Annotated in this window: 75 protein-coding genes and 15 pseudogenes (1 of these 90 only partly in view); 42 read left to right on the top strand and 48 right to left on the bottom strand. The window is 58.3% G+C overall.

Going from position 1 to position 99,389, the window contains the following annotated elements:
* Window positions 1-132: pseudogene (locus CK228_RS26055) on the top strand (IS481 family transposase); the annotation flags it as partial.
* Between the two features lie 106 nt (window positions 133-238).
* Here the strand turns inward: CK228_RS26055 and CK228_RS26050 are convergent.
* From CK228_RS26050 to CK228_RS25995, 12 genes and pseudogenes are all read right to left on the bottom strand, one after another.
* Window positions 239-2,110 carry an acyltransferase family protein gene (locus CK228_RS26050; RefSeq protein WP_063169260.1) on the bottom strand — a complete coding sequence of 624 codons (1,872 nt, stop codon included), beginning with the start codon at window positions 2,108-2,110 and terminating at the stop codon, window positions 239-241.
* 83 nt (window positions 2,111-2,193) lie between these two features.
* Entirely contained in the window at window positions 2,194-2,754 is a 561-nt protein-coding gene (locus tag CK228_RS26045) for a CpaD family pilus assembly lipoprotein (protein ID WP_063169261.1), read from the bottom strand.
* A gap of 12 nt (window positions 2,755-2,766) precedes the next feature.
* A complete protein-coding gene (locus CK228_RS26040; protein WP_063170365.1) occupies window positions 2,767-4,188 on the bottom strand; it encodes a type II and III secretion system protein family protein in 1,422 nt (473 codons plus the stop codon).
* A 71-nt stretch (window positions 4,189-4,259) separates the two neighbouring features.
* Window positions 4,260-4,946: a response regulator transcription factor gene (locus CK228_RS26035; RefSeq protein WP_063169262.1), complete on the bottom strand. Its 687-nt coding sequence runs from the start codon at window positions 4,944-4,946 to the stop codon at window positions 4,260-4,262.
* A gap of 805 nt (window positions 4,947-5,751) precedes the next feature.
* A pseudogene (locus CK228_RS36015) lies at window positions 5,752-5,920 on the bottom strand (transposase); the annotation flags it as partial.
* A 714-nt stretch (window positions 5,921-6,634) separates the two neighbouring features.
* The gene (tdh, locus tag CK228_RS26025; RefSeq protein ID WP_063169264.1) at window positions 6,635-7,669 is read right to left on the bottom strand and encodes an L-threonine 3-dehydrogenase; all 1,035 of its coding nucleotides are present in this window, start codon (window positions 7,667-7,669) and stop codon (window positions 6,635-6,637) included.
* A gap of 65 nt (window positions 7,670-7,734) precedes the next feature.
* The gene (locus CK228_RS26020) at window positions 7,735-8,748 is read right to left on the bottom strand and encodes an adenosine kinase (protein WP_063170366.1); all 1,014 of its coding nucleotides are present in this window, start codon (window positions 8,746-8,748) and stop codon (window positions 7,735-7,737) included.
* A 100-nt stretch (window positions 8,749-8,848) separates the two neighbouring features.
* Complete coding sequence (gene metK / locus CK228_RS26015; protein WP_063169265.1) at window positions 8,849-10,024, bottom strand: methionine adenosyltransferase; 1,176 nt, start codon at window positions 10,022-10,024, stop codon at window positions 8,849-8,851.
* A 57-nt stretch (window positions 10,025-10,081) separates the two neighbouring features.
* Entirely contained in the window at window positions 10,082-11,419 is a 1,338-nt protein-coding gene (gene glyA, locus CK228_RS26010; protein ID WP_063169266.1) for a serine hydroxymethyltransferase, read from the bottom strand.
* 37 nt (window positions 11,420-11,456) lie between these two features.
* Entirely contained in the window at window positions 11,457-11,801 is a 345-nt protein-coding gene (locus tag CK228_RS26005; protein ID WP_082826567.1) for a helix-turn-helix domain-containing protein, read from the bottom strand.
* A 1,056-nt stretch (window positions 11,802-12,857) separates the two neighbouring features.
* The gene (locus tag CK228_RS26000; protein ID WP_024505366.1) at window positions 12,858-14,792 is read right to left on the bottom strand and encodes an HrpF/NolX family T3SS translocon protein; all 1,935 of its coding nucleotides are present in this window, start codon (window positions 14,790-14,792) and stop codon (window positions 12,858-12,860) included.
* A 301-nt stretch (window positions 14,793-15,093) separates the two neighbouring features.
* Complete coding sequence (locus CK228_RS25995; RefSeq protein WP_024505367.1) at window positions 15,094-15,792, bottom strand: secretin N-terminal domain-containing protein; 699 nt, start codon at window positions 15,790-15,792, stop codon at window positions 15,094-15,096.
* A 187-nt stretch (window positions 15,793-15,979) separates the two neighbouring features.
* Between CK228_RS25995 and CK228_RS25990 the strand changes: the two genes are divergently transcribed.
* The 12 genes from CK228_RS25990 to CK228_RS25935 all read left to right on the top strand — a co-directional run bounded on the left by CK228_RS25990 (window position 15,980) and on the right by CK228_RS25935 (window position 25,530).
* Window positions 15,980-16,489 (top strand): nodulation protein NolB, encoded by a 510-nt coding sequence (locus CK228_RS25990; RefSeq protein ID WP_024505368.1) that lies wholly within the window; start codon window positions 15,980-15,982, stop codon window positions 16,487-16,489.
* Window positions 16,490-16,498: 9 nt separating this feature from the next.
* On the top strand, window positions 16,499-17,362 hold the full coding sequence (sctJ, locus tag CK228_RS25985) for a type III secretion inner membrane ring lipoprotein SctJ (protein ID WP_024505369.1): 864 nt from the start codon (window positions 16,499-16,501) through the stop codon (window positions 17,360-17,362).
* Window positions 17,307-17,993 (top strand): nodulation protein NolU, encoded by a 687-nt coding sequence (locus CK228_RS25980; RefSeq protein WP_210326671.1) that lies wholly within the window; start codon window positions 17,307-17,309, stop codon window positions 17,991-17,993. Before sctJ ends, CK228_RS25980 begins: the two co-directional genes overlap by 56 nt.
* Window positions 17,990-18,613 carry a type III secretion system stator protein SctL gene (gene sctL / locus CK228_RS25975; protein WP_024505371.1) on the top strand — a complete coding sequence of 208 codons (624 nt, stop codon included), beginning with the start codon at window positions 17,990-17,992 and terminating at the stop codon, window positions 18,611-18,613. The genes CK228_RS25980 and sctL overlap by 4 nt, the downstream gene beginning before the upstream one ends.
* Window positions 18,610-19,968, top strand: a complete 1,359-nt coding sequence (sctN, locus tag CK228_RS25970) for a type III secretion system ATPase SctN (RefSeq protein ID WP_063169268.1) — start codon at window positions 18,610-18,612, stop codon at window positions 19,966-19,968. The genes sctL and sctN overlap by 4 nt, the downstream gene beginning before the upstream one ends.
* The gene (locus CK228_RS25965) at window positions 19,944-20,456 is read left to right on the top strand and encodes a hypothetical protein (protein WP_063169269.1); all 513 of its coding nucleotides are present in this window, start codon (window positions 19,944-19,946) and stop codon (window positions 20,454-20,456) included. Before sctN ends, CK228_RS25965 begins: the two co-directional genes overlap by 25 nt.
* 89 nt (window positions 20,457-20,545) lie before the next feature.
* On the top strand, window positions 20,546-21,574 hold the full coding sequence (gene sctQ / locus CK228_RS25960) for a type III secretion system cytoplasmic ring protein SctQ (protein ID WP_095769044.1): 1,029 nt from the start codon (window positions 20,546-20,548) through the stop codon (window positions 21,572-21,574).
* On the top strand, window positions 21,567-22,232 hold the full coding sequence (gene sctR, locus CK228_RS25955; RefSeq protein ID WP_029354851.1) for a type III secretion system export apparatus subunit SctR: 666 nt from the start codon (window positions 21,567-21,569) through the stop codon (window positions 22,230-22,232). The genes sctQ and sctR overlap by 8 nt, the downstream gene beginning before the upstream one ends.
* Window positions 22,233-22,234: 2 nt before the next feature.
* Window positions 22,235-22,510 carry an EscS/YscS/HrcS family type III secretion system export apparatus protein gene (locus tag CK228_RS25950; RefSeq protein ID WP_024505375.1) on the top strand — a complete coding sequence of 92 codons (276 nt, stop codon included), beginning with the start codon at window positions 22,235-22,237 and terminating at the stop codon, window positions 22,508-22,510.
* 8 nt (window positions 22,511-22,518) lie between these two features.
* Window positions 22,519-23,337, top strand: a complete 819-nt coding sequence (gene sctT, locus CK228_RS25945; protein WP_063169270.1) for a type III secretion system export apparatus subunit SctT — start codon at window positions 22,519-22,521, stop codon at window positions 23,335-23,337.
* Entirely contained in the window at window positions 23,334-24,371 is a 1,038-nt protein-coding gene (locus CK228_RS25940; RefSeq protein ID WP_024505377.1) for an EscU/YscU/HrcU family type III secretion system export apparatus switch protein, read from the top strand. The genes sctT and CK228_RS25940 overlap by 4 nt, the downstream gene beginning before the upstream one ends.
* A gap of 355 nt (window positions 24,372-24,726) precedes the next feature.
* On the top strand, window positions 24,727-25,530 hold the full coding sequence (locus tag CK228_RS25935; protein ID WP_024505378.1) for a hypothetical protein: 804 nt from the start codon (window positions 24,727-24,729) through the stop codon (window positions 25,528-25,530).
* 525 nt (window positions 25,531-26,055) lie between these two features.
* On the opposite strand, the gene CK228_RS25930 is transcribed toward CK228_RS25935, so the two are convergent.
* On the bottom strand, window positions 26,056-28,170 hold the full coding sequence (locus CK228_RS25930) for a hypothetical protein (protein ID WP_224570035.1): 2,115 nt from the start codon (window positions 28,168-28,170) through the stop codon (window positions 26,056-26,058).
* 1,348 nt (window positions 28,171-29,518) lie between these two features.
* Between CK228_RS25930 and CK228_RS25925 the strand changes: the two genes are divergently transcribed.
* The 6 genes from CK228_RS25925 to CK228_RS25900 all read left to right on the top strand — a co-directional run bounded on the left by CK228_RS25925 (window position 29,519) and on the right by CK228_RS25900 (window position 35,427).
* Window positions 29,519-29,848, top strand: a complete 330-nt coding sequence (locus tag CK228_RS25925) for a hypothetical protein (RefSeq protein ID WP_081714433.1) — start codon at window positions 29,519-29,521, stop codon at window positions 29,846-29,848.
* A 71-nt stretch (window positions 29,849-29,919) separates the two neighbouring features.
* Complete coding sequence (locus tag CK228_RS36010; RefSeq protein WP_224570034.1) at window positions 29,920-30,162, top strand: nodulation protein NopA; 243 nt, start codon at window positions 29,920-29,922, stop codon at window positions 30,160-30,162.
* A 117-nt stretch (window positions 30,163-30,279) separates the two neighbouring features.
* Window positions 30,280-31,170, top strand: a complete 891-nt coding sequence (locus tag CK228_RS25915; protein ID WP_024505382.1) for a hypothetical protein — start codon at window positions 30,280-30,282, stop codon at window positions 31,168-31,170.
* Between the two features lie 232 nt (window positions 31,171-31,402).
* Complete coding sequence (gene sctV, locus CK228_RS25910) at window positions 31,403-33,466, top strand: type III secretion system export apparatus subunit SctV (protein WP_063169272.1); 2,064 nt, start codon at window positions 31,403-31,405, stop codon at window positions 33,464-33,466.
* Window positions 33,467-33,519: 53 nt separating this feature from the next.
* Entirely contained in the window at window positions 33,520-34,062 is a 543-nt protein-coding gene (locus CK228_RS25905; RefSeq protein ID WP_082826568.1) for a tetratricopeptide repeat protein, read from the top strand.
* An 894-nt stretch (window positions 34,063-34,956) separates the two neighbouring features.
* Complete coding sequence (locus tag CK228_RS25900; RefSeq protein WP_024505385.1) at window positions 34,957-35,427, top strand: MucR family transcriptional regulator; 471 nt, start codon at window positions 34,957-34,959, stop codon at window positions 35,425-35,427.
* A gap of 228 nt (window positions 35,428-35,655) precedes the next feature.
* Here the strand turns inward: CK228_RS25900 and CK228_RS25895 are convergent, their stop codons facing one another.
* Window positions 35,656-35,868, bottom strand: a complete 213-nt coding sequence (locus tag CK228_RS25895; protein ID WP_008874821.1) for a cold-shock protein — start codon at window positions 35,866-35,868, stop codon at window positions 35,656-35,658.
* A 1,543-nt stretch (window positions 35,869-37,411) separates the two neighbouring features.
* Window positions 37,412-38,533 (bottom strand): DUF418 domain-containing protein, encoded by a 1,122-nt coding sequence (locus tag CK228_RS25885; protein WP_063169274.1) that lies wholly within the window; start codon window positions 38,531-38,533, stop codon window positions 37,412-37,414.
* A gap of 751 nt (window positions 38,534-39,284) precedes the next feature.
* On the opposite strand from CK228_RS25885, the gene CK228_RS25880 reads away from it, so the two are divergent.
* The 7 genes and pseudogenes from CK228_RS25880 to CK228_RS25845 all read left to right on the top strand — a co-directional run bounded on the left by CK228_RS25880 (window position 39,285) and on the right by CK228_RS25845 (window position 49,445).
* The gene (locus CK228_RS25880; RefSeq protein WP_224570033.1) at window positions 39,285-39,743 is read left to right on the top strand and encodes a response regulator transcription factor; all 459 of its coding nucleotides are present in this window, start codon (window positions 39,285-39,287) and stop codon (window positions 39,741-39,743) included.
* Between the two features lie 244 nt (window positions 39,744-39,987).
* Window positions 39,988-40,420 (top strand): annotated as a pseudogene (locus CK228_RS25875) (helix-turn-helix domain-containing protein); the annotation flags it as partial.
* A gap of 619 nt (window positions 40,421-41,039) precedes the next feature.
* Window positions 41,040-41,699 carry a response regulator transcription factor gene (locus tag CK228_RS25870; protein WP_024505389.1) on the top strand — a complete coding sequence of 220 codons (660 nt, stop codon included), beginning with the start codon at window positions 41,040-41,042 and terminating at the stop codon, window positions 41,697-41,699.
* Complete coding sequence (locus CK228_RS25865) at window positions 41,696-43,024, top strand: HAMP domain-containing sensor histidine kinase (RefSeq protein WP_063169275.1); 1,329 nt, start codon at window positions 41,696-41,698, stop codon at window positions 43,022-43,024. The genes CK228_RS25870 and CK228_RS25865 overlap by 4 nt, the downstream gene beginning before the upstream one ends.
* A gap of 1,950 nt (window positions 43,025-44,974) precedes the next feature.
* A pseudogene (locus CK228_RS25855) lies at window positions 44,975-46,279 on the top strand (pitrilysin family protein); the annotation flags it as partial.
* A 9-nt stretch (window positions 46,280-46,288) separates the two neighbouring features.
* Window positions 46,289-47,554: a pitrilysin family protein gene (locus tag CK228_RS25850; protein ID WP_128311092.1), complete on the top strand. Its 1,266-nt coding sequence runs from the start codon at window positions 46,289-46,291 to the stop codon at window positions 47,552-47,554.
* Window positions 47,555-47,969: 415 nt separating this feature from the next.
* Window positions 47,970-49,445 carry an NAD-dependent succinate-semialdehyde dehydrogenase gene (locus tag CK228_RS25845; RefSeq protein WP_095769043.1) on the top strand — a complete coding sequence of 492 codons (1,476 nt, stop codon included), beginning with the start codon at window positions 47,970-47,972 and terminating at the stop codon, window positions 49,443-49,445.
* Between the two features lie 784 nt (window positions 49,446-50,229).
* Here CK228_RS25845 and CK228_RS25840 read toward each other — a convergent pair.
* On the bottom strand, window positions 50,230-50,745 hold the full coding sequence (locus CK228_RS25840) for a DUF2285 domain-containing protein (RefSeq protein WP_224570032.1): 516 nt from the start codon (window positions 50,743-50,745) through the stop codon (window positions 50,230-50,232).
* Window positions 50,746-51,538: 793 nt separating this feature from the next.
* On the opposite strand from CK228_RS25840, the gene CK228_RS25835 reads away from it, so the two are divergent.
* Window positions 51,539-51,994 carry a transposase gene (locus CK228_RS25835; protein WP_256748481.1) on the top strand — a complete coding sequence of 152 codons (456 nt, stop codon included), beginning with the start codon at window positions 51,539-51,541 and terminating at the stop codon, window positions 51,992-51,994.
* A gap of 880 nt (window positions 51,995-52,874) precedes the next feature.
* Window positions 52,875-53,003, top strand: a complete 129-nt coding sequence (locus CK228_RS36395; RefSeq protein ID WP_135907184.1) for a hypothetical protein — start codon at window positions 52,875-52,877, stop codon at window positions 53,001-53,003.
* Here the strand turns inward: CK228_RS36395 and CK228_RS25820 are convergent.
* The 3 genes and pseudogenes from CK228_RS25820 to CK228_RS36005 form a co-directional block, all read right to left on the bottom strand.
* Entirely contained in the window at window positions 52,969-53,598 is a 630-nt protein-coding gene (locus CK228_RS25820; RefSeq protein WP_063169279.1) for a hypothetical protein, read from the bottom strand. The two genes, CK228_RS36395 and CK228_RS25820, sit on opposite strands and share 35 nt — an antisense overlap.
* A 192-nt stretch (window positions 53,599-53,790) precedes the next feature.
* A pseudogene (locus CK228_RS25815) lies at window positions 53,791-54,104 on the bottom strand (ATP-binding protein); the annotation flags it as partial.
* A gap of 10 nt (window positions 54,105-54,114) precedes the next feature.
* Window positions 54,115-54,648, bottom strand: a pseudogene (locus CK228_RS36005) (IS21 family transposase); the annotation flags it as partial.
* Between the two features lie 516 nt (window positions 54,649-55,164).
* On the opposite strand from CK228_RS36005, the gene CK228_RS34975 reads away from it, so the two are divergent.
* Window positions 55,165-55,524, top strand: coding sequence for a hypothetical protein (locus CK228_RS34975; RefSeq protein WP_126066776.1), 360 nt, complete (start codon window positions 55,165-55,167; stop codon window positions 55,522-55,524).
* 569 nt (window positions 55,525-56,093) lie between these two features.
* On the opposite strand, the gene CK228_RS25805 is transcribed toward CK228_RS34975, so the two are convergent.
* Together CK228_RS25805 and CK228_RS25800 are read right to left on the bottom strand one after the other, a co-directional pair.
* Window positions 56,094-57,410: a HipA domain-containing protein gene (locus CK228_RS25805; protein WP_063169281.1), complete on the bottom strand. Its 1,317-nt coding sequence runs from the start codon at window positions 57,408-57,410 to the stop codon at window positions 56,094-56,096.
* On the bottom strand, window positions 57,400-57,738 hold the full coding sequence (locus CK228_RS25800) for a helix-turn-helix transcriptional regulator (RefSeq protein WP_063169282.1): 339 nt from the start codon (window positions 57,736-57,738) through the stop codon (window positions 57,400-57,402). Before CK228_RS25800 ends, CK228_RS25805 begins: the two co-directional genes overlap by 11 nt.
* A 611-nt stretch (window positions 57,739-58,349) precedes the next feature.
* On the opposite strand from CK228_RS25800, the pseudogene CK228_RS35455 reads away from it, so the two are divergent.
* Window positions 58,350-58,846: pseudogene (locus CK228_RS35455) on the top strand (aldehyde dehydrogenase family protein); the annotation flags it as partial.
* A gap of 512 nt (window positions 58,847-59,358) precedes the next feature.
* Here the strand turns inward: CK228_RS35455 and CK228_RS25780 are convergent.
* Together CK228_RS25780 and CK228_RS25775 are read right to left on the bottom strand one after the other, a co-directional pair.
* Window positions 59,359-59,819 (bottom strand): annotated as a pseudogene (locus CK228_RS25780) (OB-fold nucleic acid binding domain-containing protein); the annotation flags it as partial.
* Between the two features lie 307 nt (window positions 59,820-60,126).
* On the bottom strand, window positions 60,127-62,058 hold the full coding sequence (locus CK228_RS25775) for a potassium transporter Kup (RefSeq protein ID WP_063169287.1): 1,932 nt from the start codon (window positions 62,056-62,058) through the stop codon (window positions 60,127-60,129).
* 975 nt (window positions 62,059-63,033) lie between these two features.
* Between CK228_RS25775 and CK228_RS25770 the strand changes: the two genes are divergently transcribed.
* The 5 genes and pseudogenes from CK228_RS25770 to CK228_RS35450 all read left to right on the top strand — a co-directional run bounded on the left by CK228_RS25770 (window position 63,034) and on the right by CK228_RS35450 (window position 69,457).
* Window positions 63,034-63,312 carry an AlpA family phage regulatory protein gene (locus tag CK228_RS25770; protein ID WP_063169289.1) on the top strand — a complete coding sequence of 93 codons (279 nt, stop codon included), beginning with the start codon at window positions 63,034-63,036 and terminating at the stop codon, window positions 63,310-63,312.
* Entirely contained in the window at window positions 63,309-63,941 is a 633-nt protein-coding gene (locus CK228_RS25765; RefSeq protein WP_063169290.1) for a hypothetical protein, read from the top strand. The genes CK228_RS25770 and CK228_RS25765 overlap by 4 nt, the downstream gene beginning before the upstream one ends.
* Before the next feature lie 702 nt (window positions 63,942-64,643).
* Window positions 64,644-68,177, top strand: coding sequence for an autotransporter domain-containing protein (locus CK228_RS25760; RefSeq protein ID WP_082826570.1), 3,534 nt, complete (start codon window positions 64,644-64,646; stop codon window positions 68,175-68,177).
* A 243-nt stretch (window positions 68,178-68,420) separates the two neighbouring features.
* Window positions 68,421-69,104, top strand: a pseudogene (locus tag CK228_RS36000) (integrase); the annotation flags it as partial.
* 116 nt (window positions 69,105-69,220) lie between these two features.
* A complete protein-coding gene (locus tag CK228_RS35450) occupies window positions 69,221-69,457 on the top strand; it encodes a hypothetical protein (protein WP_063169293.1) in 237 nt (78 codons plus the stop codon).
* A 161-nt stretch (window positions 69,458-69,618) separates the two neighbouring features.
* Here the strand turns inward: CK228_RS35450 and CK228_RS25745 are convergent.
* Window positions 69,619-69,819, bottom strand: a pseudogene (locus tag CK228_RS25745) (SMC-Scp complex subunit ScpB); the annotation flags it as partial.
* Window positions 69,820-69,912: 93 nt separating this feature from the next.
* Window positions 69,913-70,173, bottom strand: a complete 261-nt coding sequence (locus CK228_RS34970) for a hypothetical protein (protein ID WP_095769041.1) — start codon at window positions 70,171-70,173, stop codon at window positions 69,913-69,915.
* Between the two features lie 217 nt (window positions 70,174-70,390).
* On the opposite strand from CK228_RS34970, the gene CK228_RS25740 reads away from it, so the two are divergent.
* On the top strand, window positions 70,391-72,553 hold the full coding sequence (locus CK228_RS25740; protein WP_082826571.1) for a prolyl oligopeptidase family serine peptidase: 2,163 nt from the start codon (window positions 70,391-70,393) through the stop codon (window positions 72,551-72,553).
* 38 nt (window positions 72,554-72,591) lie between these two features.
* A complete protein-coding gene (locus CK228_RS25735) occupies window positions 72,592-73,290 on the top strand; it encodes an OmpW family protein (protein WP_063169295.1) in 699 nt (232 codons plus the stop codon).
* Window positions 73,291-73,597: 307 nt separating this feature from the next.
* Here CK228_RS25735 and CK228_RS25730 read toward each other — a convergent pair whose 3' ends face one another.
* The 9 genes and pseudogenes from CK228_RS25730 to CK228_RS25695 form a co-directional block, all read right to left on the bottom strand.
* Window positions 73,598-73,798 carry a hypothetical protein gene (locus tag CK228_RS25730; protein WP_244514237.1) on the bottom strand — a complete coding sequence of 67 codons (201 nt, stop codon included), beginning with the start codon at window positions 73,796-73,798 and terminating at the stop codon, window positions 73,598-73,600.
* A gap of 144 nt (window positions 73,799-73,942) precedes the next feature.
* Window positions 73,943-74,602: a hypothetical protein gene (locus CK228_RS35995; protein ID WP_063169296.1), complete on the bottom strand. Its 660-nt coding sequence runs from the start codon at window positions 74,600-74,602 to the stop codon at window positions 73,943-73,945.
* A gap of 101 nt (window positions 74,603-74,703) precedes the next feature.
* Window positions 74,704-75,359, bottom strand: a pseudogene (locus tag CK228_RS25720) (IS630 family transposase); the annotation flags it as partial.
* Window positions 75,360-75,427: 68 nt separating this feature from the next.
* A pseudogene (locus CK228_RS25715) lies at window positions 75,428-75,662 on the bottom strand (aldehyde dehydrogenase family protein); the annotation flags it as partial.
* 308 nt (window positions 75,663-75,970) lie between these two features.
* The gene (locus CK228_RS36390) at window positions 75,971-76,219 is read right to left on the bottom strand and encodes an aminotransferase class III-fold pyridoxal phosphate-dependent enzyme (protein WP_063169297.1); all 249 of its coding nucleotides are present in this window, start codon (window positions 76,217-76,219) and stop codon (window positions 75,971-75,973) included.
* Window positions 76,180-76,407 (bottom strand): aminotransferase class III-fold pyridoxal phosphate-dependent enzyme, encoded by a 228-nt coding sequence (locus tag CK228_RS36385; protein ID WP_263485461.1) that lies wholly within the window; start codon window positions 76,405-76,407, stop codon window positions 76,180-76,182. Before CK228_RS36385 ends, CK228_RS36390 begins: the two co-directional genes overlap by 40 nt.
* 221 nt (window positions 76,408-76,628) lie before the next feature.
* Window positions 76,629-78,611, bottom strand: coding sequence for an argininosuccinate synthase-related protein (locus tag CK228_RS25705; protein WP_063169298.1), 1,983 nt, complete (start codon window positions 78,609-78,611; stop codon window positions 76,629-76,631).
* Window positions 78,608-79,552 (bottom strand): DMT family transporter, encoded by a 945-nt coding sequence (locus CK228_RS25700; protein ID WP_082826572.1) that lies wholly within the window; start codon window positions 79,550-79,552, stop codon window positions 78,608-78,610. The genes CK228_RS25705 and CK228_RS25700 overlap by 4 nt, the downstream gene beginning before the upstream one ends.
* A gap of 657 nt (window positions 79,553-80,209) precedes the next feature.
* Window positions 80,210-80,428, bottom strand: coding sequence for a helix-turn-helix transcriptional regulator (locus CK228_RS25695; protein WP_029354714.1), 219 nt, complete (start codon window positions 80,426-80,428; stop codon window positions 80,210-80,212).
* Window positions 80,429-80,537: 109 nt separating this feature from the next.
* Between CK228_RS25695 and CK228_RS25690 the strand changes: the two genes are divergently transcribed.
* Window positions 80,538-80,804 (top strand): DUF2285 domain-containing protein, encoded by a 267-nt coding sequence (locus tag CK228_RS25690; RefSeq protein ID WP_063169299.1) that lies wholly within the window; start codon window positions 80,538-80,540, stop codon window positions 80,802-80,804.
* 438 nt (window positions 80,805-81,242) lie between these two features.
* On the opposite strand, the gene CK228_RS25685 is transcribed toward CK228_RS25690, so the two are convergent.
* Window positions 81,243-81,476: a helix-turn-helix transcriptional regulator gene (locus tag CK228_RS25685; RefSeq protein WP_082826573.1), complete on the bottom strand. Its 234-nt coding sequence runs from the start codon at window positions 81,474-81,476 to the stop codon at window positions 81,243-81,245.
* 115 nt (window positions 81,477-81,591) lie between these two features.
* On the opposite strand from CK228_RS25685, the gene CK228_RS25680 reads away from it, so the two are divergent.
* Window positions 81,592-81,873 carry a DUF2285 domain-containing protein gene (locus CK228_RS25680; protein ID WP_063169301.1) on the top strand — a complete coding sequence of 94 codons (282 nt, stop codon included), beginning with the start codon at window positions 81,592-81,594 and terminating at the stop codon, window positions 81,871-81,873.
* 438 nt (window positions 81,874-82,311) lie between these two features.
* On the top strand, window positions 82,312-83,268 hold the full coding sequence (locus tag CK228_RS25675; protein ID WP_063169302.1) for an IS481 family transposase: 957 nt from the start codon (window positions 82,312-82,314) through the stop codon (window positions 83,266-83,268).
* Window positions 83,269-83,443: 175 nt separating this feature from the next.
* On the opposite strand, the gene CK228_RS25670 is transcribed toward CK228_RS25675, so the two are convergent.
* The 10 genes and pseudogenes from CK228_RS25670 to CK228_RS25630 all read right to left on the bottom strand — a co-directional run bounded on the left by CK228_RS25670 (window position 83,444) and on the right by CK228_RS25630 (window position 95,996).
* Window positions 83,444-84,181, bottom strand: a complete 738-nt coding sequence (locus CK228_RS25670) for a LuxR family transcriptional regulator (protein WP_082826574.1) — start codon at window positions 84,179-84,181, stop codon at window positions 83,444-83,446.
* Window positions 84,182-85,051: 870 nt separating this feature from the next.
* On the bottom strand, window positions 85,052-86,458 hold the full coding sequence (locus CK228_RS25665; RefSeq protein ID WP_063169303.1) for an aminotransferase: 1,407 nt from the start codon (window positions 86,456-86,458) through the stop codon (window positions 85,052-85,054).
* A gap of 190 nt (window positions 86,459-86,648) precedes the next feature.
* A pseudogene (locus tag CK228_RS35990) lies at window positions 86,649-87,069 on the bottom strand (transposase); the annotation flags it as partial.
* A 483-nt stretch (window positions 87,070-87,552) separates the two neighbouring features.
* Window positions 87,553-88,059, bottom strand: coding sequence for a TIR domain-containing protein (locus CK228_RS25660; RefSeq protein ID WP_063169304.1), 507 nt, complete (start codon window positions 88,057-88,059; stop codon window positions 87,553-87,555).
* A gap of 9 nt (window positions 88,060-88,068) precedes the next feature.
* Entirely contained in the window at window positions 88,069-88,929 is an 861-nt protein-coding gene (locus tag CK228_RS25655) for a DUF4231 domain-containing protein (protein WP_063169305.1), read from the bottom strand.
* A gap of 1,402 nt (window positions 88,930-90,331) precedes the next feature.
* Window positions 90,332-90,829, bottom strand: coding sequence for an Lrp/AsnC family transcriptional regulator (locus tag CK228_RS25650; protein ID WP_063169306.1), 498 nt, complete (start codon window positions 90,827-90,829; stop codon window positions 90,332-90,334).
* 493 nt (window positions 90,830-91,322) lie between these two features.
* The gene (locus tag CK228_RS25645; RefSeq protein ID WP_063169307.1) at window positions 91,323-92,846 is read right to left on the bottom strand and encodes a fumarate hydratase; all 1,524 of its coding nucleotides are present in this window, start codon (window positions 92,844-92,846) and stop codon (window positions 91,323-91,325) included.
* 27 nt (window positions 92,847-92,873) lie between these two features.
* On the bottom strand, window positions 92,874-94,307 hold the full coding sequence (locus tag CK228_RS25640; RefSeq protein WP_063170369.1) for an NAD-dependent succinate-semialdehyde dehydrogenase: 1,434 nt from the start codon (window positions 94,305-94,307) through the stop codon (window positions 92,874-92,876).
* Between the two features lie 193 nt (window positions 94,308-94,500).
* The gene (locus CK228_RS25635; RefSeq protein ID WP_063169308.1) at window positions 94,501-95,427 is read right to left on the bottom strand and encodes a LysR family transcriptional regulator; all 927 of its coding nucleotides are present in this window, start codon (window positions 95,425-95,427) and stop codon (window positions 94,501-94,503) included.
* 167 nt (window positions 95,428-95,594) lie between these two features.
* The gene (locus CK228_RS25630; RefSeq protein ID WP_063169309.1) at window positions 95,595-95,996 is read right to left on the bottom strand and encodes a hypothetical protein; all 402 of its coding nucleotides are present in this window, start codon (window positions 95,994-95,996) and stop codon (window positions 95,595-95,597) included.
* A 1,485-nt stretch (window positions 95,997-97,481) separates the two neighbouring features.
* Between CK228_RS25630 and CK228_RS25625 the strand changes: the two genes are divergently transcribed.
* Entirely contained in the window at window positions 97,482-97,829 is a 348-nt protein-coding gene (locus tag CK228_RS25625; protein ID WP_063169310.1) for a transposase, read from the top strand.
* Between the two features lie 48 nt (window positions 97,830-97,877).
* Here CK228_RS25625 and CK228_RS35985 read toward each other — a convergent pair.
* Window positions 97,878-98,014 (bottom strand): annotated as a pseudogene (locus tag CK228_RS35985) (IS3 family transposase); the annotation flags it as partial.
* Between the two features lie 528 nt (window positions 98,015-98,542).
* Between CK228_RS35985 and CK228_RS35980 the strand changes: the two are divergent.
* Window positions 98,543-98,917, top strand: a complete 375-nt coding sequence (locus CK228_RS35980; protein ID WP_063169311.1) for a zinc ribbon domain-containing protein — start codon at window positions 98,543-98,545, stop codon at window positions 98,915-98,917.
* Between the two features lie 55 nt (window positions 98,918-98,972).
* Here CK228_RS35980 and CK228_RS25615 read toward each other — a convergent pair.
* Window positions 98,973-99,097 (bottom strand): annotated as a pseudogene (locus CK228_RS25615) (integrase core domain-containing protein); the annotation flags it as partial.
* Window positions 99,098-99,121: 24 nt separating this feature from the next.
* Window positions 99,122-99,389, bottom strand: partial view of a CoA ester lyase gene (locus CK228_RS25610; protein WP_210326668.1) — the 3' end only. 635 nt of this gene lie beyond the right edge of the window; the window shows 268 of its 903 coding nt (coding positions 636-903); the start codon falls outside the window, past its right edge — the gene reads right to left on this strand; it ends in the stop codon at window positions 99,122-99,124.

The raw sequence follows: 99,389 nt of genomic DNA, 5'->3' as shown, positions 1-99,389 counted from the left end.
CATCGTGCCGCCGAACTGCCTGTCTGGCTGCACAGATACAATTGGCATCGTCCACATGGCAGCCTAAAGTCAAAAACGCCTATCAGTCGCCTCGCCCTGATCGAGGACAACCTGTTGAAGCTCCACACCTAGGTCACTATCGGGGGGCCTTAAACCTGAACAGCTCCATCGTCGCGGCTGCTGCGGAAGCAGGAGCTATCACTGGGACCCGTACTGGTGCTTGTCAGCCGCTGAGCCGCTACTTCGTCTTAGGAAGAGCATTGTCCTTGCCAAAAGCCGGCCAGTATTTCGAGATTGCCAGTGTGGCGCCGGCTGAAGAGAAATGACCATAGTCGAAATATAAAAACTCTCCTCTATCGAAATAGGCGCAGCGTCCTGCGCTGCACAGGAATTTCAGCGGATCGATGAATGTGGCGCCTTTGGTAAATGAGCGCACACGTTCGTTGACGTCGGGGTCCATCGCGATCGGCCAGGACGTATCGTCCAGATTTTGGCGCTTGGCGAAGAACGCAATTTTCCGGACGTCAGTTGGGAACTGCGGAGACTGGCCGATGACAAACACGCGCACGCCCAGGGCACGAAGCGTAGCGATTGTTTGCTGAAGACCGTCGAAACCTCTGACCTCATAGTCACTCCATCTACCGCTGAGGATAACCGTCTTGATGTCCGCTTCCAAGATGACGTCCAAGGCCTTGCGATTGAACCGGACACAATCAAGACGATCGTACGGGTAGTAATAGAGTATCGGCGCGCAGCTGGCGTACGTATATTCAACGATGTTCGCCTGCAATCGATTTATGTTAGCACCCAAGCCGGAAACATAGTGCGCGGCGAAGGAGTCGCCCCACAAAAAAACCGTTGTTGGAAAACCGCTGGTGCGCGTGCAATCCTCCATATTCCAGCTTTCGATCCGGCTGGTGCCCTCGTTGAAACAGATGCCATTCCTCCAGTCCCCGACGGAAATGCGCCGCTGGACATAGTCCGGAAACCGTTGCGGAAAGCCGTTGCCGAGCGCCCCCGCCGCTCCGCCGGCACAAAGGACAACGATCGCGAGCGCTGAAAAGGCGAAGATAGGCCCCGGGGAGGTGAAGGCCCTCTTCTGTCGAAACGGCTGCTCTACAAACTTCCAGGAGAATGCAGCCAATGCGAGGCTTGCCACCAACATCGCACCGGTCATCAACGGATCGAGTTTTTGGAACGAAAGATAGTGCGCGAACGCATTGAGAGGCCAGTGAACAAGATACAACGAATACGAGATGAGCCCAATCCAGACCAGCGGCCTGACTTCGAGCATGCGGGTGGCGACCGTCGAGGGGGTATTTTGGCCAACATAGATCAGAAGGGCCGTTCCGATGCATGGATACAAGGCGTTGTAGCCTGGGAACGGATCACTCGCCGAAATCGCGAAGAACCCGATGGCGAGAAGGCCAAATCCGGCCACCCCCACCGACTCCATCAGGAGTCGGTTGCCCAGCGGCGAGGGGCATTTGAGCATGAGCAGGGCGCCCAACATGAGTTCCCAGATTCGGGTCGGCAGCAGATAGAATCCGGCGGTGGGTGCCAGCGATGTCGCCATCACCGCCACTACGAAGCTGCAGAGAATTATCGGAAGAAGTGTCGTCAGCCAGCGCTTCCCGATGTAGCGATAGATTAGGAACATCAGGATTGGTGCGAAGATGTAGTACTGCTCCGCTACGGAAAGCGGCCAAGTGTGCAACAGTGGTAGAAGCGCGGCATCGATAGAGAAGTAACTTGACGTTTTCCAGAAGAAAACGTTCGACCAGAAGGTCGAGGTAGCTATGATGCTAAGACTGAATCCGCGCAGATCCGGTGGCAGAAGAATGAACAATGCCGCAATGCAGGTGAGAAGCATCACAAAGACGAGCGCCGGCAGAATGCGCCGGGCACGGCGCCAGTAGAAGTTGACGATGGAAAATTGGCCGCGTTCAAGGTCATCCAGGAGGCTTCCGCTGGTTAGGTAGCCGGAGATGACGAAGAAGATATCGACCCCGCTAAAGCCACCCGGGATCGCCGAAATTCCGAAATGAAAGAGTACGACCGGAAGTACAGCAACGGCCCTAAGGCCCTCGATATAGCGCCTATATTGCATCCAGCGGTTCCTTTTATTTTAGATCAGGACGCGATTGGAAGCTTTCAATCTCCGGTAGGAGTGCTGCCGAGATAAGGGCGGTATCAGCCACCTTTATCCGTCCCGAATGTTCTGTAAGTTGCAACTGGTACAGAAGCACGATCGCCATCGCCGGCCTTGACGGCCTGATTGTCGAGCAGATCGCGCGGATCGTTGACCATCACGGCCAGGTTATGTCCTGTCGAACAACCAAGCGGCTGTTTGAAGGATTCTTCATTGGGTAAGGCACCATATGAGGGACAGACCGGCGGACGGGCGTGATAGACAATCGCCTCAATTCGCACTGAGCCGGCGTCGTGTTGATCGCGCAATTGAATGTTGTCTTCTTCGATTGCCAACTGCCTGGCCTGATGGGCTACCCCTGCGCTGAGCTGGGGCGAACCGCTGATGAGGAGGTGGATGGCATCGAACCGGCCGCGACTGGCCTTGTCTAGGAAAACACGCAAACGCTGCCGTTCGGAAGCGCGCAGGCTTTGCAACGTCAGGACGGTGGTCTCCTCTCGGACAAGCATTGGTGCCGATGGTTCGACATCAACTGGCGTAGTGCTTGTGCAGCCACTTACGCTTGGTGCCAGAGCGACAAAGAGGATTATAAAACGCAACATCTTTGGATGACACTATTCGATGATGAAGCCGAGACCGCCCTGGGCGCTTGGCGCGCCCGCACGGATAGCAGCGCGGTCTCGCGGGGGACTTGTCACGGAATTCGTCGGAGCGCCCCCTCCGTTCAAAGCCGGTGCCGCCCGCTCGGTCGGTGCGCTCATCTGGTTTGGGTTGGAGCCTGGTCTTACAATGTAAGGCGTAACTAGAATGACCAGTTCTGACTCCTCTTTTTGAAACGAGGTCGAGCGAAAAAGCGGTCCCAGGATCGCCAGTTCTCCGAGCCAGGGAAAGGCCCTGACATCATTGTTGACGTTCCGCCTGATTAGACCGCCGATTGCGAAGCTCTGGCCGCTGGCGAGTTCGACGACCGTATCGGCTCGGCGCGTGGAAACTGCCGGCACGGAAATTCCGTTGATTTGCACGGCACCTTGCGTCGACAGTTCACTGACTTCGGGCGTTACGTGAATGTTGATTTGATTGTTGCTGAGAACTGTCGGCACAAATTCCAGACTGACGCCGAAGTGACGGAATTCAACCGATACCTGCCTGTTTTCCTGCAGGACAGGAATGGGAAATTCGCCGCCCGCGAGAAAGCTGGCCTTTTCACCCGACATAGCGGTGAGGTTCGGCTCAGCCAGGACGGAAGCTATATGCTCCTTGGCGAGCGCGTCGAGAACCGCGCTGACGTTGACGGCACCGTTGTCGAATCCGATTTCTGCTGTACCGCCACCCTGGGTTGAACCAGACCCAGCGCTTGCAGCGCTTCCGCTTAGAACGCCCACTTTGAAATTGCCGATTTGACCGAAGGCGGACAAGTTGACGCCGAGTGACTTCATGGCGCTGCGTGAGACTTCGGCTACGCGCACGCTGAGGTTAACTTGCAGGGATCCAGCGACCTTGATGTTGTTGACGACTTGCGCTCCGTCGCCCAGATATTGCTCAGTGACTCTTTTTGCGGTGTCGGCGACCTCTGCGTCGGGCGCCGTCCCGCTAAGGATTGCGCCGCGCGGCGTATAGTTGACGCGGATGGGATAGTCGCCGACCTGCTCCCGCAACATGGCGCGTAAATCCCCGATCGGTTGCGTGACAACGATACGCAATTCGGCGAGAGGCTCGCCATTGCCATCCAAGGCGAATAGGCTGGTCCGCCCCGATTTCTTGCCAAAGACGAAGATTGTTTTGCTCGATGGCGCCTGAAAATCCGCGATCGTGGGGTCAGCAACAAAGATGGTCGTGGCTGGCCCGGGCAGATGAACGGTCTCCCCGAGCGAAGAGGAAAGGGTCAGCGTGGCGTTGATGCTATTCGAAGCCGCATGCGGCGGGCCTTTGTCCTGCTTGTTTTGCGCCGCGACACCAAGTGGGAAAGTCACAATAAGCGCGCAGAGGAGATGGCCCAGGTAACGGGGCACTGCAGGTCTTGTAACCTTGTTGGCGATCGCCCGCCAATTGAGCGCAGCGCAAGGATGTTGAAGGATCAGCAAAATAGATCTTCTTTCGATTCGACAAACTATGCGGACGAGGCGTCAGTCAATTCTAGGATGTAACCAATGCCTCGGATGGTCTTGATCCGTGGCGTTGCACCTGATCTGGTCAGATGTCCCCGTAAACGATAAATTCCGACTTCAAGCGCGTTGGCAGACACGTCGTCGTTGAATGAATAGAGGTGATCTTCCAATTGCGCACGGGGCACGATGCGGCCTGCCCGGTTAAGCAGGTGCTCTAGAACACAGAGTTCGCGACGTGCGATCATCATTGGGTGCCCATCAACGAAAACCTGGCGGGCGACCGGATCAAAGTCGAGATTGCCAAATACGAGCCTCAGGTCGGTCATCTGTGTCGCCCGGCGCAGAATGGCTCTCATTCTGGCAATAAGCTCATCGGTAGAGATGGGTTTGAGCAGAAAGTCGTCCGCACCACCGTTGAAGATCGCAATTCGCTTATCGAGATCGTTAAGGCTGCTCATAATGACGGCAGGAACTGAATGCCCGTGGGTCCTCAACTGCCTCAGCCAACCCAAGCCATCGCCATCTGGCAGAGCCAATTCCAGCAGGAGAATTTCATAGCTGGCGCAAGAAAATGCACTCGAAGCCAGTTCCAGAGTACCAACGACATCAACGACGAAGCCGCCATCCCCGAGCGCAAGTCGCATGGCGCGCGCAAGATCCGCATGATGATCCACGAGCAGCGTTCGCATTTCATCTCCTCTCGAAGAGGGACGGCCCATCGAACGCGTCACCGGCGGCCATCTGATCGGAGCACACGGCGCGCAACTCGTCGCAGCTCTCGGAACTGGTCCGAGTCGGAGGGACATGCAAGTCGCTCGGTGGCAATAGGCGCGGGTGAGGACCAACTGACGGGCTCAAATACGCCGGTCGGCGAACCCACGAGGCCAGCAACCCGCGTGCGATTTCTCGTTGCATCATCTCTCCTACGTGCAGCCCCTGCGCTCGCAAGGCAGCGTCGCGGCTCAGAGCCCGATTCCCACAGAGGGTAGGGTTAGCTTTCGAGAAACTGATTGAACAAATCGATTATTTGGATCGAATGCATCCACGGTATGGATGCAGCGCACCATCTTCAACGACTGCGGCGTCCTGATGCACTGTTGTGTCTGTCGTGCTCTGCTTTTTTCGCTGTCCTTCAAGGCTGGCGAGCCTGGTGGAACCTGCGCGTCATTGGCTTGGTAGCTTGAATGCTCAACAACGGAGCGCCCTGCGCAAAGCCGCTCTCATTTCCAAAAAGCCTTGCAATCTGGTTGGAGCACTTCGCGCTCGACACCAAAATAGGCGAGGAAAACTGACGTCTGACAGGGATGTACATGCAACAGCCGATTTGCGGCACCAGCAAACGACCGCGTTCAGGCTGAAGATCGACGACCAACGGCTCCTCGATTTCCGCACTTTTACAAGCTCTTCCTGTGCGGGCGGATGCCGGCAAACAGCAGCACAGGGTCAGCGAAACCGGGAGCGGGCCTGCTTGATCGCCATGATCACATTGCCGCTGTCGCGCGTGCGGAGCGGAATGCAATCGGTCCAGCCGGCGGCAATCCGGTCAGCACCATCGTCTGCACGAAGCTCCCTGACGAAGACGTGCCCGAATGCGCTCAACAAAGCCGGGCGGCGGATCTTTCCAATCGCCGAAGGTGCGGGCTGGCACCGAGCGGCGAACTGCGAACTCATTCCTGCCCGGCGGCGCTGGCCGCCGCGAGCGTCGATGCGGACCCAGCCGCTCCGAATCCTCCCACAACACGATGAGCGCGTCGCGGACATCGCTGCCGTAACAGCGGCTGCGGCTCTTGCCCGCAGACGGCCTCTGCTCACGACGGTTCATAAGACGGATCGCGCGCTTGCGAATAATAGCCGGTTACCGCCTCGAACTCATCCAGAATGCGCCGCTTGTCAACGCCGCAATAAAGCTCCACGATCGCCGCTTCACCGTGTCGCCATGCTGAGCCGCGCCATCCTTCCCCCGAACCGGAATGGCACGACCTGTCCATCCCCTTTGGAACAGGACACTATTGGTAACATTTTGCTTGAGGCAATGCGGCTCGTTGCCTTCCTTTTCGCTGACCGGAAGGGTACCGGAAGTCGTCTATCGCATCTTACCCGCTGAAAGCGGCAACACCTCGACCTCAATCGCAGATCATAGGAAATAGACGATCGCGTCGGGGCCTCAGCATCGGTTCACCGGGTTTCCGTCATCGACTGAAGCGAATTGCCCCATCGACCGTCACCGGGTGGGCCGCGATACGTCGCCGTATATGATTAGCGAGCGCACGTAGCGGAGCCATAGCTCTCCACCCAGCCATGTTCCCCTAGTTGGAAAATGTCCGGCGGACCAGAGGTGCTGTCGTCAGCTTTTCCTGAATAGCGGCCAAGGCAATCCCTACCAGTCCATCACCACCTTGCCGGAACTGCCGCTCTTCATCGCATCGAAACCGATCTGAAAATCGTCGATGCCGATGCGGTGGGTGATCAGGCCGGAGACATCCAGCGGACCCTGCACAAGCGCGATCATCTTGTACCAGGTTTCGAACATCTCGCGGCCGTAGATGCCTTTGAGATGCAGCATCTTGAAGATGACCTTGTTCCAGTCGATCTCGAAGCCGGTCGGCGCGATGCCCAGAATGGCGATCTTGCCGCCATTGTTCATGGTGTCGATCATGTCGCGGAAAGCGGGGGCGGCGCCTGACATTTCGAGGCCGACGTCGAACCCCTCGGTCATGCCGAGCACCGGCATGACGTCGCGCAGCTTCTCCTTCGAGGCGTCGACGACATGCTGGACGCCGAGTTTCTTGGCTAGCGCCAGCCGCACCGGGTTGATGTCAGTGATGACCACTTTGCGCGCGCCGACGCATTGGGCGACGAGCGCGCCCATGATGCCGATCGGCCCGGCGCCAGTCACCAGCACGTCCTCGCCGACCAGATCGAAGGACAATGCGGTGTGGACGGCATTGCCCAAGGGATCGAAGATCGCGGCAATCTCATCGGGCACATCGTCGGGGATCGGCACGACATTGTGCTGCGGGATCGCCAGATACTCGCCGAAGGCGCCTGGACGGTTGACGCCGACGCCGAGCGTGTTGCGGCACAGATGCCCTCGCCCGGCGCGACAGTTGCGGCAATGGCCGCAGACGATGTGGCCTTCGCCCGATACACGCTGGCCGACCTTGTATTCGGTGACCGCTGCGCCGAAATCGGCAACGGTGCCGACGAATTCATGGCCCGTCACCATCGGCACCGGCACCGTCTTCTGCGCCCACTGGTCCCAATTGTAGATGTGCACGTCGGTGCCGCAGATCGCCGTCTTCTTGATCTTGATCAGCACGTCGTTGGGGCCGATTTCCGGCACCGGCACCTCTTCCATCCAGATGCCCGGTTCGGCCTTGGCCTTCACAAGCGCCTTCATCATGTTCGACATCAGGATTTCCCTATTCCGTGATTGCGCTTCTGGCGAGATAGCCTGCACAACGGGAAGGTAGGCCACTAACTCGTTTGAACGTCCGGAATGGTCAGCCCCGCCTGCTCAGCCTCGCGGCGCAAATTCTGACGGGGCCTGGGGCCGATCTGCTGGATCACCAATCCGGCTGCCAGTGAGCCAAGGTCGCCGCAAGTCTGCAGGTCGCGGCCTTGCGTGTAGCCATGCAGGAAGCCGGCGGCATAGAGATCGCCGGCGCCCGTCGTGTCGACCAGTTCCTTGATGGCGGTCGCCTTGATCACCACGGTCTCGTCGCCGCGCACGATCACCGAGCCTTTTTCCGAGCGGGTGACGGCGGCGATCCGGCAATCCTTGCGGATCTGGGCCAGCGCCTCGTCGAACGACGATGTCTGGTAGAGCGACTTGATCTCGTGGCTGTTGGCAAAGACGATGTCGACCGTGCCCGAGCGCACCAGGTCGAGGAATTCGTCGCGGTAGCGGTCGACGCAGAACGAATCCGACAGCGTCATCGACACTTCTCGGCCTGCCGCGTGCGCCAGCTTCGCCGTCTGGCGGATTGCCTCCTTGGCGCGCGGCGGGTCCCACAGATAGCCTTCGAAATAGGTGACCTTGGCGCCGGACGCCTTGTCGGCTTCGACATCCTCAGGGCCAAGCTCGACGCAGGCGCCGAGATAGGTGTTCATCGAGCGCTCGCCGTCGGGCGTGACGAAGATCATCGAGCGCGCCGTCGGCGGCTCACCCTTGAGCGGCGTGGTGCCGAAGGCGACGCCCTGCGCATGGATGTCGTGGGCGTAGATTTCGCCCAGCGCATCGTTGGAGACCTTGCCGAAGAAGGCCGCGCGGCCGCCAAAGCTGGCGACGCCGGCCGCCGTGTTGCCGGCGCTGCCGCCGGACGCTTCGATCGCCGGGCCCATGCGGCTGTAGAGCAGTTCGGCGCGTTGTGTGTCGATGAGGTTCATCGCGCCCTTGATGATGCCGTTGGTCTCGAGGAATTCCTCGTCGCACTGGGCGATGATGTCGACAATGGCATTGCCGATGCAAAGCACGTCATAATCCGGCATCAAAATCTCCGCCAAAACCCGAGCCGGCTTCTTGCCACGCCGGCCGGGCGTGGTCTCGCGAGTTGAAATGGGTTGCCGCATGCGCTTGATCCAGCCGCCCTCACGCAGCTGCCGGTCCGGCTTCACGCAGCAAATCGTCAGCTTTGTCCGTCTTCTCCCAAGTGAACTCAGGCTCTTCACGCCCGAAGTGTCCGTATGTCGCCGTCTTGCGGTATATCGGCCGTAAGAGATCAAGCATCTTGATGATGCCTTTCGGTCGGAGATTGAAAACCTCGAGAACAAGGCGCTCGATCCTTTTTTCCTCGATCCTTGCGGTTCCGAAGGTATTGACCATGACAGAAACCGGACTGGCCACGCCGATCGCGTAGGCAAGCTGAACCTCGCAGACCTCCGCAAGGCCGCTGGCAACGATGTTCTTCGCGACATACCGGGCGGCATAGGCCGCCGAGCGGTCAACCTTGGATGGGTCCTTGCCCGAAAAGGCACCGCCGCCGTGACGCCCGGTCCCACCGTAGGAATCGACGATGATCTTCCGTCCTGTGAGGCCGCAGTCGCCGGCAGGCCCACCGACCACGAACCGCCCTGTTGGGTTGACCAGAAATCTGATCCCCGAAGTATCCAGGTGGGCCGGCAGGACCGGTTTTATGATCTCCTCAATGACGCCTTCGCGGACCGTGGCTTGTGAGACCGCTTCGTCATGCTGCGTTGACAGGACTATGGTATCCAGCGCCACCGGGCGGAGCCCTTCGTAGCGTACCGACACTTGAGATTTCACGTCCGGACGCAGCCAGCCAAGCTGTCCCGCTTTCCGGACCTCGGCCTGTCTTTTCGTCAAATGGTGAGCGAGTTGGATCGGCAGGGGCATCAATGTATCCGTCTCGTTGCATGCGAATCCAAACATGATGCCCTGATCCCCTGCCCCTTGCCCGAGATCCTGCCCTCGTCCTTCATCAACGCCCTGGCTTATGTCGGGCGACTGCTCGGTGAGGGCCAGAACGACGGCGCAACGTCGACCATCAAAGCCAATCGCATCATCGTCGTAGCCAATATCGAGTATCGTATCGCGGGCGACTTGGCTGTAATCGATGTGGGCATGGCTGGTGATCTCGCCAGCCACAACGACCATCCCCGTCTTCACCAACACTTCACAGGCGACGCGCGCCTTCGGATCGGTGCGCAGGACCGCATCGAGAATGGCATCGGAGATGTTGTCTGCCATCTTATCGGGGTGTCCCGCGCCGACGGATTCGGAAGAGAACACGAACTGCCTGGTCATAAAAATGCCCTCGCTTCAAGTGCTGGAGTTAGTGAGGAGTTTCTGGATTGGGGTGGCTTATCGGTCGGGGATGCCGGGAACATCGAACGCAGTGCAGAAGTCGGCAACGTCTCTTCGTACGCTCGCATGAACTTCCTGGTCATCGGGCTGGCGGCAGACCGAGTCGATGAAAGCGGCGATCTGCACCATCTCCGTTTCGCGCATGCCCATGGACGTCACCGCTGGTGTCCCTAAGCGGATGCCGCTTGTCAGCGCCGGATGCCGCCGGTCGCCCGGGACCATATTGAAATTCGCAATGATGCCTGCACGCGATAAGCGCTCCGCATAGGCTTTGCCTGACAGCGACCGGTCCCGAAGATCAAGGATCAGCATGTGATTGTCAGTGCCCCCGGTGACGAGTTCATAACCTCGCTCCAGAAGTGCCTGGGCCAGAGCCTTGGCGTTGTGGACGATCTGCTGACCGTAGACACGAAAGGACGAGTTCGCTGCTTCCTGCAAAGCGACGGCAAGCGCGGCGATAGTATTCATATGCGGTCCGCCTTGCAGAAGAGGGAACACGGCGCGGTCTATACGTTTGGCCAGATTGTGTTTGCTCTTCGGATGATGGAGGGGCTGATAACGGTCTTCATTCCTTGATAAAATGAAGCCACCCCGGGGACCGCGGATCGACTTGTGAGAGGTGCTGGTGACCACATCGCAATGGGACACGGGGTTCGGATGCACTCCTGCGACAACCAGGCCGCAGATGTGGGCGATGTCAGCCACCAGATACGAGTTCACCTCCGAAGCAATTTCGGCCATTGCCGCGTAGTCAAAAATACGCGGATAAGCAGTTCCGCCGACCCAAATTAGCTTCGGGCGTTCCCGCTTGGCGGTCTCGCGCAAGTGGTCATAGTCAATTTGCTGTGTCTTTTCGTGCAGCCTGTACGGGACGCGCTGATAATCGCTGCCGGAAAAATTGACGGACCAACCGTGAGTCAGATGGCCGCCTTCGGGTAAAGGCAAGCCCATGACTTTGTCACGGGGGCTCAAAAGCGCGCGATAGACAGCCTGGTTGGCTGGCGAGCCTGAATAAGGCTGGACGTTGGCATGTTCACTGCCAAATAGCGCTTTCAGGCGCTCGATCGCGAGGGTCTCAAGCTCATCGACGATCTCGTTTCCGGCGTAGTAGCGCGCACCGGGGTATCCCTCGGCATACTTGTTGGTGAAAATCGACCCGGTCGCTTCCAACACCGCCGAGGAGGCAAAGTTCTCGGAGGCGATCAGTTTGAGAGTTGTCCGCTCCTGACGCTCCTGTCTTAGAAGCAGTTCGTGAACGCGGGAGTCGACGGCGGCTAAGTGAGGCCGCCCGTAAGTGTCGGGCTGCGCGATGGCGCCGCCGGCGGAGTTATCCATGGTAGTCGCGCTCCATTTGGACTGATCTATTTCACGATCAAGCAGGCGGTCCCTTCAACCGCGCGTCTTGTATTGCTTCCAGGCGTTGTAGGTCTCTTTTATGATGGCCATCATCGTGGGGCAGGAGATCGACCACCAATTGAGCCAGCTCGCCATCCTTGCCTCCTGCTTGCATATGGTACGAAGACTGCGGACGTTGTTCGTTGCAGCAAAGAAAGTTGGCTCTGACCAGCCGCCGAACGTGGCGTCGAACCTGCTCGCGAGGCAGACCGGTAATATCGGCCAGCTCGCCGACGGTTAGATCCGCATGCGCGCAAAGGCCCAGGATTCGAAGGCGATCAAGATGCGCTGCCGTCCTTAGGCGATTTACCAGTGTCAACATTGGTTAGCATCAACCCGGACGGGATGCAGCAAGCCGCTAGCCCTTCTATCCCCATCAATCCGCATGAGACCTCTCTCGTCATTTGCTGTAAATCCGCTGGTATGGATGCTAATGGAAGATAGATCACAGTCCTTTCTACGACTAAGACGCCAGATATTGGGGCTAATGTACCACCTGACAGGAGACTACACTCACGAACATTATGTGAATTTTTTTTAACGTTGCTGAGAATCAAGGGGGAGGTTTGGCGAATGTCTCGCCGTCGACTGTCGAATCCTGCCCGACGGGATTATAGGGTGCGTAGCCTGCTTGTCCTTTCCACATGACCAGCGACGATGGGGCGAAGGCGGCAGACATAGCTCTGGAGCATGCTGCGGTATCTTTGGCCTGAAGCCGAGGAAGGCGGACCGTGGCTTCCGCGCCGCTGCCGGGAGCCCGCGAACAGGCCAAGTGGATCAGCCGGGTGTTGCCGTCATAGAGCGTGAGACCCAAAGCTGGCCAGCCGCGCCCTGAGGCTGACGCACCGCTCAGCGTCCACCTTGCTCTCGAAGCCCATCGGCATAGCGCCGATAACGACTTGACCGCGTGCGTGTCGACGAGCGATCGGTGAGCGCAAGGATCGAGGGTGCAGTGCAGGATAATGCTGTTTTAAATCAGCGCTGTTTTCAGCCGACTGCCTTGAGCGTGGCACGAGGATATAGGCCCAAGGCAGGAGATCATCGTCTGCTGTTCGGGAGGCCGCCCTGGGCGCGCGACAGCCGTTCCTTCGGCTGCGCCGCTCCGCCACCATCCGCGCCGTGCCTTCCGGAGACCATTCCCGCTACCGGCCGGCGCCCGTGAAAACCTCGACCCGGCGCACCGGCTCGAGATGGCTGGGCTCAGCGTAACTCTGAAGTCGTCATATACCGAAGTCTTCACAGACTTCGGACATCCCCCTCACAGTCCGATCCAGATGGCGTCAGGAACACCGCTTGCGTTGATGCGGATGAACCCCTGCTTGTGCCACAATGACCCTTATGTCAGCGCGCGAGCCAAAGCTTCCGCGCAAGGCGACGGCTAGGATAAGGCAATGCCGACGAAGGGCACATTGCTTGCCACACTCTGGAATGATGGCATGCTCGGAAGGCCTAGGCTTTGCTCAGGGCCGCCTGCAAGGCGCGCTTTGAGGTTATTCACATAGCCTTCTGCGTAGTCCTGCGCCGTCGAGACCGAAAGATCAATGCCTGCCGCCAAGGCCTCTTCCATCAGGTGCTTTACGAGCCCATTTCGAATGGCCAGCTTGACCTCGGGGCCTGCGATAAGGCCGATCGCCTGCGCGGCCATATTGAGGCCAGCTTCCTCCAGCGCTCGCTTCATATCGCCTCCGTTAATGGCCGTACGCAGGAGATTGGCTGCTTGCGACTCAGCCTCGAGAACCATCGAGGCAAGATCGGCTACTTGTCCGAGGCCCGGAATGAAGCTGAGCAGTCCCACCGCCGTTGCCGCCAAGTCGAGCACTTTCGTCTCGATTTTGAGCACGGAGTCGACGACGTGCATGACGGCCCCGCCGTTCTTTTTGGCTGACTTAATGTCAGGCTGGTCCATCAGGCCCATCTTCATGTCCGCGACGGCATTCTGCTCTTCTGCGGTTTGGGCGCCGTGGGTGATTGGCTGCTGAACGTTGCGGTTCGCAGACGACATGTTTGTGCAAAAATGGGCAAAGTCTTTTTTGCTGATATTGCCGGAATCAACCGTATGCCCGCCGCCAAAGTCGAAGAATTTATGATGGGTCTTATAGCCCGTGATCGAATTGTTCAGGAGGCCAAACAAAAGAGGATCTGAAAGGAGCTGAGAGGCTGCTTCCCGCACTTTCGGATCAAGGCTCTTGTCGTCTTTCATTTTCGCCAGTTTGTCGCGAGTCAGAACACCGCTTCCAAAGAACGTGTCCTGATGGTCCTTGATCATCTCGACCGTATTCAGCTCAGTTTGCGTGAGGCTCATCGACGATGAGGCGACTTGCAGGAAATCCTCTTTGTGCATCTTCCCTTTCGAGCCACCGCACAACTGGTTCCAAGCATCGGGGTGATCGAGGAAATATTGCGCCGCCGCAATGACCTGGGGCGGAAATTTGCCGTTTTTCGATTCGCCGCCGACCATTTTCTTGAACTCATCCAGACTCAGGTCCTTGGACAGATTTTCGGAGTACCGGTAAAACTCCCGCAAGGCATCGCTCAAGGTCATGACCGAAGGCTGCAAACCTCCGCTGCCGTCGGATGGTATGTAGTTCTGCTCGTAGCTTCGCGCTTGGGCTTCCTGAAATGCAGCAACTTGTGGGTGGTGGTTTGAAAATCCGGCCAAGTCCTTGGCGTTGATCTTGCCTCCACAGCGGCCGTCGCCCTGCGAGCCAATCGCATAAAAAAGTCCCGAATCCTGCTGCAGTCCCTGGATCGCCGCTTTCAGATCCGGTGGCGTAGAGGGATCATTGGCTTTGTCGGTCAACGACTTCCAAGTAAGCGGGCATTGGTCCTTGTGACGGTTGAGTACCGCAACAATCTGCAACTCAGCCGTGGTCAGCGACCCACCGTTCCACGTGATTCCGGGGCTCGGCCTGGGAGCCGGCTCGATCTTCGGAGTGACGCCGAGCAGATGTTGGGCTTCAGTCGCCTTGGAGCGTTGCGATTGGTCCTCCTTGAGAGCCGCCCTCATATTTGGCGGCAGCAGATCCAGTGGGTGTTGCTCCAAGCCATTCAATGTCAAGACATCCGGTGCCAGATGGCCCAAAGGGTCCTGCCGCAATTTATCCATTGTCGAATCAAGATTCGACGCTGGCAGATCCCCTTGCGCGAAAGAGCCGGGCTTGTCTGCCAGCACACAAGTGGACAGCATCGCTTCGAAGCACGATGCACTTTGCTGATGCTGGGTCGCAAAATGGGAAACTTTCAGGCCCGGCCAACCCCTTGCGGACTGTAGCGAATTTGAGCGGTAGAAAGTTGAAAGATTACTGGCCGACATTATGCATCCTCAGACGTGACGTTGAAATCCCCACAAGAGACCCCGACAGAAGATCCCTTGCGTTTCACAAAATTCGACAATTCCAAGCGTCGGCAGGTCACGAATGCGCCTGCCCTGCCTTCAATTGCTGTGTTCCGGGCCGGCTCCAAGGTTCGGTCCAACACAATGGCCGGAGTCACCGCGAGAGCTGCCGGGACTCATCATGAGCGGATTAGCTTTCGAGAAACTGACGAGTTTGCGAAGAGTTCACAAAGGGGTAGCCGCAGTCATGTTCTTCAGAGCTGCGGGAAATCCTCAATGTTCATTTCTTGCCCAGCTCAGGCTTCCCGCCAACGCTATCCTGTTGTGGGATGTCAGAAGAATAAGAAGCATCCGGTCGTCCGTCGCGAACGACCGTAGTGGAGGAGCCGCGAAACAAGATCAGCACTGATTCCTTTGGCGTTGCCGCTATGTGAGTCTGCGCCTGCGCCTGCGCCACCAAGCCGTTAAAGGTCTGCTCCACGAGTGCGACGAAGCGCGGTGGACCGGAAACGAAGACGAGGCCATTGCCTGGCACGGGTTTGACCACATAGCGCTCGTCGGAGATATCAAGCTTGTCGAGAGCCCCCTTGAACGCATCGAAGCGAATCGACGTCATCAAAAGCATTCGAGTTTGCGATTCTTGTGCAGCAGACACATAGAGCACAAGGCCGTCATAGTACCATTGTAGACCGTAAAGGTTCGTCAAGCGGTCGAGGAACGCGCGCGGTGGCAAATCAGGCATACGTCCGCGAATTCGCCCCTTCACCGCAGGACTGATGTTGACCCTGATATTCAGGTTGTTGCCGAATTCCTGCAACGCTGCAGCGAGCTCCTGATCCAGAACCGTGTATCTATAGGGTGTCGCCGGAAGGGACAGCGGGACTGCATGCGCCGGGTGAATCCCGGTGGACAGAAAAAACCCGGCACAAAGAAGTCTCAAAACATGCAGGGTGACGGGTTGGATAAGCGTTCTCGGCATGTCGCACTGATAAACCAAACGCTGAAATCATCACAAGTGACTAAATTGCCGAAGAGATTTTAGATTGTCGAAATGACGCCGCCGTTAGTCAGCTTGTTGTCAGCTTGCCCCCCTAGGAGTGTTGCGCCGACACCGGGTGATGAATGGGCGGGGCTCGCCCGGTCAGAGAGAGCAACCGAGTCCTTACATGATGATGCCTGTCACGTCGATCTCTGCCACTCTAACGGCTGGCCTCCCCAGGGTCGGATCACCGTCGATTGTCGAGCAGGCCCAGTTTGAGCGCGCCTTAGGGCATGCAGCCGACTCGCTGAAAAACGATGCCGCCGCGGGGCCAGCGAGTGCGGCGCCAGTTGCTGCGGCGATGGATGTTCAGCGCGCGGCTGCGCCGACGAGCGGCATGGGCGATCGCGTGTTGCAGACGATTTCCTCCCTATATCCACACAACACTGTTTCCTTCCCCGCGCTCGACCATGACATAGCCCTTTCGAAGGGCGCTCTACCGGGACCGGCGCAGAAGCTTCCCGTTCCAGGTGAGGCGGGAACCGGAATCTCGGGCATTCCCCAACAAGGGCAAGACTTCGAAACGATGATGGCTGGTCTTCGGGATGTTTACAACGGCGTCACCCAGGTGGCGCTTATCTCCAAAGGCGTCAGCGGCGTCACATCATCCGTGAATAAACTTTTGAAGGAAGGCTGAACCGCGCGCATGATTGGCTTGGCCGAGGGCGAAATCATGCGTGGCCTGTCAGGGTGGCGGTCGGTTAGACTTGTCATGCTGCCAGTTCTCGTCGCCCTCACTGCTTGCAAAGCCGACCTCTACACGCAATTGCAAGAGCGTGAGGCAAATGAAATGCTCGCACTTCTTGAAGACAACGGGGTCGCCGCGATCCGGGTGGTCGCCAAGGATGGAACCAGCACGATCCAGGTTGACGAAAAGCTGCTCGCCTTCTCAATCAACCTTCTGAACGCCAAGGGGCTGCCGCGCCAATCCTTCAAGAACCTCGGTGAGATATTCCAAGGATCAGGCCTGATTGCCTCGCCGACCGAAGAGCGTGCCCGTTACGTGTATGCCCTGAGCGAAGAGTTGTCGCGGACGATCAGCGATATCGATGGCGTTTTTTCTGTACGTGTTCACGTCGTGCTGCCGCATAACGACCTTGTGCGAGCCGGTGCCACGCCATCCTCGGCCTCGGTGTTTATCAGGCACGACGCAAAAACAAATGTCGCGGCTCTGCTGCCAAAGATAAAGATGCTTGTAGCCGACAGCATCGAAGGCCTGTCCTACGATAAGGTGGAAGTGGTTTTGGTGCCGGTAGAACGTTCCGCACACGAGCAACGGCCCGATCCGACTGCTGTTTTGCCACAAGCATCACTACCTCTTCCTGCGCCACTTCTGGCGACCGTAACAGGTTTTGCCGCAGCCGTATTCGCCGTGGCCTGTTATCTCTTGATCGGCGTTGTTACGCGTCGGCGCAAGCAATCAACCGGCGTTTCCAAGGTCGAGGGGCGCCGGGATGCTTCTGCTGTCGAGGCCATTCGCAAAAGAATGCCTGCAATTGGACGTGGGTGACATCTCATTGCCAATGCCTATACAGACCGCCCGACCTGATGGTCCGCACTTTCCGGGCGCGAGCGAGCTTGCGGCTTCGGCCCATCCAACCCGTCTTGCGGCGCGTCTTGATCCAGCGTTATCGGCCGAAACGTTAGTGAAGTTGCAGAAGTGTTCCAGACTGCATCCAAGGCTGGCAGAATTGCTGGGCAACGATGACGTGGATCTGAACCACATCGGCTGCAGGCCGGACCTTCTACGCGGGCATGATCCATATCGAGCGACCCTTCTTGCTGGTAGTATCTGGCATGCCCGTTCGCTGGTCGCGTTTGTCTCTCAGCCTGAGCTTGCCATCCTTGTTAAACGCATCGGCGTGGATGCACACGCATTCGGAATCCGACACCTGCTGCATGCTGTTGACAAAAGACTGATCTCGGACCCAGAAAAACTCGCTCAGCAAATCGAATACGATGGACACGCATGTCTTGGAGCTTGGCTCCAGGACAGTTCAGCGACCGAGCGTAACCGCGTGCTTCTTCGATTGCCCGAGGGGACTGCCGCGGAGACTCCAGCACATGAGCATTGGACCGCCGCCGGCCAATTGCTTTCACTTGTAGTAGCTCATTTTGAGACAGAGACCCCGGTGAAATGACAGTCGAACTTTCCGAGGGGCCAATAGCGCCGCAGATGCGTCCAGTCGGACCACTGATACCCGCGAGCGAGCTCGAAACCTGGCACAGCGCCGCGCAAGCCCTTGCCGCGGCAGAACGGCATCGGCAGCGCGTTCGAAACTGGGCACGCGCGGTTTACCAGCGGGCGTGGGCGCGCGGCCACATGGAGGGCTCGAATGCAGGCACCGAGGAGATGGCAGGGTTGATTGCGGAGACAATCTCCGAAATCGCGCGACGAAAGGCGGCTCTGGAGCAGGAATTGCCGCAGCTCGTGATGGAAATATTGAGCGATCTTATCGGCGCTTTCGATCCGGGCGAGCTATTGGTGAGGGCTGTTCGTCACGCCATAGAGTGTCAATACAGCGGCGCCGACGTTTGCCTTCATGTTTCTCCCATGCAAGTCGACATGCTTGCACGAGAGTTTGCTCGATGCGACGGCCAGGATGGTCGACCAAGGGTGCGGATCGAGCCCGACCCGACATTGTCGCCGCAACGCTGCGTGCTGTGGAGCGAGTACGGCAATGTTGACCTTGGACTTGACGCCCAGATGCGCGCGCTGCGCCTTGGTTTCGGGACGCTCTGTGAGAAAGGCGAGCTATGAGAAAGCCCGTCCCAGAACATAACGCTGACGCCCACACTCGAGCTCTCGTTCCAGCAATCTCGTCTTTGAGGGCTGCGGCCAAGCGAATTGACACGCGTGCGGTGCGCGGTCGGATCACGCGGGCTATCGGCACACTGGTTCATGCCGTCTTGCCAGACACTCGTATTGGGGAACTTTGCCTCCTAGAGGACCCGCGAACCGGGCTGTCGCTCGAGGCCGAGGTGATCGGCCTGTCGGGTGATGGTGTATTGCTGACACCGATCGGGGACTTGGTGGGCCTATCCAGCCGCGCAGAGGTCGTGGCCACTGGCCGAATGCGTGAGGTGCCCGTCGGCGGCGATTTGCTCGGTCGCGTGATCGACAGTCGTTGCCGCCCATTGGACGGCAAAGGCGAAATCAAGACCGTCGAAACTCGGCCCCTGCATGGCAGAGCCCCCAATCCGATGACGAGGCGCATGATTGAGCGGCCATTCCCGCTTGGGGTCCGTGTCCTCGATGGTCTGCTGACGTGCGGCGAGGGCCAGCGGATCGGGATTTATGGCGAGCCAGGTGGTGGCAAGTCGACGCTGTTGTCACAGATCGTAAAGGGTGCCGCCGCTGACGTCGTCATAGTGGCGCTCATAGGCGAACGTGGACGGGAAGTTCGTGAATTCATCGAAAGGAATCTTGGTGAAGAGGGCCTTCTCCGTACGGTCGTCGTGGTTGAAACATCCGACCGCTCGGCGGTAGAGCGTGCGCAATGCGCTCCAATGGCGACTGCGCTCGCGGAATATTTCCGCGATCAAGGCCTACGCGTTGCTCTCATGCTGGATTCGCTGACGCGCTTCTGCCGCGCTATGCGCGAAATAGGCCTTGCTGCGGGTGAGCCGCCGACGCGACGGGGCTTTCCTCCTTCCGTTTTTGGCATGCTGCCAGGCCTGCTCGAGCGCGCCGGCATGGGTGAGCGGGGCTCAATCACGGCCTTCTATACGGTGCTTGTAGAGGGTGATGGCACGGGTGATCCAATCGCCGAGGAATCGCGTGGTATTCTCGATGGCCATGTCATCCTCTCACGCGCTATTGCGGCGCGATCGCATTTCCCCGCTATTGATGTGCTGCAGAGTCGCAGCCGCGTCATGGATGCAGTCGTTTCGGGGACACATCGCAAGGCAGCATCCATTTTCCGCGAGCTCCTGTCGCGCTATGCCGAGACCGAGTTCTTGATCAATGTTGGCGAATACAAGCCAGGTGGAGATCCCCTGACTGACCGGGCTGTCGCGTCAATCGACGAACTGAGGGAGTTTCTGCGCCAGAGCGAAGATGACGCGTCAGATTTCGAGGAGACGGTCGCATGGATGTCGCGTCTGACCGCGTAAACTGGATTCAGTCTTCGAGTATACGGCTTCTGAAGGAAATGCAAGAGCGTCGTGCCCTTGGCGAGCTGTCCAAGAAGGAAGCCCAGCGCGATGTGGCCGCCTCAGCCGTACAAAATGCCTCTAGGGAGCTTGCAATGATACAGCAACATTGTTCAAGAAAAGAAGCAGCGCTCTATCAGCATCTGATGTCACTCGACAACTTGTCTAGCGCAGCGCTCGACCGTCACCGCCTTCACACTGAACAACTTGCCGCTGAGATCAATTCCAGACGGCAGATGCTTGATGATACCCAAATCGCTCAAGAGGAGGCTGAGATGGCGGCGTCCAGGACGAGGGAGCTATGGGTCATATGTTCGGCGGCAAGGGACAAATGGCAACAAATCGAGGACGACGTGCGGCGCGCCGTCGAGACTCATTCGGAGGCCGCAGCCGAGATCGAGGCCGACGATGAGATACTGCTGAAATATGCGAGGGGGTCGCTTGCCTAAATGCCGCGCAACCGGATCCGACGGTCGCAAGAGGTCGTCCGAATGACACGACCGTGCAGTCTTTGATAGGCGCTGCGGTCACACCCGCCATGTTCGAACCAGTTCTGAAACTGTCCCACACGGTTGTCTCGTGGCTCAATGATACAGCAGCGCCGCGCACGCCGTTTCAAAGCCGGATCAACGAGGTGCCGCTATCGGTGCGAACGGCAGGGCTTGTCTGGCAGCAGGAACCTGCTGCCATTCCGATGCTTGACTGCGTCTGGAGAGTGGGAGCCGAAACGGTCATCTTGTCACTGTCGCGCCCGCTCGTAGAGGAGTTCATCACGACAGTGCAGAACGGCTTGGCCTTCCCTTCCGAGCCAACTGCTTCGCTAATTCTCGAACTCGCTCTGGAGCCGCTTGTCACTCGACTGGAGGAGACGACGCGTCTGAACGTGCAACTCGTGCGGGTATGCGAAGCCACGATGCTGGCTCCTCATCTTGAACTCGACATCATTTTCGGCGCGGTCAAGGGCAAGGGCCGTCTATTCCTGTTCACGCCACTTGACGGCTTAGTACCGCCTGCGTTTCGCGCGCTAGGCGAACTGCTTGCCCAGTTGCCGCGGCAGCTGGGCGGGCTGCCTCCAGAGCTCCCGCTCATTGTTGCAGGAGAGGTCGGCACGCTTCGCCTTCCTGCGGCGCTTCTTCGAAGCGCATGTGTCGGTGATGCATTGTTGCCCGATATTGCGCCGTTCGGCCGCGGCCAGATCACCCTAGCTGTCGGCCAGTTGTGCGCCGAGGCGGATCTTGACGGCGATGAATTAATCTTGCGGGGGCCTTTCCGCCCGCGACCGTGTCCTTTGGAGAGTGCGCATATGACACAACCCGGATCGCAACTGGAGCTTACTAAGGATCTCGACGATGTCGAGATCGTGCTTGTCTTTGAATGCGGCCGCTGGCCTATTTCTCTTGGGGAATTAAGAAGTGCCGGCGAAGGGCATATTTTTGAACTTGGATGGCCGATCGACGGCCCGGTCGACATAGTGGCCAATGGTCAGCGTATCGGGCGTGGCGACATTGTCCGCATCGGAGAAGAGCTGGGCATCAGGCTCCGTGGCGGGTTTGCATGCAATGAGTGAAGCTCAGCCGACAATCCTGGCGCTTCTTGCGGTTACCGCCGGACTCGGTCTGCTGGTTTTAGCAGTTGCCACGACAACGGCCTTTGTAAAGGTATCAATTGTTCTTTTCCTCGTCCGCAATGCGCTCGGGACCCAGACCATACCACCCAATGTGGTGCTGTACGCCGCGGCGATGATCCTCACTATGTTCGTTAGTGCGCCCGTTGCTGAGCAGACCTATGACCGCATGTCGGATCCCAAGCTCCACTATCAGACATTCGACGACTGGGTAAGCGCCGCTAAAGCCGGAAGTGAGCCCTTGCGCGAGCATCTCAAGAAATTCACAAATGAAGAGCAGCGGCGATTTTTCCTATCTTCGACAGAAAAGGTCTGGCCAGAGGAAATGCACGCTGCAGCCACGCCTGATGACTTTGCAATACTTGTACCATCTTTCTTGCTATCAGAATTGAAGCGCGGATTTGAGATAGGATTTCTACTTTATCTGCCTTTTATTGTTATAGATCTGATAGTGACAACTATCTTGATGGCAATGGGTATGTCGATGGTCTCACCAACTGTTATATCTGTTCCGTTCAAGATCTTCTTGTTTGTTGCCATTGATGGTTGGTCAAAATTGATGCATGGGCTTGTGCTGAGTTATACGTTACCGGGAGGCTGATCATCACTGAATCCAGCATCATTACTCTTATGAGCCAATCACTGGTGGTTTTCATGATCTGGATTCTACCGCCGCTCATTGCATCAGTGGTTGTCGGCCTCGTCATCGGCATCCTCCAGGCGGCGACGCAGATCCAGGATGAAAGCTTGCCGCTCACCGTGAAGCTTCTGGTCGTTGTCGCGGTGATTGGGCTGTTTGCTCCTGTGCTAAGCGCCCCGCTCATAGAGCTAGCCGATCAGATCTTCACCGAGTTTCCCGCAATGACACTTAGCTACTAGTCCGCCCCATGGACGCGCCATCGGCCGATATTCAAATTCTGATCCAGACGGCTTTCGAACTCGTCGTTGCGGCAGGTCTTGGGGCAGCCCGCGCGATGGGCATCATGCTGATCTTTCCCGTATTCACACGCTCGCAGATCAGTGGGCTGATCCGGGGCTGTTTGGCTGTTGGCTTCGCACTACCATGCCTGGCACACGTCAGCGGCGGATTGCCGGCGCTGGATCCTGATACGCGCCTGATCCAGCTAACCCTGCTCGGATTCAAGGAAGTTTTTGTCGGTGTACTCCTTGGCACTTTTCTTGGCATTCCGCTTTGGGGCCTTCAGGCTGCCGGGGAGCTTATCGACAACCAACGCGGCATCAGCAGCCCGACCGCTTCGGCCGATCCCGCGACGAACAGTCAGGCTTCCGCGATGGGCGTTTTTCTGGGGATCACTGCGATTGCCATATTCGTCGGATCAGGAGGCCTGGAAACTTTGATCAGTGTCCTGTACCGCAGCTACTTGATCTGGCCGGTGTATCAGTTTCACCCGACACTGAGCGGGCCAGGAGCAATGGAGTTGTTGGGGCTTCTCGACAGCATAATGCGCACGGCATTATTGGTTTCGGGGCCTGTCGTGTTCTTCCTGATACTGATTGATATATCGATGATGCTGCTGCGTCGCTTTGCCCCGCAATTTAAGGCGAGCCAACTGTCTCCGGCAATCAAGAACATTGTCTTTCCAGTTCTCATGGTCACCTACGCTGCCTATCTGGTGGAGAGCATGAAACTGGAGGTCACACGTGCCAACGGCGTGCTGGAGTGGTTCGACAAATTGCTGCCATGAGCGACACAAGTGAAGAGAAGACACACGCCGCCAGCCCGAAGAAGTTAAGTGAAGCGCGCAAAAAAGGACAGCTGCCACGTAGCTCCGATTTCGTCCGCGCGGTCGGGACTTGCGCTGGGCTCGGCTACCTTTGGCTAAGAGGCAGCGTGATCGAGGACAAATGCCGGGAAGCGCTCCTATTAGCCACCAAGTTGCAGAGCCTACCTTTCGATACCGCGGTGCCGCAGGCATTGGTTGTGCTCGTCCAACTCACAGTCGCGGCTGTTGGCCCGCTGCTTGGAACCCTTGTCGCCGCGGTGATTTTGGCCAGCCTGCTAGCCAATGGTGGATTTGTCTTCTCTCTGGAGCCGATGAAGCTCAGCTTTAAGAAAATTGACCCCTTTGAAGGGCTGAAGCGCTTGGGGTCTGCTCGTTCCATGGTCGAAGTCTGCAAGACCATGTTCAAGGTATTGGTTCTCAGCGCAACCTTTTCCATTGTCCTTCTCGGGATGTGGAAGACAATGGTCCCTCTGCCGATCTGCGGCATGGGCTGTGTTGGCCTCATCTTTATGGAGACAAAATTGCTGATGGGAATTGGCGCCGGCGCACTGCTGGTCGGCGGACTGATCGATCTTCTGCTCCAGCGCGCGTTGTATCTGCGCGAAATGCGCATGACCAATACCGAAGTGACGCGCGAGTCGAAGGATCAGCAAGGAGCGCCAGAGTTGAAAGGTGAACAGCGTCGCATCCGCGAGGAGGCGGCCGACGAGCCTGCGCTTGGCGTGCATCGCGCCACGCTGGTCTTAACAGGAAGGGCGGTCCTGATCGGTCTGCGTTACGTTCGCGGTGAAACCGGGGTGCCGTTCTTAGTTTGCCGTGCCGAAGGTGAGCGCGTTTCACATGTGTTGAGCGAGGCGCGGGCACTACGCCTGACGATCGTCCATGACCATGTCTTAGCGCGTCAGCTGATAGGCACTACAAAACTCGGCCACGCGGTTCCTATGCAATATTTCCAGCCTGTCGCGAAAGCATTCTTTGCCGCAGGCTTGGCCTAGTCATGGAAGTCCACGACTGCCCAGTTCAAAACTGACCTGGCTCCATGCTAGTGGCAAATGTCGGCTGGCCATCCGTGCCCCAGTGTCTCTGTCAGGCCAACCGCGCAACCGCGGGCCTGGGGCAATCACTCCCCTCGGATCTGCCACCCAGCAACTACGGCAAGTCCTCCGGGCATGACCTTGCAGCCTCTGCTGGCCGGTGCGTGGCGCAGTCCGAGGTTTTGAGGCCGGCAGTGCGGATTTGATTGGTGCAGCCGTTGGAATGCCCTCGTCAGCTAGTCGTCAACTAAGCGCCCTATGTTGAACAGCCGTGCTAACTTGAGCTCGGTTGCGAAACATAGGAGTACGAATCGTCATGTATGGTCGAATTGGTGGCTCATCCGATAGTTACCGCGCGCATAATGCCGGCGAGCAATCGGATGCAGGAAGCGAAGGGTTCGCGGACACATTTGCCCGAATGCACTTATCCGGATCGGAAGGTAGCGGCGCCTCATCATCGGCGGCTCCCCAAGCATACTCCCTCAATTCCCGACCTCCTGTGGTGGAGATCAACAGGACTTCCTTCAGGAGACAGGTGAGGCAATTTCATGGTGATGAAATCACGCACATCGCCGACAATCCTCAAGAGTATTCGGAGTTCGTATCGTCACGAGCCAGGCGCACCGCGGACGTTGCTCAGCAATATGGCATCCGTCGAGATACGGAGCACGCGCGATATTTCAGTTACCAATTGGGAGACCGGAGTGCCGGACTGCTGAGAATGGAAGGCGGATTCAGCATGAACGAGTTCGAATCGGAAAGTTGGCGGGAACAATTTCCTGGTCGAACTGAGGTCACTTCCATAGTGGATCTTCAAGTCGCCCATCCGCTCGTCGAAAATGCGGGCGATATTCTGCTGGAGCATCAACTTCGGATAGACGGCGACCGACCGTTGCTGAATTGGCGTGCGGCTAATCCGGAAGCACAAGCGCGCGCGCAGACGATGGGGTTTGTTGAAGTGGATCATGGCGACCTGGTGCTTGACCCTACGCAGCATCCCGACAAATGGACGAAGAACAGTGCCGGTGAGTGGCAGCGTGCAGGCAAACCTCCACTCTATCTCCACAAAACCGAGGATAGCGACAGCAGCGATAGCGGGTCCGACGACGATTTCATGTGATTTGTCGACCCGCCGCCGAGCCTTGCAACTGGTGACGGTTGCAAGGCTGTTGGCAGTGAATGCTAATTGTCCGGCGACAGCCCCGCCTTAGCGCCAGCGCCGCCGAGCAATCCAGCCCATCTCCCAGACAATAAACTGCGGATGCGCATCGTGGGTGCTTGCGAGCGGATTGTATTCGGGCCGGAACTCCGCCTCTTGGAACCGAGCTCTCCCGAATCCAATTTTCTCCACCACACCGTTGGGTCGTTGCGATGCGCCGATCCCGATCGGATCGGCTATGCCTGCTCCGCGCTCGCAGGAAGACCTTCCGCCTCGATCTTGGCGGCGCGATCTCGGCGATAAGTTGGATGGGAGGCAAGATACGCCGCCACGTCAACAGCCGGTAACGCGACATCGCAAATCGGCCCTGACGGTAGCCGATCGACTCCAATCGCCGGACCGCAACTCGCGCAGCGGCATTCGCGGTTTGGCCAGGAGAAATGCTCGCTGACTCACAGCGTGGCCGGCCGCATTCTGAGTGCCCTGTCATGCAGCCTGCGCCGACGGGAGCTCGGCACGCGAATGGCGTGGTTGGCGGCCAAGCCCTGAGGTCAACAAGGACTTACAGAAAGCGGGGGTGAGTTTGCCGCGATGAATTATGACCTTCTCGCGACCGGACCTAGCATCGGCTTCCTCTCGCTCTCGATTGTAGCCGCGCTGTTCGTTGGATTTAACGTGGCAAGCGGTGAATTCGGAATCAGCCAGCCCTTCCAAGTTTCTGGCCATGACGGGGCGACTCGTGTGGATGTGCACCCACATCGGGCTCGGCATCGCACCATTGACCAGCATCTTGGGCTGCAGCTTCATCTCAAACAGCTTTCCTGGCTCGCCACGCAGCGCGACCGGTGCCTCCGGCGGCATCAATTCGTCGGCATTGCACAAATGTTCCAGGTATTTTTGCGCCGGAAATGCGTAGGTCTTCATGCAATCAGTCGTAATGCCGGCTTTTCCTTCATTCAATGCGTTGGCCTGTCCCAGCACCATGTTCAGCAACCCTTTGAGCTGGTCTGTGCGTTCGTGCACTTTGGGTAGCTGGGTGGAGGTGAGTAGCAGGCGTACATTACGCCCCTGCAACCCGGCGAGACAGGTTTGCATCTCAATGGCCTGGGCTCGCAGGTACTGGGCCACATCGTCCACGACCTTACCGGCCTCCTCAGGCTTCATCTGGCGCACTTGGGAGACGACGCTTTGCTGACCGGCCAGATCGAACTGCAAAAGTTCGTCCAATCGTTTGAGCCGCTCCGTCAATACCTCCATTGACAACGCGGCGCCCCCGATTGTCGAGCCTGCCCCCGACGAACTCGCAGCCACCTCTTGCGCTCTCACCTGTGTACTCGCAACTTGATCCGAGCGCGCGAGAACCTTGGCTGCTGGCACTGTGCCGGCGTTCGCAGCGACTGGTGTTGATGGCTGCCCGGCGGCAGAAGTCCCGGCGCGAGCTGCCGACTTATGCTTTGACTTCCCTTTCCTTCGCGCTGTAGTGCCTTCTGACACTGCAGCCGTACCAGCAGTGTCAGCCGGTATCGCAGCGCCTGCCCTGGCCGGCATCGCAGCGCCCGCCTGGGCCTGTGGCGCCATGATGGCTGACGGCGGAGACTGCAGGTTCAACAAGTGCATGGCATCGTGCGCAGTGATCCATGCATCGTCCACGATCCGTTCGAACAGTTTCAATGGGAGGCCGGCATCTGGGTAGGTATGGCTTAGCTTGGTATGCACCTCGTGCAACGCCAATCCAAAATCCGAAAGCCGCTCCATGATTTTTTCTACAACCGCGCAATCATGAGCGTTGAGTGTTTTGCCATCATCCATTATGCCCTTCGCCAAAGAGAGGGCGCGAAGAGCTTCTTGAGCGGCGCTTGCCATCAGCTGCACCACTCCATTTCGACCGACGAGGAGTTCCTTCAAATCTGGCTCGAACCTGCTCGCCCGCAGTTCAATCTTGGCCCGCGCAAGACCGATCCGCTCACGGACCAGCCAGATCCTGACACTCAGTACCGAGCCGGCACGCAGCCGCAGTGCGCACCGCTCGGCTTCCCGCATCACGGGCGTTCCACTGGATAGGCTAGCGGTGGCAGCGCAGGCGGATCGCTGCCGTTCGGAGCGCCATGCCTTTTTTTCCCACCACTTAATTGCCGCCGTATGGTGGTTCTCCACATTTAAAATCAACAGCTCCTGCCGGTCCGCCTGGGAGTAGGAGTAGAGTTTATCGACCATACCTGCCGCTTTCTTGGTCTTTTTGTCCAATTTCGTGATCGTCGACAGGCCAAGTTTGTCTACTTCATTCGCGGCGTCGCACACGATCTGGCAACATCTACGCACCTTGTCGTCTGGCATAATTGTCTGCGCCTCAGCCGCAGGCAGGCTAGCGCGGTACTCCAGAATTGCTGAGGCTGCATCGACGACCCCACTGATCAGCTCCACCGCCTCCTCGGGGACGTCGGTTTTCCTGGCCGCAGCCTCGCAATCAGTCAGTTGTTGAACAAGACTGTTCATTCTGAGCTGTGTCGGACTGATATCTTTATTTGACGATGAGCTGGTGCCTTCCACCTGCGCGGTTGATAGTTGGCTACCGACCGGCGCCATGGCTTCGCCCTCAGACATGGAGGGAGAACCGCGCCGCCTTGCGGCTGCGCCACGTGGCGCTACGGTTCCGCGTGGTGGCGCAGCGGCTCCACGTGGCGGTGTGTTCAGGATTTGATCTTCGCCAATCGAGGCGCCTGGCAGACTTTCGCGGGCATCGCCTGGACCGCGCGCAACTGGAAGGGAGGAGGGCCTCCTATCGGCGTCCCCAGAGCGCATCTGCTCCACAACGGAATCGAATGACTGTCCACCTTCTCCCGCAGCAAGACTTGATTGCGAAAGGGAACTGCTCGCCCGCCCCGCGCGGCTGGCTCCAGTTTCAGCCTGCGATTTCCGTGGTCGGCCAATGCCCTTCATATTGCGTCTCCGTAGTAGGCGAGAATGTGCTGCTATTGTGCTGGCGGCTGACGAGACCAGCGGCATCTTTCGGTTAACGTCACGGTCAGCCAGACCCGCGACGGCGTAATGTTCCCGCCAAAGTGCTTCTCAGTAGCAGGCCAAGATTGGCCCGAGCTCACAGGACTTTCGCAACGTTGCCATCGATGTCCTGAGATTATCAGCGCTTCAGTCCGCCGATTTCCAGGAACAGCGAATGAAATCAGACCAACTCGGCTAGCTCCCCTTCCTAGACACGTGCCTGACGATTTTATTGATGCGTCACTCCTCTCGTTCGCCACCGACAAAGTCACACATTTGCTTCAGAGAAGCGTGTGCGTTGCGTATCACGCGGACCATTTCGATCTATAGTTACAAAAAGTGTCGAGACGGGACCTTTGGATCCGAAGGTCAGGCACGGCCGGCCTAGATAGACCGCTTGGCTGACGATTAGCTGACGATGGGAGTTCTCACGAACAGGGCAAGAAAATCCGACCGCTTCAAGCTTTCGATATGGTGAGAAGAGGATCCGCACCGGCCTCCCAAAGCCGGCAGACCATCCCATGTTCGTACGGTCGCCGACCTTCTCGAAGCCAATGAGCTCACCGCGCCGGGCCGTGATGTGCAGGCGAGAGAATGGTGATGCAAAGACCGAGTTCCTGCTCGTTGCGTGCGCCCGTGGAGCCAGCAAGAATACGGTCATTGCGGTCATGCAGCACGTGGACCGTGTCTCCTGTTCGACACCACAGCATCGAGGATGCAAACGAGCTGCTGCGGCTGCCATTCGGTCGCGGCATGCGTGGACGGCGGGATTGGCCGAACAGCCGAGATCGTGGTCGACTGTTCGATGCGAGAGCAACATCCTGCAGAGCATACGTTTTTGCGCTGGCCGGTTTTTGTCAAAAGCCGTCAGGTTCTCGAAAGCTCCCGCCCTTAGCTTGATCGAGGCTAACCTTTAACACGTCGCCGCCAATGGCAAATGCCGGAGTACCTGATGATAGCAGCAATTGGGAGTGGAGTTGGCAACCTCGGGACTTCCTTGATCCGAAAGGGCCATGGGGATTCGAAATCCGAGCATTCTGGTGATGGCAAGCCGGCTGATGGCAATGATGGCAAGCCAGCTGGTGGGAATGATGGCAAGGCAGCTGGCGGGAACGATCGGGCGGATAACCGGACCGTTTCAAATGATCAACTTCAAGACAACTCACAGTCTGCAGCACAAAGTGAAGCCTTCCAAAGTATCCTGCGATCGTTCGCGTTCCAATTCGCGAACGATGCGATGGCTGAGGCCGATGAAGCTTTGGATGACACAGAAGATGCCTGACGCGGGAAATCCGGCGTGAGGTCATACAGGCCGTTATTGACGGCACAACTCCAACAGAAAAAGGAATGATCATGGCTGCAGTTGATAATAATAAAAAATCAGGCAATACCAATACCAGTAGCGCCGGCAATACCGATAAAACTAACAGTGGCACTCCCGGCAATACAAGCGGAGCTGATGCTACTGCTTTTCAGGCGCAAGTGCAGGAACTAACCAATGTTAGCTTGGAGGCGACGAAAAGGAGTGTCCAGTTGCGCACTCTAACGACCAATCTCCAGACCATCAAGAAGGCCGCCGACGAACGCGTTTCGTAATGTCGGAAGCGGGTTTTAGACTGCCCCCTAGCGCGTCTCCTTATTGACGCGACGTAGTCCCGAAATGAGCCGCATGGCAATTGCCATGCGGCTTCTATCCTGTTTGAGAGATGCTCTGTGGATGACGCCGTTTCCCTCCGTTTCGAAGTGCGTTCGGGGCACTATTGCGGTCTGACCGGCAAGACGGATCTTCAAAAGTGTTTAATCGGCAGCGGCTTCGATGCCGATTTGGTCTTTGTCGAGCAGGGACTGGCACCGCATCACCTTCGTGTAACTCTTCTTGGCAAGTCGATCGAACTGGAGGCGCTTGCACCCGGACTCAGTATCGAGGGCAACCGGAATATCGCCGCAGGCCAGTCCGTTGTTGTGCCCCTTCCTGTCGTCCTGCTCGTAGGCGAGATGTCCATTGCTTTGTCCGTGCAGGATGCAGAGCCGCCTGGTTCGACCGGCATACCGCGCCTACCGATCGGTGTGCTCGCCATGGTCATAATCAGCTCACTCGGGATCGGCGCGCTTTCAGGCACGATCTCCTATCTTGGCAATGCAAGTGGATCGAGCCCCAATTCACTTCGGGCTGAAGTCGCGTCCAGAACGATCAGTCACCGCGCTGACAATGAACTTACGGAGGCAGCGGCCCAAGAGCTGCAGGAGGAAGTCGATCGAGCGGGTCTTCTCGACGTCAAGATTGGGTCGGCAAAGGGTGTTGTGACCGCCGAAGGCACCGTCACGTCTGAATCGGTCATCAGTTGGCAGAAGCTTCAGCAATCGTTCGATCGTCGCACCAAGGGTACTCTAACACTGGTGAACGGAGTGCTCATCAAAGAGGAGAAGGCGCCATCCGCAATCGCGGTCGAAGCTGTGTGGCATGGGGTCCAACCATATATTGTCATCGACAGCGAGAAGTATTTTGTCGGCGCCATTTTGGCTGATGGATGGGTGGTCGAACGTATTGAGGACAGCCGTGTGCTGCTGAGCAGGAATGGCCGCATTGCTGCTCTCCAATATTGAAAGCTCGCAGGCCCCATCAAGCAGCACTCTATGGCCAGCCAAACATCCTGTCGCGCTCGGTGCTGACAAGCTGGCTGCGTTGGAAACATTTGCTGCCCAGCCATTTCGCGCCTGCTTGTGGCTCTCATGCAGGGTCACGCGCTGGCCAAGGCTGAGGCGCCTTCGGAGTTCGAAAGCCACGTTTCATGGCGTAACAGCAGAGTAAGTCTCAACCGATTGCAAAGGTGTCTCGATGGCCAACGTCCTGCGTGACTTCATCAAGCGTGCGCCGGCCAGCCCGGATTTAATGGTTGCGTTGATGCTGCTTCTGGCTGTCGCGATGATGGTCATGCCTATCCCGGTCGTGGTGGTCGACGCCCTGATAGGATTCAATATGGGGTTGGCCATACTGCTGATGATGGTTGCCCTGTATGTCAGTACTCCACTTGATTTTTCCTCTTTGCCCGGCGTTATTTTGATTTCCACTGTATTCCGTCTCGCGCTCACGGTCGCAACGACGCGACTGATCCTGGCCGAGGGGGAGGCCGGCAGCATTATTCATACTTTTGGCGATTTCGTCATTTCAGGCAATATCGTGGTGGGTTTCGTCATATTTCTGGTCGTCACCATGGTGCAATTCATGGTCCTCGCGAAGGGTGCCGAACGGGTGGCAGAAGTGGCGGCGCGTTTCACGCTGGATGCTCTGCCGGGCAAGCAAATGGCGGTCGACGCAGAGCTACGCAACGGCCACATCGATGCCAACGAATCCCGCCGGCGGCGCGCCGAATTGGAGAAGGAAAGCCAACTCTATGGCGCGATGGACGGCGCGATGAAATTTGTGAAGGGCGATTCCATCGCCGGGCTGGTGGTTATCTGCATCAACATGCTGGGTGGAATTTCGATCGGCCTGCTCTCCAAGGGCATGTCCTTCGGCGAGGTACTGCATCACTACACTCTGCTGACGATAGGCGATGCATTGATATCGCAGATTCCGGCCCTTCTGCTCTCCATTACTGCGGCGACCATCGTCACCCGTGTGACTGGGACGGCGAGGATCAACCTCGGTACAGAAATGGTCAGTCAGCTCACGGCCAGCACTCGAGCCTTGCGACTGGCGGCCGGCGTCCTGGTTGTAATGGGGTTCGTTCCTGGGTTTCCCCTCCCCGTCTTTCTGATGCTGGCCGCAGTGTTCGCTGCGGTAAGCATTGTCAAGGCTGATGTGCTGGGCGCCGGCACTGCCGATGCGAAAGGTGGAACTGCAGCGGAGCCTAAGCAAGCCGCGCCTGCGAAGGAATTCCCGATCGCATTTTTTCTAGCGCCAGATCTTATGCAGGCGGTCGATCAAGCCGAATTGCAAAAACATATTGGGCGCGTTTCGCTCCTGGTCACAGCCGATCTGGGCATTATCGTTCCTCGCATCCCTGTCTTGGTTGACGAGCAGCTGCCTGAATCGCAATTCCGAATTGATGTCGAGGGCGTGCCAGTCGAACAGGACGCCTTAGATCCAAACCAGATGGCGCTCCGAGCCGATGTAGCGCACGTCGACTCGAGCGGTGTCCCCCTTAGACGTGAGCCGAAAACGGACAGACTCCCGGTTGAACATACCCCTGCAAAGGCCCTTACGGGCGCCGGCACGGAGCATAGGGCTCCCGGCGAACTCCTCGCCTTGCGCGTCCATGCAGCGTTGACCCGCTACGCACCGCGATTGGTGGGCATCCAAGAGACCCGACATTTCCTGGGCCGAATGGAGCAGGAATATTCTGAGCTTGTGAAAGAGGTGCTACGCACGACGCCGATTCCTCGGATTGCCGATGTTCTGCGCCGCCTCCTGGAGGAAGGTATCCCAATCCGCCACACCCGTCTCGTGTTGGAGGCATTGGCCGAATGGAGCGAGCGTGAGCAGAACGTTGCCCTGCTGACGGAATATGTCCGTTCTGGTTTGAAGCGACAGATCTGCCACCGCCATGCCAACACGGAGGGCATCGTGTCCGCCCTGGTCGTCGAGCGCGAGAGCGAGGATGTGATGCGTGGCGCGGTTCGAGATTCGGATGCAGGCCCCTATCTCGCACTGGAGGATCGGCAAAGCGAAGCGATGCTATCACAGATACGTCAGGTCCTTTCGAACGCAGAACCGGGTCAAACCCGCCCTATTCTGTTGACGTCGATGGATGTCCGACGTTTCGTCCGCGGCTTTCTGACGCGAAACGGGGTTGATCTCGCCGTGCTGTCTTATCAAGACCTCGCCTCCGACTTTACAATTCGCCCCGCAGGATCCGTCACACTCCCGCACGGATCGAACAGCGGATTGTTAGAGTAGTCCCACCTTTCCTAACTGAACGCCACGCGCCTCCCCGATAACTGAGAGATAACATGAATAGTAATACAGTTTCTCCATCGCCTATGTTTCTGCGCCGGAACTCACTTCTTTTTGCCGTACTCGCCATTCTGCCTTTGGGCGGTTGCGCCAGCTGGCAAAAGCCGGCTCTTTCCGTGCAGGAGACATCTTCCCCCGAGTTGCTCAGCGCCGATCAAATCGATCCGGCTATGCGCGAACGCATTTTGCGCGAAGTTGGTCAGGATGTTCAAGAGCGGGCTTTGCGGGATGAGGTGAAGCAGCACCCGGACAATGTTGATGCGGCGATACGACTTACAAATGCCTTGGTGGGCCAGAAGCGCCCGCACGAAGCGGTTGAGGTGCTCGACAGCGTCTTGGTTGCAGCCCCAGGAAACGTACGTGCATTGAATGCGAAGGGCGTGATTTTGGACATTGAGGGGCGGCATGACGCGGCACAGGCCCTGTATCGGCGAGCTCTCGAAAACGAGCCAGGCAATCAGATGGTGCAGCATAACTTCAATCTGTCGCTTGCCTTTAACGGCAAGTCCGAACAACCAAGGTTAGCACGATCGCAATAGGTGGGCACAGTGCATGCGCAGCCTGTTCCCCGGCTCGAACACGCGCTCGGCTCCCATCATAGATGGCCCCCTGAAGAGAGCCATATCTATGCAAAACAGTTGCTCCAGATCTGGCCGGCAGAGATCGGCAGGAGAGCCGGATGACATCACGCGGCCACCCGCAAGGCCACCCGCCTCGCTTCGTTGCCAGAGCGCCCTCTCCCTCGCCGGTCACCGTCTCGCAATGCGGCGACCTGGCTTAAGGCGGTCGACCGAGCGCCCGATGCAGTAGCCATGAATACGTAACGCAGCGATGGACCCGCCGGATCGTGTCGCGCTTGTGCTGGCCGTCCCTGCCATTACAGCACGGTGATTGTAGCTGGATCATATTCTAGAGGCATCGATGGTGTGGATGCCTTCGATCCAAACAATCGATTTGTTGAATTCGTCCGCCTGAGGAAATTAGCTGCGGCGATCCGACTTCCGACGCCTGCAGGCGCAAAACCAACAGCGTGAGCGCTGCGGGTCCGGAGGCAGGCTGCAAAGTGCAATCACCAGCGCTGATAAGCGGCAAGTGAAGAATGTATCGCTCGGGCAACTCCTGTGTTGTGCACGGTTGCCCCGCGAGGTGAACTGTAGCAGCTTGGCAGCTCAGCGTTCACGAAAGGAGAAAAGATTTGGGGCCAAGCAAAGACCGGCTTTTTTGATTGTCTTGCTGTATCGCTATGGTGGGGCGGGCGCGACCGCTCCCATAATTCAATACGCTGCCTTTAGCGATGGACGATGACGGGATGCGTCGCCGAGACTTCAATGGTGGAGGAGCAGCGCACCCGTCGATCCATTTGCTTTCAGCGGCAACCGCCACTATGAAGCGACACTTCGCCCAACTGTGTTTCAAGCTGCCCGGAGAAGTTTATGACAGAAGAACCCCACAAGACCGACATCCTCATCGAGCTCACTGCCGATGTTGTATCAGCCTACGTCTCCAACAACCCCGTCCCGGCGGGGGAGCTTCCTGCCCTGATCGCCCAAGTGCACGGGGCTCTAAACGGCACGGCTGGACTCATACCGGCAGAAGAGCCTGTGCCTGTAAAAAAACCTGCTGTCCCGATCAAAAAGTCGATCGAACCGGACTACATCATTAGCCTTGAAGACGGCAAGAAATTCAAATCGCTAAAGCGCCATCTGGCGACGCACTATGGTCTGACCCCAGACGAATATCGCGCCAAATGGGGTCTGCCGTCGGATTATCCCATGGTGGCGCCGAATTACGCCGCTGCGCGCTCCGCCTTGGCCAAGACCATGGGACTCGGCCGCAAACCGAAAGAGCCGGAAGCCCCAGCCACGGCGCCGGCGAAACGGACCCGCAAGAAGGTCGCAGCCTAAATCCGTATCAACAGTCGTTCGGACGCGCAGCAGCCGTTGGCCCAATCTGCGCGGAATCAAAGGGCGGGGATGAGCCCCGCCTTTCCCGTCCAAGAGCCTCATTTCCAGAGTAATTCATGATGGCTCCAGCAATCCCTGCCGCGGCATTAACTTGCATGCTCCGGCCCGGGTTTCGAGCCGTCAATGCGTTCCGGCGATGACGAACCTTGCCAAGGCTTTCCCGGACCGTTAGCCAGCCTTGCTGAGGCTGCCTGCAGAGGACTTTCCCGTGCGGCGATCCTGTTCCACCTCGTAGTTGATCTTCTGGCCCTCATTAAGGGTCGACAGGCCCGCTCGTTCAACAGCGGAAATGTGGACAAAGACATCCTGACCGCCGTTGTCAGGCTGAATAAAACCAAAACCCTTCGTGCTGTTGAACCACTTCACCGTTCCAGTCGCCATATCCATTCCTTTGTAATAAGTCGCAACTTAGGCAGGCCATTCACGCCAGCCTGATTTGTACACGAGACTTTAGGCGCATCAAAATCGGAAAATTGCAAGGCCCACTCGATCGCCTGATCTCCAGCAGCAACTGCAACATATGCGAGGCGCGTGCCAGACGAGGCGTATGCCAGACGTTTCGTCGTGCGCTGTCGCTCGAACGTTGACAGAAACAATGACACACCTTGCAAACTCGGCACATCTTGTGGACGTGCTCGGGTCGCTTCTCGACTGCGATACCCGCTCCTGACCGGGTATCGTCGGCCAAAATGAGAGTTTTTGTCATGTGCCGCCAGACCGAAAGATCAGGCGCGCAGCGACCTGCACATTCAAACCGGAACCCGCGAACCTCGATTAGCTTCTGCCTGCTCCGAAGGGCGGTAGCCTGCTCTGAGGCGGGCCACTGTCGGGTTGAAAACCAACTGTCGGGTTCGGAACCCCAGATTGTCGGCAAGGTACGCGCCGCCCACTGGTTGGCCAAAGGGGCACTGGCTCCTGATCCTGCCGCCATGCTCGCCCGATCTCAACCCGATCAAGACAGGTCTGCTCAAAACTCAAGGCGCGGCTGCGGAAGAAGGCGGCCAAAACTTTCGACGCTCTCTGCGGAACTCTCGGCGATATCTGCCAGCTGTAGGAGCCAAATCAAAAACCATTAATTGCGACAGGTGATTTTATGACATTCATTGCGAAGAGGCCAGAATGAACAGCGGAAGAGAGTAGCAGCTCTCTGGTCGCGGCGAGGTGGATCGTCGACACGATCGGCACCTGGCCCGTGCGGGGATCGCACCGCAGCCAGCACCAGAGCCAGACCTTGACCGCTTGCCTTGCTCAGGCGCCACAACAACGAGTGGCTGGAAGCAGATCCACGTGAACTCAGCGATATCGATCAGACGATGCTTACCCTCATGAAAGCCGATCCCGACGCTGTCCAGCGCCGCGAAATCCTGACCAGCATATGGCGCATCGGATGCCACCGCCTGCACACTCACCATCGACATGCCGGAACTCGGAACCAAAGGCCGCAAGCCTCGCCGGCCTCGGCAAAATGGAGCGGCCGCGCCTTCATCCGGGGCGGCCGGGCCAATGTTCGCCAGGCCCTCTACATGCCCGGCCCTTCGCCCTGCGCTTCAACCCCGACCTCAAGGCAAAATACCAGGCGCTAAAGGCGGCAGGCAAACCCGCAAAGGTCATCATCTTGTTGCGAAAGCTCCTCATCCTAGCAAACGCTCTCCTCAAGGCGCAGCGAAAATGGCCCCTAAAACCCTTGACCGAAACGGATACCTTAGCCTTTCAGGTGAGGCGGGCCGAGATAGACCAACCGCGGGTTTAACTTCGCGAGTTTAAGCTGATTATGCCGATGCAACTCTAGCGCCTGCGCGACCGTTTTAGCTTCCATCAACAAGGCGGCAGGCTGGGAGGAAGTACCCTCCCCTGCCGCGAACAAGCTTTGGACAAAGCCCCACCTTGTCCGTAATGTGATCGGGAGGCCGGGGCGCGGCGGTGCTCAGCGGATGTGACGCGCGAGATCTGCGACCCTACCCATCAGCACTTCCATCGGTCCTCGCTGGAAGATGCGCAGCCAAAGCACCGCAAAAGTGCTGATAACCACAACGAAGCCAAAGAGCGTGGACAGGCTCTCGTCTTTGAAAATGTTTATCTTCATAAGATAGGCTATTCCCGCAATGTGCAGCACATAGGCCGTCAAAGACATCGAGCCGACTGCGATTATTGGCCAGACCAGCTTTCGCAGACGCGGGAGCGCATCCACAGCGAGCATGCAAGCCGCCAAGATGATCATTGCGCAACCGGTGCTGCCCACGATCGAAAGCGTCGTTTCGCTATGAGGTGCGGCTATCCATGACGACTTGACTATAAATGACGACTTGGAAGGCTCAAAAGCGCCGTCAACGTCAGACCACCACAAGGAGGTTTCAGTCAAAGCGCGGGAACTCAGCGCGAGCAAGGATCCCCCATGGCCCAACACGGCCAGCGCGACCCCCGCCAGACCAAGGCGCCAATGCGCTGCTAGCGTATTAAGATTAAGGCGCGCGATGGCCATGCCAGCGATGAGGAAAGGAACCCAGGTCACCGCGGGATAGTAGCCGTTGACCATGAGGTTGAAGACCGGGTCGAGGAGGTTGGGGGCAACCGACAGAAGGGAGGAACGGACTTGCGGGAGAACTAATGCCGTAGCGGCAGCGATCAAGCCCAGCTGATATGCGCTGAGCCGATGGAGCGGCAATACCAACAAGAAGCAAATTCCGTAGTATTCTAGGATGACTTCGACCTGGGTACCGAGGCAGCCCAGGATTGAGCCAAGCGCGAGCAAAACAAGGGCACGAATTGCGACTCTGGCGATGGCCTGTCTACCGGCTATCCCCGACTTCGGCGCCTTGCGACCTGTAATCAGGAGGATTGAAAAACCGGCCAATACGGCAAACAGGGCCGACGGCCGCCCATGGGTTAGTTCCATCAGAAACCCGACTAGTCCTCCTTCGCCGGGGTCGGGACCGAGATGGGCGGCATACATCCCGAAGACAGCCAGGCCCCGAGCGAGGTCGATGCCGACCAGCCGATCTACTACCGACCCATTCCTAGCGTCGGCAACCGGTGCCTTCATTACCATGGTAGATTCCCTTGTTGGGTGTGTGGATCGCGGGAGCCGCGATAGGAGAGCCGGTCGGCTGCTGCCGTCGCCTCGTGAAAGGGTTCAAAACATCGCGCCATCTGGCGCATCGAGCCGGCGACAGAGCTGTTCAGCCATTAGCCTGGGGTAAGAACAACAGATCGGCTCACAAAGCCTGTGTCACGGACCTGAAAAGTGGTGTCGCGGAACCGTCGTTTTTTGCATGATGGCTAAGCCGAGAGATCCACTGCACCGACGAGAGACTCAGCGACGTTAGATATCCGATCAGTACGCCGCGGCTCCGCCGGTGACGATCACCCCGGGTGTCAAGGCCAGGGCGTAAACCTGCCATAATCTGTGGTAGTGCGCCCGCGACCAATCCGTTCGACAAAGCTCGGCGCATGGTCGAGCCAATCATATTCTTCCATGTGGCTGTTGCCTGAAAAACCGAAGACGCCGTTCGCTGGTCCAGCTCCAGACCTCGGCCTGCGTCGGTCATTAGAACCGGCGCGCCTGTTTCCCAAATCAATTTGCTGATGCAGCCGCCGGGGGTCACATTGAGCAAAAGTGCCGAGTTCAGGACGGGTTTCATAGGGGCTCTTCGTTTGGCTTTGTTAACGACCCCTTTCTTGCAAGTTGTAGCTGACAGCAGCCTGAAAGCTCCCCAAATAATTCGCTGCCGCCGGTTCAGCCTATTGTCAGCTTCGACCAATAAGATGGGAGCCTTGCCCTCATACCGGAGCTCGGCAGCATGATGCGAATACTGCTCACTGAAGACGATAAGGACCTTGGAAGTGCTATGCACGATCATTTGGTGGCTGGTGGCCACGCGGTCGACTGGGCCAAGAACCTGTCCGAAGCGCGCGATTATGCAGCTGTGGTCGGCTACGACCTTATTTTGCTCGACGTTCACCTGCCGGACGGCAATGGGATCGACTATCTGCGGGAGCTGATCAAGGAACTTGAATCGGCACCGGTCATCATTCTGACAGCCTGCGATCGGATTTCGCATCGCATCGAGGGCTTCAACGCTGGAGCCGACGACTATTTGGTCAAGCCGTTCGATCTGGGGGAACTCTCAGCGCGTATCCATGCAGTGGCACGTCGCCATGGGCATTTTCCGGAGCCGCAATTTTCGGTTGGGACGCTTTCCATACAGGCAGCCGAGCGACGCCTCTTCCGCGACGGGCAGGAGGTCTACCTGACTTGACGCGGATGGGCGGTGCTCGACTACCGTCTGCCCCAGCCCTGCACGGTCGTTTCAAAAGGGAAGATCGTGGACGCGCTTTTCGGCAGACGGCGCTGATTCATACTCTAAAAGAAAATTCGGCTTCCAGTTGCCTTGGCCATGACTTTCCTTCCCGAGAGATGGGTGACAGTTCATTCCGGATAGATGGGTTACACTTTCGGCCCTTTGCAAGGAGAGCAAGGTGCCTTGGAAGGAGTGTAACGTCATGGAAGAGCGGCTGAAGTTCGTCGCCCGGCTGCTGGACGCGAGAAGATGGCGGTGCTTTGCCGGGAGTTCGATATCTCGCGCAAGACCGGCTACAAGATCCTCACGCGCTACAACGACAGCGGCCTGGAGGGCTGACGGACCGATCGCGGCGGCCCTATCGCCACGCCAATCAGCTTCCGTTTCAAATCGAGAAGCTGATTGTGCGCCTCAAGCAAGACAAGCCGACATGGGGTGCGCCGAAGATACGCGAGCGGCTGGCCCGGCTGTATCCGGATGTGCACCGGCCCGCGATCTCGGCCGTGCATGCCGTGCTCGACCGCCACGGCATGGTCGAGCGCCGCAAGCGCAGGCGCAACAGGGCGACGGGGACACCACTTTCAAACGGCTGTCGCCCTAACGATCTTTGGTGTGCCGACTACAAGGGCGAGTTCGGCAGAGAACACGGCCGGGACAGGGGATCACAAACACTTGACCGTTCCAGACCCTGGCAGTGGCGCATCGATTGACCGTTGGCTCTGTTCGTGGGCACCGAAAATAGGGCCTTCTTGGTCCTCGGCAGAGAATATGGCCCGGACGGGGGATAACAAACACTTGACCGTTCCAGACTCTGGCAGTGGCGCATCGATTGACCGTCGACTCTGTTCGCGAGCGCCGAAAATACGGACGACCCCTATGGTCAAAGTGCACTTCTGACCTGCTAGGCACTGTTCGATAACTGGAGGCACCCGCTACGGTGCCCTCGTATTTAAGACACCTGTCAGTTTCAAGCCTGGACATTGACGCGTGGCGCGGCTGCCATTCGTTGACCGCCACGTCGAATTGCCCGCCAACCAGTGTACAGCCGCCGGTGGTCACATTGAGCAAAAGTGCCGAGATCAGGAGGGGTTTCATAAGGCCTCTTCGTTTGGCTTTGTTAACGACCCCTTTCTTGCAATTGTAGCTGACAGCAGCCTGAAAGCCCCCAGATATTCGCTGGCGCCGGTTCAGCCTACTGTCAGCTTCGATCAATAAGGCAGGAGCCTTGCCCTCATACCGGAGCTCGGCAGCCTGATGCGAATACTGCTCATTGAAGACGACGACGACCTTAGAAGTGCTGTGCACGATCATTTGGTGGCTGGTGGCCACGCGGTCGACTGGGCCGAGGGCCTGTCCGGAGCGCGCGGTCATGCAGCTGTGGCCGGCTACGACGTTATTTTGCTCGACGTTCACCTGCCGGACGGCAATGGCATCGACTATCTGCGGGAGCTGATCAAGGGGCTTGATACAACGCCGGTCATCATTCTGACAGCCCGCGATCGGATTTCGCATCGCATCGAGGGGCTCAACGCTGGCGCCGACGACTATTTGGTCAAGCCGTTCGATCTGGGGGAACTCTCGGCACGCATCCGTGCAGTGGCACGTCGCCAAGGGCATTTTCCGGAGCCGCAATTTTCGGTTGGGACGCTTTCCATACAGGCAGCCGAGCGACGCCTCTTCCGCGACGGGCAGGAGGTCCACCTGTCTGGACGCGAATGGGCGGTGCTCGACTGCCTTCTACGCCGGCCCGGTTCGGTCGTTTCAAAGGGGAGGATCGAGCACGCGCTTTATTCATTCAATTCGGAGTTCGAGAGCAACACAGTGGAGGTTTATGTCAGCCGGCTCCGCAAGAAGATCGGCGGGGATAGAATAGCAACCGTGCGTGGCTCCGGATACAGGCTCGTGGTCACATGACGAACTCGAACAGCATGACGAGAAAGCTGATATCGTGGTTAGGCGGGGCAACGCTCCTGGTTTGGATCGCCGCCCCAACCATTGCTGCGTTCATTTTTTGCAATAATGTAAACGAAAGTTCGGATGACTTGCTCCAGGGGAGCGCAGAGTACAGAGAACCAGAGCTGATCAAGGTCTTGAATGGAAAACACGTTGATCAATACAATAACCACTTGCCAACTTATGAAAAGTACTGGACCTATCGTGAGCAGGTTATTAATAAGTACGGGGTAGTGCTTATTTCTGAACCGGAAGAGGGTCAGCAGCCCTTCCCTGATGCTCCCCTGAGTAACGGCTTTTGGCGAAACGCTGATTACCGCGTCTACACAGAGGAGATCCAAGACGGCGTGTATCATCAGTTGGCCGAACCGCTTGATGGCCGCCGTACCACAATCGCGAAGGGCGCACTTTTTGTCTTCCTTCCGACACTCGTGCTCCTGCCCTTTAGCTTAGCTGTTTGGTGGATCGTGATCCGGCGCTCGCTGCGGCCAATCGAGGTACTGCGACAGCAGATCGGATCGCGCGACGGCGGCAATCTGTCACCAATGGACTTGGGCGATTTCCCGGCAGAGTTGGCTCCAATCGCGGCATCCGTCAATCGGCTTCTCGATCGTCTGCGGGCGGCTCTCGAGGCCGAACGCGAGTTCGCCGCAAACAGTGCGCATGAACTGCGCACGCCGATCGCAGGTTCAATCGCTCAGATGCAGAGATTAGTGGCCGAGCTTCCCAATGGGTCGGCCAAAATGCGTGCGCGCGGCATCGAGCAAGCGCTGTCGAGCCTTGGCCGCCTTGTCGAAAAAGTGCTTCAGCTCGCTCAAGCCGAATCGGGGGTTGGCATGGCGGATCACGCGATCGATCTTGTCCGATCGGTTCGGCTGGAAATCGATGACCTGAGGAAAAAGCCGCAATATGCCGGACGCCTGCATCTTAACGTCGACGGCTGCCCCACTTTGATGCGCAAAGTGGATGTCGATGCGTTTGGGATCCTCCTTCGTAACCTGATCGAGAATGCGCTGATACATGGACTGCCCACTGTTCCGACAACAGTTTCCGTCCAAACTGATGGAACCATCGCTATTGCAAACGCCGGACCGGTGGTGCCCCTCCCCGACCTCGAAGGGCTTACAAAGCGATTTAGTCGTGGTGCTACTCCTGCTGCGGGCTCAGGCCTTGGTCTACATATCGCTAACATGGTTATCCAGCGGATCGGTGGCAGTCTAGAGCTTGCGTCGCCCGCCCGCGGTCGCAATGATGGTTTCGAGGCGATCATACGAATTCCTCAATGACACCGGTGAATTCGACGACAGTTGGACACAGGGCGGATTGCTGGCAAGGCTGCTGACAGGGCGAACTGTACGGCAGTATGTATACGGCGTAGAAATCGTACTTCACACAACGCATTTCGGCCGCGGCAATCAATGCCGCTATCATCGTCTGAGCAGTTCGATCGAAGCGACACGACATGATCGGCAAAATCGAAGGCTCCGCCTCACCGCTCGCTCGATTTCGCCCGGGGAGAAAAAAGGCCATCCGAGAAAGTGCAAGCCGCCGCGCAAAGGCGACGTGTCCAATTGTCTGGGTGCCCCTGTGCGCCGGCCCGATCGGGTTGGCGCAGGTCCAGTAAGGACCCGGACCAACCATTCCATTTAGACGACCGGCAGGTTTTAATCGGCGTCCGGATCGCCGTCCCAAAATGCCCCAAGTATACGGCTAGAAAGGCTGCCAACGATCGAGCTTTGGTCGGAGGCGTGCTTGTCAGCGTCTTGGGTGCTTGACCGGCCTTTGCAATGGCCATCGCCATCGCAAGTATCGTGCGTGGCCAGTGAGACCGCAATTTCATCAGCCTGGAGCCGACCGTATCGGTGCTTTTTTATGATTTAGGGATTTTTCGTTTTCCTCTTGGATCATCACGGGTTTGGAGAGGATCTGGTGTTAAGTGCCATTCGGAGCGCCGGCGAACGGCCCGAAATTAATGTGGTCGAGTGATGAAGCCTCCCGAATGCGTTAAACGAGACCCTTTATGGCGGCCCTGGCTGACAACAGTCTGAAAGCTGCAAGCGGCATGCGAAAATGGGGCGATCCTGAATGACGACAGATGCTATCAACATGAAAGAGGCTCGCCCTGAAAGCTGAGCACGCTTTATGCTCAGGCTGCTGACAAGGCCAAAGCAGCGTAAGTGCGTAGTGAAATCCAAGGTCCACATGGGTCGTCGCGCGTCCCATGCGCCTGGGAAGGCGCCGGCCCGGCCAAGCTTTCCCAGCTCGTCCGCATGATGCTTCGCTGAGCGTCAATGGACGTTGGCGCGAGACCAAGGCGTCGTGCGTTGCAATCCGGACGGTCCAGGGTATCAGGAGTTTCACGGCCTCGGCCCGCTTGGCTGGCCACAGTTGAAGCTCCAACGTACCGGCTGGCACCGGGAAATTGGGCTCTGCGCTGCCTCAACGCTGATGGCACGGTCAATGCTTGCCTACCGATGGGGCCGCCCATGCCGTGATGCTGTCGGTCGACGTTCGCAAACCAGACCCTCGCGAGACCCAGCGAAGGGGCTCGCCGGTACGACGAGGGACCTTACCTCTTTATGCGCGGCATCATTATCGAGGATGACATGTTGCCTTACACGTCGTCCCTCGCGCTCGGGTCTTTGTGGGGCGGATGAAGTCCTGATCGCGGTGGCACTGCTGCATGTTTGCGTAAGACCCATCCAGTCACGATCGCGCTGTCCTTCGATGTCGCGGTGCTGATAGGCGGGCAGATCGGTGTGCGCGGCGCCCGCCAAAGGATCGTCGTCACGCCGGAGGAGGCGAGCGTCATAGCCGGCGCGCCGGCGAAAGGCGCTTTCTGTCGGATGCCCGACAATGTCGGATATCGCAAGTATCAAGGTTGGATCAAACCTTGCGAATCGGGGCTTTCTTACTTGGCACGGGGCATGCTCAGGTATCCGCAAACACCCAATGGATAACGAGCAGACTTCCCATGGCCTCACCATGCCGAAAGTTTCCCGGACGCATCCAAAGATGAGGCTCGCGTCAGGCCCAGCAACACGCTGACGGCTCATGTGGCTCGGCGTCGCGTGCCGATCCACTTTCTCCCAATAGGCGTTCGGGAGACATAGATCCTTCAAAATGAGGAACAGATCACTTTGCCAGGAACGCAGCCCATAACCCCACTCTCCCTACCAGAACTACCAAGCAAGCCCCGCACTCATGGGCTTCGCAGGACGTCCGTTGCGTCCGAGTTGGTCGGCGCGGGGCCGGCTCCGATCCCCGTCGCATGGGAGGACGGCAAGGCGAGGGATTTCGTGCTCGACAACGGCATGGAGGTGGTCGTCATTCCCAACCACCGGGCGCCGATCGTCACCCACATGGTGTGGTACAAGATCGGCAGCGCCGACGAGCCGCCGGGCAAATCCGGCATCGCCCATTTCTTCGAGCATCTGATGTTCAAGGCGACGACCAACCATGCGGGCGGCGAATTCGACCGCGCAGTGTTCGAGATCGGCGGCTCCAACAACGCCTTCACCTCCTCCGACTACACCGCCTTCTATCAGACAGTGGCGCCGTCGGCGCTCGAGCTGATGATGAGCTTCGAGGCCGACCGAATGCGAAACCTCATCCTGACCGACGATGTCGTCAAGACCGAGCGCGATGTGGTCATCGAGGAGCGCCGCTCAAGCACCGACACCAACCCGCAGGACGTTCTCCATGAGGAGATCGACGCGACGCTGTGGCAGAACCACCCCTATCGCATCCCGATCATCGGCTGGATGCAGGAGATCGAGCAGCTGAACCGCGTCGACGCCACCGTCTTCTATGAAAAGTACTACTGGCCCAACAACTCCGTGCTGATCGTGGCCGGCGATGTCGAACCGGACACGGTGCGGGCGCTGGCCGAAAAGACCTATGGCAAGGTGGCGCGCGGACCTGACCTGCCGCCGCGCATCCGGCCGGTTGAGCCCGAGCAGAACACCAGGCGCACCGTCACGCTCTCAGACGCCCGCGTCAGCGTGCCCAGTTTTTCGACGCAGTGGGTGGTGCCGTCCTACCACACCGCCAAGCCGGGCGAGGCCGAAGCGCTCGACCTGCTGGCCGAAATTCTCGGCGGCGGTAACCGCGGCCGGCTCTACCAGGCGCTCGCTGTCCAGCAAGGTATCGCTTCCAGCGCCCGCGTCTATTTCCAGGGCACTATGCTCGACGACACCAAGTTCGCCATCTATGGCGCACCGCGCGGCGATGCCAAGCTGGCTGATCTCGAAGCGGCGGCCGCTGCCGAAGTTGCCCGCATTGCCGAGGATGGTGTCAGCAACGAGGAACTAGGCAAGGCCAAGGACCACTATTTGCTCAATATGATCTTTGCGGAAGACAACCTGGACTGGCTCGCCAGCATCTACGGCTCGACGCTGGCCACCGGCGGTACCGTGAAGGATGTCGAGGAACGGCCGAATCGCATCCGCAAGGTTACCCCCGAGCAAATCAAAGCAGTTGCCGCCCGCTATCTCGCGTTCGACCGTTCGACCACGGGCTATCTCTTGCCCAAGACGGAGAATCAAGAGATGACGCTCGGCGCTCGGCCCCATGCTGCGATGAACATCCAGGAGGTGAAGTCCGAAAAGGGCATCATCGCCTGGCTGGTGGAGGACCACACAGTGGAAATCGTCAACATCGGCTTTGCCTTCAAGGGCGGCACCAAGCAGGACCCGGTCGGGAAGGAGGGGATGGCCAAACTGATGGCCGGCCTGTTCATCGAAGGCGCTGGCCATTACGACAGCGGTGCCTTCCAGGTGAAGCTCGACCATGCCGGCGCCGAAATGAGTTTGGACGCGCAAAGCGACGACATCTACGGATCGATGTGCATGCTTTCCAAAAAGCAGGACGCGGCGTTCGGCCTGCTTCGGCTCGCGCTGAACGCGCCGCGCTTCGAGCAGGGGCCGATCGATCGCGTCCGCGCCGAGATTGTCTCCCGCATCGTCGGCAGCGAGCGAGACCCTAACGCCATCGCTCAGCGCAAATGGCTGCGCGCGATCTATGGCGCGCATCCTTGTTCAAGGCTGGGAGAAGGCACAAAAGAGAGCCTGCCCGGCATCACGCCGTCCGACCTCCGCGCCTTCCACCAGGCCATTTTCGCTCGCGACGGGCTCCATATTGCCGTGGTGGGTGACATTGACGCGAACACGTTGAGGGAAAGGCTTGACCAGCTGTTTGGTGATTTGCCTGAGCAACAAACCCTCGTCCCCGTCTACGATGTCGCGCCGAAACTCGGTCAACTGGTGGAGGAGAACTACGACCTGCCGCAGACTTCGCTGACGTTGGCCTGGCCTGGCGTGAAGCCTAGCGCGCCGGATTTCTACGCGGCCGTGCTGCTGAACGACATCCTTGGCGGCTCATACTTGACTTCCCGCCTTTACGAGGAGGTACGTCAAAAACGCGGCCTTGCCTATCACGTCAGCTCTGAACTAACCCTTGACTCGCTTCTGGTTACGACAGAGACACGCTCGGACTGCGCTGCCCAAACACTGAGCATCGTGCGAGATGTGGTAAAGCAGATGGCGCAGCAAGGACCGACCGGGGCCGAGCTCAAGGCGTCGAAGAAGCACCTGATCGGCGCCTATGCCATCGACCAACTGGGCTCGACCCGCTCGATTGCAGACCGGCTCCTGGATTTGCAGATTCACAAGGCCGACGTCGACTACAACCAGCGTCGCGCCCGCAGCATCGGTCGGGTGACGCTCAAACAGGTCAAGGCGGCGGCCAAAAAGCTGCTTTCGGCCGAGCCCGCCATTTTGGTGGTCGGCCCGCCGCTGGGCGGCAAGGATGAGTAAAGAAACTCATCTCACCTTCCTTCTTCATCGGGGCTTCTCGTGGGAAGAGCGAATGTGGAGGCCCGTGGGCCAAGCAGATCATGCAGACGCGCGGAGTCGTTTTCGCCGACCTTGCGCGGCATTGGCGGTCCGGCGGCCTCTCGCCGAAATGGCGCTCCTCAGCATGTATGCCGCCTTTTTGCAGAATTCAGTCGCATGCCACCAGCAGGCATGGTGGATGAAGCAAACATCCGACTGCTTAATCCATCAATTGATGAACCGCGGGCACTCAAACTAACGAAACTGCTGTCTTTTCATCGGGCTAGCGTGGTCTACCAGCTGCTTTGCCGAGGCCCTACGACGAACCCACTGGTGCAGAATACACACTGACGGCCTGTCGACCTGGATGTTCGCTGCGTTGAGGAGGAATCCGGTATTGCCCCTGTGCCTGCCGATGATCCGCCGTCTGAAATCCCCGCACCTGTTTGGAGCCATCGACCGCCTGCCGGCACTCGGCAGACCAGTTGGCAATAAGACGTTCGAGGTCGTCAATCCGTCGACCGGCGAAGTTTTGGCAGAGCTTCCCGATATGGGCGTGGAGGAGACACGTGCTGCGGTAGACAAGGCCTATGTTGCGCAGTCGGGATGGGCCGCGTTGACGGCCCGAGAACGTAGCGACGTTCTTTGGCGATGGCATCAGCTGATCATCGACCATGCAGGCGATCTCGCCGCGATTCTGACTGCGGAAATGGGCAAGCCGCTTGCCGAAGCCATTTCAGAGGTATCGCATGCGGCGGCGTATCTGCAATGGTATGCCGAGGAGGCCAATCGCGTCTATGGCGAGACGATCTCGGCACCCTCGACAGACCGCCGAATGCTAGTGATCAAGCAGCCCATCGGCGTTGTTGGCACGATCACGCCATGGAATTTCCCGGCCTCCATGGTGGCGCGCAAAATCTCGCCGGCCTTGGCTGCGGGCTGCACAATCGTGCTCAAGCCCGCTGAACAGACGCCGCTCGTGGCTGGCGCAATGTTCGCCCTCGCCCATCAGGCCGGCTTTCCCGATGGCGTGGTCAACCTGATCTATGCGTCCGAAGGTGATCGCGTGGGCCGTGAACTCTGCACCAATTCCAAGATTCGAAAGATCAGCTTCACCGGTTCGACCGAGGTCGGACGGCTGCTGATGCGTCAGTGCTCTGACCAGATCAAGAAGGTCAGCCTTGAACTCGGCGGCAATGCACCTTTCATCATCTTCGATGATGCCGACATTGACGGTGCTGTTGACGGTGCGGTCCAGGCGAAGTTCCGCAATGCCGGCCAGACCTGCGTTTCCGCGAACCGCATTTACGTCCAATCGAGCGTTCACGATGAGTTCGTCAAGAAATTCGTGGAAAGAATCCGGCACTTGTCGGTTGGCGACGGATTCGATGCCGGAGTGGACATCGGACCGCTCATCGACAAGCATGCTCTGGCCAAGATCGAGTCTCACGTCGCAGATGCCATTGCGAAAGGCGGCACAATACGATGCGGGGGCCAGCGTATCGGCAAGAATGGCACGTTTTTCGAACCCACGGTCCTCACCGAGATTTCCAGCGTCATGGCAGTCGCGCAAGAGGAGACATTCGGGCCGCTCGCGCCGATCATTCGCTTCAACGATGCGGATCAGGTCGTGCGCGAGGCCAATGACACGATATACGGCCTCGCCGCATACTTCTATGCCTCAAACCTGAAGCGGGTCTGGCGTGTGGCAGAGGCTCTGGAATATGGCATGGTTGGCATCAACACGGGACGCATGTCCTCGGAGGCGGCACCGTTTGGCGGGATCAAACAATCCGGCATCGGGCGGGAGGGTTCCCGTCATGGCCTCGAGGACTATCTGGAAATGAAATATCTTTGCATGGGCGGGATTTGAAACCTGCTGCACTGTCTCTCCGCCCCACCGGGGGGCGGCCTGCGGTCAATGCCGCCACCTAATTGGAAGTTCCAAACGCCGTTGACCTGAAACACGGATGCCCGGCAGGAGACTGAGCTCGCTGTCGGGCCGGACATGCCTTGGGAGGGCATAAGTCAGCGCTCCTAGGGCCGATGGGCCACTCAGTTCGTGCGCCTTTTGCCGATTGCGTTGCATGTGCCGTGCCAAGCCAAAAAGCATTGATAAACCGCCGATGGATCAGCTTTTGCCCTGTTGCGCATTCTACATTGTGGGATATGCGACAATGCCCAAGCGGTTGAATCGTCGTGTTGCAGAACCCCAGACGGGTCATGACTGCTATTCTTAGGACAGTGCGCAGCAAGCCGCTACTCGCTGCACTCCAGGCACACCATTTCCATAATCAAGCGGTGGGTGCTATGTTGACCGAGCTGTCGACCAGGGAACGGTGTGAGGCCTCAGATCCCTCCATATTGTTGCACCCGCCGGTCCAACAGGACTGCAGGTCCGGCCTCAAAGGATCTTGGCTGCTATGGCGACATTGCGGTGCACGCCGCTTTCCGACCAATGATGTGCGTCCAGGTCGAGGCCGGCCCTAATGAACCACCGCCTTGGCACCCTCGCCCATCTCATTTCGGCATCGACAAGCTAGACCAGAGCGCACTTGCAAGGCGCCATGCAGTCCTGTCGGCGGGCGAACTGTTGGTGACGGGTACAGCTGCGAGCGAACGTTCATCCACCGACGCACAGCGCGGACTGTCGCTTTTCAAATTAGGAAATCTCTGTAGCCACCATTCATGAGCGCGCGGCCACGCGAGACGGCCCGACGGATGCGGTCGCGCAGATGATCGCGAGGATCCGCCCAGTCGGCATGGACGCGCCGTTGACCGATGAGAACTTCGGCGAGCTCGCGATGAGGTGCTCCGGCGAGCGAACCGTCGAGCGCACGAAGAACGAAGGACAAACGAACGCCGCGCTTTTCCGGCGCAAACAAGCGGGGGGGCAACTGTTGCCCTAGACTGAGAGCATTGAGGCACTCCAGTCCCCTCAGTCGATGCTTTAAAAGCACCGCGGGCCAGATGGCTTGCGTATGCAGGCAAACAGGGTGGAGGATATTCGCGCCCGAGACGGCGAGCTGCAGCGCGTGGTCCGCATTGCGAAGAAGAACATGCTGGCTCTTGTCGGGCGCCAGCAGGACGATTGCACGACAGGGCAATGCCGAGAGTTCGAACGGCGGTGTCGGCGACGAGGCAGGCAACCGTTCCGCAATGACCGGCAGCACATGGACGCACCAGAGCGGACACCAGAATACGACCGAAGCGCGGCCACAAGACTCCGCGAAACAGAACACCCCAGCGTGACAGGTCGCCGGCCGACGCGACCATATCGAGAAAGGATTGGAGAGACCAAGTCTTGCAATGCTGGCGCGCAGCGGTCAGATCGCGCTGGAACGCTGGATTGCGGCGTAAGAACTCCCAAGCCCACTCCCGCAGCGTCAGGCCAGCGGTGTAGTCGTATGATCTTTCATCCCGCCAATCGGCCTGATCCGCGCCAGTCAGGAGATTCATGACTGACATCCCCTGCCCGCGCCTGCGTGCGTCGAAACATTATGCCACTTCGCAAAGCATCGGCGAAGGCAGCAGACGTCGAAGACCCCGTTTCGTTGAAGCGTCAGCCATCGCCACTGTCGGCGACAGAAGATGTGCCCAAATTGCCACCAGACCGTCGAACTGGCACAGCGACGGCCAGCGCGACCTGGAATTGATCCCGTAACGGTCATCGGCTCCTGCGTCGCGATCCAGACGTCCCTTGAAGGCGCAGTAGCGCGGCAGTGGATCGCACGCTGCTTGTCGGCAAGTTGTCGTAGCGGCGGCGCCATAGGCACGGTCATCGGAGGGTCTCCTGCGGCAAGCTTTCGCCATTGGAGGCCAATCTCCCCGCTAGGGCAGCCTGTGCAGTTGCACAGGTGAAGCGGATCAATCAGGGGGAGCCATGGCGGAAACTGGATGATGGCGGCTTGAGGAGAGCGGCGTATCGAGGCGGGTGATGAAGCCTGCCAGTACCTCTCAAGGAGAGTGATACGCCATGAACGAGACTATCAACACATTGTTCGCCTTCGTCAGCCCGACGAAATCGATGATACCCTGACGGATGTACTTCGCAGCGGCGCGCGCAAATTGCTTGCGCATGCGATCGAGATGGAGGCCGAGGCGTATGCCAAGGCGGTCGACTGCCTGACGAAAGATCATATTGCGTCGCTGGCGCTCTACGATTTCCCCGCCCAACACTGGGATCATCTGCGAACGTCCAATCCCATCGAAAGCGTCTTTGCAACCGTTCGCTATCGCACGGTGCGTACCAAGGGCTCGCTATCCTCGAAAACCGCCCAGCTGATGGTCTTCAAGCTGTTGGCCGCGGCCAGGAAGTGGCGACGATTGAAAGGACAAAATCAGTTGCCGAAACTCATCGCAGGTGCCAGGTTCCTGGACGGAATCCAGGTCATCGAAACGAAGCCGCAGAGCGCCGCTTGATCAGCCTCGTCACCCAAATTCCAGCATAGCTCCATCGGAACTGCCAGCCTTCCTTGCCGATCAGGCGCATATCAGCGCTGACGATACCGAGGACGGCGATGGCGGTCACCTCCAGGCCGCCGAGTAACGACCCTCAAAACACCGCACTGGTCGAGGCCAGCCTGAACCGGTATCTTGTGCCTGCCCTCGGGAGTCGCTCTATCCACCATGTGATCGACACCGACATTGCTAACATCACCAAGAAGATCGTCGCCGGGGGTCACCCGCAAGCGGCTAACACGGCCTTCTGGTGTATGCGGGCATTTTTCAACTGGTGTCGCAAACCGCCGCAACGGCTCATCCGCGGTTTCCCCGCGAGGGATTGGAAAATCCGGATCCGGCCCCGATCGTCAAGCGCAAGCGAGTGGTGAACGATGCCGAACTGGCGGCTATATGAACGGGCTGTGAGCCCGAACCGGGCGATATCGGCTATTCGTTCGGCTCCATCGTCAAGCTGCTCATTCTGACCGGACAGAGGCGTACGGAAGTTGCCGCGATGCGTTGGTCCTCAACCTTGAAGCCGGAACATGGAACTATCGGGTGACCGCACGAAGAACGAAGAGCCTACGCTTATTCCGCTGTCCACACTGGCGGTGTCGGTCCCCCAGACGGTACCGAAGACCAATGACACGTTTTTTTCCCTGCGAGGGGCAACGAAAGAAGCCACTTCTCAGGCTACGCGAAGGGCAAGAAGGCTCTAGACGGCAAGGTCAATACTGACGGGGTGGCTTTGGAGAACTGGACCCTTCACGATCTGCGCAGGACGCTCGCGACAAATCTCGGCAGGCGGCAGGTATTGCCACACGTCATCGAGCACATACTGAATCACAAGGCGGCGTCCTTGACAGACATTGGCGAAATCTACAATCTCTATAGCAACGTCAAGGAGAAGCGCGAGGTGTTGCAGATGTGGTCAAATCACATCGAATGGCTGATCAAGCAGGCTGCGGATGACGCTCTGGCGGCGTAGCTGCTGGCATGGGCGGAAGATGCGGCGCAACAATCGTCAGAGCCTCATCGAATTGGAGAGCATGCTTGACCAGCAAATGCGCGGCCAATGCTTCGATGGCCGACCAGTGATCGAGTACTAGCCGGGCCGTGCAATCTTCGATCCGCCCCCAATCGGGGCGGCGCGGCATCAGGAACCGCAACTCACCATAGATTCGCTTGGCATCCGCGTAGTCGCTGCTCCCCTCATTCCCATCGGACGCATTCATCGCCATATCGCGCGGGTCCAGATAGCCTTCGAATGCGGATTCTGCAAAAGGACCTGCCAGACACGCAACTATCTCCCGGATCGCATCATCGCGTTCCAAACATCGATCCATATCGTCCTCGAAAATCGGCTTTCGCTTCGAGGTGAATCCTTGCGCTGAATAAAAACCCGCGCCTTCGACAACACCACCGCACTCTCCGTCACCGACGTCGGGGTAAATACTAACACTTGAGAAAGCAGGGAGTTCACGGTCGTCGTCGAACGTCTGACGGTGCAAAACGATGGCGGCCACCGCGTGCCCGGCTTCGTGATGCGCCACAAGCGGCAGATATTGGGAGGCTACATTCATGCGGTGCGGCTCTCAGGTCTAGTTTGCTTTTGCGCATAGGACCGCAATTGTCGTGCCAACTGGGAAAATCGTTTCGGGCAATGCGATCGCTCCGATAGCGTTGCGTCTCCTGTCTGACATTGTTGGGAAGTCGACACGCGCCCGTCGCAATGCGGTCGACCTTCCGCGCGAGTTGGGTGACCCGTGAAGGCGGCCGACCAGGACGATGTTGCGCTGATCGGCGACGAAGGCGCGGCCGGGCGAGATCGCGCATCAGGGGGTGACCGGCGTGTCGGCGAAGTCGAAGTCGTCGATGTCCTTGGCCAGCGGCAACTTGGCGACAGCGAACTGGTATTTGATGGAGCGGGCCTGCTTCTCCGATATCTCGGCCTGCAAGAGATCACCGACAATCCTGGGCGGCTCGTGCCGTCGCTTGATGGCGACGCGCCCATGATCTCGTCATAGGCTCTGCGCATTCCGTAGAGCTTCAGCGCTCCCATCAGTTCCAGTACCTCGGTGCGTTCCATGGCTGTTTGTCCTCCTGAGACTGTCATAGCGGGTGCAGTCGGCGACCGCTCGTGAGCTAGCTTCAGCGCTTGGGGAATGGAAAGGATCGTGCCCGGCGCCGGATCGCGGCTGCGGGCCAGGATGTTGAGGATCACCGGCGCCGACGATGCACCGTGCTCGATGGCTTCCTGACAGGCGGCCTCGACCGCGCTCAATCCGTCGGTCAGCACCCAGGTGAGGATCAACACCATCTGCCGGTCGACGTCATCAACCGCCTTGAGCTGCGCCGCACCTTCTCCATTGCCGACCGCACGACCCAGCCAAGGAACGGCGCGCGCCGTGTGCCAGGGATCGTAGGCGACCTCGTTGCGGCCAAAGGAGCGAACGTGTTCTCCCACGACCACGCCATCCTCTGGCGGATGCGATCCGATCGACATAAGCATGGATCTCGATGGGCCGACCGACGGCACTCGACAGCACCGAGTATTTGTTGTTGTCGAAGCGCACCGTGCAGGTCTTCGACACCGACGGGGGAATGCAATGGAAGCCGTCGAAGCGACCGGCAGCCGCTCCCGCTGCGGCTTGGCCGCATTCGCCGACAGCAGCCGGTCCCGCGTCTCACGCCGAGCTCCCATGCGGGGATAGGGCTGGTGCTTGCGCTCGTAGCGGAACTGCGTCTCCTCAGAACGCAGGACCTTGCGCACCACCTTGCGCGAGATCTTCAGCTCACGGCAGATCGCTTTGATCGACTTCCCCTGGACCAGCGACAGCCGACGTATCTTTGCAATCGTCTCTAAAACCAACATCCAAAACACAAATGCCTCCGATCAAGCCGGAGGCATCTTGATGACCCCATCGTTAAGGGGTCCCGTTTGGACGAAAATCACCCTTTAAACAGGGTCCCCATTCCACGAAAAATCAATGCACTACCTTCCAAAGCTGCGAGAGATCGCCACCGACCGCTTTGAAGGGGCTTTCGGCGGTCTCGTCAGCGAGGTTGTGGCATGAAGAAACATCAATCCACAGCATTGGGCCGAAGCATGCCACGGGCTCATGCCGCGGGAGAGCGGGAAGATATTCTTGAAAGAAGAAGCGGTCTCCGACATCAATACCGACAGGATGGGCAGCTTTCTCACATCACTTGAGGTCGAGCGTGGCAGTTGCGACCCGCAATGCAAGGCTGGCGGCGATGCATGCCTTTGCGCGGTTCCTGATTTCGGAGCACCCCGAATATTAGGATACGCTGCAACTGGTGGTGACACTTCCCTTCAAGAGGGCGCGTGGGTGGCACCTGTCGAATATCTCGATGAGCCCGGAAATCAAGAGCGTCCTGGCGCGTATCGTCCGCCGCACGCCTTCTGGACAGCGGGATTACGCTCTGTTTTCGCTGATGTTCAATACGGATGCACGAGTTCAGGGATCCTGAATCTTCGATTGTGACCTTCGTCTGGTATCGCCCTGTCCCGCCGAGCAAAGCAACGACCGCCCCACACTGCTCACCCGGTTCGGTGTTCCATACTTGCTGCGCACACATGGCTGCGGGCGAAGGAACCACCATGGCGGAAAAAAGCATCCATCATCGCCCTTTGCGGGACACGACGGCCATCCACCTCGTCAAGGCGGGTGTTGACATCGCCACCATCAGTCGATGGCCAGGCCACTCGGGCTGAACTAACGATGCGCTACGCCCAGGCCGGTATCGATATGAAGCGGCAAGCGCTCGAACAAGGCTTCCCCGACGTGATGTCATCGGCAAAAGATCAGACGATCATCGCTTTGATGGCTGGATGTTTGGCTGGCTGCACCGCTTGTAGACGCTCAGTTATGTGGAGTTGTATCGCGGGAAGTCGCGCGTCTTGGGCTTTTGCGGTGTCAGCTCCACATCTCTCCGCAGTGCACGTTGTCACTGTTGAAGAGCCGTTTGTTCAATCTTCGTCCTGGCACGGCAAGGGTTGTCGATATTGTGGGCGTCTTGCGCTTGCCGAGCTTGTCCGAAATCCAGCGCCGGATCAGGCGTGAACACTGTTGCGTAGTTCGTCAGCCAGAGCGCGGAGAACGTCGGCGCTTCCTTCCAGCGCCGTAAAAGCGTAGGGATTGAGGAACTGTCGGCCCCAGAACAGATTGCGATCTGTGCCGGATAGCGTAGCTTCCTCGCTGACACGCGGCCAATTCTCCGCAATGCATCGGAGCTGGCCTTCAACAATCGCAAGAGCTTCCGGCGCGCTGAGCAGGAAGTGATGCGCCGCTTCAAGGCAGGACGCTATCCGGCTCATGCGGTTATTGCCGCTGATGAGCATGGCCTGGCTGGCCTCCTGGCCACTGCGGGCCTGCGGACAAATATCGTACGCAGGCGTGAGGGTGAGCTTAGCGCCGTCCCAGAATGCCGCATGGTTGCGGGCATGATCGTCGGTGTTGCCGCAAAGTATGTTGAAGACAATGCGGCTGAACAACTCGCGCAGAGTTTCCGACGGCGCGGTGAATCGGTGGCGAATGATCTCCGCCAAATCCTGGTAGCTGGCGTAACGCGCCATCATCTCATCGAGCGCGAGCATCGTCAGCGCTGAGACCATGGATTTGCGTTGCCAGCCGCCCGTGACCTTGATCCGGTCGAATCGCTCGACGAGCAACACGTCGTTGCCTGCGGCGCGAACGAGCGAGACGGATGCCGCTCTGATGCCGCACAAGGCGGCAAGCCGCATGGCTATGAATTCTCCTTTGACGACGCTGTAAAGGTCGGCAGACGAGGAAAATTTCGCGACATGCTTGACGGCGTCACCCTCGATCAGCGCCTTTGGCCTTGCGCCGCCGATCGAGCTGCCGTGATGCAGCGCCTGATCTAATTCGGGGGTGAGCGGAATACCTTTCTCTACCCGCTCCGCCGATTGGACAAGCTCTTCGAGAGTGGCATTGGCCAGTGCGCGCGGCTCGTAATGCATTGGCGAAAACTGAAAATCGAGCGCGCCGATGCGGTCCGAGCCTGATTCCAGCAAGAACGTCAGTTCTGAAATATCGAGCCGCGCGATTTCATCGCCCTTCACACCGAATTTGCGGTTTAGGATAACCCGTCGTCCCCAGGCATCAGGGGCAGCATCGCGGATGCATCCCGGCATGGTTAGGCCAGGAAGCAAAGGCAATTCGCCTGCCTTCAGGGGCAGTTCCGGGAGATAAAGCGGGATCGCGCTTCCCAGTTCACGAAAGCTCCTGCCATAGTTGAAGCTGACGAGTCCGTCATGGGCATATAGCCGCCCGGCGACAACCGGCGCGGTCTCGCCCGGCAGCCAGACCCAGACATAGGCTTCGTCGTACTTGGGGACCTTAGAACTCATCGACGATCTGCTTGCCGGCCTTGTAGACGTGCTTCGGCAGCAGCGCGATGCGATCGTCCATGCGGCCTGTGAGGGCTGTGATGCCATTGCCGTCGGCATCGAACAGCTTCACACCGACAATGGCAGCAGCTTCGAACATCAGTCCGATTTCGACTTTGGGATCGCCCTTCTCGATGCGCTGCAGGGTGCTGCGTGAAACACCGATTCTCTCGGCTAACTCCTGTGCGGTTAACCGGTGCTGCATCCGGCCAAGCCGGATGGTCTTACCGAAAAGGCCAAGCGCTTCCATCGCGTAGCGCGAATAGGTGCGTTTATACGTTGCCTTCATTCGGGTCTCTGTGACCTATGCATGATCCATATCGCCTTCTTTCGAACTTTATATAGGTAATGTCACAGAGCGACTGCCAAAGTCAAGACTCCGTATCGCAAGCGTTACCCATCCGAACGAGGAAGGCGGATATTGCCGACGGCTCCTGCACAACCGGCCAGCTCTGCGCGTCTCGGGCGAGGCGGAGATCTGGCGCTGGATCGCGGACAGCCTTGAGACGCCTCGCATGAGTCATTCATGGGCGGTCCCTGGTGCGGGGCCGCGGCGCTCGACTGCTGGCCGACATTCTCGGCGGCGGGACCCGCATCCGGCTACACCAGCACTTTTCGACCGCATACGCGCCCAGCTTCTCTCCGAAATCATTGCCAATGAGCGCGAACCTCATGCGATCGCCGAGCTGGCCTGGCGGCGCGGAATCTACGCACGCATCCGTATTCGAGACCGCCCAAGGGAGGCTGACTAGCGTAACGCCCTCCGATCTAAGCGCCTTCCACAAAGCCGCTTTCGCACGCGACGGGCTGCATGTGGCGGTCGTAGGCGACATAGATGCCAAGCCCTGAGAGTAAGGCTCTACCAGCTGTTCGGCGATTTGCCTCAGAAACTGGCGCTTGCCGGCGCGAACCAGTGGTATCGCGAGGGCGAGCACGCCGAGCGCTTTTCCTCCGCCCTCCACTGACCACAGACCCGCACGCAACGAAGCCGCGCTCGATCTTATCGTGGCGTGGCTAGGTGCAATGTTTGCTCTCGCCATCAGGCCGGCTTTCCCGATGGCGTGGTCAACCTGATCTATGCGTCCGAAGGTGATCGCGTGGGCCGTGAACTCTGCACCAATTCCAAAGATCAGCTTTACCGGTTCGAACGAGGTCGGACGGCTGCTGATGCGTCAGTGCTCTGACCAGATCAAGAAGGTCAGCCTTGAAACCGGCGGCAATGCACCTTTCATCATCTTCGATGATGCCGACATTGACGGTGCTGTTGACGGTGCGGTCCAGGCGAAGTTCCGCAATGCCGGCCAGACCTGCGTTTCCGCGAACCGCATTTACGTCCAATCGAGCGTTCACGATGAGTCCGCCGAGAAATTGTGGAGAAGGTCCGGCACTTATCAGTGGTCCGACGTCTACTCCCGGAGCGAAGCCGTCGCCAACCCAAGATCGAGTCCCACATCGCAGATGATAATTCGATGCGGGGCCGAACGATAAATATGCATGCTTTGGCCACCCCGAGGCAGGGCTCATTGAGATGATCCGACCGCCTTGGAACAAAGATGGGGTAGAGCAGATGAAGCGTTGGCAGCGTGTCTCCATTCGACGCGAGCGCTTAGGATGGGATCACGATCATTCGCATCACGCGCAGCCGCAAGGGCGATGCCATGGCTACTTTGGAATCGTTGAAGTGGTTTGAGCCGGACAGTCACAAATACACCCGTTACGCCGCGGCTCAGGAAACGGGGCGGCGTCCGGCGGTGGAGGTGCTCGCTGACTTAAAAAGGGTGCGGGCAGTCGTTGCGCTTGAGAGCGACGACATTTGGGATCCGGCACGGGGTGACCTGCTGCCAATCGGCAGTTAACAGGGTCCGACAAAAGTGTGCACAACATGCTGCTGAAGTGGCCTCCGGAAGCGCTACCGGAAGTTACGCGTCTTGAACTTGATAGGGTCGATATGGTCATACTGCATCGACGATGTCGCGCCCCTTCGGCATGCCGCGCGGATCGATGCCCGATCCGCCGTGATGAGCCTCGTCCCTCGGCCGTGCGGCAACGGAAACGGCGTCTTGCGGTTTCCCACGCTGGCCAGCCCGGCCGACAGATCGGTCAGCTCGTGGGCGACGAGGTGCACCACCTCCTCTTCCGTCGGATGCGTCCGCGGACGCCGAGCATGGCCGAAGCAAGAAGCACGCGCCGGAATTTCTCGAGAGATCTTGACCCAGACGACGACGTTTGCCGCACCCGTCTCATCCTCCAGAGGAACATGAAGCCTTTGGCCGAGCCCGGCCGCTGCCGGACCAGCACCAGGCCGGCGGCCTCGAGCCAGCTTCTGCCTCGCGCCTGCATAGCATCCTGACAGGTCACGGTGCGGCGCCGGTTAGGCGGCACGCCGATTTTGGCAACGCTAGCCTGTGAACTGAAGAATGAAGGTCGGACTTGCGGCACATCGATTAGGTTCAAATGATAAGTTGCTGCCCGGCGAGGTCGTTTCAGCGCATCTCGACTGGTGGGTCGGCAAGACAATGCGGAACGGAAATGATCGCAGGCGTAAAGGACGGCTTTCGGGGCCGGAAGCTTCAGGCCTGGAACCGGACCCCAGTTTGGCGCAAGCATCGTGGCCTCCGCCCGGTCAGGCATTCACCGGCTCGCGAAATGCCAATTGATTCTGCTTAACCGGGCATACCTAAACGGCCACTTGCGTTCCGATCTCGACCACACGTCCGGTCGGGATCTGGAAATACTCCGTCGCGTCGGCGGCCGTGCGCGCCAAGCCGATGAACAGCTTGTCCTGCCACACCGGCATGCCGGAGTTGGGTGACGCCTTGAGCGAGCGACGCGACAGGAAGAAGGACGTCGTCATGATGTCGAACTTCCAACCCTGCTTGCGGCAGATCGCCAGCGCACGCGGGATGTTAGGCTGTTCCATGTAGCCGAAGGTCAGTGTCACCCGCATGAACAGCTCATTGATCGTTTCCATCTTGATCCGCTCGCTGTCGGGCACCACGGGCTGCTGCGCCGTCACCACAGAGAGGATGACGTTCTGTTCGTGCAGCGCCTTGTAGTGCTTCAGGCTGTGCATCAACGCGGTCGGCGCACTGGCGGGATCGCTGGTCAGGAACACGGCCGTACCGGACACCAGCTGCGGTTTCTTCTTCAACAGATTGCCCGCAAGGAAATCGAGCGGAATCTGGTTCCTGCGCGTCTTGTCAAATAGATACCTGCTGCCTCTTATCCAAGTCCACATGGTCATCACGATCACTGCGGCAATGGCAAGCGAGGCCCAGCCGCCTTCGAATACCTTGACGATGTTAGCTGCAAAGAAGCCGGTATCGATGAAGACGAACACCGCCATTAAGGCTATCGCGACGCCGAGCGGCCATTTCCAGATGCGCGTCATCACAACAAAAAGCAGTATGTTCGTCACCAGCATATTGCCGGTCACCGAAATACCGTAGGCCGAGGCCAGCCGGCTGGATTCGCCGAAGCCGACCACCAGCAGCATCACCACCAGCGCCAGCATCAGGTTGATGCGCGGCAGATAGATCTGGCCCGACTGTTTTTCCGACGTGTGCTGGATGACGAAACGCGGCAGCATGTTGAGCTGTACCGCTTGCCTGGTCAGCGAAAAGGCGCCGGAGATCACCGCCTGGCAGGCGATCACGGTCGCCGCCGTGGCAAGCACGACCATCGGAATAAGCGTCCAGCCCTGGTTCATCTCGAAGAACGGATGACCGACAACGCCGCCATTTGCCAGCACGAAGGCGCCTTGCCCGACATAATTGAGCAACAGACAAGGGAACACGATCGCCAGCCAGGCGAGCACGATCGGCTTGCGGCCGAAATGGCCGAGGTCGGCGTAGAGCGCCTCGGCTCCGGTGACGGCGAGGAAGACTGCACCAACCGTAACGAAGGCGACGTCAGGCGAGTTGACCAGGAACGACACGATGTAATGCGGGCTGATTGCCAGCAGGATTTCCGGGTCGTCCATGATGTGGTTGAGCCCGGAAAGGCCGATGGCCAGGAACCACAGCGCGGTAACGGGTCCGAACACCAATCCTACGCCGCCGGTGCCAAACCGCTGTACCGCAAACACGATCGCCAGGATGGCCAGTGTCAGCGGCACCACATAGGGCTGGAACGTCGGCGTGACGACATTCATACCTTCGACCGCCGACAGTACCGAGATTGCCGGCGTAATGACGGCGTCGCCAAAAAAAAGCGCCGCGCCGACGATGCCGATGCCGATGCCGATGCCGAGGATCACCGCAGAGCAGGTCGGGAAACTGTTGCGCGCCAGCGCCATAAGCGACAGCACTCCGCCCTCGCCTCGATTGTCGGCGCGGAGCACGAACATGATGTATTTGATCGTCACGGTGATCGTCAGGGACCAGATGATCAGCGAGAGTACGCCGAGGATGTCGCCACGGCTGGCGACGTTGCCACCCGCTGATGCATGCAACGCCTCGCGAAATGCATAGATCGGGCTGGTGCCTATATCGCCATAAACGACACCTAGTGCGCCCAACATCAGCGCCTTGGTGCTGTGCTGCTCGACCTCAGAATGGCTCGATTGTTCGACAGGTTCTGCCTCGTTACCAGCATTGGTAAGGGCCATGGACGACACTCCGATAAGCGCGCGGTGCTCTACGCTTGCTGCACTGCAATATCAAGTTCCGTCACGTAATGTCTGCCGTCTCGCCTGTCGTTGCTCGCCTTGGTAGACTCGCCAGCCCGCAGCCCTACCGAGCAGCAATAGCGCCCCGGCAGAACCCTCAATCGCCCAGATCAATGAATGGTTATCGCCCACAGTGCCCCCCCGCGATGCGGCCGATGGCGACCAGGGTGTCGTGGGCGCACAAGGATGGCGCTTTCCTGATGACGCCGTGCTCCAGGTGTGATCGCACCGTTGCTGCGCAAGCCATTTACTTGCTCGTCCCAGCGAGGACCGTGGCCAACTGGAACGCAGGGCCACGCCGCTCACCGGCCGCACTTTGCGGCGCAGATAACGATTCGATCTCCGCGGCGAGATTCTGGTTGAAGAAGCCACCAAGCTTGTCGAAGGACACACGGTCGTAATATCGACATGCCAGTATCCGCAACCCAGAAAAGCTCCTTGGGCTCCGCTGCGCGCGCCACGAACAACCCGATCTTCTCTGCGAAGAGGACGCCGTAATCCTTCAGGTTGAAGCCAAACCGGGGGGCGGCCGTGACGTATGGGCGAAGGGCTAGGAGGCGGGTTCGGTGAGGAACGGCATTGATGTCCACGCCGTCTCCTGGAAAGACAGAGGAATGCGGTGTCACCGACTGGCGCCGGAGGTTGATCCGGTGATTAGGAGGAGCACTCGTTGTCGGATTCTCGACGATGTCGGACATCTGACACAACGCTGCCAGAGCGATCACGTTGTTCCGAAACGATTTTCCCAGTTGGCACGACAATTGCGGTCCTATGCGCAAAAGCACTGCGATGCCGCACCGACTGGAAGAACTCATCAATGATCACGCTTTTCGAACATGTGGGCGCCGCTACCAACACTAAGCGTTCCCGATCAAACGGAAGCCTCTATCCCTTCTTTCTGAAGGCTGTCCGGACATGAACGCATTTGATGTCCGTCCAACGCTGGATGCTCCCGACGACGATCTCTATCTTTGGCTTGAAGATGTGGAAGGCGAGCGGGCACTTGCCTGGGCCGCCGGCCAGTCGGCAAAGACCCTGAAGCACTTCAGTGGAACGCAGTTCGAGCGCGACCGCGCGACTCTGAAGGCAGGCCTGTTCCCTAAGCGGCGTCGCATCTCCCCCGGCCGAGTCGCATGGCTTGAATCCGATATCAGGGCTTGGATGGAAACTAGATCTGAGAGCCGCACCGCATGAATGTAGCCTCCCAATATCTTCTCCCGTCTGTGGCGCATCACGAAGCCGGGCACGCGGTGGCCGCCATCGTTTTGCACCGTCAGATGTTCGACGACGACCGTGAACTCCCTGCTTTCTCAAGTGTTAGTATTTACCCCGACGCCGGTGACGGAGAGTGCGGTGGTTTTGTCGAAGGCACGGTTTTCTATTCAGCGCAAGGATTCACCTCGGAGCTAAAGCCGATTTTCGAGAACGATATGGATCGACATTTCCAACGCGATGAAGCGATCCAAGAGATAGTTGCGTGTCTGGCAGGTCCTTTTGCAGAATCCGCATTCGAAGGCTATCTGGACCCGCGCGATATGGCGATGAATGCGTCCGATGGGAATGAGGGGAGCAGCGACTACGCGGATGCCAAGCGAATCTATGGTGAGTTGCGGTTCCTGATGCCGCGCCGCCCCCGTTGGAGGCGGATCGAAGATCGCACGGCCCGGCTAGTACTCGATCACTGGTCAGCCATCGAAGCATTGGCCGCGCATTTGCTGGTCAAGCATGATCTCCAATTCGATGAGGCTCTGACGATTGTTGCGCCGCATCTTCCGCCCATGCCAGCAGCTACGCCGCCAGAGCGTCATCCGCAGCCTGCTTGATCAGCCATTCGATGTGATTTGACCACATCTGCAACACCTCGCGCTTCTCCTTGACGTTGCTATAGAGATCGTAGATTTCGCCAATGTCTCCGGTGCGGGCTCACAGCCCGTCCATATAGCCGCCAGTCTGCTGCCTTCGAGTGGCCCATGTTGGCCGCGGCCAGGAAGTGGCGACGATTGAAAGGACAAAATCAGTTGCCGAAACTCATCGCAGGTGACGGTCTGGTGGCAATTTGGGCACATCTTGTGTCTCGTCGCCAGTAAACACGGATGCCCGGCAGGAGCTGAGCTCGCTGCCGGCGGAAATCGTAGAGCGCCAGCGACGCATTCTGATCTTTCGTCAGGCAGTCGACCGCCTTGGCATACGCCTCGGCCTCCATCTCGATCGACCTGAACCGGTATCTTGTGCGCCATCCGGACGATCTGGGAAAGCTTGGCCGGGCCGGCGCCTTCCCAGGCGCACGGGAAGCGCGACGACCCATGTGGACCTTGGATTTCACTCCGCACTTACGCTGCTTTGGCCTTGTCAGCAGCCTGAGCATAAAGCGTGCTCAGCTTTCAGGCCGAGCACTCATCCATTGTTGACAGCACCTGTCGTCATTCAGGATCGCCCCATTCTCGCAGGCCGCTTGCAGCTTTCAGGCTGTTGTCAGCCAGGGCCGCCATAAAGGGTCTCGTTAAACAATTCAGGAGGCCGTTCCAATGAACAATCAGTTTGCGAGACTTTTTCGAGGACCAGGTATGCAGGCTTGTTTCAGGACAAAGAACTTTCTGGCGGCAACCACCGCGATGACGACGGTATTCCTGCCGGCTGTGTCTCTCGGGGTGGGTCTGGTAGCATTTCCAACTGGAGAAGCGTTGGCCGACGACCCGATTTCGATCCCGCTGGAGTATGTCGGGGAAGGCCATGACCGCCTGGGCATCTGGGCCAAGATCAACAATGGCAACGCGCAGCGATACGTATTCGACACGGGCTCGGACCAGCTCAACACGCAGATCGGGTCAGAGGTGACCGGGGTCCGCCCGATTGCCGACACGCCTTACGTATATACGTACGGGGACGGAACGTATGGTAATAAGCTTCAGAACGTGGAAATTGATAAATTTACATATGTCGATCCAGATCAAAAGATAACAATCGACGGGCCGTCTGTAAGCGATAAGAAATACCGGGCTGCTCGCATTCTCGATTTTGTCTATACCCATGCGTATTGCAAGGACAACAATCTTAAGTGCACGCCGGGATCCGTGACGGATGGACTTAAAGATATGTATGGTCAGGATCTCCAAGAACCTTATCACGCCGATAAGGAGCAGCGGGCGAAAATGACCGCTGGCAAGATGGCAGACGAAGGCGGCGATTTCGCAGGTACATTCGGGGCCGGCGATTTTCTTGGCAAGACAAGTGTCTGGGGCATGATGGGCAGTGTCACCAGGTCTGGCTACGTGGTCTCCGCCAATGTGAATCCGGATTCCGAGAGCGACCAAACGCCTGGCTGTTCCCCCTGCACGATTGTCAACCTCAATCCAAGCCTCCGGGCCCAATATACTAATGCCATGCCATGGGGAGAACCCGAGGAAAAAGATCAGGATTCTTATCAGAATTTTCCTGGCTCTGGCGCCAATGCCTCGACCGAATACGAAGGCAGCTACAATCTGCAGTACACGGTTAAGGATGGAGCCCCACCAATCACCGACCCCAACAAGACCGCGGTATTGCTCGACACCGGCACACCGGGCGGTGGCAGTCTGGAGATCAGTGATGCGATGCTGAAGCAATTTCAGGATGCGGGCGTCAAACTTAAAAATGTTCGGAGAAATGAGCAACGCGAGATCGTAAGCGCATCGGGCAACATCCCGAGCGTTACAATCGCAGGAACGGATGGCGATCCGGTAAGGCTGGACAATATCGACTTCACCTACACCAGCGGCACGACGGAACAACCCAATGACCAGACCAGTTTTGTTGCCGGTCTTGACTTCTTCAAAAACAGATCGGTCATTTTCGATCTGGAGAAGAAGTATACCGCTTATACGTCACATTTCGTCACTGCCAGCAACTTCTCTACCGATTCATCCGCACCCGAAGGGACCGGTCTGAGCAGGATCACGACGAGCATGGGGAATGAGGGCGGGTTCGGCATAGCGGGTGTCGTCTCCGGCTCCGGATCGCTGACGCTTGATACAAAGACGGTGGTCCGGATGACGAATGTCAACACCTACACCGGCGAGACGAATATTGCTCAGGATGCCTATCTCTCGCTTGCGGGGCTCGGCAACATCCAACGGTCAGCGAAAGTCGTTGCAGACGGCACGTTCGATATCTCCGAACATGGAAATGGCAGCGACTATTGGGGAATCTCCGACGCCTACAACGATGCCCGTATTCGTAGCCTGAGTGGCAGCGGAACGGTCGAACTGGGCAAGCGTACCCTGGTGCTAACGGATTCGAACGACACGTTCGCCGGCAGCATCAACGACCTCGACGTTGATAACAATAATATGGGCGGCAAACTATTCGTTGCCGGTGGCGTGCAAACGCTGAGCGGAAAGAACAATTTTTCCGGCATGACGACGGTCGGTTCCGGCGCGGGATTGCTGCTTGCCGATACAGGTGTGCTTTCCCATGATGCGACCACGTCCGGCTTTCTCGGGAATGACGGGCAGATCGGGGGCACGGCTATCGCAAACAGCGGCGGTGTCGTCGCAGGCGGCGGCACCTACGGTGCGGTCACCATTTCCGAGGGCGGCACGGTCGCTCCTGGCAGTGCGACCGATCCGAGCAGGATCGTCACCACACTGACTGTCACGGGCGATTTCGCGCAGCAGTCCGGATCGATCTATCAGGTCGACCTCGCAAGGTCGTCCGATCTCATCGATGTTGGCGGAGCAGCGGCGATCGACAGCGGCGCGCAGATCGAGCTGCTGCGGCAGGGAACGCTATCGGTCGATGCCCGATATACTCTGCTCTCCGCAGCAGGCGGCGTAAGCGGCACCTATGGCGGGCTGACGGGGGCTCTGGCGACAGACGCGACGCCCTTCGTCGATTTCCAGCTCGTCTACGATGCCAACAATGTCTATCTCGATATCAGCCGCACATCGACGGCGTTTGCCGATGTAGCCAGCACCTTCAATCAACGCTCGGTCGCCGCAGCGGCTCAGGCGCTTGGAAGCGGTAATCCGATCCAGGACAACATCCTGTTCCTGACGGCGCCGGAAGCCCGCAACGCTTTCGATATGCTATCAGGCGAGGTTCATGCTTCCATTCATAGCGGCCTCATCGAGGACAGTCATTCTGTACGCGATGCCGCGAGCGAACGGATCCGTGCGGCGTTCGACGGCGTCGGTGCCTCCAGCGTTCCGGTGATGACTTATGGGCTGGGTGGTCTGGAACTGGCCCCGGCAACGAGTGAGAATTTCGCCGTATGGGGCCGTGGCTTCGGCGCCTGGGGTCATCTCGACAGCGACGGCAATGCCGCCGGTCTCGATCACTCGACAGGCGGCTTTCTGGCTGGCGGTGACGCGGCTGTCGGCGAAAGCTGGCGGCTCGGCCTCATCAGCGGCTACAGCCATACCTCCTTGGAGGCGGACGATCGCGCGTCGTCGGGCTCGAGCGAGAATTACCATCTCGGTCTTTTTGCCGGCACGCAGAACGGCAATCTCGGTTTTCGTTCCGGCCTTGCCTATACCTGGCACAGCATCGAGACCGGCAGGTCCGTGGTCTTTCCAGGCTTCGCCGACAGCCTTTCGGCCGATTACGACGCCGGCACGTTCCAGGCCTTTGGCGAGCTCGGCTACCGTATCAATACGGCTTCGGCTTCCTTCGAGCCCTACGCTAATCTCGCTTATGTGAATTTTGACGCCGATGGCTTCACCGAGAATGGCGGCGCAGCCGCCTTGTCGAGCGGGGATCGCTCGAGCGACACGGCGTTTACCACGCTAGGTCTGCGTGCGTCGACGGTACTGACCCTCGGCACCGTGACTGCTACCGCGCGCGGCGGTCTTGGCTGGCGCCACGCCTTCGGCGACGTCAGGCCGGATACCGCTCTTGCCTTTGCTGGCGGTTCCTCCTTCGCCATCAAGGGCGTGCCGATCGCAAAGAACGCAGCTCTGCTCGAAGCTGGGCTTGACGTAAACATCACCGAGAACGCGACGTTCGGCATCGCCTATCAGGGACAGATCGCCTCGGATGCCCAGACACACGGGTTCAGCGCCAAGCTCGGCGTCCGTTTCTAAATCACCCGCAAAAGAGATTGGTTATGAAGTCAGTGAGTGCATTTTCTTTTACCGTCGTTCTCGGCTCAGCGACGGTGATGTCTGTGTCCGCCGCGCGAACGGACGATGCCTGCTACAACAAGGCACAAAGCCTATGATGACGCAATGTTCAATCGACGACCTGAAGCCAGTCGATGGCGAGCTTGACAAGCTCTACAAGGAGATGGAGACCCGGCTCAAAGAGTCCCGGCGCATGTCCAGGAACTGGTCGAGACCGCGAGGGGCTACAACGCCACCTCGGAGAACACGCGCGACGCCTACCCCAAGGATTGGCGGCATTTTTCCTCCTGGTGCCGGCGCGCTGGCTTCGATCCCCTGCCTCCGGGCTCGAAGGTGATCAGGCTCAATATCAGCGCCTGTGCCTCGGGCACCGCCGCCGGCGATCCGAAGCGTGGCGCCCCTGCCCTTTAGTTTGCGACCATCGAGCGGCGGCTTTCCGGCCTCGCCTGGAACTTTACCCAGCGCGGCCGGCCGTTGGACCGCGCGGAGCGGCATATCTATAAGGTTCTTGCCGGCATTCGCCGCAAGCACGCAAAGCCACCGCGGCAGAAAGAGGCGGTCCTGGCGACGATCTGCTGGCGATGATCGCCACGCTCGGCCACGACCTCAGGGCCTGCGCGACCGCGCTATTTTGCTCCTGGGCTGTGGCGGCGGCCTGCGGCGCTCCGAGATCGTCGGTCTCGACGTCATGCGCGACGACAACAGCGATGGCGCCAGCTGGATCGAGATTTTTGACGGCAAGGGCTGCTGGTCACCCTGCGCGGCAAGACCGGCTGGCGCGAGGTCGAGGTCGGCCGCGGCTCCAGCGACCACACCTACCCCGTAGTCGCGCTCGAGAGCTGGATCCGCTTTGGCCGCATCGCACGTGGACCCCTGTTCCGCCGCATCTTGTCGATCAGGTCGATATAATACGAAAAAGCCGCCGCCATTCGGGACGGGCGTCGGCTATCATGTCCAGCCATTATGCGGCGAGCGGATAGCTTTCGCCGGACCAGGCAGAGAACTTGGCGGCAAAAGCCTTCATCTCGTCGACCGCGAATGTGGTGCGCGGTTGCGAACTCGACTTGCTGGGCGAGAGGGACCTCGCCGAGAAAGGCGCTGACATGAGCGGGATGCTGCTTGGCCAAATCGAGATCCGCAAAGCAATCGGCCAGCGCCGCGTCGTCCAGCTGTACGCTGCAGGGCGCGTTCACGTCGTCAAGACGGATGCCAAATGCTTGCTCATAATGGCCGCAAGGTAATCGTTTCGGGTCGGAGACACAAGTTGCCGCCTCCTTCGCCGTAGAGTGGCCCGATACAATCACGATCGATATTGCCACCTCTTATCGATAGTGATCGCATAGTTCCCTGATTCGACTCTCAACCGCTCATATCAAGCGATTACTTCCATGTATCTGCTGCGCTAGCCCGTCCTGGCCTTGGAGTGTCGCTCCTCACCTCCTCCACCACTCACCAGCCCGATGGGAGTATCGCCCGCCAGCAGCTTCTCCTTGCTGAGCAGCGCGGCAACCTCAATCGCCTCGAAATCGGGCAAATCCCGCAGTGTGTCGAGGCCGAAGTGCAACAGGAAGGTCTTGGTCGTGACGTAGGTGTAAGGCGTGCCAAATTCAGCGGGCAGGCAGACGTTGACCCACAACAATCAAGGGGACGGTGCAGGCCAAGATTGCGGCAGGGCTTGGGCCCCCCACCCTTCTCCTCAGAACTCCGCTGCTTCCAGCTGGCGGCTGAAACTCACAGGCGCAGCCAGCTTGGTCTCTAACAGCATCGATCGCATCATGGTGTCTGCCATGAATCCGTGTGCGTGAAGCGCTCCAGAGCGAAGATGTTGGGCGTCAACCAGGTTCACTCCAATGAGCTTCACTTCTCGAGTTCTGCACAGTGTCCACGACTGGCGCCGGAGGTTGATCCGGTGATTAGGAGGAGCACTCGTTGTCGGATTCTCGACGATGTCGGACATGTGACACAACGCTTCCAGAGCGATCGCATTGTTCCGAAACGATTTTCCCAGTTGGCACGAAGGTTGCGGCCCTATGCGCAAAAGCACTGCGATGCCGCACCGACTGGAAGAACTCATCAATGATCACGCTTTTCGAACATGTGGGCGCCGCTACCGACACTGAGCGTTCCCGAGCCGACGGAAGCCTCTATCCCTTCTTTCTGAAGGCTGTCCGGACATGAACGCATTTGATGTCCGTCCAACGCTTGATGCTCCCGACGACGATCCCTATGTCTGGCTTGAAGATGTAGAGGGCGAGCGGGCACTTGCCTGGGCCGCCGGCCAATCGGCAAGGACTCTGAAGCACTTCGGTGGAACGCAGTTCGAGCGCGACCGCGCGGCTCTGACAGCCATTTTCGACAATCGCGACAATCTTCCCCTGATCGCGCGCCGTAGTCAGTACCTCTACAATTACTGGCGAGATGACGGTAATCCACGCGGACTGTGGCGCCGGACCACCCTTGCCGCCTACATGAAGGCGGATCCCCAATGGGAGCTACTGCTCGATCTGGATGCTCTCGCGGCTAGCGACGGAGAGGACTGGATCTGGGACGGCGCGTCCATCGAGCCGGAGAGACGGGAAAGAGCCGTTCTGCGCCTGTCGCGCGGCGGCAGCGACGCGGTCGTGCATCGCGAATTCGACCTGATTTCTCTGAGCTTTGTCGCCGACGGCTTCAACCTCCCCGAGGCCAAAGGCTACGTTAATTGGCTGGACCCTGACACGCTTCTGCTTTCCAGTGCGCTTGGTAATGGCATGGCCACCCGCTCCGGCTATGCGCGCACAGTTCGACTGTGGAAGCGTGACGCGGATCCCCTCACCACGCCGGCAATCTTCGAGGCCGGGTTCGAAAGCTTCCAAGTGTCTGGTCATTCGGACCGCACCGGCCGCAGCGAGCGCCTTTGGTTCATCGAGCAGCCGGCCTTCTTCGAGAAGATCAGCTGGATCGGCGATAGGAGCGGGCCGAGGAGGCAGATCGATCTTCCTCGCGACGCGTCGTGGCGGGTCTTCGGCGACTGGCTGGCGGTAAGGCCGCGCAAGCCCTGGACGGTGGGAGGCACCACCCATCCCGCCGACGCGCTGATCGTCATCTCGCTTTCCACTTTCCTCGCCGGCGGACGCCGTTTTGAGACCCTGTTTCAACCAGGGGAAAGGCGCTCCATGCAGTCATTCTTCTGGAATGACGGGAAGCTCATTATCTCTTACCTCGTCAATCTCGCACCGCGTTTCGAGATGTTCACTCCCGGCCACCAGGAATGGACGCGCCGAGTCCTGAACACCCTGCCCGCCGAAGGTACTGTCGACGTCTGGTCATTCGATGCGGCAGTTCACGAGACCAATGGAGAGGTCCTGATCTGTGCTCAGGATCCGATCACGCCGCCGCAGCTCTTGCTGTTCGATCTGAATGCCGCGCCGTCTCTCAGCGCTTCAGCAATCCTGAAGCGCAGCCCGGAGAATTTCGATGCATCCGGACTGGTGGTCACGCGCCACGAGGCAGTCTCTATCGATCATGAGCTGATCCCCTATACGCAGGTTGGTCCGGCGAACGGGAACGGAGATGCTCCGATTCACCTTTCCGCTTATGGCGGGTTCGGCGTATCATTCCTGCCCTACTACAACTCCCCGCTGGGCAAGCTGTGGCTCGAGCGCGGTGGCACGTGTGTCGAGGCGAACATCCGCGGCGGCGGCGAGTTCGGCACCCGCTGGCACGAAGCCGGGCGCAGGGAGGGCAAGCGTCTCGCCCACGACGATTTCGCCGCCGTTGCCTCCGACCTCGTGCGAAGGGGCATCACCCTGCCGAGGCGGATTGCCGCCGAGGGTGGCTCAAATGGCGGCCTGCTGATCGCAAACATGCTGACCCGCTATCCTGAGCATTTCGGGGCTCTGTTCTGCACAGCACCGCTTATCGACATGCGTCGCTACACCAAGCTCTTGGCGGGCGCGAGCTGGATCGACGAATATGGCGATCCGGACAAGGTTCACGATTGGGCTTTCCTGAAGGAAATCTCCGCCTATCACGCCGCAGCGCCGGGACAGCCCTATCCGCCTATCCTGATCGCCACCACGAAACGCGACGACCGCGTCCATCCGGGCCATGCGCGCAAGATGGCCGCAAAACTGCAGGCTCTTGGCTATCCCGCTTACTTCTACGAGGCCAGCGCAGGCGGGCACGGCTGCGGCGAGGACAATCGGGAGCAAGCCGCATTCATCAGTCTAGGCACCAATTTTCTCCGCAGCGCAATCGGCTTCAACGATCACCCTCCGGAGACGGCGGAACGCGTTGCAACGCAAGAGGGGCATTTGAGGTCCATCAACAATTCATTCGAGCAGGAGACGAAATAGTGCAGTGCATCCTTTCTGAACATCAAGGAGTGAATCTCATGGCGAGAACGCGAATGGGCGTAGCGCGGGCAACAGCAGCGGCGGTGGCCCTGATCATGGTGGGACAGCAGGCCGTCGCCGCGGAGCCTGCGCAAGCAGAGACCGTCCTGGCGGAGACGGGAGCCTCGGTCACCGAAGCGCCAATCCCTTGGCAGGTCCGCCTGCGGGCGTTGGGCGTCGTTACGAAAGATCTGGGCTACGTTGATACGCTTCCCGGCTCCGGTCTTTCGTATTCGGACACGGTGACGCCGGAACTCGATATCTCGTATTTCTTCACCGACAACATCGCCGCCGAACTCATACTCGGTACCACTTATGCCAACATCGCGGGCCAAGGGACGATCGGAGGGTTGGGCAACATCGGCAAAGTTTGGCTGCTGCCGCCGACACTCACGTTGCAGTACCATTTTACCGATCTCGGCGCGTTCAAGCCTTATGTCGGCGCCGGCGTGAACTACACGATCTTCTACAACCAGGACACTGGCAGCGCTGATGCTCTCAAGGTGAAGAACACGTTCGGCACGGCGCTGCAGGTCGGATTCGACTACATGGTGGACCAGCACTGGGGCCTCAACTTCGACGTGAAGAAGCTTTTCCTGAAGCCGGACTTCGACGTCACGGTGACCGGCGCGAAGCTGACGGGGAAGGCGGAGCTCGATCCCTGGCTGATAGGCGCAGGTGTCACCTACCGCTTTTGAATATCAGAGTGAAGTCTGCTTCCCGACTGCCGGTTTAAATGAAGGGCGCCTCGCGCGCCCTTTTTTACGGTCGACACTGCAGCGCAAGACCTCATGAAGCTATTGTCGGGCGGGGTTCTCTTCCGGCGGACCAAGAAGATGCACTGGCCAACCGGCCTTGCGCCTGAGGTGGAGTGCTTAGAAGCGCTTTGGATCGGGACGGGCTTTGGTATTGTGGGTGGAATGCTTCAGCCAGACCATTTGCCAGCATCGTCTCCCGGACGTCATGTGTGAGCTTCTTTGTCAGCGCAAGGCGAACACGGATCTCCTAGCAGGCCGTTGAAGAAGTGTCCCGTTTGGCCTTGAGGATTGCCTCGTCGCCGTTGTGATAGAAGGTGATGTCGATGGAGCCGTCGTCGAGCAGTTCAGCATGGCCGTCGCCTGTGACCTCGTCCATTTCGTCGAATCCGACCCATGTGAAGAAGACCGTCGACGGGCCGTAGCCGAGTTCGAGGGTTAGATGAGCCAAACGCCAGTGGGGCGTCCTGGGGACGACGCGCGCGAGATTCTGGTCGTGGTGGCCAGCCCAATACGATGTGAGAAGTTGCTGCCGGTGCGGGTACCGGAGGTCGCCGATAGTGACAGCCGATGTTCGACAGCGGCAAGGACATGCTCAGCCGTCAACGCGCCGAGGGCTTGGCCGGGAATGGTGGTGATGGAACCAATCCAGAAAGCGGCGGCTGCCCAGGAGAACGCCTTCGCGGGACTTTGACTCCAGTCCGCACACCCTGCTCAGATAGTCCGAAAAAGAGGTCAGAAGCGGAGCATCCGGATTATTATCTACACTGGGAACAGAAGCATGGAAGCGTTCTGGAGCCACTCGCCGCGCGTTTACCAGTGCCGACACTGCTCCAAGCTGACTATCTGCCATGACCACCTGCCGAACGTAGTCCGTTGATGCCACCGGTACCCTTCGCGGTCTGCTCCAGCGGGAAGATCGGGTCTGATCGACCCTGCTGACCTGTGCGGCGGCCTCTCTCGCTAGGGCGTCCCCCTTCCTGTCGTCCTCCTCCGCCGCTTTCGGCTGCTTTCGGCCCGCCGCCCTCGCCAAGGCGTCGTAGTCGGTAAGCGCGTCCTCCGTCTCCTTTAGGGGCTTCATCGCGTGACTAGAGTTTAGCGCGTGTTTGTAGGCGGCGGACCGAATGGTCGTCGAAATGCCACTCAGCGCCACCGCAAGATGCCCTAGGGCTTCCGCCTCATGATCTGACAGCGGCACGTCACGATTAGAGCCGATTGCCCTGCCTTCTTCCAGTTTCACAATGTTTGTAGTCATTTCCTGCTCCATCGCGTTGACTGAGATACGATGGAGACGGAAGTGGAGAACAAATTTTTACAAGCAACTAAGATGATATTCTCGTCAACGGGACAATAGTGGACGTTGAGGGCGGCGAACAGGGTGGTGGTGCCGTTGCGCTTGTAGTCGTGCCTCATCGTACCGAGCCGCCCCTTCTTCATCGGCAGGCCGGGTGGGTGCGGTCGAGCGCCGGATCTGGCTCTTTTCATCGACCGACAGAACGATGGCATGGGCCGGCGCATCGAGATAGAGGCCGACGACGGCGCGCAACTTGTCGACGAACTTCGGATCATTGGAGAGCTTGAACCTGGCGCCAGCGGTGGGGTGCGAGACCATGCGCCTTCCAGATGCGCCTGACGGCGCTGGCGCTGATTGCGGCGGCTTGCGCCATCATGTCGGCGGTCCAGTGGGTCCTCTCGCCCGGCGGATCGGCAAGCGTCAGTGCCACGACGCGCTCGCCGACATCGGGACCGAGCGGCGGAATGCGCCACTGTCGCGTCTTGTCGCGCAGCAGCCCGTCACAGCCTTCCGCGGCAAAGCGCTCCTGCCAGCGCCAGACGTCGGTCTTCGACTTGCCGATGCGGCGCATGACCTCGCCGGTGCCGACGCCGTCGGCGGGCAAAAGCACTATCTCGGCGCGCCAGACATGCTTTTGCGGGGCGTTGCGATCCCTGATCAGCGCCGTCAGACGGACGCGATCGGCCGACGAAACGGTGAACGATCTTCCTGTGCGCATGCGCCAGACTCGCACGCGCAGGCCAGAAAGGGAATCTCTGATTGGACTCCTATGTCAGGCGGGAACCACTAGACGCCGAGACCGCCGATGCAGACATGTTTGGTGTCGAGATAATCCACGATGCCCTGGAGGCCGCCTTCCTTGCCGAGGCCCGATTCCTTGACGCCGCGGAACGGCACCTCCGGCGTGGTGATCAGGCCTTCATTGACGCCGGTACTTCAGTCCTTCCATCACGCGGAAGGCGCGACCGAGATCGCCGGTGTAGAAGTAGGCCGCGAGGCCGAACTCGGTGTCGTTGGCGAGCGGCGTGCCCGACCTGAGACATGGGTGACGTTTTGTACCGGACACGGATGAAGTGCACCCCTCGGGTGAGCGTTTGCTCGATAATATCCACTGAAGTGAAGCAGTCGGTCTTAATGCTGGAACTCATGCCACCCGACCGACCCGGGAATTCGCAGCAGCGGCGCCGTCGAGTGCAGAACGAATGCCGTCAACCAAGGGGTCGATCTCGCTTTCGGTGATTATATAGGGCGGACAGATTCCAAGCACTTCTCCCATATTGCGGATCATGACGCCGTGCTCGCGGCACCGCCGCTCGACATCGCCGATCCTCAGCTCGGGCGCGAAGACGCGACGGGCGCACGATCCTCGACGATCTGAACCCCCGCGATGAAGCCGCGGCCGCGGGCTTCACCGACAAGCGGATGGTCGCCGAGCGCGTCCGCGAGGGCTCCATGCAAGTGATCGCCGAGACGACGCGCCTGGGTCACGAAATCGATCTCGCTGTAGATCCTGATCGCCTCGGCGGCGACGGCCGCTATCACCGGATGACCGGAGTAGGTGAAACCGTGACCGAACACGCCGACCTTGTGGGCCTCGTCAGCGGCGCATTGATAAATCTTGTCGAGATAATGACGCCGCCAATGGGCAGGTGACCGGATGAAAGCCCCCCGGCGATCGAGAGCATGTCCGGTTCCATCCCAAATGTCTGGCTACCAAACCAGTTCCCGGTGCCTCCGAAGCCGCAGACCACCTCGTCGGACAGCATGAGGATAATTTCTCACTTTCTTGCGAAGATCGGGGGTGTCCACGGTCATTCGTATTACGCGAGATCCGCGAGGCCAAAAACCATCATACCAGAGAGGCGAAACTGCTATCTAGGTGTTTAGATGCAAGAAATTAATCCTGCATTGTTCCCGCACCAGGAACACCCGAGAGGATACCAAGCAGTATTGAACCTTGTTGAAAATGCTCTCGGCGCGCTGGGCGTTATAATTTCTCGAAGGCGATCACAAGGACGTCGCGATAAGCGTACGGCATTTTCAGGTTTTCGGCCACAATCGACGATACATCGTGAAAGGTTTCGCGGTCGTTGCAGATCACAAAATCATTCGGGGAGTTCATTTCGACCTCGCCGAGGAACTCCTTTGAGGCGTCGGTGATCATGCTCATGCCGCCGGTGACGTTGACCCGCCCAATCATATAGCAAGCAATGAAGTCCACCCCGTCCTGGTGAAGGCCCTCGGGTGCCGGTTTGCCATTTACACCATCGCGCGCGACAATCCGGTAGGGATGGATCTTGATATTCCAACGATCATGTCGGGCGGCTTCACATAGAATTCTGCAGAAACCTGTCAGAATCTTTTCTAAGACGGGATGGTCTATAAAGGAGTTTTCAAGGGGCTCGAAGTGGCGCTTGAAGCCGCCATTCAGATGATTGACACTTTTTGATTGTTCGTAGGGGGCGTGGGGTAGGAGCCTAAAGATTCCGTCAGTCGCGTCATATTCAAAAGCGCTATAGCGCCGGTAACGATATGTTCCGCCGTCACGCATGTATTCATCGAGAAGAAGTCGATTCCAATGGTCAGCAAAGTTCTTCCAGGCTGCATCAATTTCGATGCCAAAGCAGGCTTCGGCGCGCTCGCCTTTTGAAAACCACCATCCATTTGTCACCAGACCGTCAGTGCATTGTTGACTGAGGTTGGCCGGCGCCTGGGGTGCGTTGTTTTCCACGGGTGTCTCCCTTTTGGTGACTTGGCGAGGACGGAACGCTTTGGACAACGCTATGTGGGTTGCGGCTTGGTATTCCCAAAGGTCGCGGTCCCTAATGTATCTCGGCGTCCTGGCTCGGATCGACCGAGGTAAAAAGCGTGTGTGATCGACTATGTAGCTGACGCTCCCGCTAACGCCCTCGAGGGCGGATGCAATGGCCCGTTCGCACATCTGGTGAATAGTACTGCCCCATGCACCTGAAACCGCCTCTTGGGACCAGGCTTGCTCAAGCCCTTGCTTCAAAACGATTGATGCCACGTCAAGAGAAGCGGTTTCGAGGTGACGCAGCGCGTCGAAGATAATGGCCGCGGCAGGGGCCTCGCGGACTTCGAGAACCTTTTGGCCGGTTGTGATGTGTTCAAGCCCGACAAAGCGGCCGTGCCCGAATTTGCCGACCGTGTTATTCAGGAACGGGATTGCGTCGACCAATGCAACATCACGGTCATCAATTGACACGAGACTTCCGTCTGCAAACCCGAGTTTGATCTCTACCGGCTGCTCTGCGGGAATGTGGCGCGTCCAAGCAAATGCCTCCTCGGGGATGGAAAAGTTCTCGGGATCTTCCAAAGGCCCCGACTCGAATTCCCGACACCAGAGGTTTTCGTCCGCGCTCCACGTGCGGTCCGCCACAAAAGTCGCTCCACACTTGGACAGGTCGGAGGTCTTCTGTTGTCGGGATATCACAGAGCATTCATACGGACTGCCGAAGTTGCCGGAAAATCCTGAGCGCTTAATGCTATTGTTAAGGCGCGGAAGACTGTTTTGAGAAAGGTTTGCTGTATGAAGAACCAGCCGTGAGTTGATTGACCTAGCATGATTAACAACCAAAGATGCGATTATGGGACGGCTCAACGAACTGCTCAACGGATAGATGCCAAGGTACTTGGCGTGGGCTCGAATGGCTGATTTCACGCCTTGTTCGACAAAGGCATCCCGCCCTTCGAGGCAGACAAAGCGCGCGCCGAACATGGCTGCCGTCCGTTCCAACAAAGGCTGATCGATGCGCGTTCCGACATCCGCTGCGACAGCTTCAATGTTCGCAAAGCCAAGGCTTTGCAGCTTGTAGAGAAGATAGGTGCTGTCGAGACCGCCGCTGAACATGGTTGCAACTGGTGCGGTTCGGTCCGGAAAAGCCTCCAGATCTTCAAAACTCGAAATGCCGCCGATGGCGGGTTTGGTGGAAGCCAAGATGGGGTTCATTTGGATGTCCTGCTCTCAAACCAGATGCCAGCAAACGTCGCAGCGAGGACGAGGCCTGCGCCTATCAAGCTCGGTACTGTCAAAGGCTCATTCAGAAGAAGGTGCGCTAGAACGAAACCAAAAAAAGGTTCTGTTCCCATCAAGAAGCCAACCCGTGTCGGTGTGGATTTTCTCACTGCGGCATTTTGAATGTAGAATGCAGCGAGGGTGCAGAAGAGTGCAAGGAAGGCAACAGCGCCCCAAAACTGAAGGGTGGCCCTCACAACAAGGCCTGAAATTCCGAACTGAGCGACGGCCAAAACGAAAGTAAGTGTTGCCACCGTCGATCCTTGGATGGCCGTCAGGGCTGCAGATGAAATCTGCCGGCCGGCCAGAAGGCGTTTGGTGGAAACGACCATAACCGCTCGCAGAATCGCGGCCCCCAAGACAAGCGCGTCACCCGGGCTGAACCTGCTGATCCCGCCAGTGAGAATGCCGACACCGATGCACGCTATGGCAGCACTTGCCAAAATGCCCGTAGGTGGAAGTCGCCGTGATAGCCCATAGTCGATGCTCGGCGTGAAAATCACACAAAGCGATATGATCAAGGCCGTGTTCATTGCGCTTGTCGATGCAACGCCGTAAGTTTCAGCAATAAAGATGCAAAAAAGTATTGTTCCCAATGCGAAGCCGCGGATGAAATCGCCCCAGGAGACCAATGCGATCTCATGTCTTGCAGCCACTGCCGTAATGATCGTAGTAATCAGGAAGCGATAAAGAACAAGTATCGAAACCGGCGCGTAGAACAGTGCGCCTTTCCCGACCGGATAGCTCGCCCCCCAAACGAATGCGACTCCCAGCAAGGCTAGATCCACCGAGAAAGATGGCGTCCGTGTTTTCCTGACAGGTATTGGAGAACTTTCGAAAACGTCCACCTTCAAAGTTTCCTTTGTGTTAGCCATCCACCCCTGCTGCGAGGGTCAAACAGATCAGGTCGTTCAGCCTCTTGGGCGATCCGTGCCGCGGCGTACTTGTTTTTGGTAACGCAAGTGCCGTGCCGATTCGGAAAACCATTGCTAGACAACAACCTGGTCGCCTTGATAGTTCGGCGGTTCATGTCCATTGTTGTCAGAATGCCGACAATGACTTCAACTGCAGGGATCCTACCGGCAGGGCCTCAAGGCGAACACGCGGCTCCAAGATGCCGACACGATGGCTGGTTCAGCCATGCTTCGACAGTTGCCTGTTTTTTCAGTTCCTTTGCTGTTCGTGCGCTAACCGCAACGCTCCATACTAGTCTCGCGTGGCTGTCCCCGTGGGGTGGGCGGCAGAAAGCGATTAGGCCCGCTGAAAGAGGCGAACCGCATCCGAAGGATCGTAACCAAGAGAAGGACCTGAAGCGAGAGCGAAGGTTGCGGGAGGCCGCGGCGGGCCTAAAAGGCAATGCCGACCGCCCCAGGAAAGGCTGACAAAAACCGCAGCGGCCGACTGTCCAATAGGGTGCGCCGGGCCAGGGCGAGCCAAATGGCAGGGGCTGCCGGGGGACCCTAAGAAAAGCCTGGGTTCACGAGCACCCGGCGCGCGCCATCAGGCGGCCAGCTACTTGGAGGGCGGGTGTATCATGCCTGTTTGTCGGGCCGAACCAGATCCATGTGGCTGACGCCGAGGGCCAATGCCAGTTCATAGATCGTGATAATTGTCGGATTTCTTCGGCCTTTCTCCAAGCCGCTGATGTACTGCTGACTGAACCCGGAAATCTCCGCAAGCTGCTCCTGCGTCAGGCGCTTCCTTTGCCTGATCCTCTGCACATTCCGTCCGACCAACTTGCGCATATCCATGCACGCAAGCCAGCGGATCAGGCGGCTTGAGTTTATCAACTATAATATGTAATCCACATTTAGCAGGCACAGGGCTTCGCGGGTCCATTGGCCGGAGATAGAATTAGCGATGTTGCAGCCCAGATCGAACACGCCGTTCGCCGACGAGGTCCCCTGGTCGGACCGCATTACAGCCTACGACAAGGACCACTTTACAACCTATATGAGGCTCCTGGACGCCTCGGCCGACAACGCCACTGAAGAGGAAATGGCCAAAGTGATCCTCGGCATTGATCCGGCACGCGAACCTGAGCGCGCACGCAACGTTCTTCGCAGTCATCTCGACCGTGCAAACTGGGTGGTGACGAGCGGCTACAAGGATTTGTTCGCCAGTTGACGAAATGGGCGGTGCGGTCGCTTCGCTTCAAGCAACGAAGTCGCGCAACCGCCATGCATCGACGTATCACCACAGCGCGGATGGCCCAGCGCTTCGCTGTCTCATCATTTTGTCCTCCGCTCGCCAATGGCTGCTTCCCAGGAATGGGTGCGGCGGCGAATCATGACAGGAACGGGTCCGCCGTCTGAGCCGCACCGCATCCGAAGGGCCGGATGGACAACCTACTGAAAGCTCACAGCTGGCTAAGGGTTGCGGGACGCCGCGGCGGGCCTAGAAGGATGCGGCGCCACCTGCTGAGAAAGGCACAAAACAGAGCGAATTGCGAGAGTCTAACGACGCGCTAGGAGGCGCAGCGGAATGGTCGAGACGCCAGAGCCAAGAAAATCGGGGCTCGACCCACCGGCACACGGCACGCGCGGTGATGGGCGCGGGCGCCCACTACGTGCGCAGGCTCAACAGAATCTCACACGGATCAGCATCGAGGGCCGCAGTTACGTCGAGAAACTCAATGACATCGAGACGCCGTTCGCCACCCTCATATTTCGCCACGAAAGATTGCGGACGACCAAGCTTCTCAGCCACCTGCGCCTGCGTCAGCCCTTTGACATTGCGCAGTGAGATCAACTGGGCCAGAAACCGCTGGTGGCGGGGAGATCGAAGAGATTTGGGCATTTAGGTGAACCGGCAGGTAGAGACCGGCTCAGCGACTAATCCCCGTTTCGGATTATCCCATTTTGGGATATTCTGCCTTGGATCCAGCGATCAACATGCGAGGTTCGCGGCAGACATGAATCAATCAACGGGAACAGATAGGACTCAAAGCTCAACACTGCTCGACGAAGTCCCTTGGTCTGACCGTCTTACCGCCTACGACAGGGCGCACTTTACCATCTATATGAGGCTCCTGGACGCCTCAGCCGATGAGGCGCCCGAAGAGGAAATGGCCCAACTGATCCTCGGCATTGATCCGGCACTTGAACCGGAGCGCGCCAGGAAGGCGCTTCGTAGTCATCTCGACCGTGCGAACTGGATGGTGACGAGCGGCTACAAGGAATTGTTCGCCAGCTGACAAATTCGCAGTGCTCGGTCATAGAAGCGTTCCTGTGCCATTGGTCAGGCTGATCGGGGCCTGCACCACAGACGCGCCGGCAAAATGGACCCGGTGGCGAGCACAATTCAGTTCCCAGGAAATCGGGGTTTGGCAACTGTCCGAGCGTCTGACGTGATAGAAGGTTCCGCTCTGTCTGGATGGGTATTAGCCCGGAGCAGCACTCCATATCGTACCGGCGCTCGACGAAGGGTCCACCTCTTCGCTTTCAAGCCGCATAACCGATAGCCATCGCCCTAAGTCAAGGGTTAGAGATTACCGGCAGGCAGGTATGCAAGCGGGCCATCCTCGGAAACTATATAACCGCACGACTAGCTGTGAGCTTTCGGGAGGTTGTCCATTCGGACCGGACCGGGGAGACTGGAGTTACCAAGCTTCAGCACTCACCGGAGGGTCCGAATGAACATCCATAAGAATGCCCGTCTCACACCGCTGCGTCGAGAGGAGATGGCGCTGTCGGTGATAGAAGGCGCTTTCTCCAAAGCCCATGCGGCGCGTGTCTACGGCGTGTCGGCCAAGATCGTGGCGCGCTGGGTCGAGCGCTACAAGTCCGAAGGGCGGGCCGGCATGATCGACCGTTCCTCGCGGCCCGCCAATATGCCGCAGGCCACCGCTGCGTTGATCGCCGAGCGCATCATGGCGCTGCGGCGGCAACGTTGGACCGGCAAGCACATCGCCCATGAGGTCGGCGTCTCGCCCGCCACCGTTAGCCGGGTTCTCAAGCGTGCCGGACTGTCGCGGTTGCGGGATATCGAACCGGCCGAGCCGATCCGACGCTACGAGCGCGAGCATCCTGGCGAGATGATCCATATCGATATCAAGAAGCTCGGTCGTTTCGAGCGCATCGGTCATCGCATTACCGGCAAGCGCACCGGCAATGCCAGCTCGCGCGGCAGCAGTTGGGAGTTCGTCCATGTCTGCATCGACGACGCCTCCCGCATCGCCTTCTCGCAGATCCTGCCCGACGAGAAAAAAGAAAGCGCCATCGCCTTCCTCAAGGCGGCGGTGGCCTACTACGCCAGCCTCGGCGTCACGATAGCCCGCGTCATGACCGACAACGGCTCCTGCTACAGATCAAAGGCCTTCGCCAAGGCCTGCCGCGATCTCGGCCTCAAGCACGTCAGGACAAGACCCTATACACCCAAGACCAATGGCAAGGCCGAGCGCTTCATCCAGACAGCACTGCGCGAATGGGCTTATGCCATCGCTTATCCGACTTCAGATCACCGCGCCGCAGAGTTGCCGGTCTGGCTGCACAGATACAATTGGCACCGTCCCCACGGGAGCCTAAAGTCCAAAACACCTATCAGTCGCCTCGCTCTAACCGAGGACAACCTGTTGAGGCTCCACAACTAGCTCGTCAGCGACGACACACCCGCTCGAGCACCCATAGACTATGATCACCGGCGCGGACTGGAAGAATACGGCTGCATCGCCCGAGCCGGCGGAACAGAAGATCTCGGCATCCAGTCAACGCTCGATACAAAGCGCGCGATCGAATGGCCCGAGCACAAGGGGATCAAAAAGCTTCTCAGACAATTGAGGACCCTTCGGACCCCAAAAGGGCTATAGCCTGATTTTGGGTTCGCACGCCTAGCTTCTTCTTGGCATTGTCCAAATGAAAAGCGATCGTGCGTGGCTTGATACCCAAGATGCGGCCGGTCACCCAGGCTGAATTACCCCGCGCTGCCCACCTCAGGCACTCATATTCGCGGGATGTCAGCGAAACCCCATCCACTGTTCGATCGCTCGGCAATTTGCGGCGAACGCAACGATGAAAGCAGGCCGCCATCAGTTGAAGAGCTTGTTCGTACCGCTCAGCGACCCGAAGAAATACTGGACGAGGCTCATCGGCGGCAAAAGTAACCGCAGCGATGCGGCCGCGGAGATCGACAATTGGGATCGTCAAACCGCAGCAGATGCTGAATTGAGCCGCCTCATCGAATAGCTGCTGTTGAGCCGGCGACATTTTATCGCCTCCCAAATTCGATCCCCAGTGAAACGGGCAGCCGCCATTTCGAGCACGCAAGACCACAGGATCGAGTTTCTCATACTGATTTTCCAGATACTGTCTGGTCCAGCGGGGTGGATAGTTTGAAATTAACCTCGGTTTGCCGGAAGGCCGTGCTGGCAAGGAGAGGTAGGCAAAGAAGATTAGGTCAAGTCGTCCGGCCGCCTCAGCCATGGCATCCCGGAAATCTGCCTCATCGATACTCTGTGACAGTCTTTCAAGGAATGTCTCGAAAACAAGTGGCATGTGCCTCGTCATCGTCGCGCTCGATTCTTCCTCTTTCTGCACGCCTTCCGGCTGCGTCGTGTATGTCCCGACAAACGTGATTGAATTCGCGGGCGTCGCTGGGCTGACCGGGCTCCAGAATGCTGCCACACTTTCGATCTTCGTCGGTCATCCCAATCATGCTGGGCTCACCCGATGGGCGTCTGGCAGACGCCTCATGATCTCAACAGCTCAATCAGAGAATCTCCATGCATTAAATCATGACCGCCCCTGCACCGACCAAATCAGGAGAAATCATCCTGCGCTGACCAAAAGCCATCATTGACCCCAGCTTTTGCAGGAATTTGGGTCGGCATTAGCATAACAATTCGGATAGCCGCTCATCCCCCACCCGGGGCGCCGTGATCCGCAAAGAAGTGTTGCGATGCTTTCTTTTCTTTGATAGGCAAATCGTCTCAACAATATTAAAATGCCTTTCCTTGTGAACGGGGTGGCGTGTGAGTATCGTCCTTCTATATACCTGACGTGATAAAATTCACCGCAATGATTATGGCCCGCTGCAATGATGTAAAGGGCACGTCTAAGCTCAATCTGCATCGGAACGTGCAGATGACCTTTACCAGACCCTCGATCCCGCACGGGCCATAATGATACTGATTACGTGGGTCAAAAAGGGCGCCCTGCCGGCGGGGAGGTACACCCGCAGGGCGCGCCGCACAGAGGTCCTGGTCGTTGGGCAACAGGACAGCGGCGGCAGAACTGATTCGGTTACAAATCGTGACTGAAATAGCCCGGAGCATGCTCAAGATCAGATATCTGGAATTCAACAGTTTTGGGTCTGCTCGGCGCAGTAGCGCGCAGGGACATGCCTGCCTCCGGACTCGCTCCTTCGCGATCGCAAAATCATACGGCACCCTCGGCCTTCAGCGCGCGATAGGTGGTATCGACCGACTTTACCGTCGCGTCGACAATGATGTCGATCTCTTTTCGGGTAATGATCAGGGGGGGGGCATAACCGAGGATGTCGCCATGCGGCATGGCCCGTCCGATGACACCATTCTCAAACAGAGCAGCTGCAGTGCGCACCCCGACCTGAAGGTCGGGTTCGAATGGTATCCTTTGTTTTGGGTCCCGCATCATCTCTACGGCCGACAGGATACCCACTCCGCGAACTTCACCAACGATGGGATGTCCCGCCAGCTCGGCCTTCATCCGGTCTTGCCAATACGGTCCAACATCGCGGACATGCTCCAGAATATTTTTTTCTTTAAGCAGTCGAATATTGGCGAGCGCGGCTGCGGCACAAAGCGTGTGCCCCGAATATGTCCAGCCGTGGCCGAGTGCGCCGTGCTTCTCAGTTCCTTGTTCCAAAACCGACCAGACACGGTCGCCAATGATTGACCCGGAGATGGGGAGGTAGGCGGAACTCAAACCCTTTGCGATGGTCACGAAATCCGGACGCATGTTATACAGGTGGGAACCGAACTTCTCGCCGGTTCGCGCGAAGCCACAGACCACTTCATCCGCGATTAGAAGGATATCGTATTTGTCGAGCACCGCTTGAATGGACGTCCAGTACCCTTTGGGGGGCGGCACAATACCTCCTGTCCCAAGTACCGGCTCTCCGATAAAAGCTGCAACCGTTTCCGGTCCTTCGGCCAGGATCAAGGCTTCAAGCTCATCGGCACAGCGCCGGGAGAACGCTTCCTCGCTCTCCTCGACACGCGCCTGGCGGTAATAGTGCGGCGTGGTTGTATGGCGCACCAAATCCAGAGGCAGGTCGAAGAAATTGTGAAAGAAGGGAAGGCCAGTTAGGCTACCCGTGACCAATCCAGACCCGTGATAGCCGCGATTTCGCGAGATGATCTTTTTCTTTTCGGGCCGGCCAAGAATGTTATTATAGTACCAGACCAGCTTGATGTTGGTTTCGTTGGCATCGGAACCGGAGAGGCCGAAATAGACCCTTCGCATGTTCTGACCGAAATACTCGACCACGGCCTCTGCCAACAGGGCGACCGGCTCCGTACCTTGGCTGGCATAGACGTGCGCGAACGGCAATTCGTGTGCTTGCCTGGCAATGGCCTCGGCGATCTCCGTGCATCCATATCCCATGTTGACGCAGTAGAGTCCTCCGAAACCGTCGAGGCTCCTTCGGCCTTCGGTGTCCCAGATATAGACGCCTTCCGCACCGGCCATAATCCTATTTGGCGTTTCGCCTCGGCTGTGCTTGGCCAGATGCGTAGAAGGATGGAAGACGAAGCTTCTATCCTTCTCCCGGAGTTGCTCGGTTCCCAGATTGCTCAAGCGCATGTCCCTCTCCTCGCGATAAATTGGCGGAGGGCACTCGGCCAGCCACCTGTTTAGCAAATAGCATACCGGAAACGTCCCTTGAGTTTCTCGGGAATGCAGGTTATTCGCCGTGAAATTCGCGGGATCGGCCCGAATTGCCGTGAAAACTAAGGCGTCACCTTCGCCTTAGCCGAGGGTCGGGGGCGCGTCCTGCAAACACGAACAGCTTACGACGCGCATGCGCCCAGCATAGTGCCCGATTAGCGGGCGATATTGACGGATGAATAGCGCTCGGGACGCTGTTCCCGCCGGCCGCGCGAGGCACGATAGAGCGCCGGCGGCCATGTTCCGCCGAACTGCCGGTCATCCCTTACATTCTGACGGTCCGGATCGGTCTTGCCCTTCCCAAGGGTGGTAATGAGGTGATCAGGGGCAAAGCACATTCGCCTCGATCAGCAGGCAGCGGGTTCCGTGCCGCGGCACAGGCTCCAACCTGGTTGGCCAGCGCTGAGAGGCTGAGGTCGTGCCCTCGCGCATATTGATAGCTTTGGCGGTGCGGCGGCTGGTGCTCGGCAGACTTCTCGAAGGAGCATAGCCAGAAGGTTCGGCCCGGCAAAGACGCGCGGCGAGAGCTCCTTGCCATTGACATCTTGATTCGCAGCCGACCAGCGCCGCCAAGTTCTATCGTCAGCGTGTTGCCTTTCTTGCGATCGCAAATTCGTGGTTGCTGCGCAGGGCGAGCCGAGCTGCGGCTCGCAGGAGGGGGCGAGCCGACAGAATTGCGCGGCCTGAAAAGCTGCCTCCATCAATGCTGGCCGCTCGTGCAGTCTCGAAACGCTGGATCAAGCCTCAAACATCGAACAGCCGCTCCTTTTCCTCGCGAAACCAGCGCCCTCGCGCGACATGATCTTGTCTGACGATCCGACGCTTCGAGCGGGGCTCCTCTAATAGGTTGCACATGACCTGCAGCTTTCAGCCAAACTCAGCAAATCGGACGTCGTGCTCTTCTTATCATCGCTCGGCAAGCTCGGAACACGCTGGCGGACGTTGCTAAGGCTAGTCGCCGCCAGCGGATGGCGAGGATGTTTGGGCGGCTAAGTGCTTTTAGGTGGCGATTATAAGCCGAGATCGCGATAGGTGCTTTCGCCATAGCTCCTGGCGCCATCGCCACGCTGAGCGTTTGAAAGCCGATGAAATTCGCTCGGCCAATTGGCTAGCGCGTGCTTGATGGCCTTCATCTTGAACGGCACGTGCACAACACATTTGTCCCTGATGATAGGCGGACAGCTCACATCTTGTTGCCGCGAGCCGTTAAGGTTTGCTGCGATTATCGGCAGACCTAGATCAAGAGCCAATTCCATTTCCCAGCGCACGAAGCGAAAAAGGTTTTTCGTCTTCTCACCGATCAGGACAAGTACCTGGCTCGATCCATTCATTCTGTTGCGAAGATTGCGTTTAACATAATCTTCGTCCTGTGCTCGGCTCGTCATATTGTCCAGATCGTGAGCGTTCGCGAATTCAAAACTCACATTCTCGCTGGCGTTCCACCCTTTCATAAAGCGGTATGCCCAAGCGTCTTCATCGCCGTCAAATATTACATAGGTCGGATCGCTGTATGCCATTGTTGTCTCTTAGTTGTTTTGACGAGCAACCCACTGGGTGTGCTCCCGTGAGAAAGCCAGTTCGGCTTCGTTCACCGCGGCGGAGAATGCCTCATCCGAGTTGGCGTCCGTAATAAGGTCGGCAGTCAAGCCGATCTCGTGAGCTGTCAACGTGTAAGCCGATGCCAATTCGTTAAATTTCTTGATCTGGGTCCACCCAATAAGGGAGGCGGCGATGACAATTAGCGGCTCGGTCGGCCAGCCTGGCATCGCGGGGTCAGCGATGCGTACTACGATGAACGAGAATCCCAGAGCGTATGCAAAAATACCAAGGCCCATCCAGACTTTCGCGGACCTCTTGTTCGAGCGCGCCTTCTTCTCGTACCACTTCCGTTGGTCGCAGATTCGTCTCTGCAGATATAGGTCTTTTCTTTCTTTTAGCGGGGAGTCCCTTATCGACATCATCTGGTCGGTTGTTTGGGGGGATGCTGAATCGGTGCCGCTCAACGCGCTACCAAGGTGACGATTGCTATCAAGGATACCTTCCATGAGCTTTCGAAAATCAGCTCTGGCGTCAGCGGCGCGCGCGTCATCGAACGGCTGTGCTCGCATCGCGAAGCGCCAAGTCAATGTCTTCACCGACTCTGCCAGAGCTCGAGCCTGATACCAGACCTGCTCGGGCTTTGTGACCGACCGGAAAATGAGGACTCCCATTGAGCAAAGAAATACCGCAGCATAGACACCGAAATAGGCTTTTGATGGCGACAAGTCCAAAGAGAGCACCGACGCTAAAAAAAGAAGAACGTACTCTGCCCGGATCAGGCGCAGAAACGTCGCCTGCTGCTCGTTGGATGCCACGTCGGCGCTATTATAGAGTCCAGGATATTTCATTTTTGAAGCACACCAGTCTATTTTGTGGCGGTAAATTCTTTAAGCCAGGATTTGGCAAACGTGAGGTTAGCAGTCGAGCTTACAGAGCCTATTCTTGAGCGAGGCGCGGTCCCTCTGTTCATAAACAGGAATGCAGGTCCTGTCCCATCAATGTAAGGGTATAGGCCCAAAAATTCTTGCCCGGAGAATGTTTCCGAAGAATTTTTTGCCACGGGCAGAACCGCTACCGCGGTCCGAAACCCATCGAAAAAGCCAAGCTCCCAAGGCATCCATCTGGATCCTGGAGAATTGTTTGAATGCACATAGATTAGCGTCTTTGACTGCCTCATACGGGTCCGCAGCAACTCGGCGGTGGCCGAGGAGACTTTTGTGCGGTCCAGTTGTGAATCTTCGACCCAATCTACGTAAGCAGTGAACCCAAGCTCCTCGAAAATTCGCTTCACACCGAGAACGATCTCTGCGTCCTTGAAAGAATGTGACAGAAAAACGTCGAATGACGATCTGGCTGTAGCTGCGGCCGTCTCTTCCTTTAGAACGATCGATGCGGCTCTATGTCCTCGACTGGCATTCGCAACTCTTTTCAGCTCTGCCTCGGTCAGTAGCACTATTCAAATCCCCCCATGATCTGTTCGCAATCTATGAACTTGACGCCCATTCGATTAAGCGACCCTTGTCTTGTGAAAACTGGCACCATGCTCTCCAGCCGGTAGCGCAACCTCCACCTTCTCAAAGACCACGTCGGGTGGCAGGAGTGACCGGCCTTGTCACCCACCTACGCGATCCCGGCACAGCCATGCTCCTCGCTTAGAAGGCTGCGGAGACCAGCAATGTCAAACAGGACAGACGATCTCCTAATCTCGAACAGCAACGAACTTAGGACGTAAAAACGCGATCTCCGAATGTCCGCAGGCGTCGAGGGCCGGGTTGGTCGCCAAGGCCGAGCGGGCCAGCTTGCACTCCCGCTACCCGTCGGCTTGCCAAACCCTCGCTGTAGATTTCGCCCCCTACACGGATGCGCTGACCGCGACTAAGCTCAATCGCCACTGATCGCCAATCCAGGGCGAAAGTTCCCCCCTTGAAGTAGCGGTAGAGGCATTTTTCGGCACTTCGCATCTTAGATATGGACGCCTCCTCAACCAGGCACGATCCGGTTTGGCTTCTCGCCGTAACCGTGCTGGGCAAGTGCGTCCGATGGCTGCTTCGATCCTCTCCTGGAATAGATCGGTTCCAGATTGCTCAAGCGCATCGTCCTTGCTCGCGATCAACTGGCGGATAGCGCTCGGCCACCTTTTTCCAGCAATTAGTATACCGCAAATGTCCCTTGAGTTTCGTCGGAATGGGTGCCTTTTGCCGACGAATCTACGGGATCCGTGCCAAACGCCGTTGAAACTTAGCTTTTGGGTTACCGTTGCCTCAGGGCGGACAAAGGTATCGGTGAATTGGACTTCACTGGTTTCGTGACGACAAGGCTATAGTATTGATCAATCCCCAAGCCTGCCTGCAGCAGTCCCTCCATGAAATCCTGATAGGCGGCCATAGAACGAGATGCGACCCGCATCAGATAATCCACGCGCCCCCCAATTGCCCAGCAGTCCAGGATTTCCGGAATGTCTTGGATAGCAGTTTCGAAGTGTCGTTGGTCCTCAAGACGATGACGATCCAGCACGACCTCCACCATCACAAAGATCATGCCGCCGATGAGGGCAGGACTCAGCCGCGCATAAAATCCCTCAATAATCCCCGCGGCCTTGAGTGCTCGGAGCCGCTCCGAACAGGCGGACGCCGAAAGATGAACTCGTTTTGCAAGCTCACTTTTTGAAATCCGACCGTCTGCCTGAATTTCGGAGAGGATCCGCAGGTCCCAACTGTCGAGTTGCACGGGATCGGGTTTCGACTTCATAACCTATGCTCTCAGCGATGACATCGCGTTGTGTGCCGATCAATTCTATCATCAATTGAAACGAGCGAATGTAGCAGTGGAAGGCATCCGTTCCAGGCCCGAGATGTGCCAGAATGGGGTACGAAAATCAGCTGAGGGTGAGCGATCCGCTGAGAAAAGCTGCAGAAGTAATTTGGCTATCGCCCCAACGCCCAACGGGGCAATGGTGCAGCTGGAGAGAATAGTCGGCGGCGGCGGAGACCATGATAAATAGATAACCGATTTTCTTGAATCTCGCTGCCGTACTTGATAGACGCGCGACTGCATTCGACCCTCGATCGCATGGACGGCATACTCAATGCAGTATTCACTCGCACATTCAACTATTAGGGTGAATTGAAGGCCTTGCTTGGCCGGCTCGCCGAGGCGCAGGGCACCGCAAATGCCGCTCGTCTTATGGCTTGCCCGATAATTTGGCGCTCGGGTCTGGCCGAAATCGCCCAACCGGAAAGACTCAAACACCGATGTTGCGTGCGATGCTGTCGGCTGCCATACGCTTACGCCACTCAAGAGGCCCGGAATTGTGAATGGAGTTTCCCTCAACATCGACAGCCATGACGACGGGCATGTCCTGCACATCGAATTCATAGATGGCTTCCATGCCCAGGTCTTCAAAGGCGACAATCCGCGCCGCCTTAATCGACTTTGAAATCAGGTACGCAGCGCCACCCACTGCAGCAAGGTATGGCGTTCTGTGTCTTACAATCGACGCGATGGCCGCCGGTCCCCTCTCCGCTTTGCCCACCATCGCGAAAAGGCCGGTTTCGGCGAGCACCTTGTCCGTAAAATCGTCCAAGCGGCTGGAGGTTGTTGGACCGGCGGGTCCAACGACTTCATTCCTCACTGCCCGGACGGGACCGACGTAGTAGATCACGCGGCCCCTCAGATCGACTGGGAGCGGCTTGCCGGCATCAATCAGTTCGACCATTCGTTTGTGGGCAGCGTCACGGCCCGTCAGCATCTTTCCAGAAAGCAGGAGCGTTTCACCGCAGCGCCACGATGCCGTCTCTTCCTTCGTAAGCGTATCTAAATTGACCCGCCGGACGCCGGCTGGGTTCAATTCGTCGGCTCCGATGTCGGGCCATTCGCGCAAATCGGGCGGCTGGAGGCTGATGGGTCCAGAGCCGTCCAAAGTAAACTTCAGGTGCCGGTTGGCGGCGCATTGCGGGATGAGCGCCACAGGCTTGGACGCTGCATGAGTAGGATAGGTCGCAACCTTGACGTCAACGACTGTCGTCAGACCACCAAGGCCTTGGGCGCCGATACCAAGCGCGTTGATCCGCTCATAAAGCTCAATCCGCAGCCCCTCTTCTGCGCTTGACGCCCCCCTTGCGATCAGTTCCGCCATATCTATGGGCTCGTTCATGGCCTCCTTGGCCAGCAGCATCGCCTTTTCAGCGCTACCACCGATGCCGACAGAGATCAGTCCAGGTGGACACCACCCGCTGCCAAGGGTCGAAACGGTATTGACCACCCAGTCGGAAACGGAGGCGGTGGGATTGAGGGTGGTAAAACGTGCCTTGTTCTCCGACCCGCCGCCTTTCGCGGCGATGGTGATCTCAATCTGGTTACCTTGCACCAGGTCGACATGGACAACTGCCGGTGTGTTGTCGCGGGTGTTGACCCGTCTAGCGAGGGGATCCGCAACGATCGATGCCCGAAGGGGATTGTCCGGATCGAGATAGGCTTGACGTACGCCCTCATTCACAAGATCCGCGAAACTGGCTGTTGACTTAATGCGGGCATCCATGCCGACCTTTGCGAAGACAACCACAAGTCCGGTGTCCTGACAAATCGGGCGCCGCCCAAAGGCCGCCATGCGGGAGTTCAGCAGAATCTGACCTATGGCATTCTTCGCCGACGGGCTCTGTTCTCGCGTGTATGCGTGAGAAAGAGACCGGATATAATCTGGAGGATGATAGTACGAGATGTACTGAAGGGCGTCGGCGACGCTCCTTGTGATGTCGCTACCGGCCATGGTCCGTGTTCTGTTTCCCACCGGATTTTATCCAAATGAACCGAGGCCATTGACCATTTTCAGAATCTGGAAGCTTCGCACCCCCTGCTCGCCGCCTTCATATCCATAGCCGCTTTGTTTGACTCCTCCATAAGGGGCATCAGCGGAAACCCCTTTCAGGTAATTCACACTAACAGCGCCCGCAGAAAGACCGCCCACAAGCCTCTGTTGCGTATCGGCCGCGCCAGTAAACAAGTAGGCGGCCAGACCGTACTCCGTGGCGTTGGCTTCATCGATCGCCTCTTCGATCGTATCGAAAGGAGCCACGGTGAGAATTGGTCCGAACGGCTCTTCATGAAGCACTCTCGCTTCCTTCGGTACGCCAGTCAGGATGGTTGGCGGCCAGTAAAACCCCGGTCGGTCAAGGGGGATGCCACCGGTCTCGATTTGGGCGCCGCCCTCTACCGCATCTTTGGTCAGGCGTTGCATGGCCTCGATTCGCCGCGCGTTTGCCATGGGACCCATCTGCGTTGCAGGGTCATCCGGTGGACCGATCCTGATTTTTCGGACCGCCTCCGTCATCCGGAACAGGAATTCCTCATAGCGGGATCGGGCGACAAGAATCCTGCTGGGCGCATTACAACTCTGGCCCGCGCACTCGAATTTGTATTCCGAAATAGCCGGTATCGCCGTTGCCAGGTCGGCATCTTCGCACACAATAACCGGGGAATGTCCACCGAGCTCAAGGATGCAGCGCTGCAGATTATTCGCGGCCAGTGTGGCCAGCTGTTTCCCAACAGCGGTCGACCCCGTGAACGTCAAGACTTTGACAATTGGCGAACTGAGCAGATGCCGTGATATATGCACAGGAACACCGAACACCAGGTTGACCACGCCTTCCGGTATCCCTGCTTGACGCAAAGATTCCACGACATGGACAGCCACGCTTGGCGTCTCTTCGGCCCCTTTGAGGATCACCGGGCAGCCTGCCGCCAGCGCGGGGGCGAGCTTGCGGGCGATGAGAACGGCTGGATAGTTCCACGGCGTAAAGGCAGCGACGACACCGAGGGCCTCCGGGACGATCATCCTGTTCGGACCCAACGGAATCGGGGTCGACAACTCATCGGCATGCCGGCCATTCCATTCCAGCGTTTCGACTGCGCGCGCGTACTCTCCTGTTGCTTCGGCAATCGTCTTTCCCTGTTCGGACGACAGGTCCCTGGCTGCGGCGCCAGCTTTCTCAGCCAGATTGCTGGCGGCAGAGACGAGGATCTCGCCACGCTCTTTGGCGGGGCGTGAGGACCACGCCTTGCGGCTGCGTTCTGCCGAAGCAAGAGCTTCATCCAAGTCTGGAACCGTAGCCGAGGCCACTGAGGCAAATACCTTCTCCGTCGCCGGGTTGATCACCGGCAAAGTGGCTCGGCTACCACCGGCTCGCCATTTGCCATTAATGAAGAGCTCGTAGCTCCTGGCGTGGGACATCGCGGGCTCCACTTGTGATTCTGGCCATGCGAGCGCCGTTTCAATTTTCGAAGCCGCTGAGCTCGCTTGAGCCAGTTTCATCGCGATGGTCGCAGCGGGTCAAATATCGATTAGTGCCTAAATCCATCTGGAATCCAGATCGATCTGTTCCGACAGGAAGGAAGTCATGCCGTTGTTTACAGATCGATGGTTCTCAGGTCGCGTCAGGAGCCGATGCTACCCAGCCCCGGCTCTCAATCAATTCTCTGGCGACCTTCGGAATGAGCTTGCGGACCGCAGAAACGGCCGCAGAACGCTCATCTTTGGGATTTACAGCAAGCACCACGGAGCGGGTAATTACCGGATCGACTATCTTGACCGTCCGGACCAGCCCTTGAGAGGCTTCTTTCTGAACGGCAGACGGGGCGAGAATAGAATGCGCTTTTCCCTCTACGACCATGTTGATGATCGTTGAGAGCGAGTCCACTTCAAACTTGACGTCCATCGCGCAACCGTGTTGTGCGACGACATCAGCCACCGAACGCCTGACATTGTTGTTGCGCATGGGAACCGCCAGGGGGAATGCATGCAGGTCGGCCAGAGATATCGCATCTTCAAACGGTGGCTCGCCGGACGGAACCACCAGACAAAGGTCTTCGCGCGCTAGCACAGTCATTCGCCCCACACTGTCCGCAGTGCGGTACAGAACCGCCAGATTGAAGCGTCCAGCCGCCATCCATTCCTCTAGCGGTCCCGTCATACCCTCGACCATCTTGAGGGACACCTTGGGCAGTTCGTGTCTTACCGTCTCAAGCAGCGGACCGCTCAGGACGCGAGCAGCTCCAGACGGAATGCCAATAGTCACCTCCCCGGCGGGGGAAGCGGCTGTGTTGGTCAATTCCACCTCGGTAATTCGAATTTCTTTGAGAATCGCCCGCGCCCGCTCCAGGAGTTTGGCTCCTGACGCCGTCACGCTCACGCCGGTCCTGTCGCGTATCAGCAGCTGAGTGCCGAAGCCTTCCTCCAATTGGCGCACATGCAGACTCAGCGCACTCTGGGCGACATTCAGAAAGCCAGCGGCCTTCGTGAAACTGCCTGCTTCGACCACGCCAACAAAGTATCTTAACTGCCTGATTTCCACGGGTACTCTTCCGAGGGCGGACTGCAATGATGTAATCTATCTCGAAATGTGATGGCGCGACAGCAATAATTGCAGAGCGACATGACGCCTAACTGTCGTGTCATCTCAGTGTGGTTTGACCAAAACCGTAACCTATGTGTCCAGAATGGACCCAACCCGCCGAGGCTTCAACCGGCCAACTCGGCGCCCTGATCCATGGAGATGATTTCTCGGACCCTTCGAATAACCGGTAGATCGACCATCTTCCCGTCCAATGTGAACGCGCCTTTGCCTTGCGCCGTCGCATCTTTTTCGCCGCGAGGACACGACGGGTCCCTCGAGTTCTTGTGCGCTTGGTGAAAAGCCCCATCGATGTTTAAATGGATCGCCTGCGGCCCCACGAAGTTATCATTGTCTAAGAATCGCCGATGCTTCCTATCGAGCCGAGACTGCCGCATGGGGAACAGAACGGAAAGGTTCGGCGTCAAAAGCAGGTCGAGTTCTGGGGCACCGCCAACAGCTGCACTGAAGTCTTCAGTACCAAGCGCCATTGCAACCAGCGGCGCTAACAAGATGGGAAAGGAGGTCATTGCTATTGCCGCTGGCGGACTTCGGCCGGCCACCCCATTTCCTCTTCCGAGAGGTGAATTGTCCAACCAACCCTGCTGACTAATGACGAGCATGATCGTATCGTCAACGTGTCACAGAATTGCTTGCAAGCTCACGGCCTCAGCTGGGCCAACGAACATTGAACTCCGTGGACGAAGCCTGGACCCGTCGTCATCCAAGTCAATCCGCGCCTCGATGAGGGGACAGATCCTCAATTGGTTCAGCTGGCTTGCAGTATTGCACCTAGCAGTCACGGCGAGGACTGGGATTTGCGAAGAAGGCATTCTCGCAGTGCGGCCGTACGGTACCTCATTCCTGGCACACTGGATTAGATCGCTGGCGACATTAAGATCAGGTGTGACCGAGGTGAAATTTTATGTCGAAAACCTGAAGGCAGGGCGTCAGGCAGGGCGATTACAGAGATCCTATCGGACATGTCATCGCAGTTTCATCCACCATTGCTCGACCGAGGCGACACTCATCGTCCCATCAACCTAATCCATTGGTCGATCACGCCGTTCACGACCCTTGGCGAAGAAGGAATCAGCAGCCCCTAGGCTCAATTGGAAAGCGGGGCGGGGTCCATACGTATCTTCGTTTCCGGGCACCTCATGCTAATGAAGCCGCGACAACAGGTTGGTTATGCACCCAGGTGCTGGCCAATCCGGCTTGACTGGAAAGTTTCATACCCAGGCCTGGCACAGGCGAGCGTGATGCCGCTCTCGCTATGTTGGACCGCAGACGCCGCGACGGCGCATCGACTGGCGCTGGCGAAGCCTAGGACGCGCCAGTCAAGGACCTGCAAAGAGCAAGATCACGCCGCGCGTTGCCTTCAACGCCCATTTGAGCAGAAAGCAACAAGCCTCGCGTATAGCGATCGATGACCGCACGAAGCGCCATCCGGGCTATGATCTCAGTCAGCACTGCCCTAAGGGGTCAGAGGAGGGTTCGGTCAGTCAAGACCTCAGACGGCATGGCCAAGGTCAAGCTGCGAGGATGTGCCACCGCGGGCGCGGCATAACTTGGCGGGCTACAATTTGGTTCGCTTGCCCAGGCTGCTGGCAGCGCCGGTAGTCGGCCGCGCCGGACTGGCACCTACGTCTGGTCCATGAACGGTTGCTTTAGCAAAACCGAAGTCCTCGCCAAAACTCTTCGCCGACGTGCGACGACCGCGCCGGTGCTCGTTCCGGGGTCGGCAAGACGAAGACAGGCCTACTCTGGATTTATGCCCGCGATGACTGATTAGGGAGGGAGCGGACCGCCGGGCGTCTTATGTCTATGCGCCGGACCGAAAAGGCCCAGCGTGCGATCGCTCATCTCGCAGGCTCTCTACCGGAACTTGCAGGTCGACGGCTATAGCGGGCCATCGCTTGCTGGCCGACGAAAAGCGGCTTCACGCTCGCCTTCTGCCATGCCGCGCCCGATCGAGGCGCTAAGAAGGATCCGCGAACTCTAAAAGATCGAGGATGACATCCGTAGCCGAGGCCAACGAGGCCTTGCTGCACGCAGGCAAAAAGTGCTCAACCATCACGGCACTGGACCCAGGGCGGCTAGAGAAGCTCGGCCAAATCAGTCAGAAGACCAAGCTCACAGCGGCGATCCCCTACACGCTCTCGCGCTGGGAAGCGCCTCTCGCGCATCCTGGACGAGGCCATATCAAGATCGACAGCAACGTGGTCGAACGCTCAATCATACGCAACTCTTTTTGCAGCTCCGGCGGTGGCGCTGAGCACTGGTCAGTCATCGTGTCGCTGGGTGATCGCCGGGATTGGCCGGATAGCCTGAAGCTAAGGCCGTCGAGCCAGACCCTCTGACCTGCCACTGAACTTTCAACCAGTGGCGATTAGCCTCGGCCGTTTCTGTTATGGCGCGGTTTGAGCAACGGGCGGAGGCGCGAAGCCTTCATTGAGTGCAGCGTCGGAGCCGGTTGCGGCGAGGGTTCCGGCGAAGACCGCCGGGGTCAAATAGCGAGCGAGGAATGCGGCCTCACGGTGTTGAACAACACCAGGAAAGAACACCCACAGGACCGAGGAACGCAAGTTTCTTTATCCGTGGCATCCTTGGGCCGGGCGTTGTGTTCACGTTCATGAGGTGATCGAGAACGCCGACCGGGAGGTTTTCCGCTGCAGTCTCTCCCGCCACGCCTCCGATCGGTGGCTGGAAGTTCCGGCCTGGATGTTTGATCGCGGTCTGCACCGCGTGGCGCATTGCCCTGCCCCACATATCGATCCCAGAACGCTTGGCGTCTTGGTGACACTGCTGCAGGACCCGACGGCCAATTCCCACACCCCATCGCAATTGGAGGATTCGGGCGCAGCATCGGGTCCTCACGAAGCGAACCGGGGAGAGGTCCATACCGCGCCAGCCTACGACATATCAGTTCGATCTTCTCCAACCCGCACGACGCGCAGACCGCGCAGATGCCGCCATTCGCTCGCGCAGCCGCCGTAAGGCGCGAGATGCTGGCGCTGATTCCGGGTGCACACGAAGGCTACGTCGGCTGGGAAAGGCGGAAGCGATCCGCAAGATGGTGAGCGACCACGTGCCCACGAGCCGGCATCACGGGGCGCCCAAGCATGGCGACGCTCTGCTCGCCGACCTTGTCCGCTGCCGGCGCTGCGGCCGCGAGCTGACGGTCCGCTACACGGGAACCAAGCACAACATTCCGCGCTATTCCTGCTGGCGTGGTCTGCTTGACAATGGCGAGCCGCGTTGCATCGCCTTCGGTGGACTCGCGTCGATCGAAGGCGTTCATCCTCTGCCGGACGGTCCATGGGTCTTCAGCCGATCAACGCTTGACGAACCGGCGGCTCAGCGCATCGTTCATCGCGCGCGGCAAAACCCAAAATACCCCATGGGATCGCATCCAGATCAGCAAAACCTATTCACTCAAATGACATAGACAGATGAGTGTTATGAACAGGATTTAGGTCCTGCCTCCATTCGGCAGTGGCACTGCGGGCGTGGTCGAGGCCGAAGAACAGGCCATCGTTCAACAGCTCGTCTCGCATTCGGCCGTTGAGGGAATCGCGTAGCCATTTTGCATCGGCTTGCCCGGCGCGGTGTAGTGCCATTCGCTCCTGTTCAGCCGCTGATAACAGGCCAGTCAGTTGTTGCCCACAAGAATCAGGATCTCGTGGGCGCGCCGCACCACTGGCGGATCTATCATTTTGCCATTCAACGAGAATGCGGACAGTCCACGCGTGGCGGCATCATTTGCCGCCGCGACAACTTTATGGGCCCACTCGAGCTCCTGGGCGCTTGGCGAGAAAGCCTCATTGAATATGGCCACCTGTGTCGGATGGATCGCCAAAGCTCCGGCAAAGCCAAGCCGCCGCGCCCGCACCGCGGCCTCACGAAGTTTATGCGTGTCC

This window comes from Mesorhizobium sp. WSM4312 (assembly GCF_002294875.1).
Taxonomy (GTDB): Bacteria; Pseudomonadota; Alphaproteobacteria; order Rhizobiales; family Rhizobiaceae; genus Mesorhizobium.
The sequence above is the reverse complement of the archived record's forward strand: the minus strand, read 5'-3'. Positions and strand labels throughout refer to the sequence as shown.

What these genes read in the sequence shown, in the direction of transcription:
- CK228_RS25770 (WP_063169289.1), top strand. Translation starts at nt 63,034, where the DNA reads ATGAACGCATTTGATGTCCGTCCAACGCTGGATGCTCCCGACGACGAT.
- CK228_RS35995 (WP_063169296.1), bottom strand. Translation starts at nt 74,602, where the DNA reads ATGACTACAAACATTGTGAAACTGGAAGAAGGCAGGGCAATCGGCTCT.
- CK228_RS36010 (WP_224570034.1), top strand. Translation starts at nt 29,920, where the DNA reads ATGGCTGCAGTTGATAATAATAAAAAATCAGGCAATACCAATACCAGT.
- CK228_RS25800 (WP_063169282.1), bottom strand. Translation starts at nt 57,738, where the DNA reads ATGAAGGCAACGTATAAACGCACCTATTCGCGCTACGCGATGGAAGCG.
- CK228_RS25625 (WP_063169310.1), top strand. Translation starts at nt 97,482, where the DNA reads ATGACATCCGTAGCCGAGGCCAACGAGGCCTTGCTGCACGCAGGCAAA.
- sctQ (WP_095769044.1), top strand. Translation starts at nt 20,546, where the DNA reads ATGTTCGAACCAGTTCTGAAACTGTCCCACACGGTTGTCTCGTGGCTC.
- CK228_RS25930 (WP_224570035.1), bottom strand. Translation starts at nt 28,170, where the DNA reads ATGTCTGAGGGCGAAGCCATGGCGCCGGTCGGTAGCCAACTATCAACC.
- CK228_RS25805 (WP_063169281.1), bottom strand. Translation starts at nt 57,410, where the DNA reads ATGAGTTCTAAGGTCCCCAAGTACGACGAAGCCTATGTCTGGGTCTGG.
- CK228_RS25685 (WP_082826573.1), bottom strand. Translation starts at nt 81,476, where the DNA reads ATGCCCAAATCTCTTCGATCTCCCCGCCACCAGCGGTTTCTGGCCCAG.
- CK228_RS25735 (WP_063169295.1), top strand. Translation starts at nt 72,592, where the DNA reads ATGGCGAGAACGCGAATGGGCGTAGCGCGGGCAACAGCAGCGGCGGTG.
- CK228_RS25775 (WP_063169287.1), bottom strand. Translation starts at nt 62,058, where the DNA reads ATGGCCCTTACCAATGCTGGTAACGAGGCAGAACCTGTCGAACAATCG.
- CK228_RS25645 (WP_063169307.1), bottom strand. Translation starts at nt 92,846, where the DNA reads ATGGCCGGTAGCGACATCACAAGGAGCGTCGCCGACGCCCTTCAGTAC.
- CK228_RS25865 (WP_063169275.1), top strand. Translation starts at nt 41,696, where the DNA reads ATGACGAACTCGAACAGCATGACGAGAAAGCTGATATCGTGGTTAGGC.
- CK228_RS26020 (WP_063170366.1), bottom strand. Translation starts at nt 8,748, where the DNA reads ATGCCGGATTATGACGTGCTTTGCATCGGCAATGCCATTGTCGACATC.
- CK228_RS34970 (WP_095769041.1), bottom strand. Translation starts at nt 70,173, where the DNA reads ATGTCCGACATCGTCGAGAATCCGACAACGAGTGCTCCTCCTAATCAC.
- CK228_RS25965 (WP_063169269.1), top strand. Translation starts at nt 19,944, where the DNA reads ATGGATGTCGCGTCTGACCGCGTAAACTGGATTCAGTCTTCGAGTATA.
- CK228_RS25675 (WP_063169302.1), top strand. Translation starts at nt 82,312, where the DNA reads ATGAACATCCATAAGAATGCCCGTCTCACACCGCTGCGTCGAGAGGAG.
- CK228_RS26035 (WP_063169262.1), bottom strand. Translation starts at nt 4,946, where the DNA reads ATGCGAACGCTGCTCGTGGATCATCATGCGGATCTTGCGCGCGCCATG.
- CK228_RS35980 (WP_063169311.1), top strand. Translation starts at nt 98,543, where the DNA reads ATGGTGAGCGACCACGTGCCCACGAGCCGGCATCACGGGGCGCCCAAG.
- sctR (WP_029354851.1), top strand. Translation starts at nt 21,567, where the DNA reads ATGAGTGAAGCTCAGCCGACAATCCTGGCGCTTCTTGCGGTTACCGCC.
- CK228_RS25895 (WP_008874821.1), bottom strand. Translation starts at nt 35,868, where the DNA reads ATGGCGACTGGAACGGTGAAGTGGTTCAACAGCACGAAGGGTTTTGGT.
- sctJ (WP_024505369.1), top strand. Translation starts at nt 16,499, where the DNA reads ATGATTGGCTTGGCCGAGGGCGAAATCATGCGTGGCCTGTCAGGGTGG.
- sctT (WP_063169270.1), top strand. Translation starts at nt 22,519, where the DNA reads ATGGACGCGCCATCGGCCGATATTCAAATTCTGATCCAGACGGCTTTC.
- CK228_RS25925 (WP_081714433.1), top strand. Translation starts at nt 29,519, where the DNA reads ATGATAGCAGCAATTGGGAGTGGAGTTGGCAACCTCGGGACTTCCTTG.
- CK228_RS25705 (WP_063169298.1), bottom strand. Translation starts at nt 78,611, where the DNA reads ATGAACCCCATCTTGGCTTCCACCAAACCCGCCATCGGCGGCATTTCG.
- sctL (WP_024505371.1), top strand. Translation starts at nt 17,990, where the DNA reads ATGACAGTCGAACTTTCCGAGGGGCCAATAGCGCCGCAGATGCGTCCA.
- CK228_RS25900 (WP_024505385.1), top strand. Translation starts at nt 34,957, where the DNA reads ATGACAGAAGAACCCCACAAGACCGACATCCTCATCGAGCTCACTGCC.
- CK228_RS25695 (WP_029354714.1), bottom strand. Translation starts at nt 80,428, where the DNA reads ATGGATATGCGCAAGTTGGTCGGACGGAATGTGCAGAGGATCAGGCAA.
- CK228_RS25630 (WP_063169309.1), bottom strand. Translation starts at nt 95,996, where the DNA reads ATGACCTCCTTTCCCATCTTGTTAGCGCCGCTGGTTGCAATGGCGCTT.
- CK228_RS25660 (WP_063169304.1), bottom strand. Translation starts at nt 88,059, where the DNA reads ATGGCATACAGCGATCCGACCTATGTAATATTTGACGGCGATGAAGAC.
- CK228_RS26050 (WP_063169260.1), bottom strand. Translation starts at nt 2,110, where the DNA reads ATGCAATATAGGCGCTATATCGAGGGCCTTAGGGCCGTTGCTGTACTT.
- CK228_RS25670 (WP_082826574.1), bottom strand. Translation starts at nt 84,181, where the DNA reads ATGACGAGGCACATGCCACTTGTTTTCGAGACATTCCTTGAAAGACTG.
- CK228_RS25760 (WP_082826570.1), top strand. Translation starts at nt 64,644, where the DNA reads ATGAACAATCAGTTTGCGAGACTTTTTCGAGGACCAGGTATGCAGGCT.
- CK228_RS25905 (WP_082826568.1), top strand. Translation starts at nt 33,520, where the DNA reads ATGAATAGTAATACAGTTTCTCCATCGCCTATGTTTCTGCGCCGGAAC.
- CK228_RS36385 (WP_263485461.1), bottom strand. Translation starts at nt 76,407, where the DNA reads ATGCTGTCCGACGAGGTGGTCTGCGGCTTCGGAGGCACCGGGAACTGG.
- CK228_RS25665 (WP_063169303.1), bottom strand. Translation starts at nt 86,458, where the DNA reads ATGCGCTTGAGCAATCTGGGAACCGAGCAACTCCGGGAGAAGGATAGA.
- sctN (WP_063169268.1), top strand. Translation starts at nt 18,610, where the DNA reads ATGAGAAAGCCCGTCCCAGAACATAACGCTGACGCCCACACTCGAGCT.
- CK228_RS25850 (WP_128311092.1), top strand. Translation starts at nt 46,289, where the DNA reads ATGACGCTCGGCGCTCGGCCCCATGCTGCGATGAACATCCAGGAGGTG.
- CK228_RS25880 (WP_224570033.1), top strand. Translation starts at nt 39,285, where the DNA reads ATGATGCGAATACTGCTCACTGAAGACGATAAGGACCTTGGAAGTGCT.
- CK228_RS26000 (WP_024505366.1), bottom strand. Translation starts at nt 14,792, where the DNA reads ATGTCGGCCAGTAATCTTTCAACTTTCTACCGCTCAAATTCGCTACAG.
- CK228_RS26045 (WP_063169261.1), bottom strand. Translation starts at nt 2,754, where the DNA reads ATGTTGCGTTTTATAATCCTCTTTGTCGCTCTGGCACCAAGCGTAAGT.
- metK (WP_063169265.1), bottom strand. Translation starts at nt 10,024, where the DNA reads ATGACCAGGCAGTTCGTGTTCTCTTCCGAATCCGTCGGCGCGGGACAC.
- CK228_RS25820 (WP_063169279.1), bottom strand. Translation starts at nt 53,598, where the DNA reads ATGAATGTAGCCTCCCAATATCTGCCGCTTGTGGCGCATCACGAAGCC.
- CK228_RS25640 (WP_063170369.1), bottom strand. Translation starts at nt 94,307, where the DNA reads ATGTCCCACGCCAGGAGCTACGAGCTCTTCATTAATGGCAAATGGCGA.
- glyA (WP_063169266.1), bottom strand. Translation starts at nt 11,419, where the DNA reads ATGGATAACTCCGCCGGCGGCGCCATCGCGCAGCCCGACACTTACGGG.
- CK228_RS25885 (WP_063169274.1), bottom strand. Translation starts at nt 38,533, where the DNA reads ATGGTAATGAAGGCACCGGTTGCCGACGCTAGGAATGGGTCGGTAGTA.
- CK228_RS25700 (WP_082826572.1), bottom strand. Translation starts at nt 79,552, where the DNA reads ATGGCTAACACAAAGGAAACTTTGAAGGTGGACGTTTTCGAAAGTTCT.
- tdh (WP_063169264.1), bottom strand. Translation starts at nt 7,669, where the DNA reads ATGTCGAACATGATGAAGGCGCTTGTGAAGGCCAAGGCCGAACCGGGC.
- CK228_RS26005 (WP_082826567.1), bottom strand. Translation starts at nt 11,801, where the DNA reads ATGTTGACACTGGTAAATCGCCTAAGGACGGCAGCGCATCTTGATCGC.
- CK228_RS25980 (WP_210326671.1), top strand. Translation starts at nt 17,307, where the DNA reads ATGCTTCTGCTGTCGAGGCCATTCGCAAAAGAATGCCTGCAATTGGAC.
- CK228_RS25995 (WP_024505367.1), bottom strand. Translation starts at nt 15,792, where the DNA reads ATGCCGAGAACGCTTATCCAACCCGTCACCCTGCATGTTTTGAGACTT.
- CK228_RS25765 (WP_063169290.1), top strand. Translation starts at nt 63,309, where the DNA reads ATGAATGTAGCCTCCCAATATCTTCTCCCGTCTGTGGCGCATCACGAA.
- CK228_RS25690 (WP_063169299.1), top strand. Translation starts at nt 80,538, where the DNA reads ATGTTGCAGCCCAGATCGAACACGCCGTTCGCCGACGAGGTCCCCTGG.
- CK228_RS25935 (WP_024505378.1), top strand. Translation starts at nt 24,727, where the DNA reads ATGTATGGTCGAATTGGTGGCTCATCCGATAGTTACCGCGCGCATAAT.
- CK228_RS25870 (WP_024505389.1), top strand. Translation starts at nt 41,040, where the DNA reads ATGCGAATACTGCTCATTGAAGACGACGACGACCTTAGAAGTGCTGTG.
- CK228_RS25740 (WP_082826571.1), top strand. Translation starts at nt 70,391, where the DNA reads ATGAACGCATTTGATGTCCGTCCAACGCTTGATGCTCCCGACGACGAT.
- CK228_RS25990 (WP_024505368.1), top strand. Translation starts at nt 15,980, where the DNA reads ATGATGATGCCTGTCACGTCGATCTCTGCCACTCTAACGGCTGGCCTC.
- CK228_RS25940 (WP_024505377.1), top strand. Translation starts at nt 23,334, where the DNA reads ATGAGCGACACAAGTGAAGAGAAGACACACGCCGCCAGCCCGAAGAAG.
- CK228_RS25680 (WP_063169301.1), top strand. Translation starts at nt 81,592, where the DNA reads ATGAATCAATCAACGGGAACAGATAGGACTCAAAGCTCAACACTGCTC.
- CK228_RS25650 (WP_063169306.1), bottom strand. Translation starts at nt 90,829, where the DNA reads ATGAAGTCGAAACCCGATCCCGTGCAACTCGACAGTTGGGACCTGCGG.
- CK228_RS25655 (WP_063169305.1), bottom strand. Translation starts at nt 88,929, where the DNA reads ATGAAATATCCTGGACTCTATAATAGCGCCGACGTGGCATCCAACGAG.
- sctV (WP_063169272.1), top strand. Translation starts at nt 31,403, where the DNA reads ATGGCCAACGTCCTGCGTGACTTCATCAAGCGTGCGCCGGCCAGCCCG.